The sequence below is a fragment of the Mycobacterium intracellulare ATCC 13950 genome (assembly GCF_000277125.1).
In the GTDB taxonomy this organism is placed as follows: Bacteria; Actinomycetota; Actinomycetes; order Mycobacteriales; family Mycobacteriaceae; genus Mycobacterium; species Mycobacterium intracellulare.
Genome location: NC_016946.1, coordinates 396794 through 509261, shown reverse-complemented (window position 1 = coordinate 509261; position 112468 = coordinate 396794). Strand labels below are relative to the sequence as shown.

The 112468-nt window shown below is 69.8% G+C and carries 114 protein-coding genes and 1 tRNA gene (2 of these 115 cut by a window edge); 48 read left to right on the top strand and 67 right to left on the bottom strand.

Features of this window, described 5'->3' with window-relative positions; translation table 11 throughout:
* The 4 genes in view from OCU_RS27510 to OCU_RS27495 are tightly spaced (at most 48 nt apart) and all read left to right on the top strand, a layout consistent with a single transcriptional unit that may run on beyond the window.
* On the top strand, positions 1–758 hold the 3' portion of the coding sequence (locus tag OCU_RS27510; protein ID WP_014379011.1) for an acyl-CoA dehydrogenase family protein. The gene continues 388 nt to the left of window position 1, outside the view; the window shows 758 of its 1146 coding nt (coding positions 389–1146); its start codon lies beyond the left edge, outside the window; its stop codon occupies positions 756–758.
* Entirely contained in the window at positions 755–1699 is a 945-nt protein-coding gene (locus OCU_RS27505) for an acyl-CoA dehydrogenase family protein (RefSeq protein ID WP_014379010.1), read from the top strand. Before OCU_RS27510 ends, OCU_RS27505 begins: the two co-directional genes overlap by 4 nt.
* Positions 1700–1747: 48 nt before the next feature.
* Positions 1748–2698, top strand: coding sequence for an acyl-CoA dehydrogenase IpdE2 (gene ipdE2 / locus OCU_RS27500; protein ID WP_014379009.1), 951 nt, complete (start codon positions 1748–1750; stop codon positions 2696–2698).
* A complete protein-coding gene (locus OCU_RS27495; RefSeq protein WP_008263579.1) occupies positions 2695–3861 on the top strand; it encodes a pyridoxal phosphate-dependent aminotransferase in 1167 nt (388 codons plus the stop codon). The genes ipdE2 and OCU_RS27495 overlap by 4 nt, the downstream gene beginning before the upstream one ends.
* Positions 3862–3872: 11 nt before the next feature.
* On the opposite strand, the gene OCU_RS27490 is transcribed toward OCU_RS27495, so the two are convergent.
* The 5 genes from OCU_RS27490 to hsaA all read right to left on the bottom strand — a co-directional run bounded on the left by OCU_RS27490 (position 3873) and on the right by hsaA (position 8397).
* Positions 3873–4703, bottom strand: a complete 831-nt coding sequence (locus tag OCU_RS27490; RefSeq protein ID WP_009957028.1) for an arylamine N-acetyltransferase family protein — start codon at positions 4701–4703, stop codon at positions 3873–3875.
* A 114-nt stretch (positions 4704–4817) separates the two neighbouring features.
* A complete protein-coding gene (hsaB, locus tag OCU_RS27485; RefSeq protein WP_009957027.1) occupies positions 4818–5381 on the bottom strand; it encodes a 3-hydroxy-9,10-secoandrosta-1,3,5(10)-triene-9,17-dione monooxygenase reductase subunit in 564 nt (187 codons plus the stop codon).
* 2 nt (positions 5382–5383) lie between these two features.
* On the bottom strand, positions 5384–6286 hold the full coding sequence (gene hsaC / locus OCU_RS27480) for an iron-dependent extradiol dioxygenase HsaC (RefSeq protein ID WP_009957026.1): 903 nt from the start codon (positions 6284–6286) through the stop codon (positions 5384–5386).
* Positions 6286–7158: a 4,5:9,10-diseco-3-hydroxy-5,9,17-trioxoandrosta-1(10),2-diene-4-oate hydrolase gene (gene hsaD / locus OCU_RS27475; RefSeq protein WP_009957025.1), complete on the bottom strand. Its 873-nt coding sequence runs from the start codon at positions 7156–7158 to the stop codon at positions 6286–6288. The genes hsaC and hsaD overlap by 1 nt, the downstream gene beginning before the upstream one ends.
* Before the next feature lie 54 nt (positions 7159–7212).
* Positions 7213–8397: a 3-hydroxy-9,10-secoandrosta-1,3,5(10)-triene-9,17-dione monooxygenase oxygenase subunit gene (gene hsaA / locus OCU_RS27470; RefSeq protein WP_014379007.1), complete on the bottom strand. Its 1185-nt coding sequence runs from the start codon at positions 8395–8397 to the stop codon at positions 7213–7215.
* Positions 8398–8555: 158 nt separating this feature from the next.
* Here hsaA and OCU_RS27465 point away from each other — a divergent pair, with 158 nt between their 5' ends.
* The gene (locus OCU_RS27465; protein ID WP_014379005.1) at positions 8556–9650 is read left to right on the top strand and encodes a ferredoxin--NADP reductase; all 1095 of its coding nucleotides are present in this window, start codon (positions 8556–8558) and stop codon (positions 9648–9650) included.
* 52 nt (positions 9651–9702) lie between these two features.
* Complete coding sequence (locus tag OCU_RS27460; protein WP_008263570.1) at positions 9703–10236, top strand: hypothetical protein; 534 nt, start codon at positions 9703–9705, stop codon at positions 10234–10236.
* 4 nt (positions 10237–10240) lie between these two features.
* Here OCU_RS27460 and OCU_RS27455 read toward each other — a convergent pair whose 3' ends face one another.
* The gene (locus tag OCU_RS27455; RefSeq protein ID WP_009957022.1) at positions 10241–11134 is read right to left on the bottom strand and encodes an SDR family oxidoreductase; all 894 of its coding nucleotides are present in this window, start codon (positions 11132–11134) and stop codon (positions 10241–10243) included.
* An 85-nt stretch (positions 11135–11219) separates the two neighbouring features.
* Here OCU_RS27455 and OCU_RS27450 point away from each other — a divergent pair, with 85 nt between their 5' ends.
* Positions 11220–11792 (top strand): TetR/AcrR family transcriptional regulator, encoded by a 573-nt coding sequence (locus OCU_RS27450; RefSeq protein WP_009957021.1) that lies wholly within the window; start codon positions 11220–11222, stop codon positions 11790–11792.
* Here the strand turns inward: OCU_RS27450 and OCU_RS27445 are convergent.
* Positions 11789–13927 (bottom strand): acyl-CoA dehydrogenase, encoded by a 2139-nt coding sequence (locus OCU_RS27445; RefSeq protein WP_009957020.1) that lies wholly within the window; start codon positions 13925–13927, stop codon positions 11789–11791. The genes OCU_RS27450 and OCU_RS27445 overlap by 4 nt on opposite strands.
* A 371-nt stretch (positions 13928–14298) precedes the next feature.
* Here OCU_RS27445 and kstR point away from each other — a divergent pair, with 371 nt between their 5' ends.
* Positions 14299–14898 carry a cholesterol catabolism transcriptional regulator KstR gene (gene kstR, locus OCU_RS27440; RefSeq protein WP_008263559.1) on the top strand — a complete coding sequence of 200 codons (600 nt, stop codon included), beginning with the start codon at positions 14299–14301 and terminating at the stop codon, positions 14896–14898.
* A 6-nt stretch (positions 14899–14904) separates the two neighbouring features.
* On the opposite strand, the gene OCU_RS27435 is transcribed toward kstR, so the two are convergent.
* A complete protein-coding gene (locus OCU_RS27435) occupies positions 14905–15984 on the bottom strand; it encodes a LacI family DNA-binding transcriptional regulator (RefSeq protein ID WP_009957019.1) in 1080 nt (359 codons plus the stop codon).
* A gap of 127 nt (positions 15985–16111) precedes the next feature.
* Here OCU_RS27435 and OCU_RS27430 point away from each other — a divergent pair, with 127 nt between their 5' ends.
* The 7 genes from OCU_RS27430 to OCU_RS27400 are packed head-to-tail and all read left to right on the top strand — an operon-like array spanning position 16112 to position 22399.
* Complete coding sequence (locus tag OCU_RS27430; protein WP_014379004.1) at positions 16112–17014, top strand: metal ABC transporter solute-binding protein, Zn/Mn family; 903 nt, start codon at positions 16112–16114, stop codon at positions 17012–17014.
* On the top strand, positions 17011–17832 hold the full coding sequence (locus OCU_RS27425; protein ID WP_009957017.1) for a metal ABC transporter ATP-binding protein: 822 nt from the start codon (positions 17011–17013) through the stop codon (positions 17830–17832). Before OCU_RS27430 ends, OCU_RS27425 begins: the two co-directional genes overlap by 4 nt.
* Positions 17832–18692, top strand: coding sequence for a metal ABC transporter permease (locus tag OCU_RS27420; RefSeq protein WP_008263555.1), 861 nt, complete (start codon positions 17832–17834; stop codon positions 18690–18692). Before OCU_RS27425 ends, OCU_RS27420 begins: the two co-directional genes overlap by 1 nt.
* Before the next feature lie 44 nt (positions 18693–18736).
* Positions 18737–19447, top strand: coding sequence for a sensor domain-containing protein (locus OCU_RS27415; protein WP_009957015.1), 711 nt, complete (start codon positions 18737–18739; stop codon positions 19445–19447).
* Positions 19448–19469: 22 nt separating this feature from the next.
* Entirely contained in the window at positions 19470–20228 is a 759-nt protein-coding gene (locus OCU_RS27410) for a LamB/YcsF family protein (RefSeq protein ID WP_014379003.1), read from the top strand.
* Complete coding sequence (locus tag OCU_RS27405) at positions 20228–21154, top strand: MBL fold metallo-hydrolase (protein WP_014379002.1); 927 nt, start codon at positions 20228–20230, stop codon at positions 21152–21154. The genes OCU_RS27410 and OCU_RS27405 overlap by 1 nt, the downstream gene beginning before the upstream one ends.
* A gap of 3 nt (positions 21155–21157) precedes the next feature.
* Entirely contained in the window at positions 21158–22399 is a 1242-nt protein-coding gene (locus tag OCU_RS27400; protein ID WP_014379001.1) for an SLC13 family permease, read from the top strand.
* Here the strand turns inward: OCU_RS27400 and OCU_RS27395 are convergent.
* Genes OCU_RS27395 through carD form a run of 6 tightly spaced genes read right to left on the bottom strand, consistent with a single transcriptional unit; the run spans position 22396 to position 27393 of the window.
* The gene (locus tag OCU_RS27395; protein ID WP_009957011.1) at positions 22396–23310 is read right to left on the bottom strand and encodes a glycerophosphodiester phosphodiesterase; all 915 of its coding nucleotides are present in this window, start codon (positions 23308–23310) and stop codon (positions 22396–22398) included. The two genes, OCU_RS27400 and OCU_RS27395, sit on opposite strands and share 4 nt — an antisense overlap.
* The gene (gene rlmB, locus OCU_RS27390) at positions 23311–24243 is read right to left on the bottom strand and encodes a 23S rRNA (guanosine(2251)-2'-O)-methyltransferase RlmB (protein ID WP_041787009.1); all 933 of its coding nucleotides are present in this window, start codon (positions 24241–24243) and stop codon (positions 23311–23313) included.
* Positions 24244–24254: 11 nt separating this feature from the next.
* Positions 24255–25664 (bottom strand): cysteine--tRNA ligase, encoded by a 1410-nt coding sequence (gene cysS / locus OCU_RS27385; protein WP_026071448.1) that lies wholly within the window; start codon positions 25662–25664, stop codon positions 24255–24257.
* 49 nt (positions 25665–25713) lie between these two features.
* A complete protein-coding gene (gene ispF, locus OCU_RS27380; protein WP_014378997.1) occupies positions 25714–26202 on the bottom strand; it encodes a 2-C-methyl-D-erythritol 2,4-cyclodiphosphate synthase in 489 nt (162 codons plus the stop codon).
* On the bottom strand, positions 26199–26888 hold the full coding sequence (ispD, locus tag OCU_RS27375; RefSeq protein WP_008263535.1) for a 2-C-methyl-D-erythritol 4-phosphate cytidylyltransferase: 690 nt from the start codon (positions 26886–26888) through the stop codon (positions 26199–26201). Before ispD ends, ispF begins: the two co-directional genes overlap by 4 nt.
* A gap of 16 nt (positions 26889–26904) precedes the next feature.
* On the bottom strand, positions 26905–27393 hold the full coding sequence (gene carD, locus OCU_RS27370; RefSeq protein WP_003419482.1) for an RNA polymerase-binding transcription factor CarD: 489 nt from the start codon (positions 27391–27393) through the stop codon (positions 26905–26907).
* 278 nt (positions 27394–27671) lie between these two features.
* Here carD and OCU_RS27365 point away from each other — a divergent pair, with 278 nt between their 5' ends.
* The 3 genes from OCU_RS27365 to disA are packed head-to-tail and all read left to right on the top strand — an operon-like array spanning position 27672 to position 30781.
* Entirely contained in the window at positions 27672–28220 is a 549-nt protein-coding gene (locus OCU_RS27365) for a hypothetical protein (RefSeq protein ID WP_014378996.1), read from the top strand.
* Positions 28221–28269: 49 nt separating this feature from the next.
* Complete coding sequence (gene radA / locus OCU_RS27360) at positions 28270–29682, top strand: DNA repair protein RadA (RefSeq protein ID WP_014378995.1); 1413 nt, start codon at positions 28270–28272, stop codon at positions 29680–29682.
* A 16-nt stretch (positions 29683–29698) separates the two neighbouring features.
* Positions 29699–30781, top strand: coding sequence for a DNA integrity scanning diadenylate cyclase DisA (disA, locus tag OCU_RS27355; protein ID WP_008263522.1), 1083 nt, complete (start codon positions 29699–29701; stop codon positions 30779–30781).
* 12 nt (positions 30782–30793) lie between these two features.
* Here disA and OCU_RS27350 read toward each other — a convergent pair whose 3' ends face one another.
* Positions 30794–31597: a hypothetical protein gene (locus OCU_RS27350; protein ID WP_014941218.1), complete on the bottom strand. Its 804-nt coding sequence runs from the start codon at positions 31595–31597 to the stop codon at positions 30794–30796.
* A gap of 139 nt (positions 31598–31736) precedes the next feature.
* Entirely contained in the window at positions 31737–32354 is a 618-nt protein-coding gene (locus OCU_RS27345; RefSeq protein ID WP_008263518.1) for a carbonic anhydrase, read from the bottom strand.
* Here OCU_RS27345 and OCU_RS27340 point away from each other — a divergent pair.
* A complete protein-coding gene (locus OCU_RS27340; RefSeq protein ID WP_029385585.1) occupies positions 32353–33264 on the top strand; it encodes an HhH-GPD family protein in 912 nt (303 codons plus the stop codon). The genes OCU_RS27345 and OCU_RS27340 overlap by 2 nt on opposite strands.
* 4 nt (positions 33265–33268) lie before the next feature.
* Here OCU_RS27340 and OCU_RS27335 read toward each other — a convergent pair whose 3' ends face one another.
* Positions 33269–34039, bottom strand: a complete 771-nt coding sequence (locus OCU_RS27335) for an alpha/beta fold hydrolase (RefSeq protein ID WP_009957607.1) — start codon at positions 34037–34039, stop codon at positions 33269–33271.
* 61 nt (positions 34040–34100) lie between these two features.
* Here OCU_RS27335 and mhuD point away from each other — a divergent pair, with 61 nt between their 5' ends.
* Entirely contained in the window at positions 34101–34421 is a 321-nt protein-coding gene (gene mhuD, locus OCU_RS27330; protein ID WP_003875625.1) for a mycobilin-forming heme oxygenase MhuD, read from the top strand.
* Positions 34396–35760, top strand: coding sequence for a serine hydrolase (locus OCU_RS27325; RefSeq protein ID WP_009957606.1), 1365 nt, complete (start codon positions 34396–34398; stop codon positions 35758–35760). The genes mhuD and OCU_RS27325 overlap by 26 nt, the downstream gene beginning before the upstream one ends.
* Positions 35761–35785: 25 nt before the next feature.
* Here the strand turns inward: OCU_RS27325 and clpC1 are convergent, their stop codons facing one another.
* From clpC1 to ftsH, 14 genes are all read right to left on the bottom strand, one after another.
* Positions 35786–38329 carry an ATP-dependent protease ATP-binding subunit ClpC gene (gene clpC1, locus OCU_RS27320; RefSeq protein ID WP_014378990.1) on the bottom strand — a complete coding sequence of 848 codons (2544 nt, stop codon included), beginning with the start codon at positions 38327–38329 and terminating at the stop codon, positions 35786–35788.
* A 337-nt stretch (positions 38330–38666) separates the two neighbouring features.
* On the bottom strand, positions 38667–39005 hold the full coding sequence (gene lsr2 / locus OCU_RS27315; protein WP_008263502.1) for a histone-like nucleoid-structuring protein Lsr2: 339 nt from the start codon (positions 39003–39005) through the stop codon (positions 38667–38669).
* Between the two features lie 127 nt (positions 39006–39132).
* Positions 39133–40629 (bottom strand): lysine--tRNA ligase, encoded by a 1497-nt coding sequence (lysS, locus tag OCU_RS27310; RefSeq protein ID WP_008263500.1) that lies wholly within the window; start codon positions 40627–40629, stop codon positions 39133–39135.
* A 50-nt stretch (positions 40630–40679) separates the two neighbouring features.
* Complete coding sequence (locus OCU_RS27305; RefSeq protein ID WP_014378988.1) at positions 40680–41495, bottom strand: type III pantothenate kinase; 816 nt, start codon at positions 41493–41495, stop codon at positions 40680–40682.
* Positions 41496–41497: 2 nt separating this feature from the next.
* Positions 41498–41917 (bottom strand): aspartate 1-decarboxylase, encoded by a 420-nt coding sequence (gene panD, locus OCU_RS27300; protein WP_041787007.1) that lies wholly within the window; start codon positions 41915–41917, stop codon positions 41498–41500.
* Complete coding sequence (gene panC / locus OCU_RS27295) at positions 41917–42855, bottom strand: pantoate--beta-alanine ligase (RefSeq protein ID WP_014378986.1); 939 nt, start codon at positions 42853–42855, stop codon at positions 41917–41919. The genes panD and panC overlap by 1 nt, the downstream gene beginning before the upstream one ends.
* Positions 42852–43763, bottom strand: a complete 912-nt coding sequence (locus OCU_RS27290) for a Rossmann-like and DUF2520 domain-containing protein (protein ID WP_014378985.1) — start codon at positions 43761–43763, stop codon at positions 42852–42854. Before OCU_RS27290 ends, panC begins: the two co-directional genes overlap by 4 nt.
* 114 nt (positions 43764–43877) lie before the next feature.
* Positions 43878–45302 carry a DUF6779 domain-containing protein gene (locus OCU_RS27285; RefSeq protein ID WP_014378984.1) on the bottom strand — a complete coding sequence of 475 codons (1425 nt, stop codon included), beginning with the start codon at positions 45300–45302 and terminating at the stop codon, positions 43878–43880.
* Between the two features lie 86 nt (positions 45303–45388).
* A complete protein-coding gene (locus OCU_RS27280; protein ID WP_008263488.1) occupies positions 45389–45865 on the bottom strand; it encodes a DUF3180 domain-containing protein in 477 nt (158 codons plus the stop codon).
* The gene (folK, locus tag OCU_RS27275; RefSeq protein ID WP_020188684.1) at positions 45865–46383 is read right to left on the bottom strand and encodes a 2-amino-4-hydroxy-6-hydroxymethyldihydropteridine diphosphokinase; all 519 of its coding nucleotides are present in this window, start codon (positions 46381–46383) and stop codon (positions 45865–45867) included. The genes OCU_RS27280 and folK overlap by 1 nt, the downstream gene beginning before the upstream one ends.
* Before the next feature lie 64 nt (positions 46384–46447).
* The gene (gene folB, locus OCU_RS27270; RefSeq protein ID WP_008263472.1) at positions 46448–46837 is read right to left on the bottom strand and encodes a dihydroneopterin aldolase; all 390 of its coding nucleotides are present in this window, start codon (positions 46835–46837) and stop codon (positions 46448–46450) included.
* On the bottom strand, positions 46830–47681 hold the full coding sequence (gene folP / locus OCU_RS27265) for a dihydropteroate synthase (protein ID WP_085976422.1): 852 nt from the start codon (positions 47679–47681) through the stop codon (positions 46830–46832). Before folP ends, folB begins: the two co-directional genes overlap by 8 nt.
* Positions 47678–48280: a GTP cyclohydrolase I FolE gene (gene folE / locus OCU_RS27260; RefSeq protein ID WP_014378981.1), complete on the bottom strand. Its 603-nt coding sequence runs from the start codon at positions 48278–48280 to the stop codon at positions 47678–47680. The genes folP and folE overlap by 4 nt, the downstream gene beginning before the upstream one ends.
* Positions 48281–48296: 16 nt before the next feature.
* Positions 48297–50729, bottom strand: coding sequence for an ATP-dependent zinc metalloprotease FtsH (gene ftsH, locus OCU_RS27255; protein WP_014378980.1), 2433 nt, complete (start codon positions 50727–50729; stop codon positions 48297–48299).
* 70 nt (positions 50730–50799) lie between these two features.
* Here ftsH and OCU_RS51365 point away from each other — a divergent pair, with 70 nt between their 5' ends.
* Entirely contained in the window at positions 50800–50955 is a 156-nt protein-coding gene (locus tag OCU_RS51365) for a hypothetical protein (protein WP_165576442.1), read from the top strand.
* A gap of 27 nt (positions 50956–50982) precedes the next feature.
* Here OCU_RS51365 and OCU_RS27250 read toward each other — a convergent pair whose 3' ends face one another.
* A complete protein-coding gene (locus OCU_RS27250; RefSeq protein WP_014378978.1) occupies positions 50983–51396 on the bottom strand; it encodes a VOC family protein in 414 nt (137 codons plus the stop codon).
* Positions 51397–51447: 51 nt separating this feature from the next.
* On the opposite strand from OCU_RS27250, the gene OCU_RS27245 reads away from it, so the two are divergent.
* From OCU_RS27245 to OCU_RS27230, 4 genes are read left to right on the top strand one after another with little or no spacing between them, the layout of a single operon-like run.
* Positions 51448–52425: an alpha/beta fold hydrolase gene (locus tag OCU_RS27245; RefSeq protein WP_225331466.1), complete on the top strand. Its 978-nt coding sequence runs from the start codon at positions 51448–51450 to the stop codon at positions 52423–52425.
* Positions 52425–53612, top strand: a complete 1188-nt coding sequence (locus OCU_RS27240; RefSeq protein ID WP_014378976.1) for an LLM class flavin-dependent oxidoreductase — start codon at positions 52425–52427, stop codon at positions 53610–53612. Before OCU_RS27245 ends, OCU_RS27240 begins: the two co-directional genes overlap by 1 nt.
* Complete coding sequence (locus OCU_RS27235; protein ID WP_014378975.1) at positions 53612–54625, top strand: zinc-binding dehydrogenase; 1014 nt, start codon at positions 53612–53614, stop codon at positions 54623–54625. Before OCU_RS27240 ends, OCU_RS27235 begins: the two co-directional genes overlap by 1 nt.
* Positions 54626–54657: 32 nt before the next feature.
* Complete coding sequence (locus OCU_RS27230) at positions 54658–56241, top strand: HNH endonuclease signature motif containing protein (protein WP_014378974.1); 1584 nt, start codon at positions 54658–54660, stop codon at positions 56239–56241.
* Positions 56242–56245: 4 nt separating this feature from the next.
* Here the strand turns inward: OCU_RS27230 and OCU_RS27225 are convergent, their stop codons facing one another.
* Positions 56246–57484, bottom strand: a complete 1239-nt coding sequence (locus OCU_RS27225) for a PPE family protein (protein ID WP_014378973.1) — start codon at positions 57482–57484, stop codon at positions 56246–56248.
* A gap of 11 nt (positions 57485–57495) precedes the next feature.
* On the bottom strand, positions 57496–57795 hold the full coding sequence (locus OCU_RS27220; protein ID WP_014378972.1) for a PE family protein: 300 nt from the start codon (positions 57793–57795) through the stop codon (positions 57496–57498).
* Between the two features lie 404 nt (positions 57796–58199).
* Between OCU_RS27220 and OCU_RS27215 the strand changes: the two genes are divergently transcribed.
* From OCU_RS27215 to OCU_RS27205, 3 genes are all read left to right on the top strand, one after another.
* Positions 58200–59003 (top strand): helix-turn-helix domain-containing protein, encoded by an 804-nt coding sequence (locus OCU_RS27215; protein ID WP_014378971.1) that lies wholly within the window; start codon positions 58200–58202, stop codon positions 59001–59003.
* A gap of 102 nt (positions 59004–59105) precedes the next feature.
* Positions 59106–59321, top strand: a complete 216-nt coding sequence (locus OCU_RS27210; protein WP_014378970.1) for a hypothetical protein — start codon at positions 59106–59108, stop codon at positions 59319–59321.
* Positions 59322–59403: 82 nt separating this feature from the next.
* Entirely contained in the window at positions 59404–60147 is a 744-nt protein-coding gene (locus OCU_RS27205; RefSeq protein ID WP_009954304.1) for an SIMPL domain-containing protein, read from the top strand.
* A gap of 60 nt (positions 60148–60207) precedes the next feature.
* Here OCU_RS27205 and hpt read toward each other — a convergent pair whose 3' ends face one another.
* The 4 genes from hpt to dacB are packed head-to-tail and all read right to left on the bottom strand — an operon-like array spanning position 60208 to position 64248.
* Entirely contained in the window at positions 60208–60819 is a 612-nt protein-coding gene (gene hpt / locus OCU_RS27200; protein ID WP_008263453.1) for a hypoxanthine phosphoribosyltransferase, read from the bottom strand.
* Between the two features lie 50 nt (positions 60820–60869).
* Positions 60870–61832 carry a tRNA lysidine(34) synthetase TilS gene (gene tilS, locus OCU_RS27195; protein ID WP_014378969.1) on the bottom strand — a complete coding sequence of 321 codons (963 nt, stop codon included), beginning with the start codon at positions 61830–61832 and terminating at the stop codon, positions 60870–60872.
* On the bottom strand, positions 61811–62866 hold the full coding sequence (locus tag OCU_RS27190) for a zinc-dependent metalloprotease (protein ID WP_014378968.1): 1056 nt from the start codon (positions 62864–62866) through the stop codon (positions 61811–61813). The genes tilS and OCU_RS27190 overlap by 22 nt, the downstream gene beginning before the upstream one ends.
* Positions 62863–64248: a D-alanyl-D-alanine carboxypeptidase/D-alanyl-D-alanine endopeptidase gene (gene dacB / locus OCU_RS27185; protein WP_029384489.1), complete on the bottom strand. Its 1386-nt coding sequence runs from the start codon at positions 64246–64248 to the stop codon at positions 62863–62865. The genes OCU_RS27190 and dacB overlap by 4 nt, the downstream gene beginning before the upstream one ends.
* 115 nt (positions 64249–64363) lie before the next feature.
* Here dacB and OCU_RS27180 point away from each other — a divergent pair, with 115 nt between their 5' ends.
* Positions 64364–64852, top strand: coding sequence for an inorganic diphosphatase (locus tag OCU_RS27180; RefSeq protein ID WP_008263447.1), 489 nt, complete (start codon positions 64364–64366; stop codon positions 64850–64852).
* Positions 64853–64958: 106 nt separating this feature from the next.
* Here OCU_RS27180 and OCU_RS27175 read toward each other — a convergent pair whose 3' ends face one another.
* Positions 64959–66029, bottom strand: coding sequence for a DUF475 domain-containing protein (locus OCU_RS27175; protein ID WP_014378967.1), 1071 nt, complete (start codon positions 66027–66029; stop codon positions 64959–64961).
* A 124-nt stretch (positions 66030–66153) separates the two neighbouring features.
* On the opposite strand from OCU_RS27175, the gene OCU_RS27170 reads away from it, so the two are divergent.
* Genes OCU_RS27170 through OCU_RS27160 form a run of 3 tightly spaced genes read left to right on the top strand, consistent with a single transcriptional unit; the run spans position 66154 to position 68476 of the window.
* A complete protein-coding gene (locus OCU_RS27170) occupies positions 66154–67404 on the top strand; it encodes a hypothetical protein (protein WP_014378966.1) in 1251 nt (416 codons plus the stop codon).
* Between the two features lie 35 nt (positions 67405–67439).
* Positions 67440–68138 carry a glycosyltransferase family 2 protein gene (locus OCU_RS27165; RefSeq protein ID WP_014378965.1) on the top strand — a complete coding sequence of 233 codons (699 nt, stop codon included), beginning with the start codon at positions 67440–67442 and terminating at the stop codon, positions 68136–68138.
* Positions 68135–68476 (top strand): DUF2304 domain-containing protein, encoded by a 342-nt coding sequence (locus tag OCU_RS27160; RefSeq protein WP_009953616.1) that lies wholly within the window; start codon positions 68135–68137, stop codon positions 68474–68476. The genes OCU_RS27165 and OCU_RS27160 overlap by 4 nt, the downstream gene beginning before the upstream one ends.
* Here the strand turns inward: OCU_RS27160 and OCU_RS27155 are convergent.
* The gene (locus OCU_RS27155) at positions 68473–69417 is read right to left on the bottom strand and encodes an NAD-dependent epimerase/dehydratase family protein (protein ID WP_085981097.1); all 945 of its coding nucleotides are present in this window, start codon (positions 69415–69417) and stop codon (positions 68473–68475) included. The genes OCU_RS27160 and OCU_RS27155 overlap by 4 nt on opposite strands.
* Between OCU_RS27155 and OCU_RS27150 the strand changes: the two genes are divergently transcribed.
* Complete coding sequence (locus tag OCU_RS27150; protein WP_225332012.1) at positions 69383–71200, top strand: hypothetical protein; 1818 nt, start codon at positions 69383–69385, stop codon at positions 71198–71200. The two genes, OCU_RS27155 and OCU_RS27150, sit on opposite strands and share 35 nt — an antisense overlap.
* Positions 71201–71212: 12 nt before the next feature.
* Here OCU_RS27150 and OCU_RS27145 read toward each other — a convergent pair.
* Both OCU_RS27145 and OCU_RS27140 read right to left on the bottom strand, forming a co-directional pair.
* Positions 71213–71288: transfer RNA gene (locus OCU_RS27145), tRNA-Thr, on the bottom strand.
* 56 nt (positions 71289–71344) lie between these two features.
* Positions 71345–72577 (bottom strand): DNA polymerase III subunit delta', encoded by a 1233-nt coding sequence (locus OCU_RS27140; protein ID WP_085981096.1) that lies wholly within the window; start codon positions 72575–72577, stop codon positions 71345–71347.
* 98 nt (positions 72578–72675) lie between these two features.
* Here OCU_RS27140 and OCU_RS27135 point away from each other — a divergent pair, with 98 nt between their 5' ends.
* Complete coding sequence (locus tag OCU_RS27135) at positions 72676–74337, top strand: adenylate/guanylate cyclase domain-containing protein (protein WP_029385090.1); 1662 nt, start codon at positions 72676–72678, stop codon at positions 74335–74337.
* On the opposite strand, the gene topA is transcribed toward OCU_RS27135, so the two are convergent.
* The 3 genes from topA to cspA all read right to left on the bottom strand — a co-directional run bounded on the left by topA (position 74334) and on the right by cspA (position 78305).
* On the bottom strand, positions 74334–77147 hold the full coding sequence (topA, locus tag OCU_RS27130; RefSeq protein ID WP_014378962.1) for a type I DNA topoisomerase: 2814 nt from the start codon (positions 77145–77147) through the stop codon (positions 74334–74336). The genes OCU_RS27135 and topA overlap by 4 nt on opposite strands.
* Positions 77148–77350: 203 nt before the next feature.
* The gene (locus OCU_RS27125) at positions 77351–77941 is read right to left on the bottom strand and encodes a hypothetical protein (RefSeq protein ID WP_014378961.1); all 591 of its coding nucleotides are present in this window, start codon (positions 77939–77941) and stop codon (positions 77351–77353) included.
* A 160-nt stretch (positions 77942–78101) separates the two neighbouring features.
* A complete protein-coding gene (gene cspA, locus OCU_RS27120) occupies positions 78102–78305 on the bottom strand; it encodes a cold shock protein CspA (RefSeq protein WP_007772268.1) in 204 nt (67 codons plus the stop codon).
* Between the two features lie 259 nt (positions 78306–78564).
* On the opposite strand from cspA, the gene OCU_RS27115 reads away from it, so the two are divergent.
* A complete protein-coding gene (locus tag OCU_RS27115) occupies positions 78565–80898 on the top strand; it encodes a DEAD/DEAH box helicase (RefSeq protein ID WP_014378959.1) in 2334 nt (777 codons plus the stop codon).
* Between the two features lie 71 nt (positions 80899–80969).
* Positions 80970–81995 (top strand): PAS domain-containing protein, encoded by a 1026-nt coding sequence (locus OCU_RS27110; RefSeq protein ID WP_014378958.1) that lies wholly within the window; start codon positions 80970–80972, stop codon positions 81993–81995.
* On the opposite strand, the gene OCU_RS27105 is transcribed toward OCU_RS27110, so the two are convergent.
* Genes OCU_RS27105 through ssd form a run of 7 tightly spaced genes read right to left on the bottom strand, consistent with a single transcriptional unit; the run spans position 81992 to position 86492 of the window.
* Positions 81992–82309, bottom strand: a complete 318-nt coding sequence (locus OCU_RS27105) for an Rv3654c family TadE-like protein (RefSeq protein WP_008263421.1) — start codon at positions 82307–82309, stop codon at positions 81992–81994. The genes OCU_RS27110 and OCU_RS27105 overlap by 4 nt on opposite strands.
* A gap of 19 nt (positions 82310–82328) precedes the next feature.
* On the bottom strand, positions 82329–82616 hold the full coding sequence (locus OCU_RS27100) for a TadE family type IV pilus minor pilin (RefSeq protein ID WP_108724398.1): 288 nt from the start codon (positions 82614–82616) through the stop codon (positions 82329–82331).
* A 35-nt stretch (positions 82617–82651) separates the two neighbouring features.
* On the bottom strand, positions 82652–82852 hold the full coding sequence (locus OCU_RS27095) for a DUF4244 domain-containing protein (RefSeq protein ID WP_014378956.1): 201 nt from the start codon (positions 82850–82852) through the stop codon (positions 82652–82654).
* Between the two features lie 18 nt (positions 82853–82870).
* A complete protein-coding gene (locus tag OCU_RS27090) occupies positions 82871–83467 on the bottom strand; it encodes a type II secretion system F family protein (RefSeq protein WP_179293386.1) in 597 nt (198 codons plus the stop codon).
* 15 nt (positions 83468–83482) lie between these two features.
* Positions 83483–84283 carry a type II secretion system F family protein gene (locus OCU_RS27085; RefSeq protein ID WP_014378954.1) on the bottom strand — a complete coding sequence of 267 codons (801 nt, stop codon included), beginning with the start codon at positions 84281–84283 and terminating at the stop codon, positions 83483–83485.
* Positions 84280–85443: a TadA family conjugal transfer-associated ATPase gene (locus tag OCU_RS27080; protein WP_014378953.1), complete on the bottom strand. Its 1164-nt coding sequence runs from the start codon at positions 85441–85443 to the stop codon at positions 84280–84282. The genes OCU_RS27085 and OCU_RS27080 overlap by 4 nt, the downstream gene beginning before the upstream one ends.
* Positions 85440–86492 carry a septum site-determining protein Ssd gene (ssd, locus tag OCU_RS27075; protein ID WP_038538391.1) on the bottom strand — a complete coding sequence of 351 codons (1053 nt, stop codon included), beginning with the start codon at positions 86490–86492 and terminating at the stop codon, positions 85440–85442. Before ssd ends, OCU_RS27080 begins: the two co-directional genes overlap by 4 nt.
* Positions 86493–86991: 499 nt before the next feature.
* On the opposite strand from ssd, the gene OCU_RS27070 reads away from it, so the two are divergent.
* A complete protein-coding gene (locus OCU_RS27070; RefSeq protein ID WP_008263396.1) occupies positions 86992–87849 on the top strand; it encodes an HAD-IB family hydrolase in 858 nt (285 codons plus the stop codon).
* 446 nt (positions 87850–88295) lie between these two features.
* Here OCU_RS27070 and OCU_RS27065 read toward each other — a convergent pair whose 3' ends face one another.
* The 5 genes from OCU_RS27065 to OCU_RS27045 are packed head-to-tail and all read right to left on the bottom strand — an operon-like array spanning position 88296 to position 94121.
* Positions 88296–89054: a hypothetical protein gene (locus OCU_RS27065; protein WP_026071048.1), complete on the bottom strand. Its 759-nt coding sequence runs from the start codon at positions 89052–89054 to the stop codon at positions 88296–88298.
* A gap of 26 nt (positions 89055–89080) precedes the next feature.
* Positions 89081–90700 carry a dipeptide ABC transporter ATP-binding protein gene (locus tag OCU_RS27060; RefSeq protein ID WP_038538388.1) on the bottom strand — a complete coding sequence of 540 codons (1620 nt, stop codon included), beginning with the start codon at positions 90698–90700 and terminating at the stop codon, positions 89081–89083.
* Positions 90697–91572 (bottom strand): ABC transporter permease, encoded by an 876-nt coding sequence (locus OCU_RS27055; protein WP_009954813.1) that lies wholly within the window; start codon positions 91570–91572, stop codon positions 90697–90699. Before OCU_RS27055 ends, OCU_RS27060 begins: the two co-directional genes overlap by 4 nt.
* Positions 91565–92491: an ABC transporter permease gene (locus OCU_RS27050; RefSeq protein ID WP_009954812.1), complete on the bottom strand. Its 927-nt coding sequence runs from the start codon at positions 92489–92491 to the stop codon at positions 91565–91567. Before OCU_RS27050 ends, OCU_RS27055 begins: the two co-directional genes overlap by 8 nt.
* Position 92492: 1 nt before the next feature.
* Positions 92493–94121, bottom strand: coding sequence for a peptide ABC transporter substrate-binding protein (locus OCU_RS27045; RefSeq protein WP_026071049.1), 1629 nt, complete (start codon positions 94119–94121; stop codon positions 92493–92495).
* An 84-nt stretch (positions 94122–94205) separates the two neighbouring features.
* On the opposite strand from OCU_RS27045, the gene OCU_RS27040 reads away from it, so the two are divergent.
* Positions 94206–95027, top strand: a complete 822-nt coding sequence (locus OCU_RS27040) for an LppU/SCO3897 family protein (RefSeq protein ID WP_009954807.1) — start codon at positions 94206–94208, stop codon at positions 95025–95027.
* A 5-nt stretch (positions 95028–95032) separates the two neighbouring features.
* Here the strand turns inward: OCU_RS27040 and OCU_RS27035 are convergent, their stop codons facing one another.
* Complete coding sequence (locus OCU_RS27035) at positions 95033–95575, bottom strand: DUF4232 domain-containing protein (protein ID WP_179300616.1); 543 nt, start codon at positions 95573–95575, stop codon at positions 95033–95035.
* A 313-nt stretch (positions 95576–95888) separates the two neighbouring features.
* Here OCU_RS27035 and acs point away from each other — a divergent pair, with 313 nt between their 5' ends.
* Complete coding sequence (gene acs / locus OCU_RS27030; RefSeq protein ID WP_009954803.1) at positions 95889–97844, top strand: acetate--CoA ligase; 1956 nt, start codon at positions 95889–95891, stop codon at positions 97842–97844.
* Between the two features lie 10 nt (positions 97845–97854).
* Here acs and OCU_RS27025 read toward each other — a convergent pair whose 3' ends face one another.
* Positions 97855–98553, bottom strand: coding sequence for a chymotrypsin family serine protease (locus OCU_RS27025; protein WP_020188338.1), 699 nt, complete (start codon positions 98551–98553; stop codon positions 97855–97857).
* A gap of 237 nt (positions 98554–98790) precedes the next feature.
* Between OCU_RS27025 and OCU_RS27020 the strand changes: the two genes are divergently transcribed.
* On the top strand, positions 98791–99309 hold the full coding sequence (locus OCU_RS27020) for a phage holin family protein (RefSeq protein ID WP_014378948.1): 519 nt from the start codon (positions 98791–98793) through the stop codon (positions 99307–99309).
* Entirely contained in the window at positions 99310–100281 is a 972-nt protein-coding gene (locus OCU_RS27015; RefSeq protein WP_014378947.1) for an alpha/beta fold hydrolase, read from the top strand. It abuts the gene before it with no gap.
* On the opposite strand, the gene marP is transcribed toward OCU_RS27015, so the two are convergent.
* From marP to nth, 4 genes are read right to left on the bottom strand one after another with little or no spacing between them, the layout of a single operon-like run.
* Positions 100274–101467 (bottom strand): acid resistance serine protease MarP, encoded by a 1194-nt coding sequence (gene marP / locus OCU_RS27010; protein WP_008263368.1) that lies wholly within the window; start codon positions 101465–101467, stop codon positions 100274–100276. The two genes, OCU_RS27015 and marP, sit on opposite strands and share 8 nt — an antisense overlap.
* An 11-nt stretch (positions 101468–101478) precedes the next feature.
* Positions 101479–102297: an NUDIX hydrolase gene (locus OCU_RS27005; protein ID WP_014378946.1), complete on the bottom strand. Its 819-nt coding sequence runs from the start codon at positions 102295–102297 to the stop codon at positions 101479–101481.
* A gap of 29 nt (positions 102298–102326) precedes the next feature.
* Positions 102327–102974 (bottom strand): TlpA family protein disulfide reductase, encoded by a 648-nt coding sequence (locus tag OCU_RS27000; RefSeq protein WP_014378945.1) that lies wholly within the window; start codon positions 102972–102974, stop codon positions 102327–102329.
* A gap of 19 nt (positions 102975–102993) precedes the next feature.
* Entirely contained in the window at positions 102994–103674 is a 681-nt protein-coding gene (gene nth, locus OCU_RS26995; protein ID WP_009954795.1) for an endonuclease III, read from the bottom strand.
* 173 nt (positions 103675–103847) lie between these two features.
* Here nth and OCU_RS26990 point away from each other — a divergent pair, with 173 nt between their 5' ends.
* Together OCU_RS26990 and crp are read left to right on the top strand one after the other, a co-directional pair.
* Positions 103848–104243 (top strand): hypothetical protein, encoded by a 396-nt coding sequence (locus OCU_RS26990; RefSeq protein WP_232065629.1) that lies wholly within the window; start codon positions 103848–103850, stop codon positions 104241–104243.
* 103 nt (positions 104244–104346) lie between these two features.
* Positions 104347–105021 carry a cAMP-activated global transcriptional regulator CRP gene (crp, locus tag OCU_RS26985; protein ID WP_007772229.1) on the top strand — a complete coding sequence of 225 codons (675 nt, stop codon included), beginning with the start codon at positions 104347–104349 and terminating at the stop codon, positions 105019–105021.
* A 168-nt stretch (positions 105022–105189) separates the two neighbouring features.
* On the opposite strand, the gene OCU_RS26980 is transcribed toward crp, so the two are convergent.
* The 3 genes from OCU_RS26980 to OCU_RS50860 are packed head-to-tail and all read right to left on the bottom strand — an operon-like array spanning position 105190 to position 106618.
* A complete protein-coding gene (locus OCU_RS26980; RefSeq protein ID WP_014378942.1) occupies positions 105190–105981 on the bottom strand; it encodes an MBL fold metallo-hydrolase in 792 nt (263 codons plus the stop codon).
* Positions 105982–105986: 5 nt separating this feature from the next.
* Positions 105987–106454 carry a RidA family protein gene (locus OCU_RS26975; protein ID WP_008263347.1) on the bottom strand — a complete coding sequence of 156 codons (468 nt, stop codon included), beginning with the start codon at positions 106452–106454 and terminating at the stop codon, positions 105987–105989.
* Positions 106455–106456: 2 nt separating this feature from the next.
* A complete protein-coding gene (locus tag OCU_RS50860; RefSeq protein WP_008263345.1) occupies positions 106457–106618 on the bottom strand; it encodes a DUF4177 domain-containing protein in 162 nt (53 codons plus the stop codon).
* A 63-nt stretch (positions 106619–106681) separates the two neighbouring features.
* On the opposite strand from OCU_RS50860, the gene OCU_RS26970 reads away from it, so the two are divergent.
* The gene (locus OCU_RS26970) at positions 106682–107701 is read left to right on the top strand and encodes an ArsA-related P-loop ATPase (RefSeq protein WP_008263344.1); all 1020 of its coding nucleotides are present in this window, start codon (positions 106682–106684) and stop codon (positions 107699–107701) included.
* Positions 107698–108828 carry an ArsA family ATPase gene (locus OCU_RS26965; RefSeq protein ID WP_008263342.1) on the top strand — a complete coding sequence of 377 codons (1131 nt, stop codon included), beginning with the start codon at positions 107698–107700 and terminating at the stop codon, positions 108826–108828. Before OCU_RS26970 ends, OCU_RS26965 begins: the two co-directional genes overlap by 4 nt.
* Before the next feature lie 12 nt (positions 108829–108840).
* Here OCU_RS26965 and OCU_RS26960 read toward each other — a convergent pair whose 3' ends face one another.
* On the bottom strand, positions 108841–109191 hold the full coding sequence (locus OCU_RS26960) for a WhiB family transcriptional regulator (RefSeq protein ID WP_008263340.1): 351 nt from the start codon (positions 109189–109191) through the stop codon (positions 108841–108843).
* Positions 109192–109543: 352 nt separating this feature from the next.
* On the opposite strand from OCU_RS26960, the gene ponA2 reads away from it, so the two are divergent.
* A complete protein-coding gene (gene ponA2 / locus OCU_RS26955) occupies positions 109544–111976 on the top strand; it encodes a transglycosylase/D,D-transpeptidase PonA2 (RefSeq protein ID WP_008263338.1) in 2433 nt (810 codons plus the stop codon).
* Positions 111977–112039: 63 nt separating this feature from the next.
* Positions 112040–112468 carry the start of a metallophosphoesterase gene (locus OCU_RS26950; RefSeq protein ID WP_009954789.1) on the top strand. Its footprint extends 531 nt past the window's final position, so the window shows 429 of its 960 coding nt (coding positions 1–429); it begins with the start codon at positions 112040–112042; the stop codon falls past the right edge of the window.

Here is a 112468-nt window from a genome sequence, read left to right as displayed (position 1 = left end):
CCGAATCGGGCAGCGACCTGGCGTCGCTGCGGTCCACCGCGACGGCGACCGACGGCGGCTGGCTGCTCAACGGGCAGAAGATCTGGAGCTCACGGGCGCCGTTCGCCGAGCGGGGATTCGGGCTGTTCCGCTCCGACCCTGGCGCCGAGCGCCATAACGGGCTGACCTACTTCATGTTCGACCTGAAGGCCAAGGGCGTGACCGTGCGGCCGATCGTCCAACTGGGCGGCGACACCGGATTCGGCGAGATCTTCCTCGACGACGTCTTCGTCCCCGACGAGGACGTGATCGGCACCCCGCACGAGGGCTGGCGGGCGGCGATGAGCACGTCGAGCAACGAACGCGGCATGTCGCTGCGCAGCCCGGCCCGCTTCCTGGCGACGGCGGAACGGTTGGTGCAGCTTTGGAAGGAGGCCGGCGCACCGGCCGCGTTCGCCGACCGGGTCGCCGACGGCTGGATCAAGGCGCAGGCCTACCGGCTGCAGACCTTCGGCACGGTGACCAGACTGGCACTCGGTGGTGAGCTGGGCGCCGAATCGTCGGTGACCAAAGTGTTCTGGTCCGACCTCGACGTCGAACTGCACCAGACCGCGCTCGACATCCTGGCCGCGGACGGGGAGCTTGCCGGCCCGTGGACCGAAGGTCTGCTGTTCGCGCTGGGCGGCCCGATCTATGCCGGCACCAACGAAATTCAGCGCAACATCATCTCCGAGCGGTTGCTGGGCCTGCCGCGCGAGAAGTCCGGGGGCAAGAAGTGAGATTTGCGCTAGACGAACAGCAGCGTGACTTCGCGGCCAGCATCGACGCCGCGCTCGGCTCGGCGGACCTGCCCAGCGCCGTGCGGGCGTGGGCGGCGGGCGACACCGCGCCGGGCCGCAAGGTGTGGGAACAGCTGGCCAACTTGGGTGTCACCGCCTTGGCCGTGCCGGAGAAATTCGACGGCATCGGGGCGGACCCGATCGACCTCGTCCTCGCCCTCGAACGCCTCGGGCGCTGGTGCGTCCCGGGCCCCGTGGTCGAATCCATCGCCGTGGCACCGGTATTGCTCGACTCCGACGATCACGCCGAGCGGTGCGCCGGGCTCGCGTCCGGCGAGCTGATCGCCACGGTCGCGCTGCCGCCGCGGGTGCCGCGGGCCGTCGACGCCGACGTGGCGAACCTGGTGCTGCTGGCCGGTAACGAGGGGGTCACCGAAGCCACCGCGGGGGAAGAGCACGAGTCCGTCGACCCCAGCCGCCACCTGTATGACGTGACCCCGGCCGGCTCCGCTTGGGAAGCAGACGTCAAGCGCGCCTACGAGTTCGGCACGCTGGGTACCGCCGCGCAACTGGTCGGCGCCGCCGAGGCGCTGCGCGACGCCGCCGTCGACTACGCCAAGCAACGCACCCAGTTCGGCCGGGTGATCGGCTCGTATCAGGCGATCAAGCACAAGCTCGCCGACGTGCACATCGCCATCGAACTGGCCCGGCCGCTGGTGCACGGCGCGGCGCTGACGCTGGACCCCCGGGACGTGAGCGCGGCCAAGGCGGCGGCCGCCGACGCGGGCCTGCTGGCCGCGCGGTCGGCGCTGCAGACCCACGGCGCGATCGGGTTCACCCAGGAACACGACCTGTCGCTGTTGCTGCTGCGGGTGCAGGCCCTGCGATCCGCCTGGGGCACACCGGAAGAACATCGGCGACGAGTGCTGGAGGCGCTGTGACTCGCGCCGCGACGATGCAGAGCCTAGCGATGAGAAGGAGCGGCGCCCATGACTGAAGAACGCGAGCTGCTCCGCGAGACCGTCGCCGCGCTGGTCGCCAAGCACGCCGGCCCGGCGGCGGTGCGCGCCGCCATGGAGTCCGACCGCGGCTACGACGAATCGCTCTGGCGGCTGCTGTGCGAGCAGGTCGGCGCCGCGGCCCTGGTGATACCGGAGGAGTTGGGCGGCGCCGGCGGTGAATTGGCCGACGCCGCAGCGGTTTTGCAGGAGCTGGGCCGCGCCCTGGTGCCCTCCCCGCTGCTGGGCACCACGCTGGCCGAGCTGGCGCTGCTGAGCGCCGCCGAGCCCGACGCCGCGACGCTGGCGGGCCTGGCCGAGGGCACCGCGATCGGCGCGCTGGTGCTCGATCCCGACTACGTGGTCAACGGCGACATCGCCGACGTCGTGTGCGCGGTCGAGGACGGCCGGCTGAGCAGGTGGACCCGCTTCAGCGCGCAGGCCGGCACCACCATGGACCCGACCCGGCGCCTGGCCCGGGTGCAACCGCAGGAGGCCGAGGCGATCGGCGCGGATCCCGGCCTGGCGGACAAGGCTGCCGTCCTGCTGGCCGCCGAGCAGATCGGCGCCGCCGAACGCTGTCTGGAGCTGACGGTCGAATACGCCAAGGACCGAGTGCAATTCGGCCGGCCGATCGGCAGCTTTCAGGCGCTCAAGCATCGAATGGCCGACCTGTATGTCACGGTCGCCGCGGCGAAGGCCGTCGTGTCCGACGCGTGTGAGGACCCCTCACCCACCAACGCCGCCGCGGCACGGCTGGCCGCCACCGAGGCGCTGAACACGGTGGCCGCCGAGGGCATCCAGTTGCACGGCGGCATCGCGATCACGTGGGAACACGACATGCACCTGTACTTCAAACGCGCCCACGGCAGCGCGCACCTGCTGGACACGCCGCAGGAGCTGCTTAACCGGCTGGAATCCGAGGTACTCAACACGCCGTGACCGATCGTGTCTCGCTGCGCGCGGGCATCCCACCGTTCTACGTGATGGATGTCTGGTTGGCGGCCGCCGAACGCCAGCGCAGCCACGGCGATCTGGTCAACCTGTCGGCGGGCCAGCCCAGCGTCGGGGCGCCCGAGCCGGTGCGCGCGGCCGCCGCGGCGGCCGTGCATTCCAACCAGCTGGGCTACTCGGTGTCGCTGGGCACCCCCGAGCTGCGTGCCGCGATCGCCGCGGATTACCGGCGCCAGCACGGCCTCGACGTCGAACCCGACGCCGTGGTGATCACCACGGGCTCCTCGGGCGGCTTCCTGCTGACCTTCCTGGCCTGCTTCGACGCCGGCGACCGGGTGGCCCTGGCCAGCCCCGGCTATCCGTGCTACCGAAACATCTTGTCGGCCTTGGGATGTGAGGTCGTGGAGATCCCCTGCGGGCCCCAGACCCGCTTCCAGCCCACCGCGCGGATGCTCGCCGAGCTCGACCCCCCGGTGCAGGGCGTCATCGTGGCGAGCCCCGCCAACCCCACCGGAACGGTCATCGCGCCGGAGGAGCTGGCCGCGATCGCCGCCTGGTGCGACGCCTCCGGGGCGCGGCTGATCAGCGACGAGGTGTACCACGGGCTGGTCTACGAGGGCGCGCCACAGACCAGCTGCGCGTGGCAGACATCGCGAAATGCCGTGGTGGTCAACAGCTTTTCGAAGTACTACGCGATGACGGGCTGGCGGCTGGGCTGGCTGCTGGTGCCGGCCGAGTTACGCCGCGCGGTGGATCGCCTCACCGGCAACTTCACCATCTGCCCGCCCGTGCTCTCGCAGCTGGCCGCGGTGGCGGCCTTCACCCCGGAGGCCACCGCCGAAGCCGACGGCCACCTGCACCACTACGCGACCAACCGCTCGCTGCTGCTCGACGGGCTGCGCGGCATCGGTGTCGAGCGCCTGGCCCCCACCGACGGCGCGTTCTACGTGTACGCCGACGTCTCGGACTTCACCGACAACTCGATGGAGTTCTGCTCGAAACTGTTGGAAGAGACCGGCATCGCCATCGCGCCCGGCATCGACTTCGATACCACCCGCGGCAATTCGTTCGTCCGGCTGTCGTTCGCGGGGCCCACCGCCGACATCGAGGAAGCGGTGCGACGGCTCGGCCCGTGGCTTTCGGCCCGCTAGCCGCGCCGCGCCTACGCGTCCAGCACCTGGCCGATGCGCGCCTCGAGCGCACTGCGCTCGCCGATGCCGGCCACATCGATGCCGAATCGCTCACCGAGCACGTCGACGACCGCCGCCGCGTCGTCCAGGCGGATCTTCTCGCTGCCGTCGGCGCGGTGGACGGTCAGGTGGCGGCCGGCCAGGTTGTAGCGGGCGTCGGCGGTCGTCAGGGCGGCCATCAGCCCGGTCACGAAGTGCGACTCGGGGTGCGTCGAGACGTACCAGCTGCCCACCCGCAGATCGATCTGCGGCACGGTCTGGGTGCCGAACACGTACAGCGGTTTCCACTCGTCGCGGACCAGGGCTTGCAGCACCAGGCCGTCGCCGCGGTCGTTGAGCCGGTACGGCTCGTGCGTTGTCTGCTGGGCGTTTCCGGTCTCGAAGCGGATGGGGGATGTCAGCGTCTGGCCACCGAAACCGACGTCGACCAGATACGAGCCCTGCGAGCCCGGGAACGTCACAGCCAGCGCCGTGTGCGTCTGGGCTCCCAACGGCGCGTCGGGCGGCTGCATCCAGACCACCCGCCCGGCCAGGCGGCGCACCCGGAACCCGATCTCGGCCAGCACGTAACCCATCAGGCCGTTCTGCTCGTAGCAGTAGCCGCCCCGGCGCCGGTACACCAGCTTGTCGGTGAGGGCTTCGGGGCTCAGGTCGTCGACCGGCACCCCCATCAGCGGATCGAGGTTCTCGAACGGGATCGACCCGGTGTGCGCGGTCATCAGATCCTGCAGCACCTCGAGATTCGGCTCGGCGGCGCCGCGATAGTCGATGCGGTCGAAGTACGCGCCCAGATCCAGCGTCATGAAACCATTCTGGGCCCAACGTGGGGCGTTACGGCGGCCGGGTGTCCCGCGGGCGTAACGCCACGGCGGAAAAACGCGCGCGAAGTCGCCGTGGCGTTACGCCCGTGAGAACCCCTACAGCCAGGTGTCCTGGGTGGTCGTGGTGAGGAACGCTTCCAGGTCGTCGCGCCACTGCGCCGGCGTCGTCTTGTCCGGCTCGATGCCGGTGTATTCACCGCGATAGAACAGCAGCGGCCGCGGCTTGATCTTGGGGGCCTCCGAAAGCGATTGCACCGCACCGAACACCACGAAGTGGTCGCCGCCGTCGTGCGCGGAGGCCACGGTGCAGTCGATGTAGGCCAGCGACCCGTCGATGATCGGTGAACCGAGATCGGAAAGGTGCCAGTCGATGCCGGCGAATTTGTCGGGCTCCTTGGAGCCGAACCGGGCCGAGACGTGCTTCTGGTGCTCGGTCAGCATGTTGACGCAGAACCGGCCGGAGGCCTCGATGGCCTTCCAGGACCGCGACACCTTGGTCGGGCAGAACAGCACCAGCGGCGGGTCCAGCGACAGCGCCGCAAACGACTGGCAGGCGAAGCCGACGGGGACGTCGTCGTGCACGGTGGTGATGATGGTGATGCCGGTGCAGAACTGCCCCAGCACCTGCCGGAAGGTCCGCGGATCGATGGGCGCCGACATGGTCAGCCGCGCATGCCGACCGTGAAGTCGTGGCCCCACAGGCTGACCGCGGTGCTTTCCCGGGCGACCCAGTCGTCGTCTTCGACTTGCCTTCCCTCGCAACCGAATTCGATGTCGAATCCGCCGGGTGTCTTCATGTAGAACGACAGCATGAGGTCGTTGACGTGACGGCCCAGGGTGGCCGACATGGGCACCTTGCGGCGCAGCGCCCGGTCCAGGCACAGCCCCACGTCGTCGGCGTTCTCGACCTCCATCATCAGGTGCACGATGCCGCTCGGTGTGGGCAGCGGCAGGAAGGCCAGGCTGTGATGGCGCGGGTTGCAGCCGAAGAAACGCAACCAGGCGGGGGCCCCGTCGGCGGGCCGGCCCACCACCTGCGGCGGCATCCGCATCGAGTCGCGCAGCTTGAACCCCAGCACGTCGCGGTAGAAGTGCAGCGCCTCGTCGTCGTCGCGGGTGGACAACACCACGTGCCCCAGGCCCTGCTCACCGGTGACGAACTTGTGCCCGTAGGGGCTGACCACCCGGCGGTGTTCCAGGGCGACGCCGTGGAAGACCTCCAGGCAATTGCCCGACGGGTCGGAGAACCGGATCATCTCGACGACCCGGCGGTCCGCCAGTTGCGCGGCGGTGGCTTCCTTGTAGGGCACGCCCTCGACGTCGAGGCGGTCCCGGATCTCTTGCAGGCCTTCGGCGTTCGCGCACTCCCAGCCGGCCTCCATGAGGTGGTCGCGCTCGCCGGGCACGATCACCAGCCGCGCGGGGAAGTCGTCCATCCGCAGATACAGGGCGCCCTCGGTGTTGCCGCTGCCCTCGACCATGCCGAGAACCTTCAGGCCGTACTCACGCCAGGCCGCCATGTCGGTGGCCTCGATGCGCAGATAGCCCAGCGAACGGATGCTCATCACGCACCTCCCAGGAAATCGATGGTGAGCTTGTTGAACTCGTCGAACTTCTCCACCTGCGCCCAGTGCCCACACTGCCCGAAAACGTGCAGCTGCGCACGCTTGATGGTCTTGAGCGCGACCAGCGACCCGTCCAAGGGATTGACGCGGTCCTCACGCCCCCAGATCAGCAGCACGGGCTGGCGCAGGCGGTGCACCTCGCGCCACATCATGCCGAGCTCGAAATCGGCGCCCGCGAACGACATTCCCATCGCCCGCGTCGCCGTCAGCGATTCCGGCGTGCTGGCCAACGCGAACCGCTCGTCGATCAATTCGTCGGTGATCAGCTTCTGGTCGTAGACCATCACCCGCAGGAACGCCTCGAGGTTTTCCCGGGTGGGCTCGGCCGAGAACTTGCCCAGCCGCTTGACGCCCTCGGTGGGGTCCGGGGCGAACAGGTTGATGCTCAGCCCGCCGGGCCCCATCAGGACCAGGCGCCCGGCCAGGTCGGGGTAGTCCAGGGCGAACCGGACCGCGGTGCCCCCGCCCAGCGAATTGCCCACCAGCGGAACGCGTCCCAGGCCCAGGTGGTCGAAGAGGCCCTTGAGCGCCCTGGCCGCGTAGTGGTTGAACTGCCCGTGCTCGGCGCGCTTGTCCGAATGCCCGTAACCGGGCTGATCGACGGCGAGCACGTGGAACCGCTCGGCGAGCACCGGGATGTTGCGCGACCAGTTCGTCCAGCTCGCCGCCCCGGGTCCGCCGCCGTGCAGCAGCACGATGGTCTGGTCGTTGCCGACCCCCGCCTCGTGGTAGTGCAGCTTCAGCGGTCCGTCGACGTCCACCTCCACGAACCGCGAGGTCGACTCGAAAGTGAGTTCCTCTGTCGCGGTCACTTAGCGCCGCTCCTCCTCATCGATTCGCTCTGCATCGTCGTCGGCGCGCATGGTTTAAACCATCGTATCGCCGGGTGGCAGCCCGAACTCGTTGTTCCCGAAGATCTGGTAGGCCCGCTCGGGGTCGTTCGCCGCGTGCACCCGGCCGGCGTGGGCGTCGCGCCAGAACCTTTGCACCGGTTGGTCGTTGGCCAGGGCGGTGGCACCGGACGCCTCGAACAACCGGTCGATGGAGGCGATGGCCCGGCCGGTGGCGCGCACCTGGTCGCGACGGGCGCGGGCGCGCAGCTCGAACGGGATCTCCTTGCCGGCCGACAGCAGCGCGTACTCGTCGGCGACGTTGCCGCTCAGCTGGCGCCACGCCGCGTCGATGTCGCTGGCCGCCTCGGCGATGCGGACCTTGGCGAACGGGTCGTCCTTGGCCTTCTCGCCGGCGAACGCCGCGCGCACCCGCTTGCCCTGGTGCTCGACGTGCGCGGCGTAGGCGCCGTAGGCCATGCCGACGATCGGCGCCGAGATGGTGGTGGGATGCATTGTGCCCCAAGGCATCTTGTAGACGGGCGCGGTGTTGGTCTCATAACCCCCGGCGGTGCCGTCGTTCATCGACTTGTAGGACAAAAACCGGTGCCGCGGCACGAAGACGTCCTTGACGACGACGGTGTTGCTGCCGGTGCCGCGCAGGCCGACGACGTGCCACACGTCGTCGATGCGGTACTCGCTGCGCGGGATCAGGAAGCTGCCGAAGTCGACCGGGCGGCCGTCCTTGATCACCGGGCCACCCAGGAACGCCCACGTCGCGTGGTCACAGCCCGAGGACCAGTTCCACGCGCCGTTGACCAGGTAGCCGCCGTCGGTCACCACGCCCGCTCCCATCGGGGCGTACGACGAGGAAACCCGGGTCTTGGGGTCCTCGCCCCAGACCTCCTCCTGGGCCTGCTGGTCGAACAACGCCAGGTGCCAGTTGTGCACGCCGATGATGGAGCTGACCCAGCCGGTGGAGCCGCAGGCGCTGGCCAGCCGCCGGACCGCCTCGTAGAACAGCGTCGGATCGCACTGCAGTCCGCCCCACTGCTCGGGCTGCAACAGCGTGAAGAAGCCCACGTCTTGCAGGTCCTGAACGGTCTCGTCGGGCAGCCGCCGCAGATCCTCCGTCGCCTGAGCGCGCTCCCGGATCTGCGGGAGCAGATCATCGATGCCAGCCAGAACCGACTGCGCATCGCGCTGTTGAATGGACGTCACTTAAGTTTGCCTCCTGGGCCAGACTTACACAGCGGACTTACACCAGAGACTAGAACACGTTCCGATTTGTGTCGAGCAGGGTATTCCTGCGGCTGGTAGCGATACGAATCCACTTTTCTGTAACATGTTCTAGTTGCAACGACAGGAAGGCACGGGCCTTGACCGAGGCGGATCTGGACCAAGTACCCGACGAGCCACTCGGTGACCACGTCCTCGAACTGCAGATCGCCGAGGTCATCGCGGAGACCGACGATGCGCGGTCGCTGGTGTTCGCGGTGCCCGACGACGAAGGAGACCCCGGCATCCCGCCCGAGCGGCTGCGTTACTCGCCGGGCCAGTTCTTGACGTTGCGCGTCCCCAGCGAGCGCACCGGGTCGGTGGCGCGCTGCTATTCGCTGTGCAGCTCGCCGTTCACCGACGACGCCCTGGCCGTCACGGTCAAACGGACCGCCGACGGGTACGCCTCCAACTGGCTGTGCGACAACGCGCGGGTGGGCATGCGTATCCACGTGCTGGCCCCGTCGGGCAATTTCGTGCCGAAGACGCTCGGCGACGACTTCCTGCTGATGGCCGCGGGCAGCGGGATCACCCCGATCATGTCGATCTGCAAGTCGGCGCTGGCCGACGGCGGCGGACAGGTGACGTTGGTCTACGCCAACCGCGACGAGGATTCGGTGATCTTCGCCGAGGCGCTGCGCGAGCTGTCGGCCAAATACCCCGACCGGCTCACCATCGTGCACTGGCTGGAATCGCTGCAGGGCCTGCCCAGCGTGGCCGCGCTGGCCAAGCTGGCGGCCCCCTACACCGACCGGCCCGTCTACATCTGCGGCCCGGGCGCGTTCATGGAGTCCGCCAAGGAGGCGCTGGAGACGCTGAAAGTGCCTGCGCCACAAATACATATCGAGGTGTTCAAGTCGCTGGAATCGGATCCGTTCGCCGCGGTGAAGATCGAGGACACCCCCGAGGGTGACCAGCCGCCGGCCACCGCGGTGGTGGAGCTCGACGGCGAGACCCACACGGTGTCATGGCCGCGCAACGCCAAGTTGCTCGACGTGCTGCTGGCCAAGGGCCTCGACGCGCCGTTCTCCTGCCGCGAGGGTCACTGTGGCGCGTGCGCCTGCACCCTGCGCAGCGGCAAGGTGAACATGGAGGTCAACGACGTGCTCGAGCAGCAGGACCTCGACGAGGGCCTGATCCTGGCCTGTCAATCCCACCCCGAATCTGATTCGGTAGAAGTGACCTACGACGAGTAGTCGCGGGGTTAGGTTCACCCTTGGGGTCAGCAACGGGGAAGGGATGGCGTCGATGATGCGGCTGGTGTCGGGATTCGCGGTGGTCGCGGCGCTGCCGATGTTGCTGCCCGCCGGGGTGTGCGCGGCGGCGAGCAACACGGCCACCACGCTGTTCCCGCTGGACGGGCCCAACCAGCTCGAGACGCGGGTGATCCTCAACTGCTTCAAATCCGACGGCCACTGCGACTTCACCGCCGGCGCGGACATGCTGACGCCCGATGGGGTGACCGGTTTCCCGCCCGGCCTGTGGGCCCGTCAGACCACCGAGATCCGCTCCTCGAACCGGCTGGCCTACCTCGACGCGCACGCCGACGGCCAGTACGAGCGGGTGCACAAGTCGATGGGTTCCGACGAGATCACCACGATCTACATGGGCGAGGGTCCCCCGGAGAAGTATCAGACCAACGGGCGCATCGACTCCACCGATTGGCAGACGGGGCAACCCAAGACCGACAACAACGTCATCGCCTGCACCCACATCCAGGTCGTCTACTCCGGGGTCAATATCACCTCGCCCAGCACCTGCGCGCAGACCACCTTCTCCTGATCTCTCAATCCGGGTAGTCGCCGGTCTCGAGGTCGTCGAGAAGGCTTGGGCCCGTGGGTTTCCAGTCGAATCGTTGGCGGGTCAGCGCGCTGGACGAGGGCTGGTCGGCGGCGAAGATGGCGCCGAGCGGGCCGAAGGCCTCGACCGGGGCGGATTCGACGGGCACCCCGAGCCGGCGGCCGATCACCTCGGCGATCGCCCGCATCGGGTCGCCTTCGTCACCCACCGCATGCAGTACCGAGCCGGGCGGGGCCTGCTCGAGGGCCAGCCGGAACAACGACGCCGCGTCGTCGCGGTGCACCGCGGGCCAGCGTTGCGCGCCGTCGCCGATGAAGGCCGACACCCCGCGCCGGCGCGCGAGCTGAATCAGCATGCCGGCGAAGCCGTAGCGTCCGCCGGCGTCATGGACCGACCGCGGCAGCCGCACCACGGCCGATCTGACACCGCGCTCGGCCAGGTCGATGACGGCTTGTCCGGTGCGGCCACGCCCGGCCATCGGCCCTTCGGTGTTGAACGGGTCGTCCTCGGTGCTGGCGCGACCGGCCACCGCGGGGGTGCCGCTGGCAAGCACCAGCGGCTTGCCGGTGTCGACGAGCGCGTCGCCGAGCGCGGCGACCGCGCGGGCCTCGTCCCCGATCGCGTCTCCGATCACGTCTCCGGTACGGGCGAAGTCGTGCGAGAACGCCAGGTAGGCAACGCCGTCGGCGTCGCCGGCCGCCTCCCGCAACACGTCGAGGTCGGTGACGTCGCCGCGCAGCGGCTCGCCCCCGAGTCCGCCGATGGTCGCCGCCGCGGCCTCCGAGCGGGCCAGGCCCACGACCTGATGGCCGGCGGCGAGCAGTTCCGTGACGACGGCCGAGCCGATTCCTCCGCTGGCGCCGGTGACGAATACGCGCACGAGCAGCTCCTTCCATGTGATGAGACATTTGTCCCATCACCCTACACCCGTGACGGGACTATGGTCGCATCACTAGGCTGGGGCCATGGCCCGGTGGGAACCCGATGCGCGCGAACGCCTGGTCGCCGCCGCACTGGACCTGTTCAACGAACGGGGCTATGACGAGACGACCGTCACGCAGATCGCCGAGCGCGCCGGCCTGACGAAAAGCACGTTCTTTCGGCACTTCCCGGACAAGCGGGACGTGCTGGCGGCCGGCCAGGACGCGATCGCGCAACTACTGCGCGAGGGCATCGCCACGGCGCCGGCCGACGCGACGCCGCTGGCCGCCGTGTGCTCCGGGCTGAAATCGGCCGCGGCCGCGTTCACGTCGTTCAACCGGGAGCTCGCGCCCAGGCTCAAGGCCGCGATCGCCGCCAGCACCGAACTCCAGGAGCGCAACGCGCTCAAACAAATCGGGCTGGCGCGCGCGGTGGCCGAGGCACTCCAGGCGCGCGGCATACCCGAGCCGACGGCGGTATTGGCCGCCGAACTCGGTGCGCTGGCGTTCAAGACGGCCTACGCACGCTGGAGCGAACCGGGCGACGACCGAGACCTGGGCGCCATGGCATGCGACGCGCTGCACGAATTACACGCCGCCGCGGCCGATCTCGGCTAGCGCGGCAGACCGAGCAGGCGTTCGGCCGCCACGGTCAGCAGGATCTGTTCCGTGCCGCCCGCGATCGTCAGGCAGCGGGTGTTGAGGAAATCGAACACCGCCCGGTCGCCGTCGGCCCGGCGGTCGACGAGGCCGCCGCCTTCGGCGGCATCCATGGTGAATTCGGCCAGCGCCTGGCGGTAGCGGACGCCGATCAGCTTGCGCACACTCGATTGGGCGCCGGGGTCCTGGCCGCCCACCGCGAGCTGGGCGATGCGCTGGTCCAGCAGCGCGCCGGTCTGGGCCAGGATGATCAGGCGCGCCAGCCGGTCCTGCTCGGCGACGTCGAGTTCCCTTGCCGCCAAGAGGGTTAACAGCTCTTCCATCGGGTTGCCCAGCGCCGTGCCGTTGGCCATCGCCACCCGCTCGTTGGCCAGCGTGGTGCGGGCCAGCCGCCAGCCGTCGTTGACCTCACCGACCACCATCTCGTCGGGCACGAACACGTTGTCCAGGAACACCTCGTTGAACAGCGAGTCGCCGGTGATCTCGCGCAGCGGCCGGATGTCGATGCCGGGCGATTTCATGTCGACCAGGAAGTAGGTGATGCCTTTGTGTTTCGGGGCATCGGGGTCGGTGCGCGCCAGGCACACGCCCCAGCGCGCCTTGTGCGCCGCGGACGTCCACACCTTCTGGCCGGTCAGCAGCCAGCCGCCGTCACCGCGGACCGCCTTGGTGCGCAGCGACGCCAGGTCGGAGCCCGCGCCGGGCTCGGAAAACAGTTGGCACCACAGGAATTCACCGCGCAACGTGCCCGGCACGAATTGCTCGATCTGCTCCGGTGTGCCGTGCTCGAGGATGGTCGGCGCCGCCCACCAGCCGATCACCAGGTCCGGCCGTTCGACGCCGGCCGCGGCGAGCTCCTGATCGATCAGCAGCTGCTCCGCCGGGGATGCGGCGCGCCCGTACGGCTTGGGCCAGTGCGGCGCCTGCAGGCCCGCCTCGGCCAGACCCACCTGTCGCTTCTCGGCCGGCAGTTCGGCGATCTCGGCGACGGCCGCGGCGATCTCGGAGCGCCGGCCCTCGACCTCGGTGAGGTCGATGCCCAGCTGCCGGCGCACGCCGTCCTGGGTGAGCGCGGTGATGCGCCGCTGCCAGCGCTCGGGGCCGCCCAGGAAGCGGCCGATGGCGTGCGCCCGGCGCAGGTACAGGTGCGCGTCGTGCTCCCAGGTGCAGCCGATGCCGCCGAGCACCTGGATGCAGTCCTTGACGTTGGCCTTCACGGTGGTGATGCAGGTGCTGGCGGCCAGCGCGGCCGCGATGGAGAACTGGGACGCGTCGCCGTCGGCGGCGGCGCGAGCCGCGTCCGAGGCGGCCACCTCGGCCTGCTCGGCGCGGCACAGCATCTCGGCGCACAGGTGTTTGATGGCCTGGAAGCTGCCGATCGGCTTGCCGAACTGCTCGCGGACCTTGGCGTAGTCGACGGCGGTCTCGAGCGCCCATCGGGTGATGCCGGCGGCCTCGGCGGCCAGGACGGTCGCGGCCAGTTCCTCGACGCGCGTGCCGGTTTCGGACAGCACCGTGGCCGGGGCGGAGCTGAGCACCACCCGGGCCAGCGGCCGGGAGAAGTCGGTGGCCTGCAGCGGCTCGACCCGCACGCCCTCGCCGGCGGCGTCGATCAGCAGCCACTTGCCGTCGGCGGGCGCCAGCAGCACGCCATCGTCGGCGGCGCCCAGCGCGAACGGAAGTGTGCCCGACGCCGTCGAGGTCGCGCCGTCGAGTCGGACGTCGCCTTCGAGCGCCAGCCCGGCGAAGCGCTCCCCGGCGGCCAGCGCCTCCAGCAGTCCGGGGTCGGTGACGACGAGCGTCGCGAGCGCGGTGGTCGCGACCGGGCCGGGGACCAGCGCTTTGGCCGCCTCCTCGACCATCGCGCACAGGTCTTCGATGGACCCACCCGCCCCGCCGGATTCCTCCGGGATCGCGACGCCGAAGATTCCCAGTTCGGCCAGCCGGGAGAACACCGGCCGCCACGCGTCGGGCTTGCCCTGCTCGACCTCGCGGATCGCCGCGGTGCCACCCGGTCCCGACGTCGCATTGCGGGCCCAGTCGCGCACCAGGGCGCGCGCGGCAAACTGCTCATCGGTGACGGTCGCTACCACCTGAGAGGACCTCCGCGTCCTTGGCTCGACGTGACACGGGGCCGGCCGGCGCCCGTGTCCTGATTGTCCGATCTTTGCGCGAGCGGGGACATCCCCACCACCAGTTGGCGCGCAACCCGCTCACCGAAGACTAGAACGTGTTCTAATAGTGCCAGTGATCGACCGTCAAGTCGAACGCCATTGCAGCAGCACATGCGCTTGTCCCCGGCGGTATGGAGGTGGGAAATTCACACGCAGAATGCGTATCGTTTGCAAACGAACCGCCCGGAACAGGAGCAAACCATCACATGCCAGCCAGCGCCAATGCCAAGGCCACTTCCAAGGCTAGTTCGGGCCGCGTTTCCGACTCGCAGCCGCGTGAGGTCATAAACGTGGCGGTTCTGGCGGAGTCCGAACTCGGGTCTGAGGCGCAGCGGGAACGCCGCAAGCGCATCCTGGATGCCACCATGGCCATCGCGTCCAAGGGCGGCTACGAGGCCGTTCAGATGCGTGCGGTCGCGGATCGCGCCGACGTGGCGGTGGGGACGCTGTACCGGTATTTCCCGTCGAAGGTGCACCTGCTGGTGTCGGCGCTGGGCCGCGAGTTCGGCCGCATCGACGCCAAGACCGACCGCTCGGCGATGACCGGCGGCACACCCTTTCAGCGGCTGAACTTCATGGTGGGCAAGCTCAACCGCGCGATGCAACGCAACCCGCTGCTGACCGAGGCGATGACGCGCGCCTACGTCTTCGCCGACGCGTCGGCGGCCAGCGAGGTCGACCAGGTCGAAAAGCTCATCGACTCCATGTTCGCGCGCGCGATGGCCGACGGCGAACCGACCGAGGACCAGTACCACATCGCCCGGGTGATCTCCGACGTGTGGCTGTCGAACCTGCTCGCCTGGCTCACCCGCCGCGCCTCGGCCACCGACGTCAGCAAGCGGCTGGATCTGGCCGTGCGGTTGCTGATCGGCGACCAAGACTCCAAATAGCGGCGCTCACCCGGGCGGGCCGGCGGTGCGTCCGCGGATCAGCTCGGTGTCGAGGAGTTCGGTGACCGGCAGACCGGACCGCGGTGGCTTCAACAACAGCTCGCCCGCGCGGCGCCCCTTGTGCAGGCTCGGCTGCGACACCGTGGTCAGCCCGCGGCTGATGGCCTCGGGCACGCCGTCGAATCCGGTGACGGTCAGCTGGCCGGGCACGTAAATGCCATGCGCCCGTAGGTAATCCATGGCGGACAGGGCCAGGATGTCCGCGGTGCACAGCAGCGCGGTGATGCGCGGATTGGTTTCCAGCGCCACCTTGGCGGCCGCGCCGCCCGATTCGGCCAGGTGCTCGTAGCTTTCCACCACGGTCAGCGAATCCGGGTCGATGCCGGCGGCCGTCATCGCCTCCCACACGCCGATGATGCGCTCGCGTTGCACGTCGAAGGCGGGCGAGCGCAACCGCTCGGCGTCCACCAGGCCGTGGCGCCGGTCCCGGCCCAGCCGCATGGTCAGCAGCCCGATCTCGCGATGCCCCAGCCCGAGCACGTAGTCGGCGAGCTCACGCATCGCCGCGCGGTCGTCGATGCCCACCCGCGAGGCGCCGGCGAGATCCTTCGGCTGATCGACCACCACGACCGGCAGCCGCCGCTGCAGCACCACCTGCAGGTAGGGATCGTCATCGCACACCGAATACACCACGAAACCGTCCACGCCCGCCGACAGCACCGCGTCGGTTCCCTCTTTCAGGCTGCGGCTGGGCCCCACGGCCACCAGCAGGAGCCCCTGCCCGGCCGCCTCGCAGGACTGCGCCACCCCGGTGACGAAATCCCGGGCGGCGGGGTCGCTGAAGAAATAGGTCAGCGGCTCGGCCATCACCAGACCGACCGCGCCGGCCTTGCGGGTCCGCAACGAGCGCGCCACCGGGTCGGGGCCGGCGTAGCCGAGCCGCTTGGCCGTCGCGAGCACGCGTTCACGCAGGTCGGCGGAGAGTTGATCGGGGCGGTTGAAGGCGTTCGAGATCGTGGTGCGCGAAACGTTGAGCTCGTCCGCGACCGACGCCAGGGTCGCACGCCGGCGCGGTGTGGGGCTCACGTTCGGTGACGCTACAGCGGATCGGTGCGCGGCCCATGCGCTTCCGACCGCGGCTTTGTAATGGAAACGATTTTCATTAGTATTGTGGATCGGCTTGCTGGCGGGCGGGAGGAAATCGGACGTGCGCATGGCACTGACGCGTGGGCTGGCGGCCGCACTGGCCGTGGCCGGCTCGGCGGTGCTGTCCGGCTGCGGCGGGCACCCCGCGCACCCGCACGCGTCTGCCGTCGTCGCCTCCACCGACGTGTGGGGCAGCGTCGCGCGCGCCGTCGCCGGCAGCCATGTGGCGGTCAAGTCCATCCTGAGCGGCGCGGAAACCGACCCGCACTCCTACGAGGCAAGCCCCTCGGACGCCGCCGCCATCGCCGACGCCGCCCTGGTCGTCTACAACGGCGGCGGCTACGACGGATGGGTCGACGACGTGCTGGCCCGCCAGCCCGGCGCCAGGCCGGTCAACGCCTACTCGTTCCTCGAGAACGACGGGCAACCCCGCAACGAGCACGTCTTCTACGACCTGAGCGTCGCGAAGGCGGTGGCCGCCACGATCGCCGACCGGCTCGCGACGATCGACCCGGGCAACGCCGCGGACTACCGGGCCAGTGCCGCCACGTTCGGGCGCCGCGCCGACGCCATCGCCGGCACCGAACACGGCATCGCCGCCGCCTACCCCCACACCTCGGTCGTGGCGACCGAACCGGTCGCCTTCTACCTGCTGAAGGCGACGGGCCTGCTGAACCGCACCCCGCCCTCGTTCGCCGCGGCGATCGAGAACGAGACCGACCCGGCGCCGGCCGATCTGGCGTCGGTCCTCGACCTCATCGACCGGGCTCAGGTGTCGGCGCTGGTGGTCAACCCGCAGACCTCCGCGGCCGCGATCACCAGCCTGCGCGACGCCGCGCGTCGCGCGGGTGTGCCCGTCACCGAGGTGGCCGAGACCCTACCCGACGGGGCGGATTACCTGAGCTGGCAACGCAATACGGTCGAACGGCTGCTGGCCGCGCTGCAGTCGAGCCGGCCCGTCCAGCCGTGAGCATCGACACGGCGCCCGCCGTCGATCGGCACCCGGACACCGTGTCGCTGCGCGGCGCCCGCCTGGCGTTCGGCGACCGGGTGCTGTGGGACCACCTGGACCTGTCGGTCTCGCGCGGCGAGTTCATCGCGGTGCTCGGCCCCAACGGCAGCGGCAAGACGTCGCTCCTCAACGTGCTCCTGGGGCAGCTGCCGCTGAGCGCCGGCGTCGGGTTGGTGGAAGGCAGGCCGATCACGTCGGGCAGCGGGCGCATCGGCTATGTGCCGCAACATCGCCCGCTGGACCGCGACGTGATGCTGCGGGGACGGGACCTGGTTCGGCTGGGTGTCGACGGCGGGCGCTGGGGCGCCGTCCCGCTGCGGTCCCGCGACCGTGCCCGGCGGCGCGCGACCGTCGCCCACGCCCTGAGCCAGGTCAATGGCGAACGCCTGGCGGACGTCCGGGTCGGCGTGATGTCCGGCGGCGAGCTGCAGCGGGTGCGCATCGCCCAGGCACTCGTCAGCGACCCGACCCTGCTGCTGTGCGACGAACCGCTGCTGACGCTGGACCCGGCGAACGCGAAGCTGGTGTCGGCGCTGATCGACCGGCGCCGCCGGGAGGCGGGGACGACGGTCATCGTCGTCACCCACGAGATCAACCCGATCCTGCCGTATGTGGACCGGGTGCTGTACCTGGTCGACGGCCGGTTCAGGATCGGCACCGTCGAGCAGGTGATGACCAGCGAGACGCTCTCGGCGCTGTATCGATCCGACATCCAGGTGGTGAAGGTCAGGGACGGCTACGTGGTGGCCGGCGAGCGCACCGACGGGCACGGCTGATGGAGCACCGGCTCGCCGACGTGGGACACCACCTGTTCTCCTTCGACATCACCGCGCATCTGCTCAGCCACGACTTCGTGCAGCAGGCGCTGGTGGCGGCCGCGCTGCTGGGTTTGGTGGCCGGGCTGATCGGGCCGTTCATCGTGATGCGGCAAATGTCGTTCGCCGTGCACGGGTCCAGCGAATTGTCGTTGACCGGAGCCGCTTTCGCGCTGCTCGTCGGATTCGGGGTGGGTCTGGGCGCGCTGATCGGCAGCGCCCTGGCGGCGGCGCTGTTCGGCGTGCTGGGCCGGCGCGCCCGGGAACGCGATTCGGTGATCGGGGTGGTCCTGGCGTTCGGCCTGGGCCTGGCGGTGTTGTTCATCCACCTCTACCCGGGCCGGACGGCGACCAGCTTCGCGCTGCTGACCGGCCAGATCGTCGGGGTCGGCTACACGGGGCTGACGATGCTGGCGCTGGTTTGCCTCCTCGTCATCGCCGTGCTGGCAACGTGTTACCGCCCGCTGCTGTTCGCCACCGTCGACCCCGACGTCGCCGCCGCCCGCGGCGTGCCGGTTCACGCGCTCGGGATCGTGTTCGCCGCGCTGGTCGGGGTGGTGGCCGCCCAGGCGGTGCAGATCGTCGGGGCGCTGCTGGTGATGTCGCTGCTGATCACGCCGGCGGCCGCGGCGGCCCGGGTGGTCACCTCGCCGGCGGCGGCCATGCTGACCTCGGTGGTGTTCGCCGAGGTGGCCGCGGTCGGCGGGATCGTGCTATCGCTTGCGCCGGGCGTGCCGGTGTCGGTCTTCGTCGCGAGCATCTCGTTTCTGATCTACCTGGTCTGCTGGCTGGTGGGGCGCCGGCGCGAGGCGTCCGCCTAAGCTGGTCGCACAGATCGGCCCACGTCGGGGAAGGCTCGGAGGCCATGGCGCGCAGGCGAATCGCGGTCCTGGTGCAGGCGGCGGTGTCCACCCTCGCGGTCGGCTGCACCACCGTCGTCGACGGAAGCGCCACGCCCGCAGACACCTCCGGCCCGCTGCCGCAGCCCCCCGTGGCCGTCGCCGCCCTCGACGGACTGCTGCTCGACCAGGGCCAGATCAACTCCGTGCTCACCGCGGGGATGCGGGTCCGCAACCGCACACAGGCGATGTGGGACTCCAGCGCGACTTTCAGCGACAAGAGCTGCCTGGCGCTGGACGGTCCCGCCCAGGAAGCCGTGTATGCGGACACCGGCTGGACCGCGATGCGCGGCCAACAACTGGACGACAACTACGACGACCCCACCGTCCGCAATGACTCCGCCGCCGAGGCCGTGATCGCCTATCCCACCGCGCGCCAGGCCAACACCTTCTACGACGCCTCGGTGCGGCGGTGGTTCGCCTGCGCCAACCGCAAGTTCGTCGACCGTCCCCCGGGCAAGCCCGAGATCGTGTGGACCGCGGGCGACGCCCACAAAGTCGGCGGCACACTCAGCACGTCGACAGCTCAGGACGGCGGCGACGGCTGGACGTGCCAGCGGGCGCTGACCGTTCGCAACAACATCGCCATCGACGTCGCCACGTGCGCGTCCTTCCTGGCCGGCGGGTCCGCCGCCGACATCGCCCAGCAGATCGCGGCCAAGGTCGCCGGGCAATAGCCCGCCCCCATAAGCTGGGCGGGTGGCCGGTATCGACCTCAACGCCGACCTGGGCGAGGGCTTCGGCGTCTGGCGCCTCGGTGACGACGACGCCATGCTCGACATCGTCACCAGCGCCAACGTGGCGTGCGGTTTCCACGCGGGGGACCCCGCCGGACTGGTGCGGGTGTGCACCTCGGCCGCGCGGCGCGGGGTGCGCATCGGGGCGCAGGTGAGCTACCGCGACCTGGCCGGGTTCGGCAGGCGCTTCATCGACGTCGCCGCCGACGACCTGATCGCCGACGTGGTGTATCAGATCGGCGCGCTGCAGGCGATCGCGCACGCGTGCGGTTCTGTCGTGTCCTACGTGAAACCGCATGGGGCGCTGTACAACACGATCGTGACCAACAGCGAGCAGGCCGCCGCGGTCGCCGAGGCGGTGCGGCTCGTCGACGACGGCCTGCCGGTGCTGGGCATGGCCGGGTCGGCGTTCTTCGACGAGGCCGCCCGACGCGGCCTGCGGACCGTGGCCGAGGCGTTCGCCGACCGGGCCTACCGCCCGGACGGGCGGCTGGTCTCCCGCCGCGAACCCGGCGCGGTATTGCACGATCCGGGCGCGATCGCCGAGCGCGTCGCCGCCATGGTGACCTCGGGACAGGTCACCGCGATCGACGGGAGCCACATCGAGGTGAGCGTGGAATCGGTTTGCGTGCACGGTGATTCGCACGGGGCGGTGCGGATTGCCACCGCGGTCCGCGATCGCCTCATGGCGGCCGGTGCCGACCTTCGGGCGTTCTGCTGATGCGGCTCAAGCTCGGGCGCCCCGACATCGCCCGGTACGCGGACCGATTCGACGCCCCCGCGGCCGGACCCGACGGGCTCTCGGTGACCTGGATGGGCGTGGCGACGCTGCTGATCGACGACGGCTCGTCGGCGTTGATGACCGACGGCTACTTCTCCCGGCCGGGCCTGGCCAAGATCGCGGCCGGCAGGGTGGCGCCGTCGCCGGCCCGCGTCGACGGATGCCTGGCCCGCGCCAAGGTGTCGCGACTGGCCGCCGTCATCCCGGTGCACACCCACATCGACCACGTGCTGGACTCCGCGCTGGTCGCCGACCGCACCGGCGCGCAGCTGATCGGCGGCCAGTCCGCGGCCAACGTCGGGCGCGGCTACGGCCTGCCGGAGAACCGGATCGTCGTAGCGGTCGACGGGCAGCCAATTCGGTTGGGCGACTATGAGATAACGTTGGTAAAGTCCCACCACTGCCCACCCGACCGGTATCCCGGCGTGATCGACGAACCGCTGATCACCCCGGTGAAGGCGTCGGCGTACCGCTGCGGCGAGTCGTGGTCGACGCTGGTGGCCCACCGGCCGACGGGCCGGCGGCTGCTGATCCAGGGCAGCGCCGGTTTCGTCAAGGGGGCGCTGGCCGGCCACCGCGCCGATGCCGTCTACCTGTCCGTCGGGCAGCTGGGGCTGCAGCCGCGGTCGTATCTGGTCGACTATTGGGCCGAGACCGTCCGCGCGGTGGGCGCTCGCCGGGTGATCCTCATCCACTGGGACGACTTCTTCCGCCCGCTGACAAAGCCGTTGCGCGCCTTGCCCTATGCGGGCGACGACCTCGACGTCTCCATCCGCGTCCTCGATGAGCTGGCCGCACAGGACGGTGTCGCGCTGCACCTGCCGACGGTGTGGCGGCGCGAGGACCCGTGGAGCGAAGCGGTCTAGACGTTGGCACTGACCGTCGCGCTGTTGCTGCTCGCCGTCGTCCTGGGGTTCGCCGTCGCGCGCCCACGGGGCTGGCCCGAGGCGCTGGCCGCGATCCCGGCCGCCCTCGTCCTGGTCGGGATCGGGGCGGTCTCGGTCCAGCAGGCGGCCACGGAGATCGCCGACCTGTCCGAGGTGGTCGCCTTCCTCGGGGCGGTGCTGGTGCTGGCCAAGCTGTGCGACGACGAGGGCCTGTTCGAGGCCGCCGGCGCGGCGATCGCGCGCGGACGCGTCGGGTCGGGCACGCTGCTGCGGCGGGTGTTCGCGATCGCGTCGGGGATCACCGCCGTGCTGAGCCTGGACGCCGCCGTGGTGCTGCTGACCCCGGTGGTGCTCGCCGCCGTGCGGCGGCAGCGCACTCGGGTGCGGCCCTACGCCTACGCCACCGCCCATCTGGCCAACGGCGCCTCGCTGCTGCTGCCGGTGTCCAACCTGACCAACCTGCTGGCCTTCCACACTGCCGACATCTCGTTCACCAAGTTCACGCTGGTGATGGCGCTGCCGTGGCTCGGCGCGGTGGCCACCCTCTACGTGGTCTTCCGCTGGTTCTTCGCCAAGGACCTACGGGTGCAACCGAACCCGGAGCAACGCGGCGCGCCACCACGCCCGCCGGTGTTCGTGTTGGTGGTCGTCGCGCTGACGCTGGCCGGGTTCGCGGTCGCCCAGTCGGTGGGGGTGGCGCCGGCCTGGGTGGCGCTGTGCGGCGCCGCGGCGCTGGCGGCGCGCAGCCTGCGCCGCCGCCATACCTCGGTGTCGGAGATCGTGCGCTCGGCCAACGTGTCCTTCCTGGTGTTCATGCTGGCGCTGGGGGTCGTGGTGCGGGCGGTCATGCTGGGCGGGATGGACCGGGCGATGTCGGCGGTGCTGCCGTCGGGCTCGGGCCTGCCCGCCTTGCTGGCGATCGCCGCGATCGCGGCCGTGCTGGCCAACGTCGTCAACAACCTGCCCGCCACCCTGGTGTTGCTGCCGCTGGTCGCCCCGGCCGGGCCGGTGGCGGTGCTGGCGGTGCTGATCGGGGTCAACATCGGCCCCAACCTGACCTACGTCGGGTCATTGTCAAACCTGTTGTGGCGGCGCGTGCTTCGCCAGCACGACGTCGACGCCGGGGTCGGCGAATACACCCGCCTCGGGGTGTGCACCGTGCCCGCGTCGCTGGCGGTGGCGGTGCTCGCGCTGTGGGCGTCGGCGCGGGCGCTCGGCCTCTAAACCCGACGGTATGCCGGCGGCAACGGCATGGACAGCTCGGCCAGCACACCCCGCAGCGCCGTCGGATAGTCGGTGATGATGCCGTCGACCCCGTACCCGATCTGCCGGCGCATGGCGTCGACGTCGTCGACCGTCCACGGAATGACCTTGAGCCCCAACGCATGCGCGCGGTCGACGTACGGCTTGCCGGCGACCAGCGGGTAGTCCGGTGAGACGGCGTCGGCGCCCACCGTCAGCGCGCCGATCAGCGGATCGCCGGGAGTCTGCTCGTCATAGAGGGCCACCAACGGGATTGACGGTTCGGCCCGGTGGACCAACGGCAGCGTGCGCCAGTCGAAGCTCTGTATGTCCACCCGCTCGACCTTGCCCGCGGCCCTGACCGCGGCCAGTATCACGTCGACGAACTCCTGCGGCTCGGGTTCATCGGCGTCCACCTTGGTTTCGATGTTGTAGCGCACGGCGTCGGCGCGGTAGGAGTCGGCGAGTGCGAAAACCTGAGGCAGCGTGGCGATCCTGTTGCCCGGCGCCACTTCGGCGTTCGGGAAGTCGTCCAGCCGGCGCCCGCAGTCCAGGGTGCGGATCTGGGCCAGCGTGAGCTCGTGCACGAGTTTGCCGACGTAGGGGTACTGCGGGTCGCCGGCGAATGCGGGTGCGGTGTCGGCGCACTTCTCGGCCGCGATCGTCGGGTCGTGCCACACCAGCGGTTGGCGGTCCCGGGTGAGCACGACGTCGAGTTCCAGTGTGCTGACCCCCAATTCGAGCGACCTGGCGAAGGCCCGCAACGACTGCTCGGTGGCCTCCCCGCGGCCGCCGCGGTGGGCCTGCAGGTCGAAGTCGGGTGCCTGCGCGGCGGCCGGCGCCGCCACAAGCACCGCCGATGCCAGCAGCGCGGCAACGAGGCGGGCGATCACCTAACCCCTGCGCTGGCGCGAGATTTCGGCGAGCACCACCCCGGCGGCCACCGAGGCGTTCAGCGATTCGGCATTGCCGGCCATCGGGATGGACACCACCTCGTCGCAGTTCTGCCGCACCAGCCGCGACAGCCCCTTGCCTTCCGACCCGACGACGACCACGATCGGGTCGGTGCCGTCGAGGTCGTCGAGCGTGGTGTCGCCGCCGGCGTCCAGCCCGATCACCCGCAGGCCGCGATCCGCCCAATCCGTCAGTGTCCTGGTGAGATTGGTGGCCCGGGCCACCGGGACGCGGGCCGCGGCCCCGGCGCTGGTGCGCCATGCCACCGCCGTCACCGAGGCCGACCGCCGCTGCGGGATGAGCACGCCGTGGCCGCCGAACGCGGCGACCGAACGCACGATGGCGCCCAGGTTGCGGGGGTCGGAGATGTTGTCGAGCGCGACCAGCAGCGCGGGCGGCGAACCGGTCGCCGCCTCCACCAGGTCGTCGGGGTGGGCGTAGTTGTAGGGCGGCACCTGCAACGCGATGCCCTGGTGCAGATGGTTGTTGGTCATCCGGTCCAGGTCGGTGCGCGGCACCTCCAGGATCGCGATGCCCAAATCGGCGGCGCGGGAGACGGATTCGGTGAGGCGCTCGTCGGCTTCGCTGCCCAGCGTCACGTAGAGCGCGGTCGCCGGCACGCCGGCGCGCAGGCACTCCAGCACCGGGTTGCGGCCCAGCACCGTCTCGGTCTCGTCGGTCTTACCCCGCGCGGGGCGGCGCGACGGCGACTGGGCGCGCTTGGCGGCGGGGTGGTTGGGGCGCATGTGCGCGGGAGGCGTGGGGCCGCGGCCCTCCAGCCCGCGGCGACGCTGGCCGCCCGAACCGACGGTCGGGCCCTTCTTGGTGCCCGCCTTACGGATTGCGCCGCGGCGTCGCGAATTGCCGGCCATGTGCGTGGCCCCTACTGATCCGGGCCGGCCTGCAGCGACCACTGCGGCCCGTCGGCGGTGTCGGTGACCTCGATGCCGGCGTGCTTGAGCCGGTCCCGGATCTCGTCGGCGAGCGCCCAGTTGCGCTGCTCGCGCGCCTTCTCCCGGTTCTCCAGCTCCGCGTGCACCAGCACGTCGACGGCGGCCAGCGCCGCCGACGTCTCGTCGCGGGTCTCCCAGCGCTCGTCGAGGGGGTCGCAGCCCAGGATGCCCATCATCGCGCGGATCGCCCGGGCGTGGCGCAGCGCGCCGTCGTGATCGCCGGAGTCCAGCGCCCGGTTGCCCTCGGCGCGGGCGGCGTGCACCTCGGCCAGCGCCGCCGGCACCGCCAGGTCGTCGTTGAGCGCGTCGGCGAACTTCGGCGTCCACTGGCCGGGCTCGACGCCGCCGACCCGAACCCGCACCCGGTGCAGGAATTCCTCAACGCCCACATAGGCTTTCACCGCGTCCTGCAGGGCGGTCTCGGAGAATTCCAGCATCGACCGGTAGTGGGCGCTGCCCAGGTAGTAGCGCAACTCGGCGGGCCGGACCCGCTGCAGCAGCGCCGGGATGGCCAGGACGTTGCCCAGCGACTTGCTCATCTTCTCGCCGCCCATCGTCACCCAGCCGTTGTGCAGCCAGTAGCGGGCGAAGCCGTCGCCGGCGGCGCGGCTCTGGGCGATCTCGTTCTCGTGATGCGGGAAGACCAAATCCATTCCGCCGCAATGGATGTCGAATTCGGCGCCCAGGTAGGTGCGGGCCATCGCCGAGCATTCCAGGTGCCAGCCCGGGCGGCCGCGGCCCCACGGCGTGGGCCAGGACGGCTCGCCGGGCTTGGCGGCCTTCCACAGGGTGAAGTCGCGCTGGTCGCGTTTGCAGGTGGCCGCGCCCTCGCCCTGATGGACGTCGTCGATCTTGTGGCCGGACAGTTGCCCGTACTCCGGGTAGCTGAGCACGTCGAAGTAGACGTCGCCGCCGGCGGCGTACGCGTGCTCGGTTTCGATCAGGCGGTGCATCAACTCGATCATCTGGGTGATGTGGCCGGTGGCCCGCGGCTCGGCCGACGGCGGCAGCACGTCCAGGGCGTCGTAGGCGGCGGAGAAGGCGCGTTCGTAGGTGGCCGCCCACTCCCACCACGGCCTGTTCGCCGCGGCGGCCTTGTTGAGGATCTTGTCGTCGATGTCGGTGACGTTGCGGATGAAGGCGACGTCGCACCCGCGGGCGATCAGCCAGCGGCGCAGGATGTCGAAGGCCACCCCGCTGCGGACGTGGCCGATGTGCGGCAGGCCCTGCACGGTGGCGCCGCAAAGGTAGATGGAGACGTGGCCCTCGCGCAGCGGCACGAAATCACGCACAGCACCGGCTGCCGTGTCGTGTAGCCGCAAGCGGGCGCGATCGGTCACGACGTGCCAGCTTACCGGGTAGTTCCCCGGCGCCCGGCGCTGCGCGGGCTTAGCCCGCGGGGACCACCAGCGCGGTGGCGATGGCGGCCAGCCCCTCACCGCGTCCGGTCAGCCCTAACCCGTCGGTCGTGGTCGCCGACACCGACACCGGCGCTCCCAATAATTCCGACAGCACGCGCTGCGCCTCGGCGCGGCGGGGACCGACCTTCGGCCGGTTCCCGATGACCTGCACGGCGGCGTTGGAGACCCGGAAGCCTGCGCCCGACGCCAGTGCGGCGACGTGGCGCAGCATGTCCGCGCCGCTGATGCCCGCGAAGCGCGGATCGTCGACCCCGAACACGGCGCCCACGTCGCCGAGGCCCGCCGCCGAGAGCACCGCGTCGCACAGCGCGTGCGCCCCCACGTCGCCGTCGGAGTGGCCTGCGCAGCCGTCGGCGTCGGCGAACAGCAGTCCCAGCAGCCAGCACGGCCGCCCGGGTTCGATCGGATGCACGTCGACGCCCAGGCCGACCCTGGGGACGGGAAGGGGCTCGCTCATCGGCGCACGATCGCTTCGGCCAGCAACAAATCGAGCTGGGTGGTGATCTTGAACGCCAGCGGATCGCCGTCGACCACCTGGACCTGCCCGCCGACGTGCTCGACCAGCGACGCGTCATCGGTGAAACCGGCCGCGCCGGCGCCGGCCCGGTAGGCGCGCTGCAGCAGGTCGGTGGCGAACCCCTGGGGCGTCTGCACCGCCCGTAGCCCGTCGCGCTCCGGCGTCCCCAGGACCACCCCGTTGGCGTCCACGGCCTTGATGGTGTCGTGCAGCCGCAACGCGGGCACCACGGCGTCGTGGCCGGCCCGCAGGGCGTCGACCACGCGGGTGATCAGCGTCGGAGGGGTCAGCGCGCGCGCCGCGTCGTGCACCAGCACGTACGCGGCGGCCACGGGGAGGGCGGCCAAGGCCAGGTCGACGGATCGGGTGCGGTCGGGCCCGCCGGCGACGACGGTGGCCCGCCCGGCGAGGACGCGCTTGGCCTCGTCGATCCGGTCGGCGGGCACGGCCACCACGACGTGATCGACCACGCCGGATTCCAGTAGACCCGCGACGGCGCGCTCCAGCAGGGTGCGGCCGGCAATCTCGCAGAATGCCTTGGGGATTCCCGCCGCCAGTCGTTCGCCCGAACCTGCGGCCGGGACGACGGCGATTACGTTGCCCGAGGTGCCCGTCTGTCGGGCCACCGAAGCGTCAGGACCTTCAGGAAGCGGCGGCCAGAACCTCGTCGAGGATGGTCTCCGCCTTGGCGTCGTCGGTGCTCTCCGCCAACGCCAGTTCACCGACGAGGATCTGGCGGGCCTTGGCCAGCATGCGCTTCTCACCGGCCGACAGTCCGCGCTCCTGGTCGCGGCGCCACAGGTCGCGCACCACCTCGGCCACCTTGTTGACGTCGCCGGAGGCAAGCTTTTCGAGATTGGCCTTGTAGCGGCGCGACCAGTTCGTCGGCTCCTCGGTGTGCGGGGCGCGCAGCACCTGGAACACCTTGTCGAGGCCTTCCTGTCCGACGACGTCGCGGACGCCGACGTACTCGGCGTTCTCCGCGGGAACTCGAACGGTCAGGTCTCCCTGCGCCACCTTCAAGACGAGATATTCTTTTTGTTCCCCTTTGATCGTCCGGGTTTCGATCGCCTCGACTAACGCAGCACCGTGATGCGGATAAACAACGGTGTCGCCGACCTTGAAGATCATCTGATTCGAGCCCCTTTCGTTACTTCATCCTAACACGCCCGCCTAACCACGCGCGAAGCAACGATGCAGGTCAGGGGCACAACACGCGCAGATTAGGGGTTGACATGGGGACCAAGTCGTGCAGTGCAGCACATTACCAACGCCCCCGGACCGGGCGGTTGGCGGCCTTTAAAACAGCTCCTGCGCTGGTCTGGCGCCCCGCGCTACCGCGTGCACAGCGTCCCTACTACTGTGCATAGTTGCATTAGTCGAACCGGCCGAGCAGGAGGCTGTAGAGAGTGAACCGCTTCAAGATCCGCCTCGGCCTTCCCGCGATCGCCGTGGCCGGCGTGCTGGCCGTGCTGCTCAGCGGTTGCGGGGCCGGTCAGGTTTCGCAGATGGCGGTGCAGGAGCCCGCCATCAACGGGAACAAGGTCACCTTCAACAACGTGGCGTTGCGCAACATCCACCTCCAGGCCACGCAGACGGGTGACTTCCTGCAGCCCGGCCGGGCGGTCGACCTGGTGCTGGTGGCCGTCAACCAGTCGCCGACCACCCCGGACAGGCTCGTCGGCATCACCAGCGACGTCGGCGCCGTGGCGATCAGCGGCGACACCCGCCTGCCCGCCGGCGGGATGCTGTTCATCGGCACGCCCGAGGGCCAGAAGGTGGCGCCGGGACCGATCGATTCCAGCACCGCGGCCAAGGCGACCGTCACCTTGGCCAAGCCCATCTCGAACGGCCTGACCTACAACTTCACGTTCAACTTCGAGAAGGCCGGGCAGGCCACCGTGCTGGTCCCGATTTCGGCCGGAGTGACCCCGCCGCACCAAAATCACGCGGGGTAACCGCCTGTCGTGACGGGGGCTTGTCGTAGCGGCTCGATACCGTCATCACGTGGCAACCGCGCGCTCGCAATACCGCTGCTCGGAATGCCGGCACGTCACCGCGAAATGGGTCGGCCGCTGCCTCGAGTGCGGCACCTGGGGCACCGTTGACGAGGTCCCGGTGCTCAGTACCGTCGCCGGGCGCCGCGCCGTTCGTGCCGCGGCGTCGCAGGCCGTGCCGATCACGTCCATCGAGCCGGGCGCCAGCCAGCACCGCACGACGGGCGTAGGCGAACTCGACCGGGTGCTCGGCGGCGGATTGGTGCCCGGTTCGGTCACGCTGCTGGCGGGCGATCCGGGCGTGGGGAAGTCGACGCTGTTGCTCGAGGTCGCCCACCGCTGGGCGGAATCCGGCCGCCGCGCGCTGTACATCTCCGGCGAGGAGTCCGCCGGCCAGATCCGGTTGCGCGCCGACCGCATCGGCTGCGGCGGCGACGAGCTGTACCTGGCCGCCGAATCCGACCTGCACACCGTGCTCGAGCACATCGCCACGGTCAAGCCCGCGCTGGTGATCGTGGACTCGGTGCAAACCATGTCCACCACCGAGGCCGACGGCGTCGCCGGCGGCGTCACGCAGGTGCGGGCGGTGACGTCGGCGCTGACCGCGGCGGCCAAGACCAACGGGGTCGCGCTGATCCTGGTCGGGCACGTCACCAAGGACGGGGCCATCGCCGGGCCGCGTTCCCTCGAGCACCTCGTCGACGTGGTCCTGCACTTCGAGGGTGACCGCAACGGCTCGCTGCGGATGGTCCGGGGCATCAAGAACCGGTTCGGCGCCGCCGACGAGGTCGGGTGTTTCCTGTTGCACGACAACGGGATCGAAGGGGTCGCCGACCCGTCGAACCTGTTCTTGGACCAGCGCCCCGCGCCGGTTCCCGGCACCGCGATCACGGTGACCCTCGACGGCAAACGTCCGCTCATCGGCGAGGTGCAGGCCCTGCTGGCCTCGCCGTCGGGCGGTTCGCCGCGCCGCGCCGTCAGCGGCATCGACCATTCGCGGGCCGCCATGATCACCGCCGTGCTGGAAAAGCACGCCAAGTTGCCCGTCGCCGCCCACGACATCTACCTGTCCACCGTCGGCGGCATGCGGCTGACCGACCCGTCATCGGACCTGGCGGTCGCGGTCGCGCTGGCGTCCGCGCTGGCCGATCTGCCCCTGCCCACCACGGCGGTGATGATCGGGGAGGTGGGCCTGGCCGGCGACCTGCGGCGGGTCAGCGGCATGGAGCGGCGGCTGTCCGAGGCCGCGCGCCAGGGATTCACCGTCGCGCTCATCCCGGACGGCGACGACCCCCGGCGCGATATCGTGCCCCGCGGGATGCGCGCGCTGCGTGCGCCCACCATCGTCGCGGCGCTCCAGCACATGATCGACATCGCCGAGCGCCGCGGCGGCGCCGCAAACCCGTACCGGCTGGACGCGTGACGCGATGGGCCGCAGAATGCACGCTGTGACCCGACCGACGTTGCGTGACACCGTTGCCCGCCTGGCGCCGGGGACCGGGCTGCGTGACGGCCTGGAACGCATCCTGCGCGGCCGCACCGGCGCGCTGATCGTGCTCGGCAACGACGAAAACGTCGAAGCCATCTGCGACGGCGGCTTCGCGCTGGACGTGCGCTACGCGCCGACCCGGCTGCGCGAGCTGGCAAAGATGGACGGCGCCGTGGTGCTGTCCACCGACGGCAGCCGCATCGTGCGCGCCAACGTGCAGTTGGTGCCGGACCCGTCGATCGCCACCGACGAATCGGGGACTCGACACCGGTCGGCGGAGCGGGCGGCGATCCAGACCGGATACCCGGTGATCTCGGTGAGCCACTCGATGAACATCGTGACGGTCTACGTGGGCGGGGAGCGCCACGTGGTCGCCGATTCCGCGACGATCCTGTCGCGGGCCAATCAGGCCATCGCCACCCTGGAGCGGTACAAGATCAGGCTCGACGAGGTCAGCCGGCAGCTGTCGCGGGCCGAGATCGAGGACTTCGTCACCCTGCGCGACGTCCTGACGGTGGTGCAGCGCCTCGAGCTGGTCCGGCGGATCGGCCAGGTGATCGACAACGACGTCGTCGAACTCGGCACCGACGGGCGCCAGCTGCGGCTGCAGCTCGACGAGCTGCTCGGCGGCAACGACATCGCCCGGGAGCTGATCGTGCGGGACTACCACGCCAGCCCGGAGCCGCTGTCCGAAGCGCAGCTGACCGCGACGCTGGACGAGCTGGACGCGCTCTCGGACACCGAGCTGCTCGACTTCACCGCTCTGGCAAAGGTTTTCGGCTACCCGACGACGACGGAGGCGCAGGATTCGGCGGTCAGCCCGCGCGGCTACCGCGCGCTGGCCGGCATCCCCCGGCTGCAGTTCGCCCACGCCGATCTGCTGGTCCGCTCGTTCGGGACGCTGCAGAACGTGCTGGCGGCCAGCGCCAGCGACCTGCAATCGGTCGACGGCATCGGCGCGATGTGGGCGCGCCACGTGCGGGAGGGGCTGTCGCAGCTGGCGGAGTCGACGATCACCGACTCCCTGAGCTAATGCTCGTTGAGGTCAGCCGGCCGGGGGCATCGGCGGCGCCTCCGGCTGCGGCACGGCGCCGGGCTGGCCCGGGCCGGGCACCGGGCCCGGCGGGGGTGGGGGCTGGTTCATGATGAACGGCACCGGCATCGAGCGCAGATTGCCCAGCTGGACGACCAGGTTGTAGGTGCCCGGCCCGATCGCCGGCCGCGGCAGCGGGCAGTGCGGCGCCGATCCCATGCCCGTCCACGTCACCGCGGTGGTCACCTGCTCGCCCGGCGTGAAGGTCTTGATCAGCGTCTCGTTGGACGGCGCGCAGTCCAGGTTCGACCACAGCCGCTTGTTGTCCAGCGAGTAGACGTAGGCCGCCAGCACCGCGGCCCCGACGTCGCGCTTGCACGCGACCAGCCCGATGTTGGTGACGACCATGGTGAACTTCGGCTGGTCACCGATGAAGTACTGGGGAGCGTTGGTCAGGCCCTTGACCGCCAGCGTCGAGTCGGGGCAGTCGTCACCCTCCTTCAGCACCGGTGGCGGCTGCACCGCGGCGGTGGGGGTGGGTGTCTCGGGGTTCTGGCCCTGCGCCGGCGGCGCCCCGGGGGCGGGGCTTTCGGGCCCCGCCGGTGGAGGCGCCTGGGGCGCGGGCGATCCCGGCTTGCTCTGCGCTGAGTTCGGCTTGTCGGCGGTGGCGGGCTTGGCTCCCGAGCTGTGCCCCATGAACGCGATGACGGTGGCGGCCACGATCCCGATCACGACGACCGCGATGCCCACGGCCAGGCCTCTGCGCCGCCAATAGATCTCGGTGGGTAGCGGGCCACGCGGTTCCAGATCGAGCACGTTCGCAGCGTAGGCCCAGGTCACGCCGATTCGGTTGACCCGCCTCGGCGTGTCGCTAGGTTTGCCGGCCAATCGCCGTGTTAGTGGCGGCCGACCGCGCGGCCCATTCGCCCCGCGATCGGCCCCGCTATTCGGCCCGCTATTCGCCGATGTCGCCGACGTGGTCGCACAACGCCGCGCGCCCGTCGGCAAGGTGGTAGGTGACACCGGCCACCGCGACCGTGCCGTCGGCGATCCGCTCGGCGATCGCCGTGGACCGCGACACCAGCTGCGCCACGGTTTCGCGTACGTGTCGCTCCACGAACTCCTCGACGCGGTTCAGGCCGTCACGGCGGCCCATCAGGATCGACGGCGCGACCCGCTCCACCACGTCGCGCACGAAACCGCCTGGGATGGATCCCTCTTCGATCGCGCCCAGGGCGGCCTTGATCGCGCCGCAGCTGTCGTGACCCAAGACGACGATGAGGGGCACGTTGAGCACGCTCACCGCGAACTCGATGGAACCCAAGACCGCGGTGTCGATGGCCTGCCCGGCGGTGCGCACCACGAACATGTCGCCCAGGCCCTGGTCGAAGATGAGCTCGGCGGCGACCCGGCTGTCCGAGCAGCCGAACACGACCGCGGTGGGACTCTGCCCGGCGGCCAGGCTGGCTCGATGCTCAACACTTTGGCTGGGATGCTGCGGCTTACCGGCGACGAATCGCTCGTTACCCTCTTTGAGTGACTTCCACGCTGTTACCGGACTGGTGTTAGGCATGGCTGCCATCATGCCGGAACAAGCAACGCCGGGTCCGGCATACATATCAGTTACCAATCTTTTGGCCTGGTACGAAACCTCACGCCGCGACCTGCCCTGGCGCGAACCCGGGGTGAGCGCCTGGCAGATCCTGGTCAGCGAGTTCATGTTGCAGCAGACGCCGGTGGCCCGGGTGTTGCCGATCTGGTCGGATTGGGTCCGGCGCTGGCCGACCCCGTCGGCGACGGCCGCGGCCAGCGCCGCGGACGTGTTGCGCGCCTGGGGCAAGCTCGGTTATCCGCGGCGGGCCAAGCGATTACACGAGTGCGCCACCGTGATCGCGCGCGATCACGACGACGTCGTCCCCGATGACGTCGATACCCTGCTGACGCTGCCCGGCGTCGGCAGCTACACCGCGCGCGCCGTCGCCTGCTTCGCCTATCGCCGGCGGGTGCCGGTGGTCGACACCAACGTGCGCCGGGTGGTGGCGCGCGTCGTGCACGGCCTGGCCGACGCGGGCGCGCCGTCCGCGACCCGCGACCACGCCGACGTGTCGGCGCTGCTACCCGACGACGCGACCGCACCGCAGTTCTCGGTCGCGCTGATGGAGCTGGGAGCGACGGTGTGCACCGCGCGCGCCCCGCGATGCGGGCTGTGTCCGCTGGGCCAATGCGCCTGGCGGCGCGCGGGTTATCCCGCCGCGCAAGGACCGCCGCGACGCGTCCAGACCTATGCCGGCACCGACCGCCAGGTTCGCGGCCGCCTGCTGGATGTGTTGCGCGACAAGGATTCCCCGGCCAGTCGGGCCGAGCTGGATGTGGCGTGGCTGACCGACACCGCGCAGCGCGACCGGGCGCTGTATTCGCTGCTCGCCGACGGCCTGGTGACACAGACCCGCGACGGCCGGTTCGCGTTGGCCGGCGAGGGGTAGCGGATCACGCCCGCGGATGCGGCGCGGCCAGGAAAGCCTGCACCGCTTCGCGGTATTGGCCGGGCGCTTCGTCGTGGATCAGGTGACCCGCTTGCGGAACACGCAAATACGTTGTGGCATGGCCGCTTTCGGACATCTGCCGCATCTGGCCCGGCGGCGTGACCGAGTTGCCGGCCTCGATGAGCAGCGACGGGGCGCGCACCGCCCGCCATTGCGCCCAGTAGTCGCGGGTACCCCACTCCGCGGCGATCTCGATCCATCGTGAGGTGTGACCGTGCAGCCGCCACCCGGTTTCGGTGCGGTCGAACGCCTCCAGGAAATACTGCCCGGCGACGGGCCCGAATTCGGCGAATACCTGCTCCGCGGAATCGAATTCGACCGGAAGCGCGTGCAGCCAAGGTTCCCACGGGCCGGTGGTGCGGCCGCGGAAGTCTGGAGCCATGTCCTCGAGCACCAGCGCGGAAACCAGTTCGGGGCGCTGCGCGGCCAGGCACCATGCGTGCAGGGCACCCATCGAATGCCCGACGATCCTGACCCGGGCGCCCAACTCGCCCACCGCGTCGCCCAGGTCGGCCACGAACCGCTCGGTGCTGATCGGGTGCGGATCGTCGACGTCGCGCCCCCGATGCCATGGCGCGTCGTAGCTGTAGACGGTGCCCAGGCGGGTCAGCCACGGCAGTTGACGCGTCCACGTGGTCCCGCGCCCCATCAGGCCGTGCACCAGCACCAACGGCTCGCCGCGTCCCCCGTGACGCGTCAACAAATCGCCGGGCATGTCACCATCTTGCGTGGACCGCCCTCGTTGAACGGCGCGGGGGGCGGGGTAGCCTAGCGGCATGCCGCCTGTGGTGAAGATCAACGCAATCGAAGTTCCCGCCGACGCCGGCCCCGAACTGGAGAAGCGGTTCGCCCACCGCGCGCACGCGGTGGAGAATCAGCCCGGTTTCCTCGGCTTCCAGTTGCTGCGCCCGGTCCAGGGCGAGGACCGCTACTTCGTGGTGACGCACTGGGAGTCCGACGAGGCGTTCCAGGCGTGGGCGAAGGGTCCGGCCATCGAGGCCCACGCCGGCCATCGGGCCAACCCGGTGGCGACCGGGGCGTCCCTGCTGGAATTCGAGGTTGTGCTGGACGTTGCCGCAAACAAGCAGGCTGGCTAGCGGGCGGTCGGCCTGGCGCCGCGCGCTGGCGCTGAGCGCCGCCACCACACTGATCGTCACCTCGGCGCCCGGCTGCGCCCCCTCCCCCTCACCGCAGGCGAACGCGGCAAATCCGGGACGGCAGATCGACACCCGGACCCCGCCCGGCATTCGGGCCCAGCAGACGTTGGACATGCTCAACTCGGACTGGCCCATCGGGCCGGTCGGGGTCGGCACGCTGGCCGCAGCCGACAAGGTCGAGTCGGTGCAGACCACCATGGAGGCGCTGTGGTGGGATCGCCCGTTCACCCTCGACGGCGTCGACATCGGTGCGAGCGTGGCCACGCTGCACCTGACGTCGTCCTACGGTGCCCGCCAAGACATCCGGATCCACACCGACGACGGCGGGTGGGTGGACCGGTTCGACCTGGACACCCGGGCGCCGACGGTCAAGTCGTGGCAGGACATCGACGCGGTGCTGAGCAAGACCGGCGCGCGCTACTCCTATCAGGTCGCCAAGGTCGACGACGGCCACTGCAACCCGGTGGCGGGCACCAACGCCCGCGAATCCCTGCCGCTGGCATCGATTTTCAAGCTGTACGTGTTGCACGCCCTGGCCGGCGCCATCAAGAACGGGACGGTATCCTGGGATGACCAACTGACCGTCACCGACAAGAGCCGGGCCGTCGGCTCGTCGGGTTTGGCGCTGCCCGCCGGGGCCCACGTCTCGGTTCGCAAGGCCGCCGAGAAGATGATCGCCACCAGCGACAACATGGCCACCGATCTGCTGATCGGAAAGTTGGGCACGCAGGCCATCTCCGAAGCGCTCGCCACGGCCGGCCATCACGACCCGGCCAGCATGACGCCCTTCCCCACCATGTACGAGCTTTTCTCGGTCGGCTGGGGCAGACCCGACCTGCGCGGCCAATGGGAGCACGGGTCCCCCCAAGTGCGGGCCCAACTGCTTCAGCAGGCGAATTCCACGCCGTACGACCCGGATCCGATGCGCGCCCACTCACCCGCGTCCTCGTACGGCGCGGAGTGGTACGGCAACGCCGAGGACATCTGCCGGGTCCACGCGGCGCTGCAGGCCGACGCCGTCGGCGAGGCCGCGCCGGTGCGCGAGATCCTGTCGGCGGTGGCGGGTATCCAGCTGGACCGCAACGTGTGGCCCTACATCGGCGCGAAAGCCGGTGGCCTGCCGGGTGATTTGACGTTCAGCTGGTATGCCGTCGACAAGACGCGGCAGCCCTGGGTGGTCAGCTTCCAGCTGACCTGGCCGCGCGACCACGGGCCGACCGTGACCGGCTGGATGCTGCAGGTCGCCAAGCAGGCCTTCGCGTTGATCGCGCCGCGATAGCGCCGGCGCCGCGAGAACCCGCTCGCTACTGCGCGTCCGGCGCCTGCGGCGCGGCGTGCGCTCCGGCCTTTGCCAGGTCCGGCTCGGCCGGCGGCTTGCGGGTGCCGGTGAAGGTGAACTTCGCGTCCTCGCCGGCGCTCTCGCCGTCCCAGTTGTCGACGTCGACCGTGACAACCTGGCCGGGACCGACCTCCTCGAAGAGGATCTTCTCCGAGAGCTGGTCCTCGATCTCGCGCTGGATGGTGCGCCGCAGCGGACGGGCACCCAGCACGGGGTCGAAGCCGCGCTTGGCCAGCAATGCCTTGGCCTTGTCGGTCAGCTCCATCGCCATGTCCTTGCTCTTGAGCTGGTTGCCGACGCGCTGGATCATCAGATCGACCATCCGGATGATCTCTTCGCGGGTCAGCTGGTGGAAGACGATGATGTCGTCGATGCGGTTGAGGAACTCCGGGCGGAAGTGCTTCTTCAGCTCGTCGTTGACCTTCTGCTTCATCCGCTCGTAGTTGTTCTCACCGCCACCCTGGGTGAAGCCCAGGCCGACCGGCTTGGAGATGTCGGACGTGCCGAGGTTCGAGGTGAAGATCAGCACGGTGTTCTTGAAGTCCACCGTGCGCCCCTGACCGTCGGTGAGCCGACCGTCCTCGAGGACCTGCAGCAGGCTGTTGTAGATCTCCTGGTGCGCCTTCTCGATCTCGTCGAACAGCACCACGGAGAACGGCTTGCGGCGCACCTTCTCGGTGAGCTGGCCGCCCTCCTCGTAGCCGACGTATCCCGGCGGGGCGCCGAACAACCGCGACGCGGTGAACCGGTCGTGGAACTCGCCCATGTCGATCTGGATGAGCGCGTCGTCGTCGCCGAACAGGAAGTTCGCCAGCGCCTTGGACAGCTCGGTCTTACCGACACCGGACGGGCCGGCGAAGATGAACGAACCCGACGGGCGCTTGGGGTCTTTCAGCCCGGCGCGGGTGCGGCGGATCGCCTTGGAGACGGCCTTGACGGCGTCCTCCTGGCCGATGATCCGCTTGTGCAGCTCGTCCTCCATGCGCAGCAACCGGGTGGTCTCGGCCTCGGTGAGCTTGAACACCGGGATGCCGGTCCAGTTGCCCAGCACCTCGGCGATCTGCTCGTCGTCGACCTCGGCGACAACGTCGAGATCGCCGGAGCGCCACTGCTTTTCGCGCTCGGCGCGCTGGGCCACCAGCTGCTTCTCCCGATCCCGCAGGCTGGCCGCCTTCTCGAAGTCCTGGGCGTCGATCGCCGATTCCTTCTCCCGGCGCGCGTCGGCGATCTTCTCGTCGAACTCGCGCAGGTCTGGCGGCGCGGTCATCCGGCGGATCCGCATCCGGGCGCCCGCCTCGTCGATCAGGTCGATCGCCTTGTCCGGCAGGAACCGGTCGTTGATGTAGCGGTCGGCCAGGGTGGCCGCCGCGACCAGCGCCGGGTCGGTGATCGAGACCCGGTGGTGCGCCTCGTAGCGGTCGCGCAGACCCTTGAGGATCTCGATGGTGTGCTCCACCGTCGGCTCCCCGACCTGCACCGGCTGGAAGCGGCGCTCCAGGGCGGCGTCCTTCTCGATGTACTTTCGGTACTCGTCGAGCGTGGTGGCGCCGATCGTCTGCAGCTCGCCGCGGGCCAGCTTGGGCTTGAGGATCGACGCGGCGTCGATCGCGCCCTCGGCGGCGCCCGCACCCACCAGGGTGTGCAGCTCGTCGATGAACAGGATGATGTCGCCGCGGGTGTTGATCTCCTTGAGCACCTTCTTCAGGCGTTCCTCGAAGTCACCGCGGTAGCGCGAGCCCGCGACCAGCGAGCCCAGGTCCAGCGTGTAGAGCTGCTTGTCCTTCAGCGTCTCCGGGACCTCGCCGTGCACGATGGCCTGCGCCAGGCCCTCGACGACGGCCGTCTTGCCGACGCCGGGCTCGCCGATCAGCACCGGGTTGTTCTTGGTGCGCCGGCTCAGCACCTGCATCACCCGCTCGATTTCCTTCTCGCGGCCGATGACCGGGTCCAGCTTGCCTTCCATCGCGGCGGCCGTCAGGTTGCGGCCGAACTGGTCGAGCACCAACGAGGTCGAGGGGCTGCCGGACTCGCCACCACGGCCACCGGTGCCCGCCTCGGCGGCCTCCTTGCCCTGGTAGCCGCTCAGCAGCTGGATGACCTGCTGGCGCACCCGGGTCAGCTCCGCGCCCAGCTTCACCAGCACCTGCGCGGCCACGCCCTCACCCTCACGGATCAGGCCCAGCAGGATGTGCTCGGTGCCGATGTAGTTGTGGCCGAGCTGCAGCGCCTCGCGCAGGCTCAGCTCGAGAACCTTCTTGGCGCGCGGGGTGAACGGGATGTGGCCCGACGGCGCCTGCTGGCCCTGGCCGATGATCTCCTCGACCTGGCTGCGAACGCCCTCGAGCGAGATGCCCAGCGACTCCAGCGACTTCGCCGCGACGCCTTCGCCCTCGTGAATCAAACCCAGCAGGATGTGCTCGGTGCCGATGTAGTTGTGGTTGAGCATCCGGGCCTCTTCTTGCGCCAGGACGACGACCCTGCGGGCACGGTCGGTAAATCTTTCAAACATCGGGTTACCTGCTCTCCCTCAACATCGGTACAAACTAGTTAGCGGCCCTTCGAACAACCCTGCCGGTCCCCTGTGGCCGGAATCGCGTACCTGCCATCCACTGTAATGGTCGGCTTGCCGGCGGACCTAACCTTGTGCGGCCTCGTTCGCTGTCGACGCAACTCGGTCGTTCCGGCCCTGATCTCACTTGCGACTGCCTGGGGCTTTACCCGCCGTATCCCAAGAAACGTTGCAACGTCCCAATTCGTTTCCCGCGACGCCCGACCATCGTTTCGCGCCGAGCGAAATGACAAACCGGCGCCCGGGCTTGGTGACCCGGGCGCCGGTTTGAAGACTGTCAGGTTGCGGCGTGGAACGCGTCGATGACGTCGGCCGGGATGCGGCCGCGCGTCGACACGTTGTGCCCGTTCCGGCGAGCCCATTCGCGGATCGCCGCGCTCTGCTCACGGTCGATGGCGCCGCGCCCGCGTCCCGAGCCGGACCGCCCCCGCCGGCGGCCGCCGACGCGGCGACCGGCTTCCACCCACTGCTTCAGATCCCCGCGAAGTTTCGCGGCATTCTTGGACGAAAGATCAATCTCATAGGTCACCCCGTCAAGCCCGAATTCGACCGTTTCGTCGGCTGCGCCGGCACCGTCGAAATCATCGACCAAGGTGACGGTCACTTTTTTTGCCATTGGCTCACCCTCGCATTTCGTCCTGAGCAGTTGCTGAGCAGATTGGATCGACCTCCCCGGTCACCAATCTGCCATAACAACGCAGCATACTCAATCTGTACGGGCGTTGCAGGGTTGAGCTTTTCGACTACGAGTGTGGCCGAACAATGGGGAACAAAACTGTCTCCCGAATTGACAGTCCGGTCAATGTCATCAACAACCGGTCGATACCCATTCCCGTTCCGGTACATGGCGGCATCGCATACTCGAGTGCGGCAAGAAAATCCTCGTCGAGCACCATGGCCTCGTCGTCGCCGGCGGCCGCCGCGCGCGCTTGGGCGGCGAACCTTTCCCGCTGCACGACCGGGTCGTTCAATTCCGAGTAACCGGTGGCCAACTCGACCCCGCGCACATACAGGTCCCACTTCTCGGTGACGCCGGCGATGCTGCGGTGCTGGCGCGTCAAAGGTGTTGTCTCGACCGGGAAGTCCCGCACGAACGTGGGTGCGACGAGCGCGTTGCCCACCGTGTGCTCCCACAGCTCCTCGACGATCTTTCCGTGTCCGTAGCCACGGTCGCGCGGGATCTCGACGCCGAGGCGATCGGCGATGCCGAGCAGCTTTTCCACCGTCGCCTCCGGCGTGATCTCTTCACCGAGCGCCGACGACAACGACGGGTACATTTCGATGGAAGCCCATTCTCCGTCTATGTCGTAGACACTGCCGTCGGGCAGCGGTAGTTGTCGGGTTCCGATCGCCTCGTCGGCGACCTCTTGAATAAGCTCGCGCGTCACAACCGCCGAATCGTCATACGTTCCGTACGCCTGGTAGGTCTCGAGCATGGAGAATTCGGGAGAATGCGTGGAATCCGCACCTTCGTTTCGAAACACGCGATTTAGTTCGAAAACTCTGTCGAAACCGCCGACGACGCACCGCTTGAGGAACAGTTCCGGTGCGATCCTCAAGTAGAGATCGATGTCCAGCGCATTGGAATGTGTGATGAAGGGCCGCGCGGCCGCGCCGCCGGCGAGCGTCTGCAACATCGGGGTCTCGACTTCGAGAAAGCCGCGGCGCTCCAATGCGTTGCGGATGGCGCGGATGACCGCGATCCGCTGCCGGGCCACCGTGCGCGCCTGCGGGCGGACGATCAGGTCGACGTAGCGCTGCCGCACCCGCGCCTCTTCACTCATCTCCTTGTGCGCGACCGGCAGCGGACGCAACGACTTCGACGCCATCCGCCACGAATCGGCCAGCACGGACAATTCGCCGCGCCGTGAGCTGATCACGTTGCCGTGCACGTAGACGATGTCGCCCAGGTCGACGTCGGCCTTCCACGCGTCGAGGGATTCGCGGCCCACCTTGTCGAGGCTGACCATCACCTGCAGCGTGGTGCCGTCACCCTCCTGCAGCGTGGCGAAGCAGAGCTTTCCCGAGTTGCGGGCGAAGATCACCCGGCCGGCGACGCCGACGACGTCGTCGGTCGCGGTGTCGACCGGCAGGTCGGGGTGGGCGGCGCGGACCTGCGCCAACGTGTGGGTGCGTTCGACGGCGACCGGGTAGGGGTCGCGCCCCTCGGCGAGCAGCCGAGCGCGCTTGTCCCGGCGGATCCGGTACTGCTCGGGAATATCTGGCTCGTCGGCACTCACGACGTGCCAGCTTAAATCAACTCTCGTGGCACCTTTGACCGGCGGGCGCCCTAGCGGGCGGTCTTCAGCCGGCCGCGCTGGGCGTCGCGGTTGCGTTCGAAGACCAGCCGCAGGCCGTGCAGGGTCAGGTGCTGTTCGTAATGGCTGACGGTCTGCAGCTCGGGCAGCAGCAGGGGCGCGGTGTGTCCGGTGGCCACGATGGCGACGTCGTCACCGGCAAAGCCGTCCACGTCCTCACGGATGCGTCCGACCAGGCCGTCGACCAGCCCGGCGAACCCGAACACCGCCCCGGCCTGCATGCACTCGACCGTGTTCTTGCCGATCACCGAACGGGGCCGGGTCAGCTCGACGCGGCGCAGCGCGGCCGAGCGGGCCGCCGCGGCATCGGAGGAAACCTGCAGCCCCGGCGCGATCGCGCCGCCGAGGAATTCGCCCTTGGCCGACACGACGTCCACGCAGATCGAGGACCCGAAGTCGATGACGATGGCGGCCTGACCGAACTTGTGAAAGGCCGCCAGGCAGTTGATGATTCGGTCGGCGCCCACCTCTTTGGGGTTGTCCACCAGCAGCGGGATGCCGGTGCGCACCCCGGGCTCGATCAGCACGTGGGGCACCGACGGCCAGTACTGGTCGAGCATGAGACGCACCTCGTGCAGCACCGAGGGGACGGTCGACAGCGCGGCGGCGCCGGTGAGCCGCTCGGAGTCGTCGCCGATCAATCCGTCGATGGTCAGCGCCAATTCATCCGCGGTGATCTCCGATTCGGTGCGAATCCGCCACTGCTGCACGACGTTTGCGTGCTCCTTGGCGCCCGATATGAGCCCGACGACGGTGTGGGTGTTACGGACGTCGATCGCCAGCAGCACGGCTACCGCGCAACGATCCGGGGATCCAGCAGCTCGGCCGCGTCTTCGGGCACGAACGCCGGGTCGTGGCCGAGGTCGACCGGTTTGTTGTCGGCGTCGACGAAGACGATCCGCGGCTGATACGCCCGGGCCTCCGCCTCCTCCATGGTCCCGTACGCGATCAGGATCACCAGGTCGCCCGGGTGGACGAGATGCGCTGCGGCACCGTTGATCCCGATCACGCCGCTGCCGCGTTCGCCGGTGATGGCGTAGGTGACGAGGCGGGCGCCGTTGTCGATGTCGACGATGGTCACCTGTTCGCCTTCGAGCAGGTCCGCCGCGTCCATCAGATCGGCGTCGATGGTCACCGAGCCCACGTAGTGCAGGTCGGCCTGCGTGACGGTGGCCCGGTGGATCTTCGACCTGAGCATCGTCCGTAGCATCAATTCCTCCAAGGTGATTGGGCGTATTCGTGATTGCCGTCCGGCCCTGAGGTGCCGGCGGGTGTTTCGATCTGCATTTCGATGTTGTCCAGCAGCCTGGTGGTGCCCAGCCGGGCGGCGACCAGCAGCCGGGCCGAACCGTGGGCGGGCGCCGGCCCGAGCCCGGCGTCGCGCAGCTCGAGGTAGTCGACCGTGAGCGCGGGGACGGCGTCGAGCACCGCGCGCGCCGCGTCCAGCGCGGCCGCGCCGCCGTGGTGCGCGGCGTGGGCGCCGGCGGTCAGCGCGGCCGAAAGCGTCACCGCCAGTTCGCGTTGCGTGGGGTCGAGGTAGCGGTTGCGCGACGACATCGCCAGGCCGTCGGATTCCCGGACGGTCGGCACCCCGACGACCTGGGCGTCGATGTTGAGGTCGGCGACCATTTGGCGGATCATCACCAGCTGCTGATAGTCCTTCTCGCCGAAGAAGATCCGGTCCGGGCGCACGATCTGCAGCAGCTTGCACACGACGGTGAGCACGCCCGCGAAATGGGTGGGCCGGTGGCGGCCCTCGAGTTCGGCGGCCAGCGGTCCGGGCTGCACCGTGGTGCGCAGCCCGTCGGGATACATCACGGCGGCCGTTGGGGCGAAGACGATTTCGACGCCTTCTTCGCGCAGCAGCGCGAGGTCGTCGTCCATGGTGCGGGGATAGGCGTCGAGATCCTCACCGGCGCCGAATTGCAGGGGGTTGACGAAGATCGAGACCACGACCACCGAGCCGGGCACCCGTTTGGCCGCCCGCACCAACGCCAGATGGCCGTCGTGCAGCGCGCCCATGGTGGGCACCAGCATCACCCGGCGGCCGGTGTGGCGCAGGGCGCGGCTGACGTCGGTGACGTCACGCGGGTTCGGGTACAGGTTGAGTTCGCCCGCCTTGAAGGCCGGGGGTTTTGCTCGGGTCATGGCGCCAGCACCTCCACGACGTCCTGGGGGGCGTGCGCGCGCTGCGCGGTTCGCAGGGCGTTCACCCGATACGCCTGCGCCAGTTCGGGTCCAACCCCGGCCAGGGCCGCCAGATGCCCGGCGACCGCGGCGGCGTCGCCGCGCGCGACCGGGCCGGTGAGCGCGGCCTGCCCGCGTTGCAGGGTGTTCTCCAGCGCCGCCCGGGCCAGCGGGCCGACGATGCGTTCGGCGATGCCGCCCGGCTGGTCGTCGACGGACTGTTGGCCGAGCAGCTCGCTGCCCCGCAGCGCAGCGCGCAGCGCCTCCAGGGCGTCGGCGAGCACGGTCACGATGTGGTTGCCCGCGTGCGCCAGCGCCGCGTGGTAGAGGACGCGGGCGTCCTCGGCGACGCAGAACGGCTCCCCGCCCATCTCCAGGACGAGCGATTGACCGATCGCGTACCCGACCTCGTCGGCCGCCGTGATGCCGAAGCAGGTGTCCGGCAGCCTGCTGATGTCCTCGTCGGAGCCGGTGAACGTCATGGCCGGGTGGATCGCCAGCGGGATGCAGCCCTGCTCGGCCAGCGGCGCCAGGACGCTCACCCCGTTGGCGCCGGACGTGTGGACCACGATGGTCCCGGGCCGCACGGCCGACGTCGCGGCCAGCCCGGATACCAGGCCGGCGAGTTCGCTGTCGGGAACCGCGAGCAGCAACAGCTCGGCGCCGGCGGCGACGTCGGGCGGCGTCGCCACCGGGGTGTCGGGCAGGCGGCGCTGCGCCCGCTGCCGCGACGCATGGGAGATGGCGCTGCACGCCACCACGACGTGGTCCGCACGCTCCAGCGCGACACCGAGCGCGGTGCCCACCCGGCCGGCGGAGATGATTCCCACCTTGAGCCTGGCCGGGCGCAGACCGTCGAACTGCACCATCGCAGACGACCTCACAGATTTCTTGTTCGTTCCGGTCCCACCAGGTGGGTACCGTTCGGTCACCAAGACTCTAGTCGATCACCAGGCGTTTCCCAATGTGAGGAAGCTCCCAGCTCAGCCTTCGCGGCGGCGACGCCGACCGCCCTCGGAGGGCTGCACCTGCAGGCGGGCCAGCAGGTCGGCCACCGACTGGCCGCCAGTGGCGGTGGTCTCCCCGGCGGCGCCGGCGTCCTCGCGCTGGGGATCACCGCCGTGCCGGGGCGTGTGCTCCGGTGCCGGCGGCGGCGCCAGCCGCGGCGGCGGGGGCGCGCCGGCGGGCGGGCCCTGCTGCACCGGGGGCTCGGGCGGCGGGGGCGGCGCCGGGGCCGGTGGCTCGGTGCCGGGGGCGAAACTGCGCACCCCGTAGTCGCGGTACTCCGCCGAGTGGCGTGACCGTGCCCGGCGGCCGGACTCGGCGTAGGGCGGTTGGGGTAGGGGCTCGACGGGCAGGCCGTCCCAGGCTTCGTCTCGGTATTCGTCCCGGGCTTCGTCCCGGGGTTCGTCTCGGGACTCGTCGGGGCCCGAATGCCGCGCGCGCCGGCGCCCGCCCGCCGGTTCCCCGGGGGCGTCGGCACCAGTCCAGTTGCTGCCCGGTGTCCCGGGTGGCAACCACTGGCCTTCCGCGGCCGTCGGCTGCCAGTCCTGGCGGCGCCGCTCCGCCCGGGGCGCAGGCTGTGGTTCGGGCTCCGGCGGGGCCTGCGGTTCGGGTTCGGGTTGCGGTGGCGGTTGCTGGCGGGGTTCGAACCGGGGCTCCGGCGGCGGTGGGGCGTAGGCCGGCTCCGGCGCCGAATACGCGGGTTCTTGGGGCGGTTCGTACTGGTAGCGGGGCCGTTCCCGATGGGGTGGCGGCGGTTGGCGCGGCGGCAGCAGGGGTTCTTCGGGGACGTCGATGATGGCCGTCTCGTCGGCGCGGCCGCGCGGGTTGTCCTGGGGCACCGAGGTGACCCGATCGCTGGGCACCCAATCGACGGGGTTGTCGCGGGGGGTCTCGCCGTTGCGATCCCACTCGCTGTAGGCGCGCTCCGGTTGCGGCTCGCTCTCGACGGTCCCGAGCGCGGGGCGGTGCGCGAGGTCGGTGTCGAACAGGATTTCCAGGCTGGTGCGCAAGGCGCTCAGCTCGGCGCGCAGTTCGGCCAGGTCGTCGGCGGCCTGGGCGCGCAACTCGGAGGCCAGCTCGCGACGCAGCTGGGACTCCACGGTCAGTTCGTATTCGCGCCGGGCCGAGATCTCCCGGTCGAGCTGGAGGTCGTAGACCAGCTTGAGATCGCGGACGCGGGCCTGATCGGCGTCGCTTTGGCGGCGATAGAGCACGGAAACGAAGGCGCCGGCGACTGCGGCCCACAGCGCCAGGATTACAGCGAGCTTGAGGAGTTCCACCCGATTGGTGAAAACCAATGCGGAACTGGCACCTATCGCGAGGACCAGCAACGCGGTCAAGAGCACCCACCCCGGCCTGCGGCCGCCGCGCCGCACCCGGGCGCCGCGGGACAGAACGGTCATGGCCTGACTGTACCTGCGCGAGGTCAATCCGCGTGTCGCCCTACTCCGGCGATTCTCACCTGGGTTGATCCGCCGATCGATCGGCGCTAGGTTTCGGCGCCCTCGCCGCGCTCGGTCGGGTCGTACGGGGACTTGCAGCAATGTTGCAGCCACAGCGCGGCGACCACCAATGCCAGCGCGCTGATGGCCGCCACCACCGTTCCGGTGGTGTCCTCGGCGGCGGCCCGCAGCCAGGACCGGCGCGGCAGGAAGTACACCAGCAGTCCCACCCACCAGCCCAGCATCAATGCCCCCACCCAGGCCGACGCCTTGGCGACCATCAGGCTGCGTGCCACCGCAAGCGGATGCAACCTGCCCCGACCGGGGCCGATTTCGCCGTCGGCGATCTTGGCGCGCACGTAGCGCGCCCACAGCGCCTCGCCGATGGCCACCGCCAGCAACGACAGGCCGGTCAACACCGTGATCGGGGGAAACCACCGGTACAGGCCGTTGACCAGCAGGTAACCCAGCACGGCGGCGCCGACCACCGCGGCCGTCAGGTCACGCTTGCGGGTGGGCCCCATCAGGTTGTGAGCTCGAGCGTCAGGTCGGAGCGCCGTACGGCGGCACGGTCGGCGGGCTCCAGTTCGGCCAGCAACTGCGCGACGGGACGCGGCCCTTCGGCGACCGTCAGCCGAGCGTCCGGGTCGACGGCCAGCCAGGGGATCAGCACGAAGGCCCGCAAATGGGCCAGCGGATGCGGCAGCGTCAGGTTGTTCTCCCGCGAGGTCACCTCGGTTTGCCCGTAACAGGCGATCAGGTCGACGTCGAGGGTGCGCGGCCCCCAGCGCTCGCCGCGGACCCTGCCCGCCGCGCGCTCGAACTCCTGCGCCCGGGCCAGCCAGCCCTGCCCGTCGCAGGCCGGGTCGTCGGCGATCAGCACCGCGTTGAGGAACGGCGCCTGATCGACCCGGCCCCAAGGGTCGGTCTCGTACACCGGTGACACGGCGAGCACCGTGTCCCCCAGCCCGTCGACGACCGACTGCAACCGCGCCAGCCGGTCCCCCAGGTTGGACCCGATGGACAACACCACTCTGGTCATCGGCGCCACTCCTCGATCCCGGCTCCGCACAGGACCGAGCCGGCATCATCGTCGTCAACACGCGTCATAACGGCACCACCGAACCCCGGCCACCGCGCCGGGACCGCCGCACCACCACCGAGACGTCGGCGAACTGCTGCGGGATCGGGGCCTGCGGCTTGTGCACCACCACCTCGACGGCGTGCACGCGTTCGTCGTCCATCACCTCATCGGCGATCTGGGCGGCGACGGTCTCGATCAGGTTTCGCGCGGGTCCCGCCACGACGTCGGCCGCCAGCCGGGCCAGCGCGCCGTAGTCGTAGGTGTCGGTCAGGTCGTCGGTGGCGGCGGCCGACGCCAGATCGATCCACACGGTGACGTCGACGACGAAGTCCTGCCCGCTCGCGCGTTCGTGGTCGAAAACCCCGTGTTGCCCGCGAACCTTCAACCCGCGCAACTCGATTCGATCAGCCATCGTGTTCAGCCAGCCCAGTGTGCGTCTCGTCGTTCCACGCCGCCACGACCTTGAGCGCATCGACCGTGGCGCGCACATCGTGCACCCGTACCCCCCAGGCCCCGTGCAGCGCGGCGAGCGCGGAAATCACCGCGGTCGCCGTCTCACGCCCGTCGGGGGGCCGCGGCGAACCGTCGGGCCCGGCCAGCAACGTACCGAGGAACCGTTTGCGCGACGCGCCCAGCAGCACCGGGATCCCGGTGGCGACCAATCGCGGCAGCGCATGCAGCAGCGCCCAATTGTGTTGTCCCGTCTTGGCGAATCCCAGCCCCGGATCGATCATCAGCTGAGCGGGATCGACACCGGCGGACACCGCGGCGTCGACACTGGCAAGCAATTCGGCGCGCACCTCGGCGACCACGTCACGATAGTCCGGGGCCGCGTGCGGACGCTGCGCCGACACGGAGCGCCAATGCATCAGCACCCAAGGCACTTTCGCCTCGGCCAGCAGCGGCGCCATCGCGGGATCGGCCCGGCCGCCGGACACGTCGTTGACGATCCGCGCACCGCTGCACAGCGCCGCCCGCGCGACGTCGGCGTGCATGGTATCGATGCTCACCGTAATGCCTTGCGAGGAAAGCTCTTTGACCACGGGGACGACCCGGGAGGCCTCGACACGGGCGTCGACGCGCGTGGCACCGGGACGGGTGGATTCTCCCCCGACGTCGACGATGTCGGCGCCGTCGGCGGCAAGCGCCAATCCGTGTGCCACGGCTTTGTCGGGGTCGAGATAGCGGCCGCCGTCGGAGAACGAATCGTCAGTGACGTTCAGAACTCCCATTACCTGCACAGGCGCCAGGCTCACTTCCGCAGGATGAGGTCGAGCGCCTCGGCTCGAGAAGCGGCGTTCGTTTTGAATATTCCGCGCACCGCCGAGGTCGTGGTCGTCGCTCCGGGCTTGCGGACACCGCGCATCGCCATGCACAGGTGCTCGGCCTCGACCACGACGATCACACCGCGCGGATTGAGCTTTTTCACAAGGGCGTCGGCGATTTGGCTGGTGAGCCGTTCCTGCACCTGGGGCCGCTTGGCGTACAGATCGACCAGTCGCGCGATCTTCGACAGGCCGGTGACCCTGCCGTCGTTGCCCGGGATGTAGCCGACGTGGGCCACCCCGTGGAACGACACCAGGTGGTGTTCGCACGTGGAGTACAGCGGGATTTCCTTGACCAGCACCAACTCGTCGTGATCCTCGTCGAACATGGTGTTCAACACGCTGTCCGGATCGGTGTAGAGCCCGGCGAACATCTCCCGGTAGGCGCGGGCGACGCGGGCCGGGGTTTCCCGCAGCCCGTGCCGGTCCGGGTCTTCGCCGATCGCGCACAGCAACTCGCGGACCGCGGCCTCGGCACGGTCCTGGTCGAAGACCCGCATCTTGGACATCGCGGTGTCCGGCAGTGCCATCGAATCCTCCGTTTGCTCAGCCGTGGGCCGGCGGATTGGACCGGCTCACGTCGTCATCCTGCCGGTCGGGCGAGCCACCCTCCTGGGCGGGCTGTCCCGGTGGGGGATACGGCGGGTACGGCGGGTACGACGGCTGCGCCTGGCCCTGCTGGCCGGAACGACCCTGCCCGCCCGGATAGCCCTGCTGGTGGCCGGCGTGGCCCTGCTGACCGGGATAGGGCTGCGGGCCCGGATAACTGGGCGCCGGTTGCTGCCAATAGGGCTGCTGTGGCGGCTGCGCCGGCGGATGCCAATAGTTCGGCTGCTGCTGCGGTTGCTGCGCTTGCGGCGGCCATCCCGGCGCGCGCCAGCCCGCCGGCGCGCCGTAGTCCGGCTGGGTGGGCCCGTGCGGCGCACCCTTACCGCTGGCCTGACCGCCGTGAGAACCGTTGCCGCCGTTGGCGTTTCGGTCGGCCTCCAGCCGTGCCGCTTCGCTGGCCCGCGCGATGGCCGCCTTGAACGCCGGCTCGGGGGTGGGCGGCGGCCACGGCTCGCCACGCTCGATGGCCAGCTCGCCGGGGGTCTTGATGGGCGGCTTGTCCGACGGGATGCGGCCACCGAAATCGTCGAACATGGTGAGCCGCGGGCGCTTTTCGACGCCCGAGAAGATGCTTTCCAGTTCGGCCCGGTGCAGGGTTTCCTTTTCCAGCAGCTCGCCGGCGAGGGTGTCGAGGATGTCGCGGTATTCGGTGAGGATTTCCCACGCCTCGGTGTGCGCGGCCTCGATCAGCTTGCGGATCTCGTCGTCGATGTCGCGGGCGACCTCGTGCGAATAGTCCGCCTGCGTTCCCATGGTGCGGCCCAGGAACGGGTCGCCGTGTTCCGAACCGTATTTGACCGCACCGAGTTTGGAGCTCATCCCGAATTCGGTGACCATGGCACGCGCGATCTTGGTGGCCTGCTCGATGTCCGACACCGCGCCGGTGGTCGGCTCCCGGAAGACCAGCTCCTCCGCGGCGCGCCCGCCCATGGCAAACACCAACTGCGCGATCATCTCCGAGCGGGTCCGCAGCCCCTTGTCTTCCTCCGGCACCGCCACCGCGTGCCCGCCGGTGCGGCCTCGCGCCAGGATCGTCACCTTGTAGATCGGCTCGATGTCGGGCATCGCCCAGGCCGCCAGGGTGTGGCCGCCTTCGTGGTAGGCGGTGATCTTCTTTTCCTGCTCGCTGATGATGCGGCCCTTGCGGCGCGGGCCGCCGATCACCCGGTCCACCGCCTCTTCCAGGGCGGCGCTGGTGATGACGGTGCCGTTCTCCCGGGCCGTGAGCAACGCCGCCTCGTTGATGACGTTGGCCAGGTCGGCGCCGGTCATGCCGACGGTCCGCTTGGCCAGCCCGGCGAGGTCGGCATCCGGGCCGATCGGCTTGCCCTTGGAGTGCACCTCCAGCACCGCCTTGCGGCCCGCCAGGTCCGGGTTGGACACCGGGATCTGCCGGTCGAAGCGGCCGGGCCGCAGCAGCGCCGGGTCCAGGATGTCGGGCCGGTTGGTGGCCGCGATCAGGATCACGCCGGCCCGCGGGTCGAACCCGTCCATTTCGACCAGCAACTGGTTCAGCGTCTGCTCGCGCTCGTCGTGCCCGCCGCCCAGGCCCGCGCCGCGCTGGCGGCCAACGGCGTCGATCTCATCGACGAAGATGATGCACGGGTTGTTCTGTTTGGCCTGGTCGAACAGGTCGCGTACCCGGGACGCACCGACACCGACGAACATCTCGACGAAGTCTGAGCCGGAGATGGTGAAGAACGGGACGCCGGCCTCGCCCGCCACCGCGCGGGCGAGCAGCGTCTTCCCGGTCCCGGGCGGACCGTAGAGCAGCACGCCCCGGGGGATCTTGGCGCCCAGCGCCTGATAGCGACCGGGGTTCTGCAGGAAGTCCTTGATCTCGTAAAGCTCCTCGACCGCCTCGTCGACGCCGGCGACGTCGGCGAACGTGGTCTTGGGCATGTCCTTGGAGAGCTGCTTGGCGCGCGATTTGCCGAACCCGAAGCCCATCCGGGCGCCGCCCTGCATGCGGGAGAACATCACGAACAGCCCGACCAGCAGCAGCAGCGGCAGGACGTAGACGAGCAGCTCGCCCAGGATGCTGCCCTGGTTGACGACGGTGCTGACCTTCGCGTTCTTGGCGGTCAGCGCGTTGAAGAGGTCGACCGCATACCCGCTCGGGTATTTGGTGATGACCTTGTCGGAGTTGTCCGTGTCGCCATTGCCCTTCTTCAGGGTCAGGCGCAGCTGCTGCTCGCGATCGTCGATTTGCGCGCTTTTGACGTTGTCGCCGTTGATCTGGGACATCGCCACGGACGTGTCGACGGGCTTATAGCCGCGAGTGTCGTCGCTGAAATAGAAGAACGACCAGCCGAGCAGCACCACGACAGCAATCGCCGTGATGGTGCGAATAACGTTTTTCCGGTTCATCAATCATCGGCCTTGCCGGCCAGGTCCTTCCCCGATATACACGCAGCTGGAAAAGTCCAGGCTACCGCCTGTGGCGATCGCCAGCTCCGGCAGCGCCGGGGCGCAGCGGGTCGCCACCATCTGCTCCGCGGCGATCGCCAGCTCCGGCAGCGCCGGGGCGCAGCGGGTCGCCACCATCTGCTCCGCGGCGATCGCCAGCTCCGGCAGCGCCGGGCTGTCCAGTTAACGATTGGCAGTTCCCAGGCCGGCAGGCTCACTCGTAGTAGCGCGCCTCGACCACATTCCCGTCGGGATCGGCGAAATAGAATCCCTGCGGCGCCCAGCCCCGCGCGCCGAAGCTGTGGTTCAGCCGGGCACTGGTGTCCACGCCCTCGGCCTGCAGGCGCGTGTCGAGCGCGTCGTATTCGGCCTTCGACAGGGCAAGGCAGACGTGGTTGACCGGTTGGCCGGCGCTTCCTTCGGCCACCGCGGACGACACCGCACCGGAAGCCATCTCGAGTGGCATCAGGTCGATGATCGAATCCTCGGACACCCGCACGCTGGGGAAAGGCGCCTCGGCGGCCTCGAACTCGGCGAACCGCACCGGTGCCAGCCCGACCACCCTCGAGTAGAAGTCCATCGCCGCGCGCGGATCCTTCGTCCACAGAACTACGTGGTCCAATCGCATGCACAAATTATGCTGCGCGGGGCCAAAGAGACCCTTCTCAGTGCGCAACCGTTGTGCTTTGGTGAGACGGTGCCCCCAACCCAACGGTTAGTAGATACCAATGGTGTGCGGCTGCGGGTGACCGAAGCGGGCGACCGCGGCGCACCCGTGGTGATCCTGGCCCACGGCTTTCCCGAACTGGCCTACTCCTGGCGCCACCAGATAGACGTCCTCGCGCAAGCCGGCTACCACGTGCTGGCGCCCGATCAGCGCGGCTACGGCGGTTCGGATCGCCCGGATGCCGTCGAGGCGTACGACATTCACCAGTTGACGGGCGACCTGGTCGGTTTGCTCGACGACGTCGGCGCCGAGCGTGCCGTGTGGATCGGGCACGACTGGGGTGCCGCCGTGGTGTGGAACGCCCCGCTGCTGCACCCCGACCGGGTCGCGGCCGTCGCCGCGCTCAGCGTGCCCGTGACGCCGCGCCCGCGCGTAGCGCCGACGAAGGCGTGGCGAAAGATGTTCGGCGAGAACTTCTTCTACATCCTTTACTTCCAGGAGCCCGGTGTCGCCGACGCCGAATTGAACGCCGATCCCGCCCGGGTGATCCGTCGCATGATGGGCAGCCTGCGAACCGACGGCAAGGATGCGCTGGTGCGGATGGCCAGCCCCGGTCCGGCGGGTTTCGTCGAACGCCTTGGCGAACCCGACGGCCTGCCGGACTGGATAAGCCAGGACGAGCTCGACCACTACGTCGCCGAATTCTCGCGGACCGGCTTCACCGGCGGCCTGAACTGGTATCGCAATTTCGACCGCAACTGGGAGACCACGCCCGAACTCGACGGCGTCAAGATTTCGGTCCCGTGTCTGTTCATCGGCGGGACGGCCGATCCCGTCCTGTCGTTCACCCGCGCCGACCGCGCTGCGGAGGCGATTTCCGGTCCGTACCGACAGGTGATGATCGACGGCGCCGGGCATTGGCTGCAGCAGGAGCGCCCCGGCGAGGTGAATGCGGCCTTACTGGAATTCCTCAACGGATTGGAGCTTTGATGAGCGCGCCCCTGCGTTTCGGTGTCTTTATCACCCCGTTTCACCCCGTCGGCCAATCCCCAACGGTCGCACTGGAATACGACATGGAACGCGTCGTCGCGCTGGATCGGCTCGGGTTCGACGAAGCGTGGTTCGGCGAACACCACTCGGGCGGCTACGAGCTGATCGCCTGTCCGGAGGTATTCATCGCCGCGGCGGCCGAGCGGACCAAACACATCCGGCTGGGCACGGGAGTGGTCTCGCTGCCCTATCACCACCCGCTGATGGTCGCCGATCGGTGGGTGCTGCTGGATCACCTGACCCGCGGCCGGGTCATGTTCGGAACCGGGCCCGGCGCGCTGCCGTCGGATGCCTACATGATGGGCATCGATCCCGTCGAACAGCGACCGATGATGCAGGAATCCCTCGAGGCCATCCTGGCGCTGTTCCGGGCCGCACCCACCGAACGGATCGACCGCCACTCCGATTGGTTCACCCTGCGCGACGCGCAGTTGCACATCCGGCCCTACACCTGGCCTTACCCCGAAATCTCCACGGCGGCAATGATTTCGCCGTCCGGTCCGCGGCTGGCCGGCGCGCTGGGCACCTCGCTGCTGTCGCTGTCGATGTCGGTGCCCGGCGGCTACGCGGCGCTGGAGACCACCTGGGACGTGGTGCGCGAGCAGGCCGAGAAGGCCGGACGGGACGAGCCCGACCGCGGCAACTGGCGCGTCCTGAGCATCATGCACATCGCCGACAGCCGCGAGCAGGCCATCGACGATTGCACTTACGGGCTGCAGGATTTCGCGAATTACTTCGGCGCCGCCGGGTTCGTCCCGCTGGCCAACAGCGTGGAAGGCACCCAGACCCCACACGAGTTCGTCGCGGACTACGCGGCCAAGGGGAATTGCTGCATCGGCACGCCCGAGGACGCCATCGCCCACGTCGAAGACCTGCTCGACCGCTCCGGCGGCTTCGGCACCCTGCTGATGCTCGGCCATGACTGGGCATCGCCCGAGGCGACGTACCGCTGCTATGACCTGATGGCGCGCAAGGTGATTCCTCACTTCAAACGTCAACTCGAAGCGTCCCGCGCATCGCACGACTGGGCCAGAGGCAAACGTGACCAGTTGATCGGCCGGGCCGGCGAGGCCGTGGTCAAGGCCATCACCGAGCACGTCGACGAACAGAAAGACGCGGTGCACTGATGCGCGCCTCGGTGTTGCGCGACGGTCGCATGGTCTACCGCGACGACGTGCCCGACCCGATCCCCGAAGCCGGGCAGGTGCTCGTCGGCGTGCGGGCATGCGGAATCTGCGGCAGCGACCTGCATTTCGCCGCCCACGGCGCCCAGGTGCTGGAAATGACCGAACGGGCGGCCGGTGGCGGCGGTGGCATGCACGTCGACCTGGACCACGACATCTTCATGGGTCACGAATTCAGCGCCGAGATACTCGAAGCCGGCCCCGACACCGAGACCCATCCACCGGGCACCCTGGTCACCTCGCTGCCGGTGCTGTTGTCCGCCAAGGGCATCGAGCCAATTGTGTACAGCAACAGCACAATCGGCGGCTACTCCGAACGGATGCTGTTGTCCGCGCCGCTGCTGCTGCCCGTCCCCAATGGCCTGGACTTCAAACATGCAGCACTGACCGAACCCATGGCGGTGGGATTGCATGCCGTCAACAAGTCCAACGTCGCGCCCGGGGAGACGGCCCTGGTACTGGGCTGCGGCCCGATCGGGATCGCCATCGTCGCCGCCCTTCGGTCCAAGGGCGTCGAAACCATTGTGGCGGCAGACTTTTCACCGAAGCGACGGGAGCTCGCCACCGCGATGGGAGCTCACCAGACGCTGGATCCGGCGCAGGGCTCGCCCTTCGACAGTGTCAAGCCCGCGGTGGTGTTCGAGGCCGTCGGGGTGCCCGGCATCATCGACGACGTGCTGCTCCGCGCGCGGCCGGGCACCCGACTGGTGGTCGCCGGGGTGTGCATGCAACCCGACACAGTGCATCCCTTCTTCGCGATCGCCAAAGAGATCAACGTGCAGTTCGTGCTCGCCTACACCCCCGACGAGTTCGGCGACTCGCTGCGCGCGCTGGCCGACGGCGACATCGACGTCAGCCCGCTGATCACCGGCGAGGTGGGCCTGGATGCGGTCGGGGCGGCGTTCGACGACCTGGCCGACCCCGAGCGGCACTGCAAGGTTCTCGTCACGCCCTGAAACTTGTCAGTGGGCCCCCTATAATCGAACGTATGTTCGAAGTACCGTCGGATCCCGCCGCTCTGGTGGCGGCGATCGAGTCCACGCATCGGGAGGAGTCGATGCTGGTGGCGCGGCGGTTGGCGGCGGTGGCGGCGCTGCTGCGGCATCGGGTGGCCACTGCCGACGGGGCCGATCGGGAGTACGCCGAGATCGACGGTTTCGAGCAGACCGCCGCCGAGGTCGCCGCGGTGATGAACCTGTCTGCGATGGGTGCCAGTTTTCTGGTGTCGCACGCCGAGGCGCTCGATACCCGCCTGCCGCGGGTGGCGGCGCTGTTGGCCGAGGGGCGAACGGATTGGCGCACGGTGCGTTTGGTCATCACCCGCACCGATCTGGTCACCGACCGGGAGGTGATCGCCACGCTCGATGAGTCATTGGCCGCCCGGATCGGGAATTGGCACGGTTGGTCGCGGCAGCGGATCGTCAACGCCGTCGATGCCGCGGTGCGGGTCGCCGATCCCGACGCCGCCCGGGAGCGTCGGGTGGCCGCCGAGGAGGACCGTTACGTCGCCATCAGCGCCGCGGACAACGGGATGGCCGAGATCCGCGGTTCGGTGGCCGCCGACGCCGCGACGGCCTTTGATCGCCGGCTGTCCCAACTCGCCAAGCAGGTGTGCACGGCCGATCCACGGACGATGGATCAGCGCCGCGCCGACGCACTCTCGGCTCTGGCCGAGGGCCGCCGGCTGGGCTGTGCGTGTGGGCAAGCCGACTGCCCCACCCGGGCCGGCGAGCACACTCGCGAAGGTGAGCCGACCGGGACGCGGGTGGTCGTCAACGTGATGGCCGGCGAACAGACCGTCTACGCCGACGGCGCCGGGCCCGGCTATCTGGAGGGCTATGGGGTCATCGATGCCGAGCAGGTGCGCCGGTTGGCGGCCGCCGCATCGGTGCTGGTGGCCAACCCGGTGACCAGTCCGGTCGAGGCCTTGCGCTATCAACCGCCGGCGGGGCTGGAACGGTTCGTGCGCTGCCGCGACCTGACCTGCCGCTTCCCCGGATGCTCCCGCCCGGCGATGATCTGCGATATCGACCACACCATTCCGTTCAACCATCAAGATCCGCGGGCGGGTGGGCGCACCGTCGCGGAGAACCTGAAATGCCTGTGCCGCCAGCATCATCGGCTCAAAACCTTCGGGGGCTGGCGCGACAAACAGTTGGCCGATGGAACCGTGATCTGGACCTCGCCGACCGGCAACATCTACCGGACCTCGCCGGCGGGTGCGGATCTGTTTCCGGCGGCGCGCGCCCCGGCCTGCGCCGCCCCCGAGCCGAGACGACGCAGCCGATCACGGCAGCGCAGCGCGCGGATCACCCAGGCGCGCACCCACAATCGCGAGCAGCGCCCGATCAACGCGGCCCGCCGCCGGCTCGAACAGGACCGCAAAGACGAGATCGCGGCCCGCAAGTTCCGAAACCACATGCGCGACATGCTGTTCCTGTTCAAGGGAACACCGAGCACCAGCCCCTACTGCACCTGGGTCAACGACCCCCGAGAACCGGAAGAACTGCCCCCGGACTGGGAACCCGACCAACCCACCCTGCAGCCCCTACCCGACGACCCACCCTTCTGACGCGTCACCCACCCGCGGGGGGCTGCGCGATGACCGTGGGCTTGAAACCGTATCGGGGAGTGACGAAGTGGGCCGCGACGCCGCGCCCCGCCCCAGCGGCGGGCACCATCGGCACCCCGCCCACCGCGTTCGTGGCACGTTCGACGGCTCCCGCGGCGGTGGCACCATTGAGCGCCACGGCGATCGGCGGCGCCGGGGCCGCACTCGCCCAGGCGGCGGGCACCGCCAATCCGCCGATCGATGCCGCCTTGCCGACGGCCCCGCCGATCGCGCCGATCGAGCCCAGGCCCGCACCCGAAACGGCGGGAAGGGCCGCTTCCGCGGCCTTGGCGACGCCCTCGGCGGCGGACTTCGCGGCGGGCATGAAGCCCTGCGCGAGACTTTGGATGTCCTTGAACGCCGTGGTGAACAACCGCGTCGGCGAAATCAACCGGATGAAGGCGTCGAAAGGCGTGCTGGCATCGAGGGTTTGCGACCCGGTCAGGCCCTCCAACAGATCCCCCAACGGGCCCCCCACGACAATGCCGTCGCCCTCGGGGTTCATGCCGATCCCGCCGAACGACAGCGTGGGATTGGCCGGCGACGGGGACGTGTTGGTCGGCCCGGCCAGCGCCGACAGGGTCTGGGGCACCGCGTCGAGCCCCTGCGCGCTGTCGCTTCCGCTCGCACCGGCGGCCCGGGCCACCGCGGCGGCCTGACCGGCGACGCCGGCCGGATCCGTGGTGGGCGCCGCCGGTTCGAACGCGGGCAAGGTCGACGCCGCCGCCGACGCGCCGGCATATTCGTACATCGCGGCGGCGTCCTGGGCCCACATCTCGCCGTATTGCGCCTCGGTGGCCGCGATCGCCGGGGTGTTCTGCCCGAGGAAGTTCGTCGCCAACAACTCCATCAGCAACGCCCGGTTCGCCGCGATCACCGCCGGCGCCACCGTTTCGGCGAATGCCGCCTCGTAGGCACCCGCCGCCGCCACCGCTTGGTTCGCCGCCTGTTCGGCCTGTCCGGCCGTGGCGCTCAGCCACGCCACTTGCGGCATGGCCGCGGTGAGCATGGACGTCGCGGCGGGCCCCTGCCATGGGCCGCCCTCGATGCCCGCGATCACCGACCCGTAGGACGAAGCCGCGGAATGCAGGCCGGCGGCCAGGCCACCCCACGCCGCGGCGGCGACCAGTAACGGCCCCGAACCCGGCCCCGAATAGATCAGCGCGGAATTGATCTCCGGCGGCAACTGCGCAAAATCCAGCATCGTGTCCTCGCCTAACCGACCGCGGCGGCGTTGGCGAGTTCCGTGGCGGCATACGAACCGGCGCTGATGCCAAGCGTCGTCGCCAACTGCTCGCGAACCGCCGCCGCCTGCGCACTGATCTCCTGGAAGAGCTGTCCGTGTTGGGAGAACCGGGCGGCCGTCAGGATCGACACCGCATCGGCGGCGGCGGGGGCCACCGCCGTCGTCGCCACGGCGAGCGCCGAATTGTTCTCCTGCACTGCGGCATTGATGCCGTGCAGCTCACGCGAAGCCGCATCGAGAATTTCCGGCCGTGCCGTCAGAAAAGACATGGTGAGTCCTCAAAACCCTTTCAATTAACCAGCTTTCAGCGACGATCACCGGCGCCGAGTCCGACGCTCGTCACGTTAGGCCGGTAACCTCGGGTGATGACAGCCTGCGGCCGGCTATTTCATAACCGGTTGGACAACTATTCATTTAGCTGGACGCGTCCGCTGCGACTCTTTGGATTCGGCATGAATATCGCGGTAATCCAATATGATTGGAGTCATATATGTTCGTATATAAGCGCTCCGCAGCGCCGATTTTGCTTTGCTAGGGGTACCGGTGAGCCGGCGCCGGACGACCCGCCTCCCGACAGAATCCGCCCGCTGGCTATGCTGCCCACGCAGGTATCCGCAGCTTGACGGGACGGAACACCGATGCTGGCGCGCGACGCATTCACCGGCTGACTGCCTTGGCCGCCAATGGTTCCGCTCTGGCGCAGTTCTTGCGCGCGCGCCGCAGCCTGGTCCGGCCCAGCGAGGTCGGCCTGCCTGAGGGCGAACGCCGCAGGGTCGCCGGCCTGCGCCGGGAGGAAGTCGCGGTGCTCGCCGGCATCAGCACCGACTACTACCTCCGCCTCGAGCAGGGCCGCGAAACCAACCCCTCCGATCAGGTGCTCACTTCGATCGCGCGGGCGCTGCGACTGGACGACGACGCCGTGGTGTACATGCGAAACCTCATGCGCCATGGATCGGCCGAGCGCATTGCGCCACTGCAGCAATTGAATCCGGGCCTCCGTGATCTGCTCGACGGTTTTCCACGGGCGGCCGCGATCGTCGTCGACCCCGGCATGACGGTCGTCGTCGCGAACCGGGCGGCGGCGGCGTTGTCACCGCACTTGCGGGTCGGGTCCAACGCCGTGCGGGAACTGTTTCTCGATCCGCGCTCGCCGCAGTTGTACCGCGACTGGAAGTTGCTGACCGCGTGGGCGGTCCGGCTGCTCCGCGCGACGTACGGCCAGCGTCCCGATCCGGCCCTGATCAACCTGGTCGACGAGTTGATCGAGCACAGCCCGCGGTTTCGCCAGCAGTGGGCCCGCCACGATGTCAGGCACGAAGTCGCCGGAGGGTTGGGCATCAACCACCCGGAGGTCGGCGCGCTGCGGCTCAACTACCAGCAAATGGTGCTGCCGGGGACCTGTCACGTGCTGGTGGCTTACTGGGCCGAATCCGGCTCGCCATCGGAGGCCGCCATGCTGCGACTGGGCGCCGGCTGAGCCTGGGTGTCGCACTACCAGGAACAACGCGTCCTGGATGCAAGCGCTCGGCCGCCGCAACATTTGACGCATGAGCCATACTTCCCGTCCGGCTGTCCTGACATGACGCAAGCAACACCCGAAACGCATCCCGGCGCAATGGAACTGGTCGCGGTGCTGGTCGGGTTCATGGCGGGTCCGGTGGCAACACCCGCCCTGATATGGCTCAGCCTGGCCCTGGAGCTGCCCCTGGTGGTGGTCATCGTCCTGCTCGTCGCCATGGTGCTGGTGTCAAACTGGCTCTCGCACATCATTATTCGCATCCACGAGCCGGGCTGAGCCGGGAACCGGGCCACGGCACCGACCACTTGACCGGAAATCCACAACACGGATGGCGGGGCCAGGGGCTAGGGTGCCAGGCATGCCGGTCGCAACCAACGCCTCGAACCTTGTCCGCCGATCGATCGCGGTGGCCGCGGCCGGCCTGACCGTCGCGGCGGCGTCGGCATGCGACGAGCCCAGCCCGTCGCACCCGGGCGCCAACCCGCGCCAGGTAACGGTTTTGGGAACCGGGCAGGTGCAAGGCGTCCCGGACACGCTGACCGCCGACGTCGGTATCGAATTCACCGCCCCCGACGTCACCACCGCGATGAACCAGACCAACGACCGTCAGCAGGCGGTCATCAACGCGCTGCTCGGCGCCGGCGTCGACCACAAGGACATCAGCACCACCGAGGTCACCCTGGCGCCGCAGTACAACAATCCCGGCCCCAGCGGCACGGCCGACATCACCGGATACCGCGCCACCAACGCCGTCGCCGTCAAGATCCACCCACCCGACGCCGCGTCGCGGTTGCTGGCCCTCGTCGTCGGCACGGGCGGCGACGCCACCCGGATCAGGTCGGTCCGCTATTCCATCGCCGACGATTCGCAGCTGGTCAAGGACGCCCGCACGCGGGCGTTCAACGACGCCAAGGGCCGCGCCGAGCAGTACGCCCAGCTGTCCGGGCTCCGGCTGGGCCGGGTGCTGTCCATCTCGGAGGCCACCGGCAACCCCCCGCCGGTCGGGACGCCGACGCCGCGGGCCATGCCGTCGATGGTCCCGCTCGAGCCCGGCCAGCAGACCGTGAACTTCTCGGTCACCGCCGTGTGGGAGCTGGACTGAGCCGGCCGGATGGCGGCGACCCGCCGCGCCCGGCTTCGCCGCGCTTGCGATCGCCGCGAGCTACTGCTGGTAGACCCTGGGGTCCAGGGTGCCGATGTAGGACAAATCGCGATAGCGCTCGTCGTAATCGAGGCCGTAGCCGACGACGAAGTCGTTCGGGATGTCGAAGCCCACGTAGGCGATGTCGACGTGGGCTCCCTTCGCGTCCGGCTTGCGCAGCAGCGTGCACACCTTCAGCGACCGCGGATGCCGCGTTTTGAGGTTGCGCAGCAGCCACGACAGGGTCAGGCCCGAGTCCACGACGTCCTCGACGATCAGGACATCGCGGCCCTGGATGTCGCGGTCCAGGTCCTTGAGGATGCGCACCACACCCGACGAGGACGTCGATGATCCGTACGAGCTGACGGCCATGAATTCGAACTGCGTCGGCACCGGGATCGCGCGGGCCAGGTCGGTGACGAAGATCACGGCGCCCTTGAGCACGGTGATCAACAGCAGGTCCTGGCCGGTCTCGCTCGCGGCGTCGCGGTAGTGCTCCCCGATTTCGCGGCCGAGTTCGGCGATTCGCGCCTGAATCTGCTCCGCCGTCAGCAGGACAGACTTGATATCCCCGGGGTAGAGCTCCGCGGGCTGGGCGGGGGTGATCGCCGAGGAGATCTGGGCCACGCCCACAGAGTGCCACGCCGGCGGGCGGATAACCAACGGCGGCCCCGATATTGCGGTCAGCCGACCGGTTCGCGCCACAGCGTCAAAACGCCGTCGCGGCGGCCCGCGAACAACCGCTCGTCGGGCACGGACGACCCCACCGCCACGCCGCCCTGGCCGCGCCACGCGGTGATCAGGGTGTCGACCCCCCGAATCTGCTTGTCGGTCAGCCCCGTTGCGCCGCCCGCCAGCAGCCAGGCCCGGATCACGCGCCGCCGCACGGGCGCGTCCAGCGTCGCCAGCGCCGAGACCCGTAGCCCATCGCCCGCCTTGGCGCCGGGCAGCGCCCGGGCGGCGAGCGTGTCGATCAACTCGCCGTCCTCCCGCAGCGCGGTCGCGGTGCGGGCCAGCGCCTCGGCGACGCCCCCGCCGAGCACGTCTTCGAGCAGCGGCAACACCTCGGCGCGCAACCGGGTCCGGGTGAAGCGGGGGTCGCTGTTGTGCGGATCGCGCCATGCGGTCAGGCCCAGCTCCCGGCACGCGTCGTGCGTCACCGCACGCCGGACCCCCAACAACGGCCGGCACCACGGCGGATCGTAGGGGCGCATCCCGGCGATCGAGCGCACGCCGGACCCCCGGCCCAGCCCGAGCAGCACCGTCTCGGCCTGGTCGTCGAGCGTGTGGCCGAGCAGCACCGGGCCGTCGTGGTAGGCGGCCAGCGCGGCGTAGCGGGCCGCGCGGGCCGCGGCTTCGGGACCACCCTCCGTGCCGACCTGCACCCGAATCACTTGCGCCGCAACACATCCCAGTGCGACGGCCTGCGCCCGGGCGGCTTCGGCGACGTCGGCCGAGCCGGGTTGCAGGCCGTGGTCCACCACCACCGCGGTGGTGGGCCGCAGCTGGGCCGCCACCGCGGTCAGCGCCAACGAATCCGGGCCACCGGACAAGGCCACGCACCATTGGTCGACGGCGGCGAGGTGCGTCTTGACGAACGCCTCGACCGCCGCGCGCAGCCGGCCTACAGCACCCTGTCGATCCATCGCTGGGGCTCTTCGATCTCGATGGGCAGCGGCAGCGTTTCGGGCCCCGCCCAGATGGCATTGAATCGCGCCATGCCCACCTGGCCCACGACGTGGTCGACGAACGCCTTGCCGCGCGTGTATTGGCTGAGCTTGGCGTCGAGTCCCAGCAGTGCGCGCAGCAAGCGCTGCAGGGGCGGTTGCTTGCGGTGGCGGCGCTCGTCGAAGCGGCGGCGGATGGTGGCCACCGACGGCACGGCGATCGGCCCGACGGCATCCATGACGTGGTCGGCGTGGCCCTCCAGCAGCGTGCCCAGCACGAGCAGCTGATCCAGGGCGTGGCGCTGGGGCTCGGACTGCACCGCCCGCACCAGACCGAGGATGCCCGCCGAGTTGGCGTCGGAGTTCTGATTGCCGCGATTGCGGGCGTAGTCGGCGAGCCGGCTCACCACCTCCCCCAGGTCGTCACCGGCGTCGCGGGTCAGCAGGCCCAGCGCCTGCGACATGTAGTCGGGCAGCCACGGGTTGGCGGTGAACTGCACGCGATGGGTGACCTCGTGCAGGCACACCCACAGCCGGAAATCGGACGGCTCGATCCGAAGCTGCCGCTCGACGGCGATGACGTTCGGGTACACCAGCAGCAGGCAGCCGGCCCTGGCCCCGTTATCGGTGGCGAAGGGGTCGTATTGGCCGAGGATCCCCGACGAGACGTAGGCCAGGACGGCGCCGGTCTGCGCGCCGGTGACCCGGCCCGTGAGAAACCCGCGCGGCTTCTCGGCGCCGTTCATCATCACCCGCATCGACTCGGCCGCGGCGGCGACCCATTCCGGGCGGTCGACGATGCGCGCGGCGGGCACGGCGCCACCCGCGACCAGGCCGGTGACGTCACGGACCAGGGGTTCGGCTTTGGCGGCCGCGTCCACCAGTTCGTCCATCACCTGGCGGCGGGTGTAGTCGCTGGACGGTGGCCCGGGCCGGGCCAGCCGCCGGCCGACCGTGGCCGCGAATTGCCAGTCGACGGCGGTGCCCAGCGTCAGTTCCGACGCCGGCGTCATGAGCACCCGCAGAACCAGAGCCGGGTCGCCAGCGCGTCCATCACGTTGCGGCCGTTGGGGCCCGCGTCGTTGGAGATGAACGCGAAGGTGAGCACCCGGCCGCTGCGGTCGGTGAGCACCCCGGCCAGCGCGTTGATGTTGGTCAGCGAGCCTGTCTTGGCCCGCAGCCAGCCGGCGGGGCCCTGGCTGGTCGAGGCGTCGAGGAACCGGTCGCCGAGCGTCCCACTGCCGGCGGCGATCGGAAGCAGGTCCAGCAGGGCCCGCAGCGACGGCTGGTCGGGCCCGGCGGCGGCCTGCAGCACCCCGTCGAGCGTCTTGGCCGTGAGCCGGTCGTCGACCGAAAGCCCGCTGGAGTCCAGCAGCGCCGCGCCCGCGGTGTCGACGTGGGCGGTGCTCAACCGGTTGGTCACCGCGTCGGCCGCGCCGGCGAAGCTGCGCGGCCGATTGATCGCGGCCGCCACCTCACGGGCGATGCATTCGGCCAGCACGTTGTCGGAGTGGTCCATCATCTCCGAGAGCCGCTGGACCAACGGCGCCGACTGCACGACGGCCAGCTGCCGCGCCCCGGACGGCGCCGTCGCGATCGTCACCGCGGCGGGATCGAGGTTCAGCGCCTTGGCCAGCTCGCGGCCGGCGTCCAGCGCCGGCGTCCGGGACCGCCGGGAGTTGACCGTGGTCGGCTGGATGCGCCCGGCGTCGATCATCACCGACTCGATCGGCGCGATGTCGCCGTTGTCGACGTCGGCGGGATCCCACCCCTGCGCCATCGTCGGGCCGCTGAACGCCGAGGTGTCCACCTGCACCGCGGTCGGGGTCACCCCGCTGCGCCGGATCTGTTCGACGAGGTCGCTGATGCGGGCCGCGCCGCGGTACCAGGTGTCCTGCCCGGGCGGCGCCGCCGAGAGCACCGGATCGCCGGCGCCCACCAGCACGACGGGGCCCTGGGCGTTCTGGCTGCCCGCGACCACCCGGGTGCTGATCCGGGCCTGGCGGTCCAACGTCAGCAGGGCGGCGGCGGCCGTCAGCACCTTGTTGGTCGACGCCGGCACCAGCGGCATGTCGTCGGCCACCTGCCACAGCTCTTTTCCGGTGAGGGCGTCGGTGATCCGGCCGCCGAGCCTGCCCAGGTTGGGATCGCCCGCCACCGGTGCCAGCGCGGCGCCCACGCCGGGCCCGCTGGGTAACTCGGCGGTGTCGCTCACCGGGACCATGCCGGGCTTGACCGTGGGCGCGTGCGGAGGCGGGATCGGGGCGCGCGCGCTGCCCGCGCCGTGCCCGGTCGTGGTGAAAAACGTCGCCGCCACCACCACGGCAGCGACGAACGCCAGCACGCCCAACCCGATCAACACTGGGGTGGATTTTTGCCAGCGAGTACGGGCCATCACTCTCCTGACTGTCTGAACCCATTCTGCCGAATCGGCGCCGATGGGCTCGACTAGGGTGTAGCAGAGCAAAATTGGCCTGCCCATGCAGACACCCAGACAAGGAGCCGACGCGGTGGAATTCGACGTGACCATCGAGATCCTCAAGGGCCAGCGGAACAAATACGAGATCGACCACGAGACCGGACGGGTGCGTCTGGACCGCTACCTGTACACCGCGATGGGCTACCCGACCGACTACGGCTACATCGAGGACACCCTCGGCGAGGACGGCGACCCGCTGGACGCCATGGTGCTGTTGCCGCAGTCGGTGTTTCCCGGGGTGATCGTGGAGGCCCGCCCGGTGGGCATGTTCCGGATGACCGACGAAAAGGGCGGCGACGACAAGGTTTTGTGCGTGCCGGCCGGCGACCACCGCTGGGACCACATCCAGGACATCGGCGACGTGCCCGAGTTCGAGCTGGACGTGATCAAGCACTTCTTTGTGCACTACAAGGACCTGGAGCCGGGCAAGTTCGTCAAGGCGGCGGACTGGGTCGGCCGCGCGGAGGCCGAGGCCGAGATTCAGCGCTCGGTGGACCGGTTCAAGGCCGAGGGGCACTAGCTCGATGGTGGCGACCCGCCGCGCCCGGCTTCGCCGCGCTTGCGATCGCCACTAGCCCGATGGTGGCGACCCGCCGCGCCCCGCTTCGCCGCGCTTGCGATCGCCACTAGCCCGCCCGCGCCCTGCGCCGGTTGCGCAGCAGGCTCCAGCCCAGCGCCGCCCCGATGAAGACCACGCCCACCGAGGCGGTGTCCGCCTCGGGCACCTGCAAACCCGGATCGATGGATCCCAGCATGATCACGGCCAGCGCGCCGATCGCCCAGTGCGCGCCGTGTTCCAGGTAGACGTACCGGTCCAGGGTTTCCTGCTTGACCAGGTAGATGGTGATGGACCGCACGAACATCGAGCCGATCAAGCCGAGCCCGAGCGCGATGACGATCGGGTCCGAGGTGATCGCGAAGGCGCCGGTGACCCCGTCGAACGAGAACGCGGCGTCGAGCACCTCCAGATAGAGGAACAGGGTGAAACCCGCCCTGCCGACCGCCTCGCCGACCGTCATGCCCTCGACGTTGGCCGGCCGGAACGCGCGGCTCAACCCGTTGACCACCAGGTAGGTCACCAGGCCCAGCACCCCGGCGGTCAACACCGTGGCACGCTCGTCGGCCGAATGCGTCAACCGCGAGCCGACGAGCACCAGCGTGGCGCCGGCCACCACCACCGACACCTGGCCGAGTCGCCCGATGCGGGCGAACGGAACCTCAATCCACTTGAGCCACTTGATATCTCGGTCGTGGAAGACGAAATCCAGGAACAGCATCAACAGGAACATCCCACCGAAGGCCGCGATCTGCGGATGGGCGGACAGGATCATCTTCTCGTAGCTCGGCGAGCCGTCCGCGAACTCCAGCGCGCCGTTCGGCGGCGGATGCAGCGCCAGTTCCATCGCCCGAACGGGACCGATCCCCGCGGTCGCCCACACGATGACCAACGGGAACAACAAACGCATCCCGAACACGGCGATGACGATCCCGACGGTCAAGAACATCTGCCGCCAAAACGGGCTCATCCGCTTCAGGATCGCGGCGTTGATGATGGCGTTGTCGAACGACAGCGACACCTCGAGGACGGCCAGCACCAGCAGCAGGAAGAGATCTTCGAGGCCACCGTGGGCGTACCCCAGCACGAGGGCCACCACGGTGAGCAACAGCGAAACACCGAAGACGCGGTAGGCGGCCATGGGTCCTTTCCGACAGCGGCTCACATTAGCGAACCCGAGCGCCGCGCCGGGCGAGCGGTGCGGACACTTACTATTTTCAAATTGTGGCGATACATCGGTGCGGTCCGCTGAAAGCGCTGCCCCGATGACCGAAATCAGCGCCTCGCAGGGGCCGGTGGCGCGCGGCAGCATGGCTCGCGTCGGCACCGCCACCGCCGTGACCGCCCTGTGCGGCTACGGCGTGATCTACCTGGCGGCCCGCGACCTCGCTCCCAGCGGCTTCTCGGTGTTCGGGGTCTTCTGGGGGGCCTTCGGGTTGGTCAGCGGCGCCGCCTTCGGGCTGCTCCAAGAGACCACCCGCGAGGTCCGCGCGTGCGCCTACCTCGACGTCGCGCCGACCAAGCGCACCCACCCGCTGCGGGTCGGCGCGCTGCTCGGGGTCGCCGCGGCCGTCGTGATCGCGGGGACCGCGCCGCTGTGGAGCGGTCGGGTTTTCGTCGAGGAGCGCTGGTTGTCGGTGGCGCTGCTGTGCGCGGGGCTGGCAGGCTTCTGCGTGCACACCACGCTGCTGGGCATGTTGGCCGGCATCAACCAGTGGACCCAGTACGGGGCGCTGATGGTGACCGACGCGGTCATCCGCGTCGCGATCGCGGCGGCCACCGTGGTGCTGGGCTGGCATCTGACCGGCTTCCTGTGGGCGACGGTCGGCGGCGCGATCGCCTGGCTGATCCTGCTGGTGGCCTCGCCGGCCACCCGCGCGGCCGCGCGGCTGCTCACCCCGGGCGGCACCGCGACCTTCCTGCGGGGCGCCGCGCATTCGATCACCGCGGCCGGCGCCAGCGCCATCCTGGTGATGGGTTTTCCCGTGCTGCTGAAGCTCACCAGCGCCGAGTTGGGCGCCGAGGGCGGGGTGATCATCCTGGCCGTCACGTTGACCCGTGCGCCGCTGCTGGTGCCGCTGACGGCCATGCAGGGCAACCTGATTGCGCATTTCGTCGACGAGCGCAGCGACCGGGTGCGCGCGCTGATCGCCCCGGCCGGCATCGTCGCGGGCATCGGCGCGGTCGGGGTGCTGGCCGCGGGCGCCGTGGGCCCCTGGCTGTTGCGATTCGCCTTCGGGCCGCAGTACCACGCCAGCAGCGCCCTGCTGGCGTGGCTGACCGCGGCCGCGGTGGCGATCGCCATGCTGACGCTGACCGGCGCCGCCGCGGTGGCCGCCGCGCTGCACCGCGCCTACTCGCTGGGCTGGGTCGGCGCCACGGTCGCGTCGGGTTTGCTGCTGTTGCTGCCGCTGTCCCTGCAGACCCGCACCGTGGTCGGATTGCTGTGCGGGCCGCTGGTGGGCATCGGTGTCCATCTGGTGGCGCTGTCGCGCGCCGGACGCGCAACGGGCTGATCTGGCCTGCACCAGCGTGTACCTTGTGGGCTTAGATGGGTACGGAAACGCAATATTCGGTCGTCTGGGTCGTCATTCCCGCCTTCAACGAAGCAGCTGTCATCGCCGAGGTGATAGCCGACGTGCGCTCGGTATTCGACCACGTCGTCTGCGTGGACGACGGCAGCGCCGACGGCACCGGTGAGATCGCCCGGCGCGCGGGCGCTCACCTGGTTCGCCATCCCATCAACCTCGGGCAGGGGGCGGCCATCCAGACCGGCGTCGAGTACGCCCGCAAGCAGCCCGGGGCCGAGGTTTTCGCCACGTTCGACGCCGACGGCCAGCATCGCGTCAAGGATCTCGCCGCCATGGTCGACCGGCTGCGCGGCGGGGACGTCGACGTGGTCATCGGGACCCGGTTCGGCACCCAGCAGGTCGCGCGGCCGCCGCTGCTGAAACGGATCGTGCTGCAGACCGCCGCGCGGTTGAGCCGGCGCGGTCGCCGGCTCGGGCTGACCGACACCAACAACGGCCTGCGGGTGTTCAACAAGAAGGTCGCCGACGGGCTGGACATCACGATGAGCGGCATGAGCCACGCCAACGAGTTCATCATGCTGATCGACGAAAACCATTGGCGCGTCGCCGAAGAACCGGTCGAGGTGCTCTACACCGAATACTCGAAGTCGAAGGGGCAGCCGCTGCTCAACGGCGTCAACATCATCTTCGACGGGTTCCTGCGAGGGAGGACACCATGAACTGGATCCAGGTGCTGCTGATCGGATCGATCGTCGCGCTGCTGGTCTATCTGCTGCGGTCGCGCCGCAACGCGCGGTCCCGGGCCTGGGTCAAGGTCGGCTATGTGGTGTTCGTGCTGGCCGGCATCTACGCCGTGCTGCGGCCCGACGACACCACCGTCGTGGCGCAGTGGTTCGGGGTGCGCCGCGGCACCGACCTGATGCTGTACGCGCTGGTCATGGCCTTCTGTTTCACCACGCTCAGCACCTACATGCGGTTCAAGGACTTGGAGTTGCGCTACGCGCGGCTGGCCCGGGCGATCGCGTTGGATTCCGCGCAGGCGCCCGAGGCTAGCTAGCCGGCGTGCGTCCGCCGGAAGTAATCCACCGTGCGGCGCACACCCTCGGTCAGCTCGACCTTCGGTCGCCAACCCAAAACCTCTGCGGCCGAACCGATGTCGAGGCAGGATCGCTTGAGGTCACCGAGCCTGGGCGGCGCGAACTCCGGGTCGTCGGGCCCCCCGACGGCCGCGGCCACCGCCGTATGCAGTTGCCGGTCCGAGGTTTCGACGCCGGTGCCGATGTTGAAACGCTGCCCGCCGCCGGCGTCCCCGGACGCCTTGACGAACGCGTCCACCACGTCGTCGACGAAAACGTAGTCGCGAGTGTTGCCGCCGTCACCGAAAACCTTGGTGGGCTTACCCGATAGCAGCGCCTGAGCAAAGATCGCCACCACGCCGGCCTCCCCGTGCGGGTCCTGGCGGGGGCCGTAGACGTTGGCCGGCGCGATGTGTGAGCAGTCCAGGCCGTAGAGGTGGCGGAAGGTGTTCAGGTAGAGCTCGCCGGCCACCTTCCCGGCGGCATACGGCGAAGCCGGATCGGTCGGCACCGTCTCGGGCGTCGGGTACCGCGGCGGGACGCCGTAGATCGAGCCGCCCGAGGACGTGTGCACGACCTTGCGCACCCCCGCCCGGCGCGCGGCCTCGGCCAGGCGCACCGTGCCGATCACGTTGACCGAGGCGTCGAACTGCGGGTCCGCCACCGAGTGCCGCACGTCGATCTGGGCGGCGAGGTGAAACACCACCTCCGGGCGGTGCTCGTCGAGGATGGCCTCCAGATCCGCGGTCACGATGTCGGCCTCGACGAAGACGTGTGCCGGGTTGTCGGCCAGGTGCTCGAGGTTGCTCGCGCGGCCGGACGCGAAGTTGTCCAGCCCCACGACCGTGTGGCCGTCGCCCAACAGGCGGTCGACTAGCGTCGAGCCGATGAATCCGGCTGCCCCGGTAACCAGTGCACGCACCGGCCCACCATACATAGCGGCGGCGGCCGCGGCGCTCATCGCGGTGCAGCTGGCGGTCCGCGCGGCGCTGGCGTTCGGGGGCTATTTCTATTGGGACGACCTGATTCTGATCGGCAAGGCCGGCACGCATAACCTGCTCGCGCCGTCGTACCTGTTCCACGATCACGACGGCCACGTCATGCCGGCGGCATTCCTGCTCGCGGGCACCATCATCCGGCTGGCGCCGCTGGACTGGACCTGGCCGGCGGTCAGCCTGGTGGCGCTGCAGCTGCTGGCGTCGCTGGCGTTGCTGCGCGCGCTGCACGCCATCTTGGGCTGGCGACCGGTGTTGCTGATCCCGTTGACGTTCGCGTTGTTCACCCCGCTCGGCGTGCCCGGGTTCGCCTGGTGGGCGGCGGCGCTGAACTCGCTGCCGATGCTGGCGGCGCTGGCCTGGGTGTGCGCCGACGCCGTCCTGCTGGTGCGCACCGGCAACCGGCGCTACGCGGTGACCGGGGTGCTCGTCTACTTCGGCGGGCTGCTGTTCTTCGAAAAGGCCGCGGTGATCCCGTTCGTCGCGTTCGCGGTCGCCGCGCTGCTGCGCCACGTGACCGGTGACGGGGGGCTGGGATCGGCGCTGGCGGCGGTGTGGCGGGCCGGCGCGCGGTTGTGGGTCGCGGCGCTGGCGCTCACCGCCGCCTGGGTGGTGCTCTATCTGGCCGTGGTCAATCAGCGGCGGTGGAGTTCCGACCTGTCGATGACGAGGCGGCTGCTGGCGCGATCGATCACGCACGGCATCGTGCCGGGGCTGGCCGGTGGCCCCTGGCACTGGGACCGGTGGGCGCCGGCCTCGCCCTGGGCCACGCCCCCGCCGTCGGTGATGGCGCTCGGCTGGCTGGTGTTGGGCGGCGCGCTGGCGGTGTCGCTGGCGCGCAAGCGGCGCATCGGGCCGGTGTGGGCGACCGCCGCCGGCTACGCCGTGGCCTGCCAGGTGCCGATCTACCTGATGCGCTCGTCGAAGCAGACCGCGCTCGAACTCGCGCAGACGCTGCGGTATTTCCCCGACCTCGTCGTGGTGCTGGCGCTGCTGGCCGCCGTCGCGCTGTGCGCCCCGAACCGCCCGGCGGGGCGGGGCTGGCTCGACGCGTCGCCGAAACGCGCCGCGGTGACCGCGGGTTTGGCGGTGTTGTTCGTCGCCAGCAGCCTGCACTCGACGGCCACGTTCTTGACCAGCTGGCGGGACAACCCGGCCCAGCCCTATCTGCAGAATGCCCAGGCGTCGCTGGCCGCGGTCCATGCCGCCTCCGACGCGCCGCTGCTGGACCAGGAGGTCGATCCGCTGGTGCTGCAACGGGTGGCCGCACCGGAGAATCTGGCCAGCCACATGTTCGCCCTGCTGCGCGACAGGCCCGAATTTGCGCCCGCCACAACGCAATTGCGCATGCTGGACAGCTCCGGCCACCTGATCAAGGCGCGGGTGACCTGGGTTCGCACCATCGCGCCGGGGCCGATGCCGCGATGCGGCTATTTCGCGCAGCCGGACAAACCCGCGCGCCTGGCCCTCGACGGGCCGCTGTTGCCCGCCGACTGGACCGTCGAGCTGAACTACCTGGCCAACAGCGACGGGTCGATGACGCTGTCGATGACGCAGGGGCCCGAGGTCAAAGTGCCGGTGCATCCCGGCCTCAACCGGGTCTTCGCGCGCCTGCCGGGCGCCGGGGACGCGATCACCGTGCGGGCCAACACCGCCGCGCTGGCGTTGTGCATCGCGTCGGGTCCGGTGGGTTTTCTGGCCCCGGCCTGACCCGGGAAGAAATGGAGCCGCCTAGGAGAATCGAACTCCTGACCTATTCATTACGAGTGAATCGCTCTACCGACTGAGCTAAGGCGGCTGGTGCCCACACGCCGGGCGGCACGAGTCTACGGCAGGCGGGCGGGCACCACGAAATCAGTCGCGCGGTTCCTGGGCGCGCAGTTGCTGGCCGATCGTGGCGACCATGGCGTCGACGGCGAACTTCGGCTTGACGTTGATCGCCAGCGCCTCGCGGCACTCGAGAACCGCCTCGATGCAGCGCAGCAGCCGGTCGGGCGGGGCATGCGCGGCCAGCGCCGCGACCTTCTCGGCCATGTCCGGATGGTTGGCCCGCACCGCCCCGCCGTTCGCGGCGGCCAGGAGCGCATCCCGGAAATAGGTCGCCAGGTCGATCAGCGCCCGGTCCAGCGCGTCGCGCGAGGCCCGCGTCTGGCGCGACTTCTGCCGCCGCTCAAGGTCTTTGATCGCCCCGGCCGCGCCGCGCATCGCGCCCGCGGTGCCCTTGCCGGTCCCGCCGGCGCCGAGGGCCGTGCGCAGCTCCTCGGTCTCGGCCTCGGCGCGGTCCGCGGTCAGCACCACCGCCTCGGCCTCGGCCGCGGCCACCAACTCCTCGGCGGCGGCGTAGGCCCGCGACGGGGTCGCGGCGTCGCGTACCAGTCCCAGCGCCCGCTCCCGGCGCGCGCGGGCCTCCGGGTCGGTGGCCAGCCGGCGCGCCCGGCCCACGTGGCCGCCGCTGACCGACGCCGCCCAGTCCGCGGTTTCGGGACTCAGGCCGTCGCTGTCCACCAGCACCCGGGCGATCGCCTCGGTCGACGGCGTCACCAGCGCCACGTGCCGGCACCGCGACCGCAGCGTGATGGCGATGTCCTCGGGATCCACCGACGGCGCGCACAGCAGGAACACCGTCGACGGCGGCGGCTCCTCGACGACCTTCAGCAGCGCGTTGGCGGCGCCCTCGGTCAACCGGTCGGCGTCTTCGATCACCACGATCTGGCGATGCCCGGTGGCCGGGCGCCGCGACGCGATCTGCACGATCGCGCGCATCTCGTCGACGCCGATGGACAGGCCCTCGGGGATCACCCGGCGCACGTCGGAGTGCGTGCCGGCCATGGTCGTCGTGCACGCGTGGCAGCGCCCGCAGCCCGGGCCCCCGTCTTCGACGGTGGAGGTGCATTGCAGCGCGGCCGCGAAGCACAGCGCGGCCACCGAGCGCCCCGAGCCGGGCGGACCGGTGATCAGCCAGGCATGTGTCATAGTCCCGGCGCCCGCCTCGCTGTGGGCTGGGTCACCGCGGGAGGCTCTGGCGGCGGCGAGCAGCTCGGCCGTCACCGCGTCTTGGCCTACCAGCCGCGCAAACACCCCGGACATCATCGGTAACAGTAGACAGCCAGGCCGACAGATACCGATCGGCTACCGTACCGCGACCATTCCGTGATCTTTGCGGTCGTCGGGGCCCCCCGCGCGACCTGCCGAGATGGTTATTAAGTTTCCGGGACGTCGCCGCCGCCCGATACGGTGGGTTGGTGACTACGGCGGCGGCACTACCGGGGCGGATCAGCGCATTCGTCCGGTGGGTGGTGCGCACCCCGTGGCCGCTGTTCGCGCTGAGCATGTTGCAGGCCGACATCATCGGCGCGCTGTTCGTGCTCGGCTTCCTGCGCTACGGGTTGCCGCCGCAGGATCGCATCGAATTGCAGGACCTGCCGACGCTCAACCTGGCGATCTTCTCGAGCTCGTTGGTCGTCCTGTTCCTCGTCGGCGTGGTGGTCAACCTCAAGCTGCTGATGCCGGTCTTCCGCTGGCAGCGCCGCGACAACATGCTCGCCGAGACCGATCCGGTCGCCACCGAACTCGCCCGCAGCCGCGCGCTGCGCATGCCGTACTACCGCACCCTGAGCACGGTCGCGTACTGGTGCATCGGCGGCGTGGTGTTCATCGTGGCCAGCTGGTCGGTGGCCAAGTTCGCGGCGCCCGTCGTCTCGGTCGCCACCGCGCTGGGCGCCGCGGCCACCGCGATCATCGGCTACCTGCAATCCGAACGGGTGTTGCGGCCGGTCGCGGTCGCCGCCCTGCGCAGCGGGGTCCCGGAGAACGTCAAGGCGCCCGGCGTCATCCTGCGCCAGATCCTGACCTGGATGCTGTCCACGGCGGTGCCGCTGATGGCGATCGTGCTGGCCGTGGTGGCGGACAAGGCCTCGCTGCTGCACGCCGCACCGGAGAGCCTGTTCAACCCCATCCTGTTGCTGGCGCTGACCGCGCTGGGCGTCGGGCTGATCAGCACCCTGCTGGTGGCCATGTCGATCGCCGACCCGCTGCGCCAGCTGCGCTGGGCCTTGAGCGAGGTGCAGCGCGGAAACTACAACGCGCACATGCAGATCTACGACGCCAGCGAGCTCGGCCTGCTGCAGGCGGGCTTCAACGACATGGTGCGCGACCTGTCCGAGCGGCAGCGGCTGCGCGACCTGTTCGGCCGCTACGTCGGGGAGGACGTCGCCCGCCGGGCGCTGGAGCGTGGCACCGAGCTGGGTGGGCAGGAGCGCGACGTCGCGGTGCTGTTCGTGGACCTGGTCGGCTCCACCCAGCTGGCCTCGACCCGCCCGCCCGCCGAGGTGGTCCACCTGCTCAACGAGTTCTTCCGGGTAGTGGTGGAAACCGTTGGCCGCCACGGCGGTTTCGTCAACAAGTTCCAGGGCGACGCCGCGCTGGCCATCTTCGGCGCGCCGATCGAGCACCCCGACTCACCGGGCGGGGCGCTGGCCGCCGCCCGGGAATTGCACGACGAGCTGCTCCCGGTGATCGGTTCGGCGGAGTTCGGCATCGGGGTGTCATCCGGGCGGGCCATCGCCGGCCACATCGGCGCGCAGGCCCGCTTCGAGTACACCGTGATCGGCGACCCGGTCAACGAGGCCGCCCGGCTGACCGAGCTGGCCAAGCTCGAGCCCGGCCACGTGCTCGCGTCGGCGATCGCCGTCAGCGGCGCGCTGGATGCCGAGGCCCTGTGCTGGGATGTCGGCGAGGTGGTCGAGCTGCGCGGCCGCAGGGCGCCCACCCAGCTGGCCCGGCCGGTGAAGCTGGCCGCCCCGGAAGAGGTTGCGCCGCAAGAGGTTTCCAGCGACGCGCGCGGCTAGCTGCGCTTGGCGGTCTTCTTGGCGGCCGACTTCTTGGCCGGGGACTTGCGGGCGGCCTTCTTGGCGGGACGCTTCGCCGGGCCGCGGGCCCGGCGGTCGGCCAGCAGTTCGGCGGCCCGCTCGTCGGTGATCGACAGCACGTCGTCGCCCTTGCGCAGGCTCGCGTTGGTCTCGCCGTCGGTGACGTACGGCCCGAACCGGCCGTCCTTGATCACCATCGGCTTGCCGGTCGCGGGGTCGGCGCCCAGCTCACGCAGCGGCGGCGCGGTGGCGCCCTGGCGGCCGCGGCGTTTGGGCTCGGCGTAGATCTTCAACGCTTCCTCGAGGGTGATGTCGAACATCTGCTCCTCGGTGGCCAGCGAGCGAGAATCGGTGCCGCGCTTCAGGTATGGGCCGTAGCGGCCGTTCTGCGCGGTGATCTCCTCGCCGGATTCGGGGTCGACACCGACCACCCGGGGCAGCGAGAGCAGCCGCAGCGCGTCCTCGAGCGTGACCGTCTGCAAATCCATGGTGCGCAGCAGCGACCCGGTGCGGGGTTTGGGACCGGTGGGCTTCTTTCCCTTCTTCGCGGGTGCGGCGCCGCCCTCGTCGTCGCCAGGTGGCGGCTCCGGCAGGACCTCGGCCACGTACGGGCCGTATCTGCCGTCCTTGGCGACGATTTCGTGGCCCGTCGCCGGGTCCACGCCCAGCACCCGTCCCTCCTGTGGCGTGGCGAACAGCTGCTCGGCCAGCTCGAGGGTCAATTCGTCGGGGGTCAGCGAGTCGTTGAGGTTGGCCCGCTGCGGCGTGCGCTCGCCGTCGTCGCCGGTCACCATGCGCTCCAGGTACGGCCCGTTCTTGCCCACCCGGACGTAGACGGGACGGCCCTGCTCGTCGTCAAAGAGCTTGATGGAGTTGACTTCTCGGGCGTCGATGCCTTCCAGGTTGACGCCGACGAGCTTCTTCAGGCCGCCGGACCGGGCCACCGAATCGGCCACCCCGTGCTCGCCGCCGAAGTAGAAGTTGTTGAGCCAGTCGGTGCGCCGCTCCTGGCCCGAGGCGATCGCGTCGAGCTCGTCCTCCATCGCGGCGGTGAAGTCGTAGTCGACCAGCCGGCCGAAATGCTGCTCCAGCAAACCGGTTACGGCGAACGCGACCCAGGAGGGCACCAGGGCGCTGCCCTTCTTGTGCACGTAGCCACGGTCCTGGATGGTCTTGATGATGGACGAATACGTCGACGGGCGGCCGATGCCCAGTTCCTCGAGCGCCTTGACCAACGACGCCTCGGTATAGCGGGCCGGCGGGTTGGTGGCGTGGCCGTCGGGCGTGAGTTCGATGGCGTCCAGCCGCTGGCCCTGGGTGAGCTGCGGCAGCCGGCTCTCGGCGTCGTCGGCCTCGCCGCCGGCCAACTCGTCCACCGTCTCCACGTAGGCCTTCAGGAAGCCGGGGAACGTGATGGTGCGACCGCTGGCGGAGAACACCACTTGACGCTCGCCGGAGCGGCCCCCGATACGCAGGCTCAGCGTGGTGCCGCGCGCGTCGGCCATCTGCGAGGCCACCGTGCGTTGCCAGATCAGCTCGTAGAGCCGGAATTCGTCGCCGTCGAGTTCGCGTCGCACCGCGTCCGGGGTGGCGAACGTCTCGCCGGCGGGCCGGATCGCCTCGTGCGCCTCCTGGGCGTTCTTCACCTTGCGGGTGTACTGGCGTGGGGACGGCGAGACGTACTCCTCGCCGTAGAGCTGACGCGCCTGGTTGCGGGCGGCGTTGATCGCCGACTGCGACAACGTGGTCGAGTCGGTACGCATATAGGTGATGTAGCCGTTTTCGTAGAGCCGCTGGGCGATGCTCATGGTGCGCTCGGAGGAGAACCGCAGCTTGCGGCCGGCCTCCTGCTGCAGCGTCGACGTCATGAACGGCGCGTACGGCCGGCGCGTGTAGGGCTTCTCCTCGACCGAGGCGACGGACAGCTGGGCGCCGCGCAGCCCGGCGGCCAACTCGGTCGCGCTTGGTTCGTCGAGGATGGTGACCTCGTCGGCCTTGCGCAGCTGTCCCAGCGAGTCGAAGTCGCGTCCGGTGGCGACGCGCAGGCCGTCGACGTTGGTCAGCCGGGCGGAGAAGGTGGGCGGCGACGCCTGCGGGTCGGACACGCTGGCGTCGAGCTGGGCCACGATGTCCCAGTAGGACGCGCTGCGAAACGCCATGCGGTCGCGCTCGCGCTGCACGATGATCCGGGTCGCCACCGACTGGACCCGGCCCGCCGACAGCTTGGGCGCGACCTTCTTCCACAGCACCGGGCTGACCTCGTAGCCGTACAGGCGGTCCAGGATGCGGCGGGTCTCCTGCGCGTCGACGAGATCGATGTCGAGGTCGCGGGGATTTTCGGCGGCCTCCAGGATCGCCGGCTCGGTGATCTCGTGGAACACCATCCGCTTGACCGGGATGTTGGGCTTGAGGGTCTCCAGCAGGTGCCAGGCAATGGCTTCGCCCTCGCGGTCGCCATCCGTGGCGAGATAGAGCTCGTCGACGTCCTTGAGCAGGCCCTTGAGCTCGGTGACGGTGCTCTTCTTCTCCGGGCTGATGATGTAGAGCGGTTCGAAGTCGTGGTCGACGTTCACGCCCAGCCTGGCCCACGGCTCCGACTTGTACTTGGCGGGCACGTCGGCGGCGGCCCGGGGCAGGTCGCGGATGTGGCCGCGCGACGACTCGACGATGTAGCTGGAGCCCAGGTACCCGGCCAGTTTGCGCGCCTTGGTGGGCGACTCGACAATCACGAGTCGCCGGCGGCTTCCGTTGCCGCCGCCGGCGCTGTCCTTCAGTTTCGGGTCAGCCAACTGCCCTTACGCTCCATCCCTGATTGGTCCCCCCTGCGAGACCACCTGCAGGAAGAATGACAGGTCGGCTTCGAAAATTCCGGTGAAATTCAGGTACGCGACCGTTCCTTCGCCCTGCGGCACCTGACAATTTCGCACCCTCGGGCGGGCCTACGCAAACCGACGCTCGACAACGCGGCGCGAAATCGCGCGTCGTCCGGTGGCTAAACCCGCGGCCACCGGGACAGCGCCTCGGCGCCGTCGGGCGGCTCCCCCACGTTCTCTACCAGGCGCGATAGCCTGCGGCGGCCGCTGATGCGCAGCGCCGGCCGGCCGCCGCGGGTGCCGATCAGCGTGGGCGCGATCCCGACGCGCATCAACGCCGACGCCAGCGGCGAGTGCGTGTCGGGCGCGTGGGGGTCCAGCGCCAGCAGGTAGTGCTCACCCTCGGGGTTGCCGGCCACCAGCGTCCACGCCCGCAGCTCGCGCGGGCCGGGCAGCCAGCGCGGCGGCACGGTCTTGACCGCGCCGCGCGTCCATTCGGCCGCCAGCGTGCTCAACGACGGGTCCACCGCCGTCCGCACCAGCGGGGTGTCTTCGTCGGTCCGGCCGATCTCGGCGGCCAGACCGGCCTCGCGGATCATGTCCGCCAGCGCGGCGGCCCGCCAGGGCGCGTCCACGACCACCGAAAGCCGAGCGCCCTGGGCCTCCGCACCGCCGACGGTGACGATCTGCCCGGACGCCGCCAGCACCCCCGAAAGATCGGCGACCGCGGGCGGCACCGACTCCGCGGTAAAGAAGGAAAGCTGGCTCACGCCATCCGACAGTAGGCCCTCTCGCCCATCCGCGTCTTGAGGCAACCGGCGCGGCGGCGCCGTGCCGAAAGAACCGATAGAACCGATAGAAAAAGGAAACCCCCCGGCTGGGCCCGCTGGGCGGGGCTGCACGGGGGGTGTCCGTTAGGTCTGCTCTTCCCTACAGGGAGCGGACTCCGGTGGCCTGGGGGCCCTTCGGGCTGTGGCCGATTTCGAACTCGACCTTCTGGTTCTCTTCGAGGGTGCGGAAGCCCGAACCCTGGATCTCCGTGTAGTGGACAAACACATCCGCGGAGCCGTCTTCGGGGGCAATGAACCCGAAGCCCTTCTCCGCGTTGAACCACTTCACAGTTCCCTGTGGCATCTCTCGATCTTTCCTTTTCTTCTGGGTGCGGGGCATCGCCTTTCGATGCCCCGGGCCTGGTACGACCGCCATACCTCGCTGAGTCGCCGGAACTTCACCCGACCGATTAACCTCGCAGGAACCGCGGCCGCAACGTCGATCCTGCGAAAGTTTGACACGAACACAGAAGCTGCGACCGCAATTAGTCAACCATGTTCATCGCGTCGGCGACAGACTTGTGTGTTTGCCCGATTCGAACAGCGATTCCGAGCGGGGTGAGATGGCGAGCTTCGGCAGTGAGCTGCTTGCCGCCGCGCTCGCCGGAACCGCGACGGACGAACGGCCGCTGCGCCACGTCGCCGAATTGCCACCGCGCAGTGGCCGGCCGCACGATTGGCCGGCGTGGGCCGAGCCCGACGTGGTCAAGGCATTCGCCGACCGCGGGATCGCCGCGCCCTGGTCGCATCAGTTCGCGGCCGCGGATTTGGCCTACGCGGGCCGCCACGTGGTGGTGAGCACCGGCACCGCCTCGGGCAAGTCGCTGGCCTATCAGCTTCCCGTCCTCAACGCGCTGGCGACCGATCCGCGGGCCCGGGTGCTCTACCTGTCGCCGACCAAGGCGCTGGGGCATGACCAGCTGCGGGTCGCGCACGCCCTGACCGCGGCGATTCCGCGGCTGCATGAACCCGGTTTTGCGGTGGCTCCCACCGCCTACGACGGCGACAGTCCCGCCGAGGTGCGCCGCTTCGCGCGGGAGCGCTCCCGCTGGTTGTTCTCCAACCCCGACATGATCCACTTGTCGATCCTGCGCAACCACGCCCGCTGGGCGGTGCTGTTGCGGGGTCTTCGCTTCGTGGTTGTCGACGAATGTCATTACTACCGTGGGGTGTTCGGCTCCAATGTGGCGATGGTGCTGCGCCGCTTGTTGCGGTTGTGCGCCCGCTATTCGAGCGCGCCGACGGTGATCTTCGCCAGCGCGACAACGGATTCCCCGAGTGCGACGGCCACCGAGCTCATCGGGCTGCCGGTGCAGGAGGTCACCAAAGACGGTTCACCCCAGGGGGCGCGGACCGTGGCCCTGTGGGAACCCGCGCTGCGGACCGACCTGGTCGGCGAGAACGGTGCACCGGTGCGCCGCTCGGCGGGCGCGGAGGCGGCGCGCGTCATGGCCGACCTGATCGCCGAGGGAGCGCAGACCCTGACCTTCGTGCGGTCGCGCCGCGCCGCGGAATTGACCGCGCTGGGCGCCCAGGCGCGGCTGGACGACATCGCCCCCGAGCTGTCCCGGACGGTGGCGTCGTATCGGGCCGGGTATCTCGCCGAGGACCGCACCGCGCTGGAGCGCGCCCTGGCCGAGGGCCGGTTGCGCGGGCTGGCCACCACCAATGCGCTGGAGTTGGGCGTCGACATCGCCGGGCTGGACGCGGTGGTGCTCGCCGGTTTTCCGGGCACCGTCGCCTCGTTCTGGCAGCAGGCCGGCCGCTCCGGGCGGCGCGGCCAGGGCGCGCTGGTGGTGTTGATCGCCCGGGACGATCCGCTGGACACGTATCTGGTGCACAATCCGGCCGCGCTGCTGGACAAGCCGGTCGAGCGGGTCGTCATCGACCCGACGAACCCGTACATCCTGGGGCCGCAACTGCTCTGCGCGGCAACCGAACTGCCGCTGGACGAGCCGGAGGTGCGCGAACTCGGCGCCACCGACGTCGCTGACGGCCTGGTCGATGACGGGCTGCTGCGGCGGCGAAGCGGAAAGTACTTTCCGGCGCCCGGCCTGGAACCGCATGCCGCGGTGGACATCCGGGGCTCAACGGGCGGGCAGATCGTCATCATCGAGGCCGACACCGGGCGGCTGTTGGGCAGCACCGACGTCGGCCGGGCACCGGCTTCGGTGCACCCGGGCGCGGTGTACCTGCATCAGGGCGAGAGCTACGTGGTGGACTCGCTGGACACCGAGGAAGGGATCGCCTTCGTCCACGCCGAGGACCCCGGTTATGCGACGTTCGCGCGGGAGATCACCGACATCGTCGTCACCGGCACCGGTGAGCGTCTGGCCTTCGGGCCGGTCACGCTCGGGCTGGTCCCGGTCCGGGTCACCCACCGGGTGGTCGGCTACCTGCGCCGCCTGCTCTCCGGGGAGGTGATCGACTTCATCGAGTTGGACATGCCGGAGCACACCTTGGCCACCACCTCCGTGATGTACACCATCACCGAGGATGCGTTGCTGCGCAAGGGTATTGACGGCACGCGGATTCCCGGGTCATTGCATGCGGCCGAGCATGCCGCCATCGGGCTGCTGCCGTTGGTCGCCAGCTGCGACCGCGGCGACATCGGCGGCTTGTCCACCGCGGTGGGACCGGGTCCCGACGGGCTGCCCAGCGTCTTCGTCTACGACGGGTATCCGGGCGGCGCGGGATTCGCCGAACGGGGCTTCCGCCGGGCCCGCACGTGGCTCGCCGCGACGGCCGCCGCCATCGAGGCGTGCGAATGCCCCCGCGGGTGCCCGTCGTGCGTGCAGTCCCCCAAGTGCGGCAACGGCAACGACCCGCTCGACAAGGCCGGCGCGGTGCAGGTGCTGCGGCTGGTACTCGCGGAGCTGCCCCGGGAGTCACGCTGAGCACAGCGGCGAGGTCGCCCGCCGGTTCACCCGCTCCCACGGATCCGTCCCGTCGCCGTAAACTCAGCCGCATGGCCCACGACTGGTTGCTCGTGGAGACACTCGGGGGTGATCCCACCGTCGTGGCGCAGGGGCGCCAACTGAAGAATCTCGTCCCGATCACCACCTTCCTGCGCCGCAGCCCCTATCTCGCCGCGGTGCGAACGGCGATCGCCGAATCGGTCCAGACCGGACAGGCCCTGACCAGCATCACGCCCAAGCGCGATCGCATCATTCGCACCGAACCCGTGGTGATGTCCGACGGGCTCATCCACGGCGTGCACGTGTGGACCGGGCCGTCGGACATCGACCCACCCGAGCGTCCGATTCCGGGGCCGCTGAAGTGGGACCTGACCATGGGGGTGGCGACCGACACCCGCGAATCGCTGATCAATAGCGGCAAGAATCCCGAAGTCGAAGTCACCTTCGGCAGGGCTTTCGCCGAGGACCTTCCGTCCCGCGAACTCAACCCGAACGAAACCAAGGTGCTCGCCATGGCGGTCAAGGCCAAGCCCGACCAAACGCTATGCAGCACCTGGGATCTCACTGACTGGCGAGGCAAGGCCATCCGGATAGGTTTCGTCGCGCGCACGATCTTGGAGCCGGGGCCCGACGGCCGGGAGCACCTGGTGGCGCGGGCGATCAATTGGCAATCCGAACTCAAGGGCCCGGCGGTGTCGACCGATGATCTGGCCCAACGGATCCTCAGCGGCCTCGCCCAGGCCGGGGTGCACCGCGCGCTGATCGACCTCAACAACTGGACCCTGTTGAAATGGCTCGACGAGCCCTGCACGTTTTATGACTGGCGCAGCAGCGAGACCGGCAAACCGCGGGTCCATCCCGACGATCAGGACGTGATGTCCACCATGACAAGGGAATTCGGCGGGGGCCCCACCAGTCGGGTGTTGCGGTTGCCCGGCCACGACGCGGATTGGGTGCCCGTGCACGTCACCGTCAACCGGGTCGAACTGGAGCCGGATACATACGCGGGGCTGGTCTCCCTGCGATTGCCCACCGACGACGAGCTGGCGGCCGCGGGGCTGCCGCAGACGCCCTAGCCATTTCGCCCGCCGGCGGGCCCCGCCCGCGCGGTGGCACGTGCCGTACCGGCGACGACGACCGGCACCCGCGCCGTGATGACGACATCGAGACCGTCGACCACGCAGCCGATGTCGTCGACCCGCATCGCGCGGGCGACGGCCGCGGCCTGGATGCAGGCCGCGGCGGATCCCGACGTCAGCCGCGCCGCAGCGGCCAGGGCGGCCAGGTCGGCCACCGCCTGTGCGCGGTGACGCGCCACCACCGCCGAGCCCAGGTAGCCGGCGACGCCGGTCGCCCAGAGCAGCACCACGACCATCCAGGCGGCGACCACCGTGGCCGACCCCCGATCGTCATGGCCGCTCGGCCGCGGCGACCGCCTTCGCGCCAATATCCAAGGCGGGCAGGAACTTCGAATGCGCGGCGACGGTGGCGACCAGGAAGTCGCCGTCGCGGTGCAGGTCGACCCGGGCGCCGGCGGGAGCGAGCCGGACCGCGGCGGCCACCGCGGAGCGTTCGTCGCCGCGGGCGGCCAGCCGGGCGGCCTCGCGGGCGGCGTCGATGCAGCGCACCTGCATCGAGACAGCGCTGACACCGGCCAGGCACAGCACCAGCACGACGACGAGCGAGGCGATGCCCAGCGCCGCCTCAACGGTGCTCGCGCCGGCACTGCCGGCTACACCTTGGTGTTGAGCGCACGGCCGATGATGTTGGTCAGCGCCGACACGATGGAATCGCCGGTGACCACCGCGTACAGCACCGCGCCGAACGCCGCCGCCGCGATGGTGCCGATGGCGTACTCGACCGTCGACATGCCCGACTCGTCGGCCGCCAACACGGCCGCGCGCGCGGCGAATTCGCGAAACTTGTTGATCATCAAGGACTTCCTTTCGTTTCACAGCAGACCCGACTGCAGCACGTCACCGGCCAAGCCGGCCACCACCGGGACGATGCCCAGGCAGACGAATGCCGGCAAGAAGCACAGGCCCAGCGGCCCGGCGATGAGCACCCCCGCCCGCTCGGCGGCGGCCGTGGCCGCGTGTGCGGCGTCGTGGCGGGACTGGTCGGCCAACTCGGCGACGCCGTCGGCCAGCGCCGCGCCCGAGGACGCCGAACGCCGGGCCAACCGCAGCAGCGCGTCGATGTGCGTGTCGTCCGGCCGCGCGGAGTGGTCCGACGGAATCGCCCATGCCACAGCGGGATCGGCGCCCAGCGCCAGCAGGTCGGCGGCGCGGCGCAGGACGCGGGCCAGCTGCGGCGGGGCGGATGGCGCAGCGGCCGCCGCGGCGGCCGACACCGCCATCCCGGCCCGCAGGCACACGGCCAGCACGTCGAGACAGGACGCGACCGCCAACGGATCCGGGCCATCCGTTCGCCGGGCCGTCGCGAGCGCCCGGCCGCCACGCGCCGGCATGCCGGCACGCCGTCGCGTCAGCGACGGACCGGGAGCCATCCACAGCGCCGCGGCCAGCAACATTGCCGCTACACCCACTCGCGCGTCTCCCCCTCACGCCACCCGATCGGCGATGCGGTCCGACCACAGCAGCCCGCCGCAGGCCAGCGTTGACCCGATCAGCAAGAGCCACCCGCCCACCTGCCCGCCCAGCAGGAAGGTCAGCGGGCGGGCCCCGACCAGTTGGCCCAGTAGCACGCCCAGCACCGGCAGGGCGGCCAGTATCGTCGCGGTCGCGCGCGCACCCGCCAGGCTCGACGCGACACGCGCCGAGAACCGTTGCCGCTCAGCGATATCGCGCTGGGCCGCCCGCATCAGGGTCGCAACCCCCAACCCGTTGTCACTGGCCAGCCGCCAGCACAGCGCGAGCCGCTCCCACTGCGCGGGCAGTGCCGAGGAGCGCGACGCGGCGGCCAGCCCGGCGGCGACATCGGCTCCCAGCCGGGCCCGCGCCGCCACCGATCGCAGCGACGCCGCGACCGCGCCGGCGGTCTCGTCGGCGGCCACGCCGAACGCGCGCACCGGGTGGGAGCCGGCCCGCAGTTCACCGACGAGCACGTCGAGCGCGGTTTCCAGCGCGTGGCCCTCGCGGGTCGCGCGCCGAATGCGGCGCCGACGGAGGTAACGCACGCTCACGGTCGCGCCCACGACCGCGCCGCACAGAACGGTCGTCGGCGGCAGCAGGGCCACGCCCGCGCAGCCGAGGCCCACGGCCAGCCACGCCACCCCGCGGAGCCCGCGCGAGGGGAGCCGCCACCTCGGTTGCGCCGTCGCGCGCAGCCGTCGCCGCGGCGAGGGCCGGCCGATGACCAGCGCGAGCGCCAACAGCAGCGCGCCGGCCTGCGGGCCGTTCACGCCGGCATCCGGCTTTGCAGGACGCGCCGCAGCTGGGGCGCGTCGTCCGTCATCCCCCGATCCGCGTGCCACACCGTGACCGCCCGGACCTGCCCCTGAACCGGTTGCAGCACGGCGATCTCGCCGAGTCGCCGCCGGCCGGTGCGATCGCGTTCGACATGCAGCAGCACCTGCACGGCCGCAGCGAGTTGGCTGTGCAGCGCCGCACGATCGAGGCCGCCGAGCGCGCCCAGCGCCTCCAGGCGAGCGGGAACCTCGCCGGGGCTGTTGGCGTGCACGGTGCCCGCGCCGCCGTCGTGCCCGGTGTTCAGCGCGGCCAGCAGGTCCACCACTTCGGCGCCCCTGACCTCGCCGACCACGATGCGGTCGGGCCGCATCCGGAGCGCCTGCCGGACCAGTTGGCGCACCGGGACTTCGCCGACGCCCTCGACGTTGGCGCACCGCGCGACGAGCTTCACCAGATGCGGGTGCCGCGGCGCCAATTCGGCGGCGTCCTCGACGCAGACGATCCGTTCGGCCGGCGGCACGGCGCCCAACATCGCGGCCAGCAAAGTCGTCTTGCCCGCGCCGGTTCCGCCGCTCACCAGAAACGCCAGCCGGGCGCCGATGATGTCGGCGACCAGCGCGGCGGCCACGGGGTCGATCGCGCCCGCGGCGGTCAGGGCCGCCAAGTCCTGGCTGGCCGGCCGCAGCACCCGCAGCGACAAACAGGTGCCCGCGGCGGCCACCGGCGGCAGCACCGCGTGTAGCCGCACCGCGAATCCCCCGGCCCCGATGCCGGACAGCTCGCCGTCGACCCAGGGCTGCGCGTCGTCCAGCCGCCGGCCGGCGGCCAGCGCCAGCCGCTGCGCCAAGCGCCGCACCGCGGGCTCGTCGGGGAAGCGAATCCCGGTGCGCCGCAAACCGTTGCCGTCGTCGACCCATACCGCGTCCGGTGCCGTCACCAAGACGTCGGTCGTGCCGTCCGCGCAGAGCAGCGGTTCGAGAATGCCCGCGCCGGTGAGTTCGGTCTGCAGCACGCGGAGATTGGCCAGCACCTCGGTGTCGCCGAGCATCCCGCCGGACTCGGCCCGGATCGCGGCGGCCACCACCGACGGACCCAGCGGGCCGGCTTCGCCGGCCAGCCGCTCGCGGACGCGTTCGATCAGCGAACCGCTCACGCCGCCCGCCCGTTCCGCGCCGCCCGCGCGGGCGGCAGCACCCCGAGCACCTCGCGGGCCGCCACCGCCAGCGCGGACCGACGCCGATACCGCAGGCCGCCGCGTTCGACCTGCTCGCCGAGTTGCGGCTGCGCCTTGATCGCCGCCAGCAGCGGCAGGCCCGCGATCTCGGCGATCTCGACCGCGCGCAGTCCGCCCGGCGACGGGCCCCGCACCACCAGGCCGACGTTGGGATTGCTGGCGGCCAGGACCGGCGCCATCGCGGTGGTCGCCGCGCACGCACGCACGTCACAGCGGCTGACGACCACGACCAGATCGGCGGCGCTCAGGGCGGCCTGGGTCGCGTCGGTGAAGCGGCGGGGCAGGTCGCAGATCACGGTGACCGCCCCGCGACGGCCGGCCTCGACGATGGCGTGCACCGGCCCGGCGTCCACCTCGTACCCGCGCCGCGTTCCGGACAGCACGCTGATGCCGCGGTGTCGCGGCAACGCATCGCGCACCGCCGGCCAGGTGAGCCGCCCACCCCGCAGCGCCAGGTCCGGCCAGCGCAAGCCCGGCGCGTTTTCGCCACCGAGCAACAATTCGATGCCGCCACCCCACGGGTCGAGGTCCACCAGCAGCGCATCGGCGGCGGCCTGAGCAAGGGCGACCGCGAGCGACGAGGCGCCGGCCCCGCCGCAGCCTCCGATGACGGCCACGGCGTGGCCGCGCGACCCGTCGTCGCGCGACGACTCGGCGGCTTCGGCGAACGCACCAACCAGGGCGGCCGCTTGCCCGGGCAGTCGCAGCACGTGCTCGGCGCCGACGCCCACGGCGGCCGCCCACGTCGTCGACTCGGGCTCGCCCACCGTCAGCACGGTCACGTGATCGCGGCGTGGCAGCGCCCAGCGCTCGCACCGCGCGGCCGCCCGCGCGTCCAGCACGACGGCCGCCGCCGCCGTCCAGGTCTTGCGACTCACCGGCGCCGCGTCGCCGGCATGCACCAACCGCACCCCGGCCGCGGCCGCCACCCGCTCCACCTCGGAGCGCAGTTCGGGCTCCGCCAGCATCGCCAACACACCCGCGTGATGGGCGCCTTGTGCTCCGGAAGTGCCAGTCATCCGCCCACTGTGCAGCGCCCCAACCTGGCACACCAGTCCCAAACGCGGATTTGGGGATAGAGACGCGAGTGTGCACAAACCACGTGCGGCGGTGGTGCGCCAGCGACGACGGACGGATTCCCCGCAACGCGTCGAGGGCCGGCCCACGCGCCCGAAATCGGGGGGAAACCGCCCAAAAAGACCCGAGAAAAGGGACGACCCCCGCCAGGGGGGGAGGAGGCGAGGGTCGTCGTGCATCAGCCCCGGGGGGTCGGGCTGATACACCCTCGGCTCAGGCCGAGTAATGCTTACTATACACATGACAGTCCGCAATAACGCAATAGATCATTTACTGAAAAATGACCTTGAGCCGCGTAAACACGGCGTCACCCGACCCTCGCACGGCCCTGAGCGGCCATTTCCGGTGCGGGATCGCGGCCCGACGTCACCGCCGACCTATGCTGGGTCCGTGACCGTCTTCGACCCGGCTGCGGAGCAGTCAGCCGCGGGGCAATCAGCGGCAGGCACCACTACCCACGCCCGCACGGCGGCCTTCTTCGATCTGGACAAGACGATCATTGCCAAGTCCAGCACGCTGGCTTTCAGCAAACCGTTTTTCGCCCAGGGCCTGCTCAATCGCCGCGCCGTGCTCAAGTCCAGCTACGCCCAGTTCATCTACCTGCTCTCCGGTGCCGATCATGACCAGATGGATCGGATGCGGGCGCACATGACCAACATGTGCACCGGCTGGGACGTGGAACAGGTCAAGTCGATCGTCAACGAGACGCTGCACGACATCGTGACCCCGTTGGTGTTCGCCGAGGCCGCCGATCTGATCGCCGCCCACAAATTATGCGGGCGCGACGTCGTGGTCGTGTCGGCCTCCGGCGAGGAGATCGTCGCGCCGATCGCCCGCGCCCTGGGCGCCACGCACGCGATGGCGACCCGCATGGTCGTCGAGGACGGCCGGTACACCGGCGAGATCGCGTTCTACTGCTACGGCGAGGGCAAGGTCCAAGCGATCCGCGAGCTGGCCGCTCGCGAGGGCTATCCGTTGGAACACTGCTACGCCTACTCCGACTCGATCACAGACCTGCCGATGCTCGAGTCGGTCGGCCACCCCAGCGTCGTCAATCCCGACCGCGGGTTGCGCAGGGAAGCCCTCGAGCGCGGTTGGCCGGTCATGTCGTTCTCCCGCCCGGTGTCCTTGCGCGACCGCATCCCGGCCCCGTCGGGCGCGGCGATCGCCACCACCGCCGCGGTGGGCATCAGCGCGCTGGCCGCCGGCGCGGTCACCTATTCGCTGCTGCGCCGCTACGCGTTCTGAGCCGGCGGCGGCAGCAAACGCGTTACACGCGCAATACAAAACGTATTCGGCGCCATTTCGCGAATTGGCTCTTGCTGTGCTAGGGGTCTAGTAGTACAAAGGAACCACGGAAGCCCGGTGAGGCCTAGGTCGATCCGGAAGAGAAGGTTCGATCTCCCGACCCGGGCGCCCAGCACGGTGCCCGGCACCCACGCGGAGTCATAGCCGCGAAAATGGCAGAAGTGTTGCGGGCCTGCGTAATTGCGAAGAGCGGAAGCGTCGACGGCCCTTTGGGTGGGGCTGCAGCCAGAAGCGTCGCGAGATCGCCGAGGCCAACCCACGCAGCCCAGAAATGCACGCTTGGTAACCGAGTCCCGTGCTAGCGGGCGGCGGACCGATCATTCGGAACGTCGCCCGCTCTACACGTTTTCGGGCCCGATTTCCCCGCGTTCGGGCTACTGCGCCAGCTACCGATTCGACATCGAGTCGGCGATCGCCAGAGCCTCTTTCGCCCCGGCTTGCATCGCCCGGCAACACAGCACCAGCCACGCGCCCACGCCCTCGCGCGTGCCCTCGGCGAAACCCTGTGCCGCGTCGCGATACGCCGCGGGTTGGCGCATCCAGCTGACCTCGGGCACGCCCAACCCGTGCGGGTCCAGCCCGCTGGCGATGGTCACCAACCTCGACACCGCGCGCGCGACCACGCCGTCGGAACTGCCGAATGGCTTCAGCGTCAACAACTCACCGTGCGCGACCGCGGCGATCACCGGGGCCGGCGCCTGGGTGCGGCCGTTCACCAGCTCCGCCAACAACTCCAGCCGCGGACTTACGCCGGCATCGGCGCGCGGGCGACCCAGATGCTCGGCGTCGACCTGGTCGGCCGCGGCCAGCATGTGCAGGCGGGCAAGCGCCTGCAGGGGTGCTCGCCGCCAGATGCCGACGACGGGGCCTTCGCCGCCCTCGAGCGCCTGCGCCACCCGAAGCGCGCCCGCGAACACCGGATCGCTGACCTTGCCGGCGTCGGCGAGGTCCTCGAGCCGGATGGGACCACCGTCGAGGACGGACGACGCGCGCGCCGCCCGCAGCGCGGCCTCGGCGGCGGTCACGGGCCAGCCGCGCAAGTTGGCCCGGTGGCGATGGGCGCGCCCCAGCGCCTCGCGGGCGCGGTCGCTTGCCTCGGCGACGCCGGGCAGTTCCATCAGGGGCGCCAGAGGATCAGCCGTCACAGCTTGACAACCTATCTCCGCCGGATTCACCGCGCGTGCGGGATGGCATCCAACAGCTGCCGCGTGTACTCGTGACCCGGGCGAGTGAACAGTTCCTCGGTGGGCGCCTGCTCCACCACGCGGCCCGCGCGCATGACCAAGACGTCGTCCGCGATCTGCCGGATCACCGCGAGGTCATGGCTGATGAACAGGTAGGCCAGGCCCAGTTCGGTCTGCAGGTCGGCCAGCAGATCGAGGATCTGCGCCTGGACCAGGACGTCGAGCGCTGAGACCGCCTCGTCGCAGACCAGCACCGCGGGACGCAACGCCAGCGCTCGAGCGATTGCCACGCGCTGGCGTTGACCGCCGGACAGTTCGCGGGGCAGGCGGTCCAACACCGACGACGGCAGCGCCACCTGGTCGACCAGGCGGTGCACCGCTTGTGCGCGCTGCCTGCGGTCGCCGACCCGATGAATCCGCAACGGCTCCTCGATGGCGCGAAACACCGAATACATGGGATCCAGGCTGCTGTAAGGGTTTTGAAACACCGGCTGCACTCGCCGGCGGAAAGCCAGCTGCGCGTCCCGGGGCATCGCGTCGTCAATCCGGGTGCCGTCGAACGCCACCGTGCCCGCCGTGGGCGGCAGGAGGCCGAGCACCATCCGCGCCAGGGTGGACTTACCCGACCCCGACTCCCCGGCGATCGCCAGTGTGCTTCCCCGGCGCAGCCGAAACGACAGCGCGTCGACCGCGCGAAATTCGCTGCGCCGCCACGGAACACCGCGGGGCTCGCGGTAGATCTTGGTCAACCCGGAGGCGACGAGGATGTCGTCGGCCGCCTCGTCCGGACGCACCGCTGCGGGACGCGACCGCGCGCCACCCCGGACCGTCAGCGCCGGCGCGGCGGCGACCAGCCTCCGCGTGTATTCGTGTTGCGGGCTCCGCAAGATCGCCTGTGCCGCACCGGATTCCACGACGGTCCCCCGGTGGACGACGACGACGGACTCGGCGCGCTCGCCGGCCAGCGCCAGATCGTGCGTGATGAGCAGTAGCGCGGTGCCCAGTTCGGCGGTGAGCCGCTGCAAGTGATCGAGCACCTGCCGCTGCACCGTGACATCCAGCGCGGAGGTCGGCTCGTCGGCGATCAACAACCGCGGCCGGCCCGCCAACCCGATCGCGATCAGCGCACGCTGGCACATGCCGCCGGACAGCTGATGCGGGTAGCGCCCGGCTTGTTTCGCCGGGTCCGGCATCCCCGCCGCGGCGAGCAGCTCCACCGCGCGCTGCCGGGTGCGCGAGTCGGAGGTGTTGGCCCGCAACGCTTCCCGGATCTGAAAGCCGACCTTCCACACCGGGTTCAAGTTGGTCATCGGGTCCTGCGGAATGTAGCCGATCTGCCGGCCCCGGATCGCACGCATCGCTCGGCGGTCGGCAGCCGAGATGTCGACGCCGTCGAACACGATGCGCCCGCCGGTTATTCGCCCGCCGGGGGGAAGGAGTCCGAGGATCGCGGCGGCGGTGGTGGATTTCCCCGATCCCGATTCGCCCACGACGGCGACGGTCTGCCCCGGCAACACCGACAGGTCCAGGCCGCGCACCGCGGCCTGGCCGCCGAAACTGACGTCCAGGCCGTCCACCGACAACAGTGGCGAGGCGTCCGCGCTCATGCCCGCCACGCCCTCGACGCCGGATCCAGCGCATCGCGAAGCGCGTCGCCCATCATCATGAAGGCCAGCACGGTCATGGCCAGGGCGCCGGCGGGATAGAACAGGATGGGTGAGCCCGCCCGCAGCCGCGTCTGGGCGAGATTGATGTCGCCGCCCCACGACACCACCGACGTCGGCAATCCCACACCGAGGTACGACAACGTGGCCTCGGTGACGATGAAGAGGCCGAGGGCGATGGTGGCCACCGCGATGACCGGTCCCAAGGCGTTGGGCAGCGCGTGCCGCAGGAGGATCTGAAACCTGCTCATCCCCAACGCTTTAGCGGCGAGCACGTAGTCGCTGGCGCGCACCGCGAGCACCGCACCACGCGCGATCCTGGCCACCTGCGGCCACCCGAACAACGCGAGGATCGCGATGACCGTCCAGACGGTGCGATGGTGCAGGACCTGCATGAGGACGATGGCGGCCAGCAGCAACGGCAGCCCGAAGAACACGTCGGTGACGCGGGAGACCACCGCGTCGATCCAGCCGCCGTAGAAGCCGGCCAGCGCACCCAGCGCACCGCCCACGACGAACACGATCGCGGCGGCCCCCAGGCCCACCGTGACCGAGGCGCGCGCGCCGTACACCGTGCGGGCGTACACGTCGTGGCCCTGCAAGTCGGTGCCGAACCAGTGCGCGCGCGACGCGGGCAGCAGGCTCTGGCCGGGGTCGGCGTAGGTCGGGTCGACGGTGGTGAACAGCGCCGGAAACATCGCGACGGCGACGATGAACGCGATCAGCAGGGCCGCACCGATGAACTTCGGGCGCCGGTGCAGCCGCCGCCAGGTGTCGCGCCAGAATCCGCCCCGTGCGGGGATCCGCTCAGCCATAACGGATCCGGGGATCCAGCGCGGCGTACAGCAGGTCGACCATCAGATTGGTGAGCAGGTAGATCAGCACCAGGACGGTCACGATCGAGACCACGGTGGGAGCCTCTTGCCGGGTGACGGCTTGATAGAGCACACCGCCGATCCCGTGAATGTTGAAGATGCCTTCGGTCACGATGGCCCCGCCCATCAGCGCACCCAGGTCCGCTCCCAGAAACGTCACCACCGGGATGAGCGAGTTGCGCAGGATGTGCACCGTCACGACGCGGGGTCGCGACAATCCCTTGGCGGTGGCGGTGCGCACGTAGTCGGCGTGCGCGTTGGCGGCCACCGCCGACCGGGTCAGCCGCACCACGTAGGCGAAAGACACCGAGCCGAGCACGATTCCGGGTAACAGGAGGCGGGTGAAGGTGGCTCTTTGCCCCACGGTCACCGGGGCGATGCCCAGCCGGACCCCGAACACGAACTGCGCCAGGAATCCCAGCACGAAGATGGGGATCGCGATGATGACCAGGCCGGTGATCAACACCGTGGAATCGAAGAGGCCACCCGCGCGCAGGCCCGCGATCAGCCCGAATCCGATGCCCAGCACCGCCTCGACCGCGAGCGCGATCAACGACAACCGCAGGGTGACCGGAAACGCATGTGCGAGAACGTCGCTGACAGGTAGCCCGGAATAGGCGCGGCCCAGGTCGCCATGCAGAACGCCGCCGAGGTAGCGCAGATACTGCACGATGAACGGGTCGTCGAGGTGATAGCGGGCCCGCAGTTGCGCGGCGACCGCCGGCGTCAGCGGGCGATCGCCGGCGATCGCGGCCAACGGGTCGCCGGGCAGCAGGAAGACCATGCCGTAGATCAGCAACGTGGCGCCCAGGAACACGGGCACCATGACGGCGATCCGGCGCGCGATATACCAACCCATCTCAAGCCTTCACGATGTTCTCGTAGTCGGGCAGCCCGTTCCAGGTGACCGTGACGTTGCTGACCTCAGCCGACCATCCGAGGACACTGATGTAGTTCCACAGCGGAACAACGGGCATGTCGTGGAACAGGATTCGCTGGGCGTCGTTGGCCAGCCTGGTGGCCTGCGCAATGTCGGCCGCGGCTTCGGCGGTCGCCAGCGCGGCGTCGAACTCCCGGCTGGAGTAGCCGACGTCGTTGGATCCCGCGCCGGTGGCGAAAAGGGGCGCGAGGAATTCGATCATCGACGGGTAGTCCCCCTGCCATCCGGCGCGGAAGGCGGTGGCGATGCTGCGGTTGGTGATCTGGGTGCGAAAGCCCGCGAAGGTGGGCTGCGGCGCTCCGGCCGCGTCGATGCCCAGCACGTTCTTGATGCTGTTGGCCACCGCGTCCACCCAGTCCTGGTGTCCCGCATCGGCGTTGTAGGCGATCGCGTAGCGTCCGCTCCACGCCGAGATCGCATCGGCTTGCGCCCAGAGCTGCCGCGCTCGCCCGGGATTGAAGTCCAACGCGTCGTTACCGGCGATGTTCGGGTCGAAACCCGGGAGCGATCGGGCGGTGAAATCGCGTGCGGGACTGCGGGTGTCGACGAAGATCTGCCGCGAGATCTGCGCCCGGTTGATGGCGGCCGATAGCGCCAGACGGCGTAGCCGTCCTTCCTCACCGCCGAAGTGCGGCAGCCGGAACGGGGTGTCCAGGCTCAGGTTTATCGCGGCCGGACCGCTGGTGACCTTGTCGCCGAGGTCGCGCTTGTAGACCGGAAGGGCGCTGGGCGGGATGGTGTCCAGCACGTCGAGGTTGCCCGACAGCAGGTCGGCGTAGGCGGTGTCCAGGTTGGCGTAGAACTCGAACCTCAAGCCCTTGTTGTGTGGTCGGCGGTTGCCGCGATATCCGGGGTTGGGCCGCAAGTCGATTCGGACGTTGTGCTCCCACGCCGGCCCGTCGGGGCCCTCGGCGAGCTGGTACGGCCCGTTGCCGATCGGGTGCTGCCCGAACGCGCTCATGTCCCGAAAGGCGGCTCGCGGCAGCGGATAGAAGGCGCTGTGTCCCAACCGCATCCTGAAGTCGATGGTCGGCGCCTTGAGCCGGACGGTGAACTCCAGGTCGTTGATCACCCGCAGCCCGGACATCGTGGTGGCGGTCGGCGTGCCGTCGCCGGTGAGGCCGGCGACCGCGTCGAATCCGTCGATCGGGCTGAAGAAGCTTTGCTGCAGTTGGCCATTGGTGCTCAGCGCCCCATAGTTCCAGGCGTCGACGAACGAATGGGCCGTCACCGGCGATCCGTCGGTGAACGTCCAGCCGGGTTTGAGGACGACGCGGTAGTTGACGTTGTCGGTGGTGTCGATCGACTGGGCGACCTCGGGCGACGGATGGCCGGTGGCATCGTAGGACATCAGCCCGGCGAAGAGCCGGTCGAGGATTCGCCCGCCTTGGCTGTCATTGGTGCCGGTGGGGATCAGTGGGTTGGGCGGTTCGCCGCCGTTGACCACCACCAGATCCGGGCTCAGCACACCGCCGCCGCATCCGGCCAGCGAAGCAACCACGAGCATCGCGGCGACGACCGGGGCCAGCAAGGCCGGCGGGGTCCGCATCGCACGCATGACACCCGACCCTAGGGCCTGAAGTCGTGCGGGCGGTGAAGTGCCGTGGCCGCGTCTACGACCTAGAATCCTCGGGTGGTCGTCGCGTACCTGGCCCTCGACGAATCCCCCGCCGTGCTGGTCGGCCGGCTGATGTTCTTGCTCGGGCTTCCGGCGACGGGGTTGACGCTTCTCATCATCGGACTTGGGCGGCGCTCCCGCGCCCGTCGGCAGACCCCGCCGCTCCCGCCGCCCTATCACCCCGGCTATCCCTATCCGCCGCCCCCGCCCGGATATCCGGGCCCGTACCCGACCCCGCCGCCGTATCCGGGCTACCCGCCACGGCCGGCGGCGGGGAAGTCGGGCACCGCGCTGATCGCCGTCGGCGCCGTCCTGCTGGCGCTGAGCGGCCTGGCCATTCTGGGGAAAATCGCCCGGTTCGCGTCGCACGACGACCGGCGGGGATCGCACACCATCGGCCAGGCATCAACGTCGGGCTCGGCCGCGGTGCCCAAGGTCGGCCAGTGCTTCTCGGAGTTCGAGGTGCGCATGGGTTCGTTGAAGTCACCGTCTGACTGCGCCAACCCCGTTGCGACGTTCGAGCTCGCCGCCGACGAGGGACCGACGGCGACCTGCCCGGACGGCAAGCGCGATGGCTCCGTCTATTCACGCCTCACCAACAACGCCCACACGTTGTGTTTCATCGCCAACCTCATCGAAGGGCACTGTTACCTGCAGACGGATCCCACCACGACGGCCACCTGGACGCCGGCCGACTGTGACAACCCGCGCTTAGCCACGTTCAAGGTTTTCAAGCGCATCGACGGCAGCGTGGACGAAACCCAGTGCCCTGCAGGGACTGAGGCGAATTCCTACCCCAGCCCCGCGCGGGTCTACTGCCTGGCCAGGGCCGGCTGAGTCGCTCAGACCGCGGTGACGGGATGCACCTGCAACTCGCAGGCCTCGATGGTGGCCGACACCGTCACGACGTTGGTGGTGCCGGGCGGATTGACGAGCAGGTCCGTGTAGGTGGGGCACGGCTTTCCCTCGCCGTTGACGGCGATGCCCTCGACGATCGCCTGGCCCTGGGTCGAGATGGACAGGATGACGGCGGGCGCGACGTTGACGCCGGCCGGCAGGCCGCCCAGATATCCGCGCGGGGTGGGCCGGGCGTGCACCAATGGACCGCCGGCGCCGGAGTCGACCCCGGCGTATCCGGCGATGGTGCAGGGCTCCGCGCCGCCGGCGAGGGTGAAGATCAGGGTCACCGCGCGGTGCCCCACCGCACCCTCCGTCGGGGAGGCGGATACGGCGATCTGGTCCGACCAGCACGGTGTCGGCGCGTCGACGGTGTCGGCCGGCATGGCCGATGCGGGCCACCCCAGCACTGTGGCGGCGGCGTAAGTCGTTGCGGCCGCGGCAAAGCTGGGGGCTAGTCGGCGGATGCTCCGCCCATGACCCGGCACACGGTGATTATCCGCCCCGAGGGCACCCTTTGACCCCGGATTCGGCCGCGCAATTCCCGCTCGCACAGCTACGCCGCAGACGGCCGGGCCGCACACCGCTAGCCCCGATTGCCCGGCTCCTCACTCGCGCCATGCGGCGCTCGCCGACGCCGGGCTAGGCCCGATTGCCCGGCTCCTCACTCGCGCCATGCGGCGCTCGCCGTCGCCGGGCTAGGCCCGATTGCCCGGCTCCTCACTCGCGCCATGCGGCGCTCGCCGTCGCCGGGCTAGGCTCGCCACCGAACGGCGCAGCCTCGACACAGGAGAGAAGCCAGTGACCGCCACCAACTCTGCGGGCCCCTCGTCGTATCCCCCGTCGGCGCGATTCGCCGAACAAGCCAATGCGGGCGAGGAGCTGTACCGCGACGCCGAGCGGGACCGGCTGGCCTTTTGGGCCGAGCAGGCCAACCGGTTGTCCTGGGCGACGCCGTTCACCGAAGTGCTGGACTGGTCCGACGCGCCGTTCGCCAAATGGTTCGGCGACGGCAAGCTCAACGTCGCATACAACTGCGTGGACCGCCACGTGGAGGCCGGCCACGGGGATCGGGTCGCAATCCATTGGGAGGGCGAGCCCGTCGGTGACCACCGCAGCCTGACCTACTCGCAGCTGCAAACCGAGGTCTGCAAGGCCGCCAACGCGCTGACCGATCTCGGCCTGGTGGCCGGTGACCGCGTCGCCATCTACCTGCCGCTGATCCCGGAGGCCGTGATCGCGATGCTGGCCTGCGCGCGCCTCGGCATCATGCACAGCGTCGTGTTCGCCGGCTTCACCGCCAAAGCGCTGCAGGCCCGCATCGCCGACGCCGACGCCAAGCTGCTGATCACCAGCGACGGGCAGTTCCGCCGCGGCAAGCCCGCGCCCCTCAAGGACGCCGCCGACGAGGCGGTCTCGGACCCGGACAGCCCCATCGAGCACGTTGTTGTGGTGCGGCGCACCGGAATTGACGTGTCCTGGAACGACGACCGCGATCTGTGGTGGCACGACGTCGTCGACGCAGCCTCCCCCGAACACACCCCGCAGCCGTTCGACGCCGAACAACCGTTGTTCCTGCTGTACACCTCGGGAACCACCGGCAAGCCCAAGGGCATCGTGCACACCAGCGGCGGCTACCTGACCCATGCCGCCTACACGCACTACTACGTCTTCGACATCAAGGCCGACAGCGACGTGTTCTGGTGCACCGCCGACATCGGCTGGGTCACCGGACACACCTACGGTGTCTACGGCCCGCTGGCCAACGGCGTCACCGAGGTTCTCTACGAAGGCACACCCGACAGCCCGTCGCAGCACCGGCATTTCGAGATCATCGAAAAGTACGGCGTGACAATCTATTACACCGCGCCCACGCTGATCCGCACGTTCATGAAGTGGGGCCGTGAGGTTCCCGACGCGCACGACCTGACCAGCTTGCGGCTGCTGGGGTCGGTCGGCGAGCCGATCAACCCCGAAGCATGGCGCTGGTACCGCAAGGTGATCGGCGCCGACAGCCTTCCGATCGTCGACACCTGGTGGCAGACCGAGACCGGCGCCACGATGATCTCCCCGTTGCCCGGAATCGCTGCGGCCAAACCGGGTTCGGCGATGCGGCCGCTGCCGGGTGTCTCGGCGAAGATCGTCGACGACCACGGCGAGGAGCTGCCCCCACCGAGCGAGGACAAGGGCGAGCACGTCACCGGCTACCTGGTGCTGGACCAGCCGTGGCCGTCGATGCTGCGCGGCATTTGGGGAGATCCGCAACGTTATGTCGAGACCTACTGGTCCCGATTCGCCGAGCAAGGCTGGTATTTCGCCGGTGACAGCGCCTATTACGACACCGACGGCGACATCTGGGTGGTCGGCCGCATCGACGACGTGATGAACGTGTCGGGGCATCGGCTCTCCGCGGCCGAGGTGGAGTCGGCGCTGGTCGGCCACGCCGCGGTGGCCGAGGCGGCGGTGGTCGGCGCGACCGACGAGACGACCGGCCAGGCCATCTGCGCGTTCGTCGTCTTGTGCGCGGATTTCGAAGTGCATGACGGGATCGTCGACGACCTGCGCGTCGAGGTGGCCCGGGAGATCTCCCCCATCGCACGCCCGCGCGAGGTGCACGTGGTGCCCGAGCTACCCAAGACCCGCAGCGGCAAGATCATGCGCAGGCTGTTGCGGGACATCGCCGAAAACCGCGAATTGGGCGACACGTCAACGCTGCTCGATCCCGGCGTGTTCGACGCGATCAGGGCGGCGAAATAGCCGGTGACGATCAGGCCGGCAGCGGGCTGAACCCCGCACCGGGGCGGTGCTTGGCGTTGATGTCGCCCAGGATCGCGTTGAAGGACTGGACCACCGCCGGGGTGTGCAACGGGATGTACTTGACGATGCACGTCGGCAGGTTGTCGCTGAACGCGCCGTGGATCATCCCGACCAGTTCGTTGTTGACGGTCACCGGCGCGCCGGAATCGCCGGGCTGGCCGCAGACCTGCATCACGATGGTGCCCGGCGTCTGGCCCGCCCCCCAGGTGACGCCGCACGAATTGCCGGTGGTGCGGCCCTGTTTGCAGGCGATCTCACCGAAGGCCGGGTCCGGACCGATGCCGCTGATCAAAAAGCCGTTGAAGTTCGCCACCGGGGTCACCTTGGCCGGATCGAACTTGATCACCGCGTAGTCGAGGTTGTCGTTGCCGGCGACCATGGTGCCCAAGACGCCCGCGTTTTCCGCGCCCTCGGCGGCGACCTGAGCGCCCGGACCCCCGCAGTGCGCGGAGGTGAAACCGATGAGCTCACCCGCGGCGTCCCCGCCGATGGTGGTCAGCGTGCACATGGTGTCGCCGTTGACAACGATGCCCGCGCCGCCCCCCAGCGGGATCCTGACATCAGCGGCGGCGGCGTGGGCATGCGAACCGAGCACGGCCACCAGCAGGGAAACCATCGCCACCAAGAAGCACCGGTGCGCCCTCCGCACAGCCTCACTCCCATCGGTCGGCCGGACATCGCGACCGGCGTGGACGAGTGTAATCGGCCGGGCAGCCAGGTTCGCTCCTGCCGCGCGTCTGTGCGGACCGCGTTCTGGCCGAACCCAACTGGCCACCGGGCGGTCACGGGGTTCGGCTGGCCTCGTCTGCCTTCTCCTGTCCAGGCGCCACATGGCAACATAAACCGCGACGACAGCGAGCCTGGCGACGACGAAAGAGGACGGTCTGTGAGCAAAGCCGATGGCAAGAACGGCGTGCCCAGCACGCTGACCACGATCCCGTTGACCGACCCGCACGCCAAGCCCGCCGAGTCGTCGATCGGCGACCTGATCAAGGACGCGACGACCCAGGTCTCCACGCTGGTGCGCGCCGAAGTCGAACTGGCCCGCGCCGAAATTACCCGCGACGTCAAAAAGGGCCTCACCGGTAGCGTCTTCTTCATCGCCTCGCTGGTGGTGCTGTTTTACTCCACCTTCTTTTTCTTCTTCTTCGTCGCCGAGCTGCTCGACACCTGGCTGTGGCGCTGGGTGGCGTACCTGATCGTCTTCGGGATCATGGTGGTGGTCGGCGCCGTGCTGGCCCTGCTGGGCTTCCTCAAGGTCCGCCGGATTCGGGGGCCGCGCGAGACGATCGAATCGGTCAAGGAGACCCGCACCGCGCTCACCCCGGGCCATGACAAGCAACTCACCGGGAGCCACGGCAGGCACGCGAAGCGCGACGCCGCCGGCGATCCCTCGGGTGGGTAGATGCCGCCGCCCGATCCGTCGGTAACCCGCATCGACGGGCCGTGGCGCCACCTGGATGTGCACGCCAACGGCATCCGCTTTCACGTCGTCGAGGCTGTCAGCGCCCGCGACGCCGGTGGACTGCCGCCGACGGCGCGGCCGTTGGTGATGCTCTTGCACGGATTCGGCTCGTTCTGGTGGTCCTGGCGTCATCAGCTGCGCGGCCTGGCCGGCGCCCGCGTGGTGGCCGTCGACCTGCGCGGCTACGGCGGCAGCGACAAGCCGCCCCGCGGCTACGACGGGTGGACGCTGGCCGGGGACACGGCCGGGCTCATCCGGGCGCTGGGGCACTCCTCGGCGACGTTGGTCGGCCACGCCGACGGCGGGTTGGCCTGCTGGGCCACCGCGCTGCTGCATTCGCGCCTGGTGTCGGCCATCGCGCTGATCAGCTCGCCGCACCCGGCGGCATTGCGGCGCTCCACGCTGACGCGCCGCGACCAGGGTTATGCGCTGTTGCAGACCCTGCTCCCCTACCAGGTGCCGTTATGGCCCGAGCGCCTGCTGACCCGCGACGACGCGGCCGAAATCGAACGCCTGGTCCGAAGCCGCAGCTGCGCGAAATGGCTTGCATCCGAGGACTTTTCCGAGACCATCGGCCACCTGCGGACGGTGATACAGATCCCGGGCGCCGCGCACTGCGCGCTGGAATACCAGCGCTGGGCGGCGCGCAGCCAGCTGCGCGACGAAGGCAGGCGGTTCATGAAATCGATGTGCCAGCGGCTCAGTGTGCCGCTGTTGCACCTACGCGGTGAGGCGGATCCCTATGTGCTGGCCGACCCGGTCGATCGGACGCGACGTTACGCGCCGCAGGGGCGCTACGTATCCATCGCGGGCGCAGGGCATTTCAGCCACGAAGAGGCCCCCGAGGAAGTCAACAGGCACCTGATGAGGTTCCTCGAACAGGTGCACGGCTCCCGGGCCGGCCTCAACTGACGCAGGACCCGGTGCCCACCGTCTGGGTGTCACCGATTTTGGCGAGCTGACCGGCCACCTCGTCGGCGGTCAGCACAAAGCCGGTGTCTGGGTCGTCGACGGCCGCGCCGAACACCACCCCGAGCACGTGGCCATCGAGGTCGATCAACGGTCCGCCCGAATTGCCTTGCTCCACACCGGCTCTGATCGTGTAGACGTCGCGGGTGACCGGCGCCGGGTCCCGGTAGATGTCGGGGCCGCTCAACTTGATCAGCTCCCGGATCCTGGCCGGGGTCGCGGTGAAGTTGCCCCCGCCCGGATACCCCAGCACGACGACGCTGGCACCCGTCTTCGCCTCGGTCTGCGCGAACGGCAACGGTGGCGGCGGCAGGTTGGGAACCGCCAGGATCGCGACGTCGACCGACGGATCGTAGGACACCACGGTGGCGTCGAGGGGATTGCCGCTGGCGTAGATCTGAACGCTGTTGGAGCCGGCCACAACGTGCGCATTGGTCATCACCCGGTCGGGCGCGATCACGAATCCGCTGCCCTCCAACACCTTCTGGCAGCTGGGGGCCAGGCTGCGCACCTTGACCACGCTCGGAGCGGTGGCCTGCACCACCGGGTTGCGGGCCAGCTCGGGGTCGGGCGAGGCGACCGGAATGACCGGAGTGCGGCTGAACGGCTCCAACACCGCCGGCAACCCGGAGGTGTTCAGCAGCGCGGACAGCCGCTTGGGCACCGTCTTGAGCCACGGCGGCGCTACCTCGTTGACCTGAGCCAACACTCGCGAACCCCGGACCGCTGCGGCCAGCTCGGGCTGGTCCTTCGACTGGGTCAGCGGCGTCGCCAACAGCCACGCGGCCGTCAGCACCACGACGAGCTGCACCCCAACGCCGATCACCGAGTCGAGGGTTCGGATCGAGCGGCTGCGGATCGCGCCCCGGACGGCGCGTCCCAACACCACGCCGGCGACCTCGCCGATGACGACGAGCGCGAGGATCAAGAACAGTGCCGCAAACAATTTGGCGCGCGGCGCGGCGATGTGGCTGACGAGGTGGGGCGCAAGCAACACCCCCGCGATGGCACCGAGCAACACCCCCACGAACGACAGCAGCGACCCCAACGCCCCGGACCGCCAGCCCGAGACCGCCGCGATGAAGGCGACCGCCAGCACGGCGATATCCAACCACTGCGACGGGGTCATCGAATTCATGTTCATCGGCGGGGCTCACCCCGGTCACCGACCAGCGCCATCGCCGCGTCCAACTCCCGCTCGTCGGTGGTGTCCCATGGCTGCGCCCAGCCGGCGACGTCGAGCAGTGCGGAGATCACCTGGCCAGTGAATCCCCAGACCAGCATCTCGTTCAGCAGAAACGCCGGGCCGGCCCACCGGCGGCCGAGGTCGCCGCGGTACACCATCAACCGGTTTTCCGGATTGATGAAGGCGCGCACCGGAACTCGCGCGACGATCGCCGTCTCGGCCTCGTTGACGACGGCCACCGAACCGGGGTCCGGCGAGTACGCCAACACCGGCACGACGTGAAACTGCGAGGGCGCGATGAACATCCGCTCCATGGTGGCCAGGGGATGAAGCCTGCTGACGTCGATTCCGGTTTCCTCATGGGCCTCGCGCAGGGCGGTGGCCACGGGGCCGTCGTCGGTGGGATCGGCGGCGCCGCCGGGGAATGCCGCCTGGCCGGCGTGGTGGCGCAAGGTCGACGCCCGCACGGTGAGCAACAGGTCGGCGTCGTCGGGCGGGCCGCCACCGGGCGGGCCGGATTGCGGGCCGGAGAACAACACCAGGACCGCGGCGTCGCGGGCGGCTCCGCGCAGGGTGGTGACCGCCGATGCGGCCTTGGTGGTGATCATCGCCAGCACGTCGGCCGGCAGGCGGCGCCGGGCCGCGTCGGGGACGTCGTCGACGTGGTCGACCAGCGGACGCAGCCAGGACGGGCAGGCGTCAGGTGTCAGCGGAACGGTCCCGCGCGCGGGGGCGGGGTCCCCATTCCGCAGGGGCGAACCCCCAGCACTCACGGCCCCTCCAGTCGGTTCAATTTTTCCGCTTATCCCCTGTCGGTTCCGATCGCCGCGGCGATCTCGTCGGCAGTGGTGAAAGCGCGCGGCAGCGTCTGCGCAACGCTACCGTCCGGCCGCAGGACCACCGTCGCGGGCATCACATTTACCACCCGCAGGGCGGCCGCGACGCGGCGCCGGCCGTCCTGCAGGGTCGGCAGCCGAACGCCGAGCTCGGCCAGCCGCAGCAACGCGGCGGTCTCGTTCTCGTCTTGATGCACCGTCACCACCGTCACGTCCGAACCGACCCGTCGTTGATACTCGGCCATCGCGGGCAGTTCGGCGGCGCACGGCGCGCACCAATATGCCCACAAGTTGAGGACCACCCGGCGCCCGGCGACCGCGCGCGCGACGTCGACAACCGAACCGTCGGCGGCGCATTCGGCGGTCACGCCGCGCAGCGCCTCGGGACCGGGACCGCTTGCGGCGGCGGGACAGGGCGGCAGGCCGGCGCGTTGCCGCGGACCCGCCAGCGCGGCGGGGGTGTCGGCGTCGCGGTGTTCCCGGTTCGCCGCCGCACGATCGGTCGCCGGCGTCCCCGGCGTGGCGGAGTTGTCGCGCAGCTGGGCCACCAGCGCCGCGATCAGCGCCACCACCACCGCCAGAATCGCGATGGTCCAGCGGGTCGTCCGGCTCAACGTCTCCTGCCCCGGGTGCTTAGAGCCCGGCCAGCGCCAGCAGGTGCTCGGTTTCCGGGCCCTTCACCAGCGGCGCGGCCAGCGGCGCCTCGGTGGGACCCAGCCCGAAGGAGGGGCAATCCTTGGCGATCAGGCAGACGCCGCATGCGGGTTTGCGCGCGTGGCACACCCGGCGGCCGTGGAAGATCACCCGGTGGCTCAGCATCGTCCACTCGCTACGCTCGATGAGCTCGCCGACCGAGTGCTCGATTTTGACCGGGTCCTTGTCCGTGGTCCAGCGCCACCGGTGCACGAGCCGCGCGAAATGGGTGTCGACGGTGATGCCGGGGATCCCGAAGGCGTTGCCCAGGATGACGTTGGCGGTCTTGCGGCCCACGCCGGGCAGGGTGACCAGTTCGGCCATCGTCGGCGGCACCTCGCCGTCGAACCGTTCGACCAGGGCCTGCCCCAGGCCGATCAGCGAGGACGCCTTATTGCGGAAGAACCCGGTCGGGCGGATCAGGTTTTCCAGTTCGGCGCGGTCGGCTTGGGCGTAATCCAGCGCCGACGGATACCGCTTGAACAGCGCCGGCGTCGTCAGATTGACCCGCTTGTCGGTGCTCTGCGCAGACAGGATGGTGGCGACGGTCAGTTCCAGCGGCGTGGTGAAGTCCAGCTCGCAGTGCGCATCCGGAAACGCTTGTGCCAGCGCACGATTCATCCGCCGCGCCCGTCGCACCAGGGCCACTCGGGATTCCTGCGACCAGCGCCCCGCGTCGACGCCATCGGGCTGGGCCGGCGTCGATTTCGAACGCCCGGACGACTTTGCCACTGTCACCTACGACAGAGTACTGATTTCGTGATCTCGCCGAGACCTCGTGTTGATGCAAGGCCATGTTTACTCTTCGTGTGTCATGGTTGCTGGTGGCCGGGGTTCCGGTGCTGCTGATGCTCGCGGCGCTGGGTCTGGGGCGGCTCGAATCCGAGCTCACCCGTGCCCCCCTGGCGGTGGCCGATGTCGACGAATTTCTCGAACGCGCCGGCGGTGTCGACATGCGCACGCTGGCCGCCGAGGGCATGCCCGAGGCGCTCGAATACCTGCATCGACGCGAGGCCCGGCAGCTGCCCGGCCCCGCGTTGACGGGGCGCAACGACGGGCCGCGCCACGCCGCGCCGTCATTCGCCGTCGGCTTCGTCGACCGCGACGAGATGACCCTGCCAACGCGAATCCACGGCCATTCGCACGTCAATCCGCAATTTAGGGCACCTCGACACGCCAATCGTGTGTAGCGTTGGCACGTTAGACACAATGGCGTTCCTCTAGACTCGTCACGCGAGCAAGGGATCAGCCTGCCCGTATACATTAATTTTCTGGGAAAGTTGAAGAGGCAACGTGGACGAGATCCTGGCAAGGGCAGGAATCTTCCAAGGGGTTGAGCCCGGCGCGGTCACGGCGCTGACCAAGCAGCTGCAACCCGTCGACTTCCCCCGCGGACACACAGTCTTCGCTGAGGGGGAACCGGGGGATCGGCTCTACATCATCGTCGCGGGGAAGGTGAAGATCGGTCGCCGCTCGCCCGATGGACGCGAGAACCTGCTGACGATCATGGGCCCGTCGGACATGTTCGGCGAATTGTCGATCTTCGACCCGGGTCCGCGGACTTCCAGCGCCACCACCATCACCGAGGTGCGTGCGGTGTCGATGGACCGCGACGCGCTGCGGGCGTGGATCGCCGATCGCCCCGAGATCGCCGAGCAGTTGTTGCGGGTGCTGGCCCGACGGCTGCGCCGCACCAACAACAACCTGGCCGACCTCATCTTCACCGACGTGCCCGGCCGGGTGGCCAAGCAGCTGCTGCAGCTCGCCCAGCGTTTCGGCACCCAGGAAGGTGGCGCCATGCGGGTCACCCACGACCTGACGCAGGAGGAGATCGCCCAGCTGGTGGGGGCTTCCCGCGAGACGGTGAACAAGGCGCTGGCCGACTTCGCCCACCGCGGCTGGATCCGCCTCGAGGGCAAGAGCGTGCTGATCTCCGACTCCGAGAGGCTCGCGCGCCGAGCGAGGTAAGCGCGCGCGAAGCGCGGGCGCAACCGAGCGAGAATCCCACCCCGAGCGAGGTAAGCGCGCGCGAAGCGCGCGCGCAATCCTGGTCTGCGAGCGCTTCGTGGCTGCAATTTGCGGCGCTCAATTTCGCAATGGCGTTACGCTCGCGAACGCTCGCCGGGCGACTCCGCGCTAGCCGCGCAGGTGGTTCAGCTGCACCTGCACCGACCATTCGGCGGCATCCCACAGCTTCTCGTCGACGTCGACGTAGACGTGCTCGACGATCTGGCGGGCCCCCGCGTCCTCGCCGAGCTCGCGCAGCGCGGATCGCACCTGCTCCAGCCGCTCATGCCGGTGCGCGATGTATCCGCGCGCGACGGCCTCCAGGTCGGACAGCTCCGGCCCGTGCCCGGGCAGCGCGGCGCGGCGGCCCAGCCCCCGCAACCGGTGCAGCGATTCCAAATAGTCGGTGAGACTGCCGTCTTCGGAGTCCATCACCGTGGTGCCGCGGCCCAGGATCGTATCGGCGGTCAGCACGGCATCGTCGAGGACGAAGGACAGCGAATCGGCGGTGTGGCCGGGGGTGGCCATGACCTTGATCCTGAGTCCGGCCGCATCGATGACCTCGCCGTCGACCAGCTCGCCACCCAGCCCACGCAGAAAGCCACTGCCCGCCGACCGGACCGTCGCGCCGGTGCGCTCGACGAGCTTGTCGATGCCGTCGGTGTGGTCGCCGTGCCGGTGGCTGATCAGCACCAAACCGATGCGCCCCAGCGCGGCGACCCTCGCGATGTGCTCGTCGTCGTCGGGGCCGGGATCCACGATGACCAGCTCGTCGCTCCGCGGGCCGCGCAGCACCCAGGTGTTGGTGCCCTCCAGCGTCATCAGGCCCGGGTTGTCGGCCAACAGGACCGAGACCGTGTCGGTGACCGCCCGCAACCTGCCGTATGCGGGGTGAGTCGGCGGCTCGGCAACCTCGGTCACGACCGTCAGCCGACCTCGACGATCAGCTCCACTTCCACCGGCGCGTCCAGTGGCAGCTCGGAGACGCCGACCGCCGAGCGCGCGTGCGCGCCCCGGTCGCCGAAGACCTCGCCGAGCAGGTCGGAGGCCCCGTTGATGACGCTGGGCTGGCCATTGAACCCGGGAGCCGATGCGACGAAGCCGACCACCTTCACCACCCGGGTCACCGAGTCGATGCCCACCAGGGAATCGACCGCCGCCAACGCGTTGAGCGCGCAGATCCGCGCCAGCGCCTTGCCCTCGTCCGGGGTGACCTCCGCGCCCAGCTTGCCGGTGCCCGCCAGCTTCCCGGCCCGCATCGGCAGCTGGCCGGCAGTGTAGACCAGGTCGCCCGTGCGCACCGCCGGCACATAGGAGGCCAGGGGCGCGACCACCTCCGGCAGCGCGAGATCGAGCTCGGCCAGTCGGGCCTTCCAGGAAGGCTGGGCGCTCATCTCTACTTGGGGCGCTTGAGGTAGGCGACGTGCTGTTCGCCGGTCGGGCCGTTCAGCACGGACACCAGCTCCCAGCCGTCGGCGCCCCACTGGTCGAGGATCTGTTTGGTGGCGTGCGTCAGCAACGGGACGGTGACGTACTCCCAGGCGGTCGGTTGGCTCATGCGGCGAGCTTATCGGTCGGAGGTGAACCGCTCCGGCCAGCCCGGCCGGGCTAGCATGCGAAGGTGGCAACCACATCGAGCGGCGGCAGCGCCGTCGGCTGGCCGGCGCGCCTGACCAAGGCCCGCTTGCATTTTGTGACCGGCAAAGGCGGTACCGGCAAGTCGACGATCGCGGCGGCGCTGGCGCTCACGCTGGCGGCCGGCGGCCGCAAAGTCCTCCTCGTGGAAGTCGAGGGCCGCCAAGGGATTGCGCAACTCTTCGACGTCCCACCCCTGCCCTATCAGGAGGTGAAGATCGCGACCGCCGAACGCGGCGGTCAGGTCAACGCCCTGGCGATCGACATCGAGGCCGCATTCCTGGAATACCTCGACATGTTCTACAACCTGGGCATCGCGGGCCGCGCGATGCGCCGCATCGGTGCGATCGAGTTCGCGACGACCATCGCGCCCGGCCTGCGCGACGTGCTGCTCACCGGGAAGATCAAAGAGACGGTGATCCGCGTCGACAAGAACCGGCTCCCGGTGTATGACGCGATCGTCGTCGACGCGCCCCCGACGGGCCGGATCGCGCGGTTTCTCGATGTCACCAAGGCCGTCTCCGATCTGGCCAAGGGCGGCCCCGTGCACTCGCAGGCCGACGGCGTCGTGAAGCTGCTGCACTCCGAGCAGACCGCCATTCACCTGGTCACCCTGCTGGAGGCGCTGCCCGTCCAGGAAACGCTCGAGGCCATCGAGGAGCTCGCCGACATGCAGCTGCCGATCGGCAGCGTGATCGTCAACCGCAACATCCCCTCCTACCTGCAACCGGCCGATCTGGCGAAGGCCGCCGAGGGGGACGTCGACGCCGACTCGGTGCGGGCCGGGCTGGAAAAGTCCGGAATCACGTTGAACGACAACGACTTCGCCGGCCTGTTGACCGAGACCATCGAGCACGCGACCGTGATCGCCACCCGCTCCGAGATCGCGCAACAGCTCGACGCGCTGAAGGTCCCGCGGCTGCAACTTCCGGCGATCTCCGACGGGGTCGATTTGGGCAGCCTTTACGAACTGTCGGAATCGCTTGCACAGCAGGGAGTTCGATGAGCACCACGCCGAAACCGCTTGATATGGCCGCTATCCTGGCCGACACGTCGAACCGGGTGGTGGTGTGCTGCGGCGCGGGCGGCGTGGGCAAGACGACCACCGCGGCCGCGATCGCCCTGCGCGCCGCCGAATACGGCCGCAACGTCTGCGTCTTGACGATCGATCCGGCCAAGCGGCTGGCCCAGGCGCTGGGGGTCAACGACCTCGGCAACACGCCGCAGCGCGTCCCGCTGGCGGCGGAGGTTGAAGGCGAGCTGCACGCGATGATGCTCGACATGCGTCGCACCTTCGACGAAATGGTGGTCCAATACTCCGGACCCGGTCGCGCACAAGCGATTCTGGACAACCAGTTCTATCAGACCGTCGCCAGTTCGCTTGCGGGCACGCAGGAATACATGGCGATGGAGAAGCTTGGCCAGCTGCTGGCCGAGGATCGCTGGGACCTGGTGGTCGTCGACACCCCGCCGTCGCGCAACGCGCTGGACTTCCTGGACGCGCCGAAGCGGCTGGGCAGCTTCATGGACAGCCGGTTGTGGCGGCTGCTGCTGGCGCCGGGCCGCGGCATCGGCCGGTTGGTCACCGGCGCAATGGGTTTGGCCATGAAGGCAATGTCGACCATCCTGGGCTCACAGATGCTCGGCGACGCCGCCGCGTTCGTGCAATCGCTGGACGCCACCTTCGGCGGCTTCCGGGAAAAGGCGGACCGCACGTACGCGCTGCTGAAAAGGCGTGGCACGCAATTCGTCGTGGTGTCGGCGGCCGAGCCCGACGCGTTGCGCGAGGCGTCCTTCTTCGTCGACCGGCTGTCGCAGGAAGGCATGCCGCTCGCCGGGCTGGTCTTGAACCGCACGCATCCGACGTTGTGCTCGCTACCGGCCGAGCGGGCGATCGACGCCACCGAGATGCTGGAGCACGACACCGATTCCGAAGCCGCGTCGCTGGCCGCGGCCGTGCTGCGGATTCATGCCGACCGCGCGCAGACCGCCAAGCGGGAAGTCAGATTGCTCTCCCGATTCACCGGAGCCAATCCGCACGTGCCGGTCATCGGCGTTCCTTCGCTGCCGTTTGACGTGTCGGATCTGGAAGCGCTGCGGGCCCTCGCCGACCAGATCACGTCGGTCGCCTAGGGCCCCACTCGGTCAGCCCGCGGTGCGGCTTCTGCTCTTGTCGAAGAAGTCCGCCCAGGACACCACCTCGGGGTGCTGCTTGAGCAGCGCGCGGCGTTGCCGCTCGGTCATGCCGCCCCACACCCCGAACTCGACCTTGTTGTCCAGCGCGTCTGCCGCGCATTCCTGCATCACCGGGCAGTGCCGGCAGATCACTGCCGCCTTGCGCTGGGCCGCGCCACGGACAAACAGTTCGTCGGGATCGGTCGTGCGGCAGAGCGCCTTCGAGACCCAAGCGATCCGTTCTTCAGCATCGACGCTGCGGAGTACACCTTGTGCGGCTGCGATGTTTGTCCTACGCGCCGCCGGCCGTATTGGTGACACGAATCGTTCCCTTTCCCTACCGGCCGCCCGTCACGGCCGCCCTCCTTGGGTGCAGATCCAACCCTGCGATCTACGCCTCACCATGTACATCGGTGTTACCTGAATCTCACCGTGTGTCTAAGTTAGGTGGTCAGGTGCCAATTGCGCAACAGTCCGATAACGCTTTTTTTGGGACGAGCGTGCCGTCTCGTCCAAAAAATCCGGCGGGAAAGTGATCTTGCACACTGGGCTACCCGTCTGACCTGTGACGCAATCGCAAATTCTCGGTGCGCACCCGAGGGGCCCGGGCGCCGAAATTTTTGGGCGAAGTTGCAGCGTGGCGGCGTGACTGGGGGCCGCTACTGTAGTACCCATGTCAGACCGCCCCCCGGCCGCGCTCACGATCTTGAAGCTCGCGGGGTTCTGTTTGTTGGCCAGCGTCGTCGCCACCGCGCTCCTGTTTCCCGTCGCCGGCGGCATAGGGCTGGTGTCCAATCGGGCCTCCGAAGTGGTCGCCAACGGCTCCGCGCAGCTGCTCGAGGGCGAGGTGCCGGCGGTGACGACGATGGTCGACGCCAAGGGCAACACCATCGCGTGGCTGTATTCGCAGCGCCGGTTCGAGGTGCCCAGCGACAAGATCGCCAACACGATGAAGCTGGCGATCGTCTCCATCGAGGACAAGCGGTTCGCCGACCACAACGGGGTGGACTGGAAGGGCACCCTGACCGGGCTGGCGGGCTACGCGCGCGGTGACGTGGACACGCGCGGCGGGTCGACCATCGAGCAGCAGTACATCAAGAACTACCAGCTGCTGGTCACCGCGAAGACCGACGCGGAGAAGCGCGCGGCGGTGGAAACCACCCCGGCGCGCAAGCTGCGCGAGATCCGGATGGCGCTGACGCTGGACAAGACCTTCACCAAGCCCGAGATCCTGACGCGGTATCTGAACCTGGTCTCGTTCGGCAACAACTCGTTCGGCGTGCAGGACGCCGCCCAGACCTACTTCGGCATCAACGCCTCCGACCTGAACTGGCAGCAGGCGGCGCTGCTGGCGGGCATGGTGCAATCGACCAGCGCGCTCAACCCGTACACCAACCCCGAGGGCGCTCTCGCGCGGCGGAACCTGGTGCTGGACACCATGATCGAGAACATCCCGCAGGAGGCCGAGGCGCTGCAGGCCGCCAAGGCCGCGCCGCTGGGCATCCTGCCGCAGCCCAACGAGTTGCCCCGCGGCTGCATCGCGGCGGGCGATCGGGCGTTCTTCTGCGACTACGTGCAGGAGTACCTCTCCCGGGCCGGGATCAGCAAGGAACAGGTGGCCCGGGGCGGCTATCTGATCAAGACGACGTTGGACCCGGACGTGCAGCTGCCGGTCAAGGCGGCCATCGACAAGTTCGCCAGCCCGACGCTGCCGGGCATCTCGAGCGTGATGAGCGTGATCCAGCCCGGCAAGACGTCGCACAAGGTGATGGCGATGGCCAGCAACCGCACCTACGGGCTGGACGTCGACGCCGGTCAGACCATGCGCCCGCAACCCTTCTCCCTGGTCGGCGACGGCGCGGGATCCGTCTTCAAGATCTTCACCACGGCCGCGGCCCTGGACATGGGGATGGGCATCAACGCCACCCTCGAGGTGCCCGGCCGGTTCCAGGCCAAGGGCATGGGTAGCGGCGGGGCCAAGGGCTGCCCGAAGGACAACTGGTGCGTGGTCAACGCCGGTAACTACCGCGGGTCGATGAACGTGACCGACGCGTTGGCCACCTCACCCAACACCGCGTTCGCCAAGCTGATCCAGCAGGTCGGGGTGACGCGCACGGTGGACATGGCGATCAAACTCGGGCTGCGGTCCTACGCCGACCCCGGCACCGCCCGCGACTACAACCCCGACAGCAACGAGAGCCTCGCCGACTTCGTCAAACGGCAGAACATCGGATCGTTCACCCTGGGCCCGATCGAGGTGAACGCGCTGGAGCTGTCCAACGTCGCGGCCACGCTCGCCTCGGGCGGCACCTGGTGCCCGCCGAACCCGATCGACAAGGTGGTCGACCGCAAGGGCAACGAAGTCGCGGTGACGACCGAGACCTGCGATCAGGTGGTCCCCGAGGGGCTGGCCAACACACTGGCCAACGCGATGAGCAAGGACGCGTTGGGCGGCGGCACGGCGTCCGGTTCGGCCGGCGCGGCGGGCTGGGACCTGCCGATGTCCGGTAAGACGGGCACCACCGAAGCCCACCGCTCCTCGGGCTTCGTCGGATTCACCAACCACTACGCGGCGGCCAACTACATCTACGACGACTCCACCAACCCCACGGACTTGTGTTCGTCCCCGTTGCGGCACTGCGGCGAGGGCGACCTCTACGGCGGTAACGAGCCCGCGCGCACGTGGTTCACCGCGATGAAACCGATCGCCACCAACTTCGGCCCGGTGCAACTGCCGCCCACCGACCCGCGCTACGTCGACGGCTCCCCCGGGTCGCGGGTGCCGAGCGTGGCGGGCCTGGACATCGACGCGGCACGCGCGCGCATCAAGGAGGCCGGCTTCCAGGTCGCCGACCAGAACAACTTCGTCAACAGCAGCGCGAAGCAGGGCGAGGTGGTCGGCACGACACCGAGCGGCGCGACGATTCCGGGCTCGATCATCACCATTCAGGTCAGCAACGGCATCCCGCCCGCCCCGCCGCCGCCGCCCGAAGGGGCGCCGGTGCCGGTCGGCTCGCAGGTCGTCGAGATTCCGGGGCTGCCGCCGATCACCATCCCGTTGATGGCGCCGCCACCGCCGGCCCCGCCCGGTGCGCCGCCGCCGTAAATCTGATTGCGTCGTGACGCACGAGATACGCTGCCCGTCCGCGACCGGCAGTAGGCTGCCATCATGGCGAACGTTATGCCCGTCCTGATACGTGCCGGTGCCGCGGCGCTCGGTTCGAGCGTCGCCGGCCTCGGCTATGCCGCGATCATCGAGCGCAACGCCTTCGTCCTGCGCGAGATCACCATGCCCGTGTTGAGCCCGGGTTCCACACCGTTGCGCGTGCTCCACATCAGCGATCTCCACATGACGCCCGGCCAGCGGCGCAAGCAGGCGTGGCTGCGGGAGCTGGCCGGCTGGGAGCCGGACCTGGTGGTCAACACCGGCGACAACCTGGCCCACCCGAAGGCCGTCCCGGCGGTCGTCCAGGCCCTGGGCGACCTGCTGTCGCGGCCGGGTGTCTTCGTGTTCGGCAGCAACGACTACTTCGGGCCGCGCCTGAAGAACCCGCTGAACTACGTGACCAACCCGTCGCACCGGGTCCGCGGCGAGCCG

What these genes read in the sequence shown, in the direction of transcription:
- ipdE2 (WP_014379009.1), top strand. Translation starts at nt 1,748, where the DNA reads ATGACTGAAGAACGCGAGCTGCTCCGCGAGACCGTCGCCGCGCTGGTC.
- OCU_RS27490 (WP_009957028.1), bottom strand. Translation starts at nt 4,703, where the DNA reads ATGACGCTGGATCTGGGCGCGTACTTCGACCGCATCGACTATCGCGGC.
- hsaB (WP_009957027.1), bottom strand. Translation starts at nt 5,381, where the DNA reads ATGTCGGCGCCCATCGATCCGCGGACCTTCCGGCAGGTGCTGGGGCAG.
- hsaC (WP_009957026.1), bottom strand. Translation starts at nt 6,286, where the DNA reads ATGAGCATCCGTTCGCTGGGCTATCTGCGCATCGAGGCCACCGACATG.
- OCU_RS27460 (WP_008263570.1), top strand. Translation starts at nt 9,703, where the DNA reads ATGATGCGGCTGGTGTCGGGATTCGCGGTGGTCGCGGCGCTGCCGATG.
- OCU_RS27450 (WP_009957021.1), top strand. Translation starts at nt 11,220, where the DNA reads ATGGCCCGGTGGGAACCCGATGCGCGCGAACGCCTGGTCGCCGCCGCA.
- OCU_RS27430 (WP_014379004.1), top strand. Translation starts at nt 16,112, where the DNA reads ATGGCACTGACGCGTGGGCTGGCGGCCGCACTGGCCGTGGCCGGCTCG.
- OCU_RS27420 (WP_008263555.1), top strand. Translation starts at nt 17,832, where the DNA reads ATGGAGCACCGGCTCGCCGACGTGGGACACCACCTGTTCTCCTTCGAC.
- OCU_RS27415 (WP_009957015.1), top strand. Translation starts at nt 18,737, where the DNA reads ATGGCGCGCAGGCGAATCGCGGTCCTGGTGCAGGCGGCGGTGTCCACC.
- OCU_RS27405 (WP_014379002.1), top strand. Translation starts at nt 20,228, where the DNA reads ATGCGGCTCAAGCTCGGGCGCCCCGACATCGCCCGGTACGCGGACCGA.
- rlmB (WP_041787009.1), bottom strand. Translation starts at nt 24,243, where the DNA reads ATGGCCGGCAATTCGCGACGCCGCGGCGCAATCCGTAAGGCGGGCACC.
- ispF (WP_014378997.1), bottom strand. Translation starts at nt 26,202, where the DNA reads ATGAGCGAGCCCCTTCCCGTCCCCAGGGTCGGCCTGGGCGTCGACGTG.
- carD (WP_003419482.1), bottom strand. Translation starts at nt 27,393, where the DNA reads ATGATCTTCAAGGTCGGCGACACCGTTGTTTATCCGCATCACGGTGCT.
- disA (WP_008263522.1), top strand. Translation starts at nt 29,699, where the DNA reads ATGCACGCTGTGACCCGACCGACGTTGCGTGACACCGTTGCCCGCCTG.
- OCU_RS27340 (WP_029385585.1), top strand. Translation starts at nt 32,353, where the DNA reads ATGGCTGCCATCATGCCGGAACAAGCAACGCCGGGTCCGGCATACATA.
- OCU_RS27345 (WP_008263518.1), bottom strand. Translation starts at nt 32,354, where the DNA reads ATGCCTAACACCAGTCCGGTAACAGCGTGGAAGTCACTCAAAGAGGGT.
- OCU_RS27335 (WP_009957607.1), bottom strand. Translation starts at nt 34,039, where the DNA reads ATGCCCGGCGATTTGTTGACGCGTCACGGGGGACGCGGCGAGCCGTTG.
- mhuD (WP_003875625.1), top strand. Translation starts at nt 34,101, where the DNA reads ATGCCGCCTGTGGTGAAGATCAACGCAATCGAAGTTCCCGCCGACGCC.
- clpC1 (WP_014378990.1), bottom strand. Translation starts at nt 38,329, where the DNA reads ATGTTTGAAAGATTTACCGACCGTGCCCGCAGGGTCGTCGTCCTGGCG.
- lsr2 (WP_008263502.1), bottom strand. Translation starts at nt 39,005, where the DNA reads ATGGCAAAAAAAGTGACCGTCACCTTGGTCGATGATTTCGACGGTGCC.
- panD (WP_041787007.1), bottom strand. Translation starts at nt 41,917, where the DNA reads ATGCTACGGACGATGCTCAGGTCGAAGATCCACCGGGCCACCGTCACG.
- panC (WP_014378986.1), bottom strand. Translation starts at nt 42,855, where the DNA reads ATGACCCGAGCAAAACCCCCGGCCTTCAAGGCGGGCGAACTCAACCTG.
- OCU_RS27290 (WP_014378985.1), bottom strand. Translation starts at nt 43,763, where the DNA reads ATGGTGCAGTTCGACGGTCTGCGCCCGGCCAGGCTCAAGGTGGGAATC.
- OCU_RS27285 (WP_014378984.1), bottom strand. Translation starts at nt 45,302, where the DNA reads ATGACCGTTCTGTCCCGCGGCGCCCGGGTGCGGCGCGGCGGCCGCAGG.
- OCU_RS27280 (WP_008263488.1), bottom strand. Translation starts at nt 45,865, where the DNA reads ATGGGGCCCACCCGCAAGCGTGACCTGACGGCCGCGGTGGTCGGCGCC.
- folK (WP_020188684.1), bottom strand. Translation starts at nt 46,383, where the DNA reads ATGACCAGAGTGGTGTTGTCCATCGGGTCCAACCTGGGGGACCGGCTG.
- folB (WP_008263472.1), bottom strand. Translation starts at nt 46,837, where the DNA reads ATGGCTGATCGAATCGAGTTGCGCGGGTTGAAGGTTCGCGGGCAACAC.
- folE (WP_014378981.1), bottom strand. Translation starts at nt 48,280, where the DNA reads ATGGCACTGCCGGACACCGCGATGTCCAAGATGCGGGTCTTCGACCAG.
- ftsH (WP_014378980.1), bottom strand. Translation starts at nt 50,729, where the DNA reads ATGAACCGGAAAAACGTTATTCGCACCATCACGGCGATTGCTGTCGTG.
- OCU_RS27250 (WP_014378978.1), bottom strand. Translation starts at nt 51,396, where the DNA reads ATGCGATTGGACCACGTAGTTCTGTGGACGAAGGATCCGCGCGCGGCG.
- OCU_RS27240 (WP_014378976.1), top strand. Translation starts at nt 52,425, where the DNA reads ATGAGCGCGCCCCTGCGTTTCGGTGTCTTTATCACCCCGTTTCACCCC.
- OCU_RS27235 (WP_014378975.1), top strand. Translation starts at nt 53,612, where the DNA reads ATGCGCGCCTCGGTGTTGCGCGACGGTCGCATGGTCTACCGCGACGAC.
- OCU_RS27230 (WP_014378974.1), top strand. Translation starts at nt 54,658, where the DNA reads ATGTTCGAAGTACCGTCGGATCCCGCCGCTCTGGTGGCGGCGATCGAG.
- OCU_RS27225 (WP_014378973.1), bottom strand. Translation starts at nt 57,484, where the DNA reads ATGCTGGATTTTGCGCAGTTGCCGCCGGAGATCAATTCCGCGCTGATC.
- OCU_RS27220 (WP_014378972.1), bottom strand. Translation starts at nt 57,795, where the DNA reads ATGTCTTTTCTGACGGCACGGCCGGAAATTCTCGATGCGGCTTCGCGT.
- OCU_RS27210 (WP_014378970.1), top strand. Translation starts at nt 59,106, where the DNA reads ATGACGCAAGCAACACCCGAAACGCATCCCGGCGCAATGGAACTGGTC.
- OCU_RS27205 (WP_009954304.1), top strand. Translation starts at nt 59,404, where the DNA reads ATGCCGGTCGCAACCAACGCCTCGAACCTTGTCCGCCGATCGATCGCG.
- tilS (WP_014378969.1), bottom strand. Translation starts at nt 61,832, where the DNA reads ATGGATCGACAGGGTGCTGTAGGCCGGCTGCGCGCGGCGGTCGAGGCG.
- OCU_RS27190 (WP_014378968.1), bottom strand. Translation starts at nt 62,866, where the DNA reads ATGACGCCGGCGTCGGAACTGACGCTGGGCACCGCCGTCGACTGGCAA.
- dacB (WP_029384489.1), bottom strand. Translation starts at nt 64,248, where the DNA reads ATGGCCCGTACTCGCTGGCAAAAATCCACCCCAGTGTTGATCGGGTTG.
- OCU_RS27175 (WP_014378967.1), bottom strand. Translation starts at nt 66,029, where the DNA reads ATGGCCGCCTACCGCGTCTTCGGTGTTTCGCTGTTGCTCACCGTGGTG.
- OCU_RS27170 (WP_014378966.1), top strand. Translation starts at nt 66,154, where the DNA reads ATGACCGAAATCAGCGCCTCGCAGGGGCCGGTGGCGCGCGGCAGCATG.
- OCU_RS27165 (WP_014378965.1), top strand. Translation starts at nt 67,440, where the DNA reads ATGGGTACGGAAACGCAATATTCGGTCGTCTGGGTCGTCATTCCCGCC.
- OCU_RS27160 (WP_009953616.1), top strand. Translation starts at nt 68,135, where the DNA reads ATGAACTGGATCCAGGTGCTGCTGATCGGATCGATCGTCGCGCTGCTG.
- OCU_RS27150 (WP_225332012.1), top strand. Translation starts at nt 69,383, where the DNA reads ATGAATCCGGCTGCCCCGGTAACCAGTGCACGCACCGGCCCACCATAC.
- OCU_RS27140 (WP_085981096.1), bottom strand. Translation starts at nt 72,577, where the DNA reads ATGTCCGGGGTGTTTGCGCGGCTGGTAGGCCAAGACGCGGTGACGGCC.
- cspA (WP_007772268.1), bottom strand. Translation starts at nt 78,305, where the DNA reads ATGCCACAGGGAACTGTGAAGTGGTTCAACGCGGAGAAGGGCTTCGGG.
- OCU_RS27115 (WP_014378959.1), top strand. Translation starts at nt 78,565, where the DNA reads ATGGCGAGCTTCGGCAGTGAGCTGCTTGCCGCCGCGCTCGCCGGAACC.
- OCU_RS27110 (WP_014378958.1), top strand. Translation starts at nt 80,970, where the DNA reads ATGGCCCACGACTGGTTGCTCGTGGAGACACTCGGGGGTGATCCCACC.
- OCU_RS27095 (WP_014378956.1), bottom strand. Translation starts at nt 82,852, where the DNA reads ATGATCAACAAGTTTCGCGAATTCGCCGCGCGCGCGGCCGTGTTGGCG.
- ssd (WP_038538391.1), bottom strand. Translation starts at nt 86,492, where the DNA reads ATGCTGGCGGAGCCCGAACTGCGCTCCGAGGTGGAGCGGGTGGCGGCC.
- OCU_RS27060 (WP_038538388.1), bottom strand. Translation starts at nt 90,700, where the DNA reads ATGAGCGCGGACGCCTCGCCACTGTTGTCGGTGGACGGCCTGGACGTC.
- OCU_RS27055 (WP_009954813.1), bottom strand. Translation starts at nt 91,572, where the DNA reads ATGGCTGAGCGGATCCCCGCACGGGGCGGATTCTGGCGCGACACCTGG.
- OCU_RS27050 (WP_009954812.1), bottom strand. Translation starts at nt 92,491, where the DNA reads ATGGGTTGGTATATCGCGCGCCGGATCGCCGTCATGGTGCCCGTGTTC.
- OCU_RS27045 (WP_026071049.1), bottom strand. Translation starts at nt 94,121, where the DNA reads ATGCGGACCCCGCCGGCCTTGCTGGCCCCGGTCGTCGCCGCGATGCTC.
- OCU_RS27015 (WP_014378947.1), top strand. Translation starts at nt 99,310, where the DNA reads ATGCCGCCGCCCGATCCGTCGGTAACCCGCATCGACGGGCCGTGGCGC.
- marP (WP_008263368.1), bottom strand. Translation starts at nt 101,467, where the DNA reads ATGACCCCGTCGCAGTGGTTGGATATCGCCGTGCTGGCGGTCGCCTTC.
- nth (WP_009954795.1), bottom strand. Translation starts at nt 103,674, where the DNA reads ATGAATCGTGCGCTGGCACAAGCGTTTCCGGATGCGCACTGCGAGCTG.
- OCU_RS26990 (WP_232065629.1), top strand. Translation starts at nt 103,848, where the DNA reads ATGTTTACTCTTCGTGTGTCATGGTTGCTGGTGGCCGGGGTTCCGGTG.
- OCU_RS26975 (WP_008263347.1), bottom strand. Translation starts at nt 106,454, where the DNA reads ATGAGCGCCCAGCCTTCCTGGAAGGCCCGACTGGCCGAGCTCGATCTC.
- OCU_RS50860 (WP_008263345.1), bottom strand. Translation starts at nt 106,618, where the DNA reads ATGAGCCAACCGACCGCCTGGGAGTACGTCACCGTCCCGTTGCTGACG.
- OCU_RS26965 (WP_008263342.1), top strand. Translation starts at nt 107,698, where the DNA reads ATGAGCACCACGCCGAAACCGCTTGATATGGCCGCTATCCTGGCCGAC.
- ponA2 (WP_008263338.1), top strand. Translation starts at nt 109,544, where the DNA reads ATGTCAGACCGCCCCCCGGCCGCGCTCACGATCTTGAAGCTCGCGGGG.